Annotated in this window: 78 protein-coding genes (1 of these 78 only partly in view); 39 read left to right on the forward strand and 39 right to left on the reverse strand. The window is 69.5% G+C overall.

What is annotated here, in order from left to right; genetic code table 11:
• On the reverse strand, positions 1–239 hold the 5' portion of the coding sequence (locus BM144_RS13835) for a Bug family tripartite tricarboxylate transporter substrate binding protein (RefSeq protein WP_092953223.1). The gene continues 730 nt to the left of window position 1, outside the view; 239 of the gene's 969 nt are visible here — the first part of the coding sequence; it begins with the start codon at positions 237–239; its stop codon lies off the left edge, out of view.
• 157 nt (positions 240–396) lie between these two features.
• On the opposite strand from BM144_RS13835, the gene BM144_RS13840 reads away from it, so the two are divergent.
• Positions 397–1,323: a LysR substrate-binding domain-containing protein gene (locus BM144_RS13840; RefSeq protein WP_092953225.1), complete on the forward strand. Its 927-nt coding sequence runs from the start codon at positions 397–399 to the stop codon at positions 1,321–1,323.
• A gap of 95 nt (positions 1,324–1,418) precedes the next feature.
• Here the strand turns inward: BM144_RS13840 and BM144_RS13845 are convergent, their stop codons facing one another.
• Positions 1,419–2,138, reverse strand: coding sequence for a Crp/Fnr family transcriptional regulator (locus tag BM144_RS13845; RefSeq protein ID WP_092953227.1), 720 nt, complete (start codon positions 2,136–2,138; stop codon positions 1,419–1,421).
• A 127-nt stretch (positions 2,139–2,265) separates the two neighbouring features.
• Between BM144_RS13845 and BM144_RS13850 the strand changes: the two genes are divergently transcribed.
• The 3 genes from BM144_RS13850 to BM144_RS13860 all read left to right on the forward strand — a co-directional run bounded on the left by BM144_RS13850 (position 2,266) and on the right by BM144_RS13860 (position 5,141).
• Positions 2,266–4,014 carry an adenylate/guanylate cyclase domain-containing protein gene (locus BM144_RS13850; RefSeq protein ID WP_092953229.1) on the forward strand — a complete coding sequence of 583 codons (1,749 nt, stop codon included), beginning with the start codon at positions 2,266–2,268 and terminating at the stop codon, positions 4,012–4,014.
• Between the two features lie 146 nt (positions 4,015–4,160).
• Positions 4,161–4,514: a DUF4148 domain-containing protein gene (locus BM144_RS13855; protein WP_092953231.1), complete on the forward strand. Its 354-nt coding sequence runs from the start codon at positions 4,161–4,163 to the stop codon at positions 4,512–4,514.
• Between the two features lie 261 nt (positions 4,515–4,775).
• Positions 4,776–5,141, forward strand: a complete 366-nt coding sequence (locus BM144_RS13860) for a DUF4148 domain-containing protein (RefSeq protein WP_092953233.1) — start codon at positions 4,776–4,778, stop codon at positions 5,139–5,141.
• Positions 5,142–5,265: 124 nt separating this feature from the next.
• Here BM144_RS13860 and BM144_RS13865 read toward each other — a convergent pair whose 3' ends face one another.
• The 3 genes from BM144_RS13865 to BM144_RS13875 form a co-directional block, all read right to left on the reverse strand.
• Positions 5,266–6,723: a sensor histidine kinase gene (locus tag BM144_RS13865; RefSeq protein WP_092953382.1), complete on the reverse strand. Its 1,458-nt coding sequence runs from the start codon at positions 6,721–6,723 to the stop codon at positions 5,266–5,268.
• A gap of 126 nt (positions 6,724–6,849) precedes the next feature.
• The gene (locus BM144_RS13870) at positions 6,850–7,524 is read right to left on the reverse strand and encodes a response regulator (RefSeq protein ID WP_092953235.1); all 675 of its coding nucleotides are present in this window, start codon (positions 7,522–7,524) and stop codon (positions 6,850–6,852) included.
• Between the two features lie 185 nt (positions 7,525–7,709).
• Positions 7,710–8,246, reverse strand: coding sequence for a MarR family winged helix-turn-helix transcriptional regulator (locus BM144_RS13875; protein ID WP_092953237.1), 537 nt, complete (start codon positions 8,244–8,246; stop codon positions 7,710–7,712).
• Positions 8,247–8,412: 166 nt separating this feature from the next.
• Here BM144_RS13875 and recA point away from each other — a divergent pair, with 166 nt between their 5' ends.
• A complete protein-coding gene (gene recA, locus BM144_RS13880) occupies positions 8,413–9,483 on the forward strand; it encodes a recombinase RecA (RefSeq protein WP_092953239.1) in 1,071 nt (356 codons plus the stop codon).
• Positions 9,484–9,563: 80 nt separating this feature from the next.
• Positions 9,564–10,064, forward strand: a complete 501-nt coding sequence (gene recX / locus BM144_RS13885; RefSeq protein ID WP_092953241.1) for a recombination regulator RecX — start codon at positions 9,564–9,566, stop codon at positions 10,062–10,064.
• Positions 10,065–10,096: 32 nt separating this feature from the next.
• On the opposite strand, the gene BM144_RS13890 is transcribed toward recX, so the two are convergent.
• The 9 genes from BM144_RS13890 to BM144_RS23145 all read right to left on the reverse strand — a co-directional run bounded on the left by BM144_RS13890 (position 10,097) and on the right by BM144_RS23145 (position 22,557).
• Complete coding sequence (locus tag BM144_RS13890; protein WP_092953243.1) at positions 10,097–12,508, reverse strand: DUF1631 family protein; 2,412 nt, start codon at positions 12,506–12,508, stop codon at positions 10,097–10,099.
• A gap of 219 nt (positions 12,509–12,727) precedes the next feature.
• Positions 12,728–13,681, reverse strand: a complete 954-nt coding sequence (gene secF, locus BM144_RS13895) for a protein translocase subunit SecF (protein WP_092953245.1) — start codon at positions 13,679–13,681, stop codon at positions 12,728–12,730.
• A 16-nt stretch (positions 13,682–13,697) separates the two neighbouring features.
• Positions 13,698–15,596 (reverse strand): protein translocase subunit SecD, encoded by a 1,899-nt coding sequence (gene secD / locus BM144_RS13900; protein ID WP_092953247.1) that lies wholly within the window; start codon positions 15,594–15,596, stop codon positions 13,698–13,700.
• A gap of 180 nt (positions 15,597–15,776) precedes the next feature.
• Complete coding sequence (gene yajC, locus BM144_RS13905; protein ID WP_092953249.1) at positions 15,777–16,112, reverse strand: preprotein translocase subunit YajC; 336 nt, start codon at positions 16,110–16,112, stop codon at positions 15,777–15,779.
• Between the two features lie 302 nt (positions 16,113–16,414).
• A complete protein-coding gene (locus BM144_RS13910; RefSeq protein WP_092953251.1) occupies positions 16,415–17,266 on the reverse strand; it encodes a hypothetical protein in 852 nt (283 codons plus the stop codon).
• Positions 17,267–17,316: 50 nt separating this feature from the next.
• A complete protein-coding gene (locus tag BM144_RS13915) occupies positions 17,317–17,907 on the reverse strand; it encodes a hypothetical protein (protein ID WP_175526020.1) in 591 nt (196 codons plus the stop codon).
• A gap of 167 nt (positions 17,908–18,074) precedes the next feature.
• A complete protein-coding gene (locus tag BM144_RS13920) occupies positions 18,075–18,623 on the reverse strand; it encodes a hypothetical protein (RefSeq protein WP_139225720.1) in 549 nt (182 codons plus the stop codon).
• Between the two features lie 203 nt (positions 18,624–18,826).
• Entirely contained in the window at positions 18,827–22,402 is a 3,576-nt protein-coding gene (locus BM144_RS13925) for an indolepyruvate ferredoxin oxidoreductase family protein (protein ID WP_092953255.1), read from the reverse strand.
• Positions 22,402–22,557: a hypothetical protein gene (locus BM144_RS23145; RefSeq protein WP_175526021.1), complete on the reverse strand. Its 156-nt coding sequence runs from the start codon at positions 22,555–22,557 to the stop codon at positions 22,402–22,404. The genes BM144_RS13925 and BM144_RS23145 overlap by 1 nt, the downstream gene beginning before the upstream one ends.
• A 176-nt stretch (positions 22,558–22,733) precedes the next feature.
• Between BM144_RS23145 and BM144_RS13930 the strand changes: the two genes are divergently transcribed.
• A complete protein-coding gene (locus BM144_RS13930) occupies positions 22,734–23,216 on the forward strand; it encodes an Lrp/AsnC family transcriptional regulator (RefSeq protein ID WP_092953257.1) in 483 nt (160 codons plus the stop codon).
• Positions 23,217–23,377: 161 nt separating this feature from the next.
• Positions 23,378–25,153 carry an MFS transporter gene (locus BM144_RS13935; protein ID WP_245783664.1) on the forward strand — a complete coding sequence of 592 codons (1,776 nt, stop codon included), beginning with the start codon at positions 23,378–23,380 and terminating at the stop codon, positions 25,151–25,153.
• A 128-nt stretch (positions 25,154–25,281) separates the two neighbouring features.
• Here BM144_RS13935 and BM144_RS13940 read toward each other — a convergent pair whose 3' ends face one another.
• The 3 genes from BM144_RS13940 to mltA form a co-directional block, all read right to left on the reverse strand.
• The gene (locus BM144_RS13940; protein WP_092953259.1) at positions 25,282–26,517 is read right to left on the reverse strand and encodes a hypothetical protein; all 1,236 of its coding nucleotides are present in this window, start codon (positions 26,515–26,517) and stop codon (positions 25,282–25,284) included.
• Between the two features lie 85 nt (positions 26,518–26,602).
• Positions 26,603–27,565 carry a hypothetical protein gene (locus BM144_RS13945; protein WP_139225721.1) on the reverse strand — a complete coding sequence of 321 codons (963 nt, stop codon included), beginning with the start codon at positions 27,563–27,565 and terminating at the stop codon, positions 26,603–26,605.
• 632 nt (positions 27,566–28,197) lie between these two features.
• The gene (mltA, locus tag BM144_RS13950; protein ID WP_175526022.1) at positions 28,198–29,427 is read right to left on the reverse strand and encodes a murein transglycosylase A; all 1,230 of its coding nucleotides are present in this window, start codon (positions 29,425–29,427) and stop codon (positions 28,198–28,200) included.
• Between mltA and BM144_RS23150 the strand changes: the two genes are divergently transcribed.
• Both BM144_RS23150 and BM144_RS13955 read left to right on the forward strand, forming a co-directional pair.
• Positions 29,360–29,506 (forward strand): hypothetical protein, encoded by a 147-nt coding sequence (locus BM144_RS23150; RefSeq protein ID WP_175526023.1) that lies wholly within the window; start codon positions 29,360–29,362, stop codon positions 29,504–29,506. The two genes, mltA and BM144_RS23150, sit on opposite strands and share 68 nt — an antisense overlap.
• Positions 29,507–29,672: 166 nt before the next feature.
• Positions 29,673–30,320 (forward strand): YiaD family glycine zipper/OmpA-like lipoprotein, encoded by a 648-nt coding sequence (locus BM144_RS13955; protein WP_092953265.1) that lies wholly within the window; start codon positions 29,673–29,675, stop codon positions 30,318–30,320.
• Between the two features lie 57 nt (positions 30,321–30,377).
• Here BM144_RS13955 and BM144_RS13960 read toward each other — a convergent pair whose 3' ends face one another.
• The 4 genes from BM144_RS13960 to BM144_RS13975 form a co-directional block, all read right to left on the reverse strand.
• The gene (locus tag BM144_RS13960) at positions 30,378–31,007 is read right to left on the reverse strand and encodes a response regulator transcription factor (protein WP_092953267.1); all 630 of its coding nucleotides are present in this window, start codon (positions 31,005–31,007) and stop codon (positions 30,378–30,380) included.
• Positions 31,007–33,076: a two-component system sensor histidine kinase NtrB gene (locus tag BM144_RS13965; protein ID WP_092953388.1), complete on the reverse strand. Its 2,070-nt coding sequence runs from the start codon at positions 33,074–33,076 to the stop codon at positions 31,007–31,009. Before BM144_RS13965 ends, BM144_RS13960 begins: the two co-directional genes overlap by 1 nt.
• A 96-nt stretch (positions 33,077–33,172) precedes the next feature.
• Positions 33,173–33,988: a carbon-nitrogen hydrolase family protein gene (locus BM144_RS13970; protein ID WP_092953269.1), complete on the reverse strand. Its 816-nt coding sequence runs from the start codon at positions 33,986–33,988 to the stop codon at positions 33,173–33,175.
• Positions 33,988–38,232 (reverse strand): YhdP family protein, encoded by a 4,245-nt coding sequence (locus tag BM144_RS13975; protein ID WP_092953271.1) that lies wholly within the window; start codon positions 38,230–38,232, stop codon positions 33,988–33,990. Before BM144_RS13975 ends, BM144_RS13970 begins: the two co-directional genes overlap by 1 nt.
• A 102-nt stretch (positions 38,233–38,334) precedes the next feature.
• Between BM144_RS13975 and glnE the strand changes: the two genes are divergently transcribed.
• Positions 38,335–41,085 (forward strand): bifunctional [glutamate--ammonia ligase]-adenylyl-L-tyrosine phosphorylase/[glutamate--ammonia-ligase] adenylyltransferase, encoded by a 2,751-nt coding sequence (glnE, locus tag BM144_RS13980; RefSeq protein ID WP_092953273.1) that lies wholly within the window; start codon positions 38,335–38,337, stop codon positions 41,083–41,085.
• A 160-nt stretch (positions 41,086–41,245) separates the two neighbouring features.
• Here the strand turns inward: glnE and BM144_RS23600 are convergent, their stop codons facing one another.
• Positions 41,246–43,087, reverse strand: coding sequence for a methyl-accepting chemotaxis protein (locus tag BM144_RS23600; RefSeq protein WP_092953275.1), 1,842 nt, complete (start codon positions 43,085–43,087; stop codon positions 41,246–41,248).
• Positions 43,088–43,649: 562 nt separating this feature from the next.
• Between BM144_RS23600 and BM144_RS13990 the strand changes: the two genes are divergently transcribed.
• The 10 genes from BM144_RS13990 to BM144_RS14035 all read left to right on the forward strand — a co-directional run bounded on the left by BM144_RS13990 (position 43,650) and on the right by BM144_RS14035 (position 63,498).
• The gene (locus BM144_RS13990) at positions 43,650–47,975 is read left to right on the forward strand and encodes a non-ribosomal peptide synthetase (RefSeq protein WP_092953390.1); all 4,326 of its coding nucleotides are present in this window, start codon (positions 43,650–43,652) and stop codon (positions 47,973–47,975) included.
• A gap of 14 nt (positions 47,976–47,989) precedes the next feature.
• Positions 47,990–49,327, forward strand: a complete 1,338-nt coding sequence (locus tag BM144_RS13995; protein ID WP_092953277.1) for a glycosyltransferase — start codon at positions 47,990–47,992, stop codon at positions 49,325–49,327.
• 28 nt (positions 49,328–49,355) lie between these two features.
• Positions 49,356–49,562 carry an MbtH family protein gene (locus BM144_RS14000; protein ID WP_092953279.1) on the forward strand — a complete coding sequence of 69 codons (207 nt, stop codon included), beginning with the start codon at positions 49,356–49,358 and terminating at the stop codon, positions 49,560–49,562.
• A gap of 87 nt (positions 49,563–49,649) precedes the next feature.
• A complete protein-coding gene (locus tag BM144_RS14005; RefSeq protein ID WP_092953281.1) occupies positions 49,650–50,450 on the forward strand; it encodes a TetR/AcrR family transcriptional regulator in 801 nt (266 codons plus the stop codon).
• Positions 50,447–51,877 carry an efflux transporter outer membrane subunit gene (locus tag BM144_RS14010; RefSeq protein ID WP_092953283.1) on the forward strand — a complete coding sequence of 477 codons (1,431 nt, stop codon included), beginning with the start codon at positions 50,447–50,449 and terminating at the stop codon, positions 51,875–51,877. The genes BM144_RS14005 and BM144_RS14010 overlap by 4 nt, the downstream gene beginning before the upstream one ends.
• A 105-nt stretch (positions 51,878–51,982) precedes the next feature.
• A complete protein-coding gene (locus BM144_RS14015; protein WP_092953285.1) occupies positions 51,983–53,179 on the forward strand; it encodes an efflux RND transporter periplasmic adaptor subunit in 1,197 nt (398 codons plus the stop codon).
• 63 nt (positions 53,180–53,242) lie between these two features.
• The gene (locus BM144_RS14020; protein ID WP_092953287.1) at positions 53,243–56,326 is read left to right on the forward strand and encodes an efflux RND transporter permease subunit; all 3,084 of its coding nucleotides are present in this window, start codon (positions 53,243–53,245) and stop codon (positions 56,324–56,326) included.
• A 225-nt stretch (positions 56,327–56,551) separates the two neighbouring features.
• Positions 56,552–61,345 (forward strand): hypothetical protein, encoded by a 4,794-nt coding sequence (locus BM144_RS14025; RefSeq protein WP_175526024.1) that lies wholly within the window; start codon positions 56,552–56,554, stop codon positions 61,343–61,345.
• A gap of 205 nt (positions 61,346–61,550) precedes the next feature.
• Positions 61,551–62,762 (forward strand): HD-GYP domain-containing protein, encoded by a 1,212-nt coding sequence (locus BM144_RS14030; RefSeq protein ID WP_092953392.1) that lies wholly within the window; start codon positions 61,551–61,553, stop codon positions 62,760–62,762.
• A gap of 145 nt (positions 62,763–62,907) precedes the next feature.
• On the forward strand, positions 62,908–63,498 hold the full coding sequence (locus BM144_RS14035) for a glutathione peroxidase (protein WP_092953289.1): 591 nt from the start codon (positions 62,908–62,910) through the stop codon (positions 63,496–63,498).
• A gap of 348 nt (positions 63,499–63,846) precedes the next feature.
• Here BM144_RS14035 and BM144_RS14040 read toward each other — a convergent pair whose 3' ends face one another.
• Entirely contained in the window at positions 63,847–64,461 is a 615-nt protein-coding gene (locus BM144_RS14040) for a glutathione S-transferase family protein (protein WP_092953291.1), read from the reverse strand.
• A gap of 128 nt (positions 64,462–64,589) precedes the next feature.
• On the opposite strand from BM144_RS14040, the gene purB reads away from it, so the two are divergent.
• Complete coding sequence (gene purB / locus BM144_RS14045; RefSeq protein WP_092953293.1) at positions 64,590–65,969, forward strand: adenylosuccinate lyase; 1,380 nt, start codon at positions 64,590–64,592, stop codon at positions 65,967–65,969.
• Between the two features lie 86 nt (positions 65,970–66,055).
• Positions 66,056–66,616, forward strand: a complete 561-nt coding sequence (locus BM144_RS14050; protein ID WP_092953295.1) for a YaeQ family protein — start codon at positions 66,056–66,058, stop codon at positions 66,614–66,616.
• 105 nt (positions 66,617–66,721) lie between these two features.
• Here the strand turns inward: BM144_RS14050 and BM144_RS14055 are convergent, their stop codons facing one another.
• Positions 66,722–67,036, reverse strand: coding sequence for a hypothetical protein (locus BM144_RS14055; protein ID WP_092953297.1), 315 nt, complete (start codon positions 67,034–67,036; stop codon positions 66,722–66,724).
• A gap of 59 nt (positions 67,037–67,095) precedes the next feature.
• The gene (locus BM144_RS14060) at positions 67,096–67,536 is read right to left on the reverse strand and encodes a DUF3717 domain-containing protein (protein ID WP_092953299.1); all 441 of its coding nucleotides are present in this window, start codon (positions 67,534–67,536) and stop codon (positions 67,096–67,098) included.
• A 534-nt stretch (positions 67,537–68,070) separates the two neighbouring features.
• Between BM144_RS14060 and BM144_RS14065 the strand changes: the two genes are divergently transcribed.
• The 3 genes from BM144_RS14065 to BM144_RS14075 all read left to right on the forward strand — a co-directional run bounded on the left by BM144_RS14065 (position 68,071) and on the right by BM144_RS14075 (position 69,986).
• A complete protein-coding gene (locus tag BM144_RS14065; protein ID WP_092953301.1) occupies positions 68,071–68,805 on the forward strand; it encodes a TerC family protein in 735 nt (244 codons plus the stop codon).
• A 162-nt stretch (positions 68,806–68,967) separates the two neighbouring features.
• The gene (locus BM144_RS14070; RefSeq protein WP_092953303.1) at positions 68,968–69,447 is read left to right on the forward strand and encodes a hypothetical protein; all 480 of its coding nucleotides are present in this window, start codon (positions 68,968–68,970) and stop codon (positions 69,445–69,447) included.
• A gap of 182 nt (positions 69,448–69,629) precedes the next feature.
• Positions 69,630–69,986, forward strand: a complete 357-nt coding sequence (locus BM144_RS14075; RefSeq protein WP_092953305.1) for a phage holin family protein — start codon at positions 69,630–69,632, stop codon at positions 69,984–69,986.
• Here BM144_RS14075 and BM144_RS14080 read toward each other — a convergent pair.
• Positions 69,954–71,486: a M48 family metalloprotease gene (locus BM144_RS14080; protein ID WP_092953394.1), complete on the reverse strand. Its 1,533-nt coding sequence runs from the start codon at positions 71,484–71,486 to the stop codon at positions 69,954–69,956. The two genes, BM144_RS14075 and BM144_RS14080, sit on opposite strands and share 33 nt — an antisense overlap.
• 263 nt (positions 71,487–71,749) lie before the next feature.
• On the opposite strand from BM144_RS14080, the gene moaC reads away from it, so the two are divergent.
• Positions 71,750–72,265, forward strand: a complete 516-nt coding sequence (gene moaC / locus BM144_RS14085; protein WP_092953307.1) for a cyclic pyranopterin monophosphate synthase MoaC — start codon at positions 71,750–71,752, stop codon at positions 72,263–72,265.
• A gap of 17 nt (positions 72,266–72,282) precedes the next feature.
• Here moaC and BM144_RS14090 read toward each other — a convergent pair whose 3' ends face one another.
• The 7 genes from BM144_RS14090 to sucC all read right to left on the reverse strand — a co-directional run bounded on the left by BM144_RS14090 (position 72,283) and on the right by sucC (position 79,548).
• On the reverse strand, positions 72,283–73,968 hold the full coding sequence (locus tag BM144_RS14090; RefSeq protein ID WP_092953309.1) for a PglL family O-oligosaccharyltransferase: 1,686 nt from the start codon (positions 73,966–73,968) through the stop codon (positions 72,283–72,285).
• Between the two features lie 55 nt (positions 73,969–74,023).
• Positions 74,024–74,530, reverse strand: coding sequence for a pilin (locus tag BM144_RS14095; RefSeq protein ID WP_092953311.1), 507 nt, complete (start codon positions 74,528–74,530; stop codon positions 74,024–74,026).
• Between the two features lie 207 nt (positions 74,531–74,737).
• Positions 74,738–75,391: an FHA domain-containing protein gene (locus tag BM144_RS14100; RefSeq protein ID WP_092953313.1), complete on the reverse strand. Its 654-nt coding sequence runs from the start codon at positions 75,389–75,391 to the stop codon at positions 74,738–74,740.
• 120 nt (positions 75,392–75,511) lie between these two features.
• Positions 75,512–76,321: a Stp1/IreP family PP2C-type Ser/Thr phosphatase gene (locus tag BM144_RS14105; RefSeq protein ID WP_092953315.1), complete on the reverse strand. Its 810-nt coding sequence runs from the start codon at positions 76,319–76,321 to the stop codon at positions 75,512–75,514.
• A gap of 263 nt (positions 76,322–76,584) precedes the next feature.
• On the reverse strand, positions 76,585–77,271 hold the full coding sequence (locus tag BM144_RS14110; RefSeq protein ID WP_092953317.1) for a TerC family protein: 687 nt from the start codon (positions 77,269–77,271) through the stop codon (positions 76,585–76,587).
• 204 nt (positions 77,272–77,475) lie between these two features.
• Positions 77,476–78,372, reverse strand: a complete 897-nt coding sequence (gene sucD, locus BM144_RS14115) for a succinate--CoA ligase subunit alpha (RefSeq protein ID WP_092953319.1) — start codon at positions 78,370–78,372, stop codon at positions 77,476–77,478.
• A gap of 15 nt (positions 78,373–78,387) precedes the next feature.
• On the reverse strand, positions 78,388–79,548 hold the full coding sequence (gene sucC / locus BM144_RS14120) for an ADP-forming succinate--CoA ligase subunit beta (protein WP_092953321.1): 1,161 nt from the start codon (positions 79,546–79,548) through the stop codon (positions 78,388–78,390).
• A gap of 167 nt (positions 79,549–79,715) precedes the next feature.
• Between sucC and argC the strand changes: the two genes are divergently transcribed.
• Positions 79,716–80,648: an N-acetyl-gamma-glutamyl-phosphate reductase gene (argC, locus tag BM144_RS14125; protein ID WP_092953323.1), complete on the forward strand. Its 933-nt coding sequence runs from the start codon at positions 79,716–79,718 to the stop codon at positions 80,646–80,648.
• A 30-nt stretch (positions 80,649–80,678) separates the two neighbouring features.
• Here argC and dprA read toward each other — a convergent pair whose 3' ends face one another.
• Both dprA and BM144_RS14135 read right to left on the reverse strand, forming a co-directional pair.
• Positions 80,679–81,914, reverse strand: a complete 1,236-nt coding sequence (gene dprA, locus BM144_RS14130) for a DNA-processing protein DprA (protein WP_092953325.1) — start codon at positions 81,912–81,914, stop codon at positions 80,679–80,681.
• Between the two features lie 82 nt (positions 81,915–81,996).
• Complete coding sequence (locus tag BM144_RS14135) at positions 81,997–83,211, reverse strand: LysM peptidoglycan-binding domain-containing protein (RefSeq protein WP_434802668.1); 1,215 nt, start codon at positions 83,209–83,211, stop codon at positions 81,997–81,999.
• Positions 83,212–83,425: 214 nt separating this feature from the next.
• On the opposite strand from BM144_RS14135, the gene def reads away from it, so the two are divergent.
• The 10 genes from def (at position 83,426) to BM144_RS14185 (ending at position 92,152) form a co-directional block, all read left to right on the forward strand.
• On the forward strand, positions 83,426–83,935 hold the full coding sequence (def, locus tag BM144_RS14140; protein WP_092953329.1) for a peptide deformylase: 510 nt from the start codon (positions 83,426–83,428) through the stop codon (positions 83,933–83,935).
• Positions 83,932–84,435 (forward strand): hypothetical protein, encoded by a 504-nt coding sequence (locus BM144_RS14145; RefSeq protein ID WP_092953331.1) that lies wholly within the window; start codon positions 83,932–83,934, stop codon positions 84,433–84,435. The genes def and BM144_RS14145 overlap by 4 nt, the downstream gene beginning before the upstream one ends.
• Positions 84,436–84,478: 43 nt before the next feature.
• Positions 84,479–85,453 carry a methionyl-tRNA formyltransferase gene (gene fmt, locus BM144_RS14150; protein ID WP_092953333.1) on the forward strand — a complete coding sequence of 325 codons (975 nt, stop codon included), beginning with the start codon at positions 84,479–84,481 and terminating at the stop codon, positions 85,451–85,453.
• A gap of 92 nt (positions 85,454–85,545) precedes the next feature.
• Entirely contained in the window at positions 85,546–86,316 is a 771-nt protein-coding gene (locus tag BM144_RS14155) for an AzlC family ABC transporter permease (protein ID WP_175526027.1), read from the forward strand.
• Between the two features lie 34 nt (positions 86,317–86,350).
• Entirely contained in the window at positions 86,351–86,686 is a 336-nt protein-coding gene (locus tag BM144_RS14160) for an AzlD domain-containing protein (RefSeq protein ID WP_092953337.1), read from the forward strand.
• A gap of 142 nt (positions 86,687–86,828) precedes the next feature.
• The gene (locus tag BM144_RS14165) at positions 86,829–88,025 is read left to right on the forward strand and encodes a phosphoglycerate kinase (protein WP_092953339.1); all 1,197 of its coding nucleotides are present in this window, start codon (positions 86,829–86,831) and stop codon (positions 88,023–88,025) included.
• Between the two features lie 81 nt (positions 88,026–88,106).
• Positions 88,107–88,931: an orotidine-5'-phosphate decarboxylase gene (gene pyrF, locus BM144_RS14170; protein ID WP_092953396.1), complete on the forward strand. Its 825-nt coding sequence runs from the start codon at positions 88,107–88,109 to the stop codon at positions 88,929–88,931.
• A gap of 51 nt (positions 88,932–88,982) precedes the next feature.
• Positions 88,983–89,936, forward strand: coding sequence for a LysR family transcriptional regulator (locus tag BM144_RS14175; protein WP_092953340.1), 954 nt, complete (start codon positions 88,983–88,985; stop codon positions 89,934–89,936).
• A gap of 132 nt (positions 89,937–90,068) precedes the next feature.
• The gene (locus BM144_RS14180; RefSeq protein ID WP_092953341.1) at positions 90,069–91,136 is read left to right on the forward strand and encodes a Bug family tripartite tricarboxylate transporter substrate binding protein; all 1,068 of its coding nucleotides are present in this window, start codon (positions 90,069–90,071) and stop codon (positions 91,134–91,136) included.
• Entirely contained in the window at positions 91,136–92,152 is a 1,017-nt protein-coding gene (locus BM144_RS14185) for a M14 family metallopeptidase (RefSeq protein ID WP_092953342.1), read from the forward strand. The genes BM144_RS14180 and BM144_RS14185 overlap by 1 nt, the downstream gene beginning before the upstream one ends.
• Before the next feature lie 57 nt (positions 92,153–92,209).
• Here BM144_RS14185 and BM144_RS14190 read toward each other — a convergent pair whose 3' ends face one another.
• The gene (locus BM144_RS14190) at positions 92,210–93,154 is read right to left on the reverse strand and encodes an EamA family transporter (protein WP_092953344.1); all 945 of its coding nucleotides are present in this window, start codon (positions 93,152–93,154) and stop codon (positions 92,210–92,212) included.
• 382 nt (positions 93,155–93,536) lie between these two features.
• On the opposite strand from BM144_RS14190, the gene BM144_RS14195 reads away from it, so the two are divergent.
• Positions 93,537–95,471 carry a methyl-accepting chemotaxis protein gene (locus BM144_RS14195; RefSeq protein ID WP_092953346.1) on the forward strand — a complete coding sequence of 645 codons (1,935 nt, stop codon included), beginning with the start codon at positions 93,537–93,539 and terminating at the stop codon, positions 95,469–95,471.
• Between the two features lie 253 nt (positions 95,472–95,724).
• Here BM144_RS14195 and BM144_RS14200 read toward each other — a convergent pair whose 3' ends face one another.
• From BM144_RS14200 to BM144_RS14210, 3 genes are all read right to left on the reverse strand, one after another.
• On the reverse strand, positions 95,725–95,952 hold the full coding sequence (locus BM144_RS14200; protein WP_092953348.1) for a hypothetical protein: 228 nt from the start codon (positions 95,950–95,952) through the stop codon (positions 95,725–95,727).
• A 69-nt stretch (positions 95,953–96,021) separates the two neighbouring features.
• Complete coding sequence (locus tag BM144_RS14205) at positions 96,022–96,294, reverse strand: YrhB domain-containing protein (protein ID WP_092953350.1); 273 nt, start codon at positions 96,292–96,294, stop codon at positions 96,022–96,024.
• Positions 96,295–97,259: RHS repeat-associated core domain-containing protein (locus BM144_RS14210; RefSeq protein ID WP_245783665.1), on the reverse strand; the 965-nt coding region annotated here is incomplete at its 5' end.

Here is a 97,259-nt window from a genome sequence, read left to right on the forward strand (position 1 = left end):
GCCGCGCGCGCCACCTCGGCCATGCCGATGGAGCCGCCCGCACCGGCCCGGTTGTCGATCACCACCGGCTGGCCCAGCAGCCGCTGCAGCGGCTCCTGCATCGCGCGGCCCGCGATGTCGGTGGCGCCGCCCGGCGGAAACGGCACGACGATGCGCAGCGGCCGCCCGTCCTGCGCCCAGGGGATTCCAGGAAAGACCGATGTGGCGGCCAGCGCCGCGAGCCAGGAACGTCGTTGCATGGGGTTTCCTCTCCGGGGAAGCAATGAGGGTAATGGAAGAGCCCCGCCATAAAAGCAATGCATGTGCCGGTTAGCATTCCGATTCGGCATACCTTCATCGCTGCGGCCGGGCCCGCCCGGCCCCGCCACCTTCCGACCCGCCCGCCCCTGCCCCGCCATGCCCCTGCGCCGACTGAATCCGCCCCTGCACCTGCTGCGGGCCTTCTGCACCGTGGTCCGCTTCGGCGGCGTGTCGCGCGCCGCCGATGCGCTGGATGTGACCCAGAGCGCGGTCAGCAAGCAGGTGCAGGAGCTGGAGCGCTGGGTGGGCGTGCCGCTGTTCGAACGCAACCGCCAGCGCCTCGCGCTCACCCCCGCGGGAGAGCGCTACGAGCAGGCCGTGCGCACCCTGCTGGCGCGGCTGGAGGCGGCCACGCTGGAGCTTGTCACCAGCACGCACCATGGCGGGTCGCTGCGGGTGTCGGCGCTGCCCACGTTCGCGGCGCAGTGGCTGGTGCCGCGGCTGCCGGCCTTCCGCCAGCGGCACCCGCGCATCACGCTGCACCTGTCGCAGGCGTTCATCAACGAGCTGCCCGGCCCCGAGCTGGACTGCGCCATCGTGTTCGGCGACGGCCACTGGCCGGGCATGCACGCGCACTACATCGCCGGCAACGACGTGGCGCTGATCGCGCCGCCGCCGGGCGCGGACGGCCCGGACGGCCCGCCCCCGGCGCTGCAGCGGCCCGCCGACGTGGCCGGCCATGCGCTGCTGCGCCATATCTCCGCCCCCGACGCCTGGGAGCGCTGGGCCGAGCGCCACGGCGTCGCCGGGCTCGACCCGCTCGGCGGGCCGCAGCTCGAGCAGTTCGAAAGCATCATCCGCGGCGTGTCGGTGGGGCTGGGCGTGGGCCTGGTGCCGCGCTGCCTGGTGCGCGACGAGATCGCCGCGGGCACCGTCGCCGAGCCGCTGCCGCGGGGCGGCTACACGAGCCGGCTGGGCTACTGGCTCTGCCATGCCGGCGACCGCGCGCAGCCCGAGGCATTGGTCCACTTCCGCGCGTGGCTGCTGGAGCAGGGGGAAACGCCCGCCGACCGCAGCAGCTGACCCGGCGGGCGCCCCGGCACGAATCCCAACGTTTCAGGCTCCATGCCGCCGGATCCATTGAATAGTCTGCTACATATTCGATAGCAAACGAATACTCAGCCGCCGCGCACCTCGGCCACCATGCGTTCCAGGCGGGCCAGGTCGGTGACGACGAAGGCCCGGCCGTCCTTGGCCAGCAGGCCCTGGCGCGTGAGCGCCCCCAGCTCGCGCGTGACCTGCTCGCGGTTGGTGCTGATGCGGCTCGCCAGTTCGGCATGCGCGGGCGCGGGCTCGATGCGCGCTCGGCCCCCGGCGTCCGCACCGCCGGCCGCGCGCGCCAGGCGCAGCAGTTCGGCATGCAGCCGGTTCTGCACGCCCAGGGTGCTGAGGTCGATCACGCGCTCGGACAGCTCGCGCACCAGCGTGCACAGACCCTCCACCACGCGCCGCGCCACGCCGGGCTCGGCGGCCATGAGCGCGCGGAAATCGCCGGGCGGCAGGCTCGCCACCAGCGTGGATTCGAGCGTGACCACGTCGGCCGAGCGGGCACCGCCGTCGAGCGCGGCGAGCAGCCCGATGGGCTCGCCCGGCCCGCAGTCCCGGAACGTGACCTGCCGGCCATTGGCCGAATAGGTGGTCACGCGCACTCGGCCCGAGAGCACGAAATACACATCTCCGCCCGCTGCCGCGCGCGAGAACAGCCGCCGCCGCGCCGGCAACTGCTGCCACTGGCATTGCTGCGCGATGCCGTCCAGCCGCGCGGCATCCAGCCCCTCGAACAGCGGAACGCAGCGCAGCGCGAGGCTGGAACGGGCGGCGGGAGCGGGCGGGGTCATGCGAAGGCGTGGGTGGCGTTGGAGGAAAAGACGAAGCGACGGGGCCCGGCGCGGCCCGGGGGCATGAGCGGCCGCCGGGGCACGGCCGGGCTCGCGGCATTATGCTCAGCCGCCCCGCCCGCCCCCCATGCCCCCGCCGCTGTTCACCGCCCTGCGCACCCGCCTGCTGCGCGCCCGCCACCCCGCGCCGCCCCGGCCCGGCCCCGCCACGGGCGGCGGGCCGGCCGAGCCCCGGCCACTGGGCGGCCTGCCCTCGGCGCGCAACCTGCGCTGGGCCAGCGGGCTGACGCTGTGGGCCTATGTGGCGCTGCACCTGGCCACGCATGCGGCGGGGCTGGTGTCGCTGCAGGCGGCCGAGGCCACGCGCCGCGCCGTGCACGCCGCCTGGGGCACGGGGGCGGGCACCGCGCTGCTCTACGGCGCGTTCGCCGTGCACCTGGCGATGGCAGGCGTCGCGCTCTGGCGCCGGCACACCTGGCGCATGCCGGCGGTCGAGGCGCTGCGCATCGCGCTCGGCCTGCTGCTGCCGCTGCTGCTGGTGGCCCACGTGGTGGGCACGCGCTGGCTGGGCAGTACCTGGGGCGTGGAGCCGTCCTACCTGCGCATCGTGCGCGCCATCTGGTCACCCGAAGGTTTCGCGCGGCAGACGCTGCTGCTCACGCTGGCCTGGGTGCACGGCTGCCTGGGCCTGCACCTGGCGATGCGCCACCGCGCGGCTTGGCGCCGCCACCAGCCGCTGCTGCTGGCCGGCGCGGTGCTGCTGCCGGTGCTGGCGCTGCTGGGCGCGCTGTCGATGGGCCGCGAGATCGCCTGGACGGCGCAGGGCCTGCGCGCGCCGGCGCCGCCCCGGCCCGCCGGCGAGGCCGCGCGCACGCTGACCGAGGGCCTGCAGATCGGCTGGCTGCTGGCGCTGGCCGCGCTGGTGGGCGCGCGGCTGGCCTGGGGCGCGCTGCGCCTGCGCCGCGGCGAGGGCTACGTGACCCTGCACTACCCGCAGCGCACCGTGCAGGTGCCGCCCGGCACGAGCGTGCTGGAGGCGAGCCGGTGGCACGGCATCGCCCACCTGTCGATGTGCGGCGGCCGCGCGCGCTGCTCCACCTGCCGCGTGCGCGTGGAGGCGCAGGACGGCCACCTGCCGCCGCCGCAGGGCGACGAGCGCCGCACGCTGCGCCGCGTGAACGCGCCCGCCGACGTGCGCCTGGCCTGCCAGCTGCGCCCGAGCGGCAGCGTGCGCGTGGTGCCGCTCTTCCAGCCCGGCGCCACCCCGGCCGCGGCCCGCCTGGGCGGCGAGCGTCAGGTGGCCGTGCTGTTCGTGGACCTGCGCCGCTGGTCGGGCTTGGCCGAGCGGCAATGGCCTTTCGACCTGGCCTGGGTGCTGGACCAGTATTTCGAGCGCGTGGGCCAGGCCGTGCGCGAAGCCGGCGGCCTGCCCAACCAGTTCATCGGCGACAGCGTGATGGCCCTCTTCGGGCTCGAGAGCGACCTGCCCACCGCCTGCCGGCAAGCCCTGCGCGCCGCCGCGCTCATCGAGGAACGCATGGACGCCTGGACCGGCGCCTTCCATGCGCAGTTCGGCCAGGCGCTGGACTTCGGCATGGGCCTGCACGCGGGCGCCGTGGCCGTGGGGCAGGTGGGCTTCGAGGACACCACCACCTTCACCGCCGTGGGCGAGGTGGTGAACACCGCGAGCCGCCTGCAGGACTACTCCAAGGTGGCGGGCGCGCGCCTGGTGCTGTCGCTCGACGTGGCCCGGTCCGCGGGGGTGCAGGAGGCGCTGGGCGCGCCCGAGCAGATCGCCGTGCGCGGGCGGTCGCAGCCGCTGCCGGTGCTGCACGTGGCCCGGCCGTCGGCGCTCTGGGGCAGCGCCGCCCGCTGACCGGCCGCGGCGGGCTGGCGGGCGCTATCGGTCGAAATCTGTGCGCTTTCGCACAGACGGGAAAGGGCCCGGGGCGGACACTGACCCCCATGCCGCAACGCACCATCGCAACGCGGCGATCGACCCAACCCCGAAAGGACCTCGCCATGCAAGCACGCAAGACCTCCGCCCTCCTCCTCTCGCTGGCCGCCCTCGCCTTCGCCGGCGCAGCCTCCGCCGCCCCCACCTCGCAGGAGGACTGGTTCGGCGCCGAAGCCGCCGCCCAGGGCCCGTCGCTGACGCGCGCCGAAGTCGCTGCCGACCTCGCACTGTGGAACCGCGCCGGCCTGAACCATGCGGGCGAAGGCGACCGCACGGCCATCGCCGACCCGGACTACCGCCAGCGCGTGGCCGAGTACCGCCGCCTGCGCAGCGGCCCCGAATTCCTCGCCGAAGTGCGCCGCCAGGGCGGCGATGCGAGCGCCGTGGCCGGCCAGAACGCCTCCAGCGGCGGCAACTGAAGCCCCGGCACCACCGTCCGGACGCCCTGCGCCCGGGCGGCGGAGCCCTCGGCCGGGCCTCCAACTGTTGCGTCTGAAACGACCTGTTCTCCCACGCCGCGGAACCCCGGGGAGCACAGTCCGGTCGGACACAGACCTACACGAATCTGTGCGTTTTCGCACAAGCAACGGCCGCCAGGCGGCGCAAACTGACTTCCCATGCAGCACGCAATCCGGCGGGTTGCAGCCAGTTCCCAATGCCCGAAGAAAGGACTCAACGCCATGAATCGCAAGCACCTGATCGCCATCGCCACCCTCGCCTTCGCCGGCGCCACGGCCGCCACCGCAGCCCCTGTGTCGCAGGAAGACATGGTCGGCCCGGTCCCGCTGACCGAAGTGCAGAACCAGCAGCCGCTGTCGCGCGCCGAAGTGGTGGCCGACTGGAACCTGTGGAAGAAGGCGGGCCTGGACAAGTACCAGGCCGGTGACCGCTCCGTGATGAGCGACCCCATGTACCAGCAACGCCTGGCCGAGTACCAGCGCCTGCGCAGCGGCCCCGAGTACGTGGCCGAAGTGCGCCGCCAGGGCGGCGACGTGAGCGCCGTGGCCTCGATGTATGAACGCGGCACCGTGCCGATGACGAACTGATGCACCGCGTGCATCCGCGGCAGCCGCCCCGTGCGGTTGCCGCGCCCCATGCCCCCGCCCGCGCAGGCCTTCTGCGCGGGTTTTTTCATGGGAGCGTGGGCGCCCGGTCTCCGGCCGCGCGCCCTCAGCGCGGCTCGCCGCCCGTGCGCGCCGCGAACCGCACCGAGAAACACGCGCCCGGCGGCACTTGGCCCGGGTGCGCGTCGTCGAGCCGCACGGCGGCATCGTGCTGCCGGGCGATCTCCAGCACGATGGGCAGGCCCAGGCCCGAGCCGTCCGCGTCGGTGCCGAGCGCGCGGTAGAACGGCCGGAAGACCAGTTCCCGCTCCGCCTCCGGCACGCCCGGCCCCGAATCCTCGACCTGCACGAGCACGATGTGGCCGAACGGATCGGCCAGCACGCGCGCCGTGACCACGCCGGGCCGCTCGCTGCTGGAGGGCGTGTAGTTGATCGCGTTGTCCAGCAGGTTGCGCGCCAGTTCCTTGAGCAGCGTGGGGTTGCCGTCCACCCACACGCCGGGGTCGGCGGGATCGGCGCCTTCGTAGCCCAGGTCGATGGATTTCTCCAGCGCGCGCGGCACGCAGTCGCGAACGGCCTCGCGCACCAGCCGCGCCAGGTCCACCGGCTGGCGCGCGAGCACCGCGCCGCCGGCTTCGGCGCGCGCCATCGCCAGCAATTGGTTCACCGTGTGCGTGGCGCGGATGCTCGCGCGGCCGATCTGCTGCAGGGAGCGCTTCAACTCGTCGGTGCTGGTGCCCTCGCGCTGCGCGAGGTCGGCCTGCATGCGCAGCCCCGCGAGCGGCGTCTTGAGCTGGTGTGCGGCGTCGGCCAGAAAGCGCTTTTGCGTGGCGAGCGAGTCCTGCAGCCGGCCCAGCAGGTCGTTGACCGAATCGACGAGCGGGGCCACTTCGAGCGGCACCGCCTTGTGGTCCAGCGGGGAGAGGTCGTCCGGGTCGCGCGCGCGGATGCGCTCCTCCAGCCGGTGCAGCGGCTGGATGCCGCGCGCGAGCGCCAGCCACACCAGCAGCACCGCCAGCGGCAGGATCACGAACTGCGGCAGCATCACGCCCTTGATGATCTCGGTGGCGAGCACGCTGCGCTTCTCGCGCGTCTCGGCCACCTGCACCAGCGCCGCGGGCGCGCCGGGCAACGGCAGGCGCACCCAGATCGCGGCCACGCGGATCTCGATGCCGCGCAGCTCGGCATCGCGCAGCCGCACCTGGCCCGAGAGCGGGCGGTCGTCCTCGGGCGGCGGCGGGCGCGGCAGGTCGCGCTCGCCCGAGAGGTACTCGCCCTGCGGGCCCAGCACCTGGTAGTAGACGATGTCGGACTCGTCCGCGCGCAGGATCTCGCTGGCGGGCTGCGGCAGGTTGAACTGCGCGCGGCCCTCGTGAACGGCCACCAGCTGGGCGAGCGCGTGCGCGTTGTATTCGAGCGCCCGGTCGAAGGGCTTGTTGGCGAGCCCCTGGGCCACCAGCCAGGTGAGCGCCAGGCTCACGGGCCACAGCAGCAGCAGCGGGGTGAGCATCCAGTCGAGGATTTCCCCGAACAACGAGCGCTGCTCGCGCTGGAAGATCTTCAAGGCCGCCGCCGCCCGCCCGGCAGGCACGCCGCGCATGCTTGGAACGTTTTTGGCCTCATGCCGCCGATTCCATTGAATAGTTTGCTATTAAATCAGTAGCGCACGTGCCGCAGGCGGGCGGCACCGCTAGGCCGCGACCTTCTCCAGGCAGTAGCCCAGGCCGCGCACCGTGGCGATGCGGATCGGGCCGCGCTCGATCTTCTTGCGCAGCCGGTGGATGTAGACCTCGATGGCGTTGTTGCTGACCTCCTCGCCCCACTCGCAGAGCCGCTCCACGAGCTGCTCCTTGCTGACGAGGCGGCCGGCGCGCTGCAGCAGCACCTCCAGCAGGCCGAGTTCGCGCGCCGACAGCTCCACCAGACGGCCGTCGATGGTGGCCATGCGGCCGGCCTGGTCGTAGACGAGCGGGCCGTGGCGGATGGTGCTGCTGGTGGCGCCCATGCCGCGCCGCGTCAGCGCCCGCACGCGCGCCTCCAGCTCCTGCAGCGAGAACGGCTTGGCCATGTAGTCGTCGGCCCCGTAGTCGAGGCCCTTCACGCGCTCGTCCACGCTGTCGGCGGCGGTGAGGATCAGCACCGGCAGCGCCGAGCCGCGCCCGCGCAGGCGCTTGAGCACGTCCAGGCCGTGCATGCGCGGCAGGCCGAGGTCGAGGATCAGCAGGTCGAACTCCTGCGTGGTGGTGAGCACCGCGTCGGCCTCGCTGCCGCTCGCCACATGGTCCACCACGGCCCCCGAGCCCCGCAGCGTGCGCAGCAGGCCGTCCGCCAGAACCTGGTCGTCTTCGGCGATGAGGATGCGCATGGGGCTGTCTCCTGGGGTTCCGTGGGGCGGGCGCCGGGGCCGGGGCGCTCTCCGGGCGTGGCGTCGATTCTAGGGACAACGCCCCCGCCGCCGCCGCGGGGCGGACCCCTAGATGGCGGCGCATCCCGGCCCCGGTCACATTGCCGCCGCCCGGTCGCCGGCGGGCCGCGCGGCGGGCTGGTGCGTCAGTCCTTCGCCCCATCGGCGCCCGCATAGGCCTCCAGCCCCAGCACCACCACGGCGGCCACGGCATCGCCCACCTCCGCGCGGAACTCCTCCTCGGTGCGGGCCACCGCATCGCGGAAGGCCTGCAGCCACGCCAGGCCGGTCTCGGTGAAACGCACCCTGCGGGCGCGCGCGTCGCGCGGGTCGGGCTCGCGCACCACCAGCCCCCAGGCCTCGCACTGGTCCACCAGCGCGGCCATCGACTGCTTGGCCATGCCGGCGCGCTCGGCCAGGTCGGTGAGCCGGTCGCCCTGCAACGAGAGGTGGCGCGTGATGTGGATGTGGGCCGCGCTGATCTGGTCGCGCGCGGCCAGGTTGGACAGCGCCAGCGGCACCTGCACGTCGTGCGCCATGCGCTCCAGCACGCGCGCATCGAACCGCCGCATGGCATGCCCCAGCAGGCGCCCCAGGTGGGTGAGCCGCCAGGCATCGCCCTGCGTGGACAGGGAGGCGGGAACCGATGGAGCAACAGGGCGCGCAGCAGGCAGGGATGGCATCCGTACATTGTCAGCCAAACTGACCAAAAACGGCATTGTTCACGATGTATGCCGCCCCTACACTACTGGTCAAGCATCCAGCCTGTGGTTGATGACAGTCACCCCGCAGCCCCAGGCCCCACGGACGCACCGATCCGTTTTCCCCCTTCATTCCAGGAGTTTCCCCATGGACGCACCCGTCAAGAACAACGCCGCCGCCACCGAAAAAGCCAAGGCGCTGCAGGCCGCCCTCGCCCAGATCGAAAAGCAGTTCGGCAAGGGCACCATCATGCGCCTGGGCGAAGGCGAGGCCATCGAGGACATCCAGGTCGTCTCCACCGGCTCGCTGGGCCTGGACGTCGCCCTGGGCGTGGGTGGCCTGCCGCGCGGCCGCGTGATCGAAATTTACGGCCCGGAATCGTCCGGCAAGACCACGCTCACGCTGCAGGTCATCGCCGAGATGCAGAAGCAGAACGGCACCTGCGCCTTCGTCGATGCCGAGCACGCGCTGGACATCCAGTACGCCCAGAAGCTCGGCGTGCACGTGCCCGACCTGCTCATCAGCCAGCCCGACACCGGCGAGCAGGCCCTGGAGATCGTGGACAGCCTCGTGCGCTCGGGCGCCGTGGACCTGATCGTCATCGACTCGGTCGCCGCGCTGACCCCGAAGGCCGAAATCGAAGGCGAGATGGGCGACGCCCTGCCGGGCCTGCAGGCCCGGCTGATGAGCCAGGCGCTGCGCAAGCTCACGGCCACCATCAAGAAGACCAATTGCATGGTCATCTTCATCAACCAGATCCGCATGAAGATCGGCGTGATGTTCGGCAGCCCCGAAACCACCACCGGCGGCAATGCGCTGAAGTTCTACGCCTCCGTGCGCCTGGACATCCGCCGCACCGGCACCATCAAGAAGGGCGACGAGGCCATCGGCAACGAGACCAAGGTGAAGGTGGTGAAGAACAAGGTGAGCCCGCCCTTCAAGACGGCCGAGTTCGACATCCTCTTCGGCGAGGGCATCAGCCGCGAGGGCGAGATCATCGACATGGGCGTGAACGCGCGCATCCTCGACAAGAGCGGCGCCTGGTATGCCTACAACGGCGAGAAGATCGGCCAGGGCCGCGACAACGCGCGTGAATTCCTGCGCGAGAACGCCGACCTCGCCCGCGAGATCGAGAACCGGGTGCGCGAAGGCCTGGGCGTGTCGCTGCTGCCACCGGCAGCGCCCGGTGCCGCACCCAGCGCCGGCGAAGAGGCCTGAAGCCCGTCCCCCGGGGCACCGGCCGGCCCGCCGCCCATGGCGGGTGTGGGCAGCCGGCGCCCCCGGTTTCCGCTTCGACGATGCGCAACGCGACCTCCACCTCCTCCACCCTGTCCCTGAAGGGCCGTGCGCTGCGCCTGCTGGCGCAGCGCGAGCATTCGCGCCCCGAGCTGGAGGCCAAGCTCGCGCGGCACGTCCAGGAAGGCGACGACCTGCGCGCCGTGCTCGACGAACTCCAGGCCAAGGACTTCATCAACCCGGGCCGCGTGGCCGAATCGGTCGTGCACCGCCGGGCCGCCAGGCTGGGCACCCAGCGCGTGGTGCAGGAGTTGCGCGCCAAGGGCCTGGACGATGCCCTCGTGCGCGAGACGGCCGAGCGCCTGCGCGGCAGCGAACAGGCGCGCGCCCTGGCGGTCTGGCGCCAGCGCTTCGGCACCCCGCCCGCCACACCGCAGGAGCGGGCCCGCCAGATGCGCTTTCTCGCGGCGCGCGGGTTTCCGGGCGAGATCGTGCGGCGCGTGGTCGGCGGCAAGGCGGCGCAAGACGAGGACGGGGCCGCGCCGGACAGCGCGTTCGACTGACCGACTGAAGGGGTGGATGGACCGCAGCGCGCCTAGCCCAGGAGCCGCTCGGGATTGGCGTCGATCTTGGCGAGCGCCTCGCGCGTGGCGCGCAGGGTGAGGGCTTCCTCTTCCTGCGGCACGAGCAGGCCGGCCTGCAGGTAGGCGGCCATGCGCTTGACCTGCAGTAGGTAGCTGCTGCCGTCCGGCGCCGCGAAGAGATGGAGCTGCCGGCGCTCGCTGTGCCAGGCGTACTGCACCTGCGCCGAGGCGCCGTTGTGGTCCAGCGTGAACCACGCGCCGATCTGCAGCTCGCGCGCCCAGGCCACCATGGCCTCTTCGACCGGCGCGCCGTTGTCGGCCACCACGTGGATGGCCGACGCATCGATGCCCAGCATCATTTCGAGGTAATCGGCATCGAGCGGGATCTCGCCGAGCGTCGCGTCGCTCATGAAATCCTCCAGATGGCCCAGCCGCTTGGCCATCGCATCGATGTGGGCCTGGGGGATGGACGCCGTCTTGGACAGGAACGCGTCGGCGAGCGTGTCGGTGAGGATCTTGATGTGCGCATCCTGCGGCGCGCCCACCACGCCCAGCATCCCCAGGCCCTGGCGCAGGCACTGCAGCAGCCCCGGCAGGCTCTGGATGACCTGCGCGCGGTCGGCGCGCTGCGGCTTGGCGCTCGCAGCCCACACCAGGTCGGTGGCCGCGCGCTTGAAGGCGATGGTGTCGGCGTGCTGCGCGCCGCTGCGCACGGCCGAGAGGGCCAGCACCTCCGCCCAGGTGCGGAACAGGAAGCTGCGGATCTCGTCGCGCACCGGCATGTCCTTGAGCAGGTTGCGCAGCTCGATGGTGTACTGGATCGCCATCGTCTCCTTCTGCTCGACCTGCTGGGCCACGCTCACGATGCGCGAGGTGGCCTGCGGGGCCGTGAGGTACCTGGAGAGGAAGGCCTCGAATTCGCCCAGCACGAGCTGGAACACGCGCTGGCCGGTCTCGGGGTATTGCTCGATCACCTGGACCACGCGGCGGATCTCGGACTCCAGCGCGCTGCCCTGGATGGCGGCGGTGTCGAAGCCCAGCACGACCCCGCCCATGCGGTCGATGAGCTGGCGCGCCGGGTGCGCGACGTCGCTGAAGAACTCGGGCTCGGCCAGCGCCACGCGCAGCACGGGCACCTGCAGCCGCGCGAACCACACGCGCACGGCGGGCGGAATGCGGTCTTCGCTCAGGATGCTCTGGAACATCAGCGCGACCACTTCGATGATCGCCTTCTCGCCCGGCGTGGCGGCCTTGGCCTTGAGTTCGGCCGAGCGCTCGCGCACGGCGCCCACCACCCGCACCACCGCCGCGGGGCTGTAGTAGTCCTGCACCAGCGTGGCCACGTCGCTGCGGTAGAAGCTGTCGGCCTCCAGCCGCTGCTCGGCCAGGGCCTGTGAAAGCGCTGCCGAGGCCGGGGCCACCGGGGCCGCGCCCGCGGCACCGGAGCCGCCGCCATCGAATGCGCCGTTCGCGACGCGCCCCGAGCCGGAGACGGCGAAGGCCGCGATCGCCGGCTGAACGAGCAGGCGGCGCAACTGGCCCATCACGCCCTGAGCGCGCTGCCGTGCGCGCCCCAGCGGGGTGCCGCCGTAGCCCGTGGCATGCGCCCCGGGAAAGCCCGGCGGCATGGCCAGGCGCGTGGTCGCTCCGGCGGCTGCGCCGGGCGGCATCTGCCACTGGGCAGCCGCTGCACCCGGGGGCTGCATGCCGCCTCCCGGGCCGGTGGGAGCGCCCAGCCCGGCCTGCACCGTCGTTCCGCCAGCCGTGCGGCGCACGCGCGAACGCAGGTCGTTGTCGGGGCGCACGCCCTGTTCCGTGAAGAACGCCAACAGCGCGTTGTACTGCGCCTGCACCAGCGTGCCCAGGCCGCGCTGCAGGGGGCCGATCAGGGCCTGCAGGTCGGAGCGCAGCAGGCCGCATGCGACCCACGGGTCCACGAGGCGCAGCGCCAAGGTTTCGGGGCGCAGGATGTCCTGCTCGCCGAGGTCTTCGCCTTCGAGGTGCTGCACATGCTGGCGCACCGCGTCGAAAGCTGCGGACGTCTGCTCCATGACCGACTGGCCGATGCGCAGGGCGACGATCCGGTTCTCGACCACGTCGTCGCTCACCAGCTCCAGGCCGGCGAGCGAAGGGCCCGCCGCAAGGGCCGCGCTGCGTGTGCTGACGAGGGGGGCGAGCGCTTCGCGCAGGGCGCGGGTGGCGCCGGCGACCCAGGCGGCATGGAATTGCTGGTAGCGCATCCACAGGTCGCGGCGGTCCTGCATTTCGCGCTGGGTGGCCGTCTGGCCCATGAGCTGGGCGGTGAAATCCTGCAGCCCGCCGTCCAGGCCGGGAAGGCCCGCGCACAGCCCTTCGATGAAACGCTGCCGGCCGTGCCGTGCCAGGCGCCGGGCGTTCGAGAGGGAAGTGGACGGAGTCTCCATACGCCGCGGATTATGAGTGCGCGCCAGCGTTCCAGGGATATGCATTTCCGCGCATACCGGACGTGCAATCCGCGGCACGGAATCCTTGGTCCCGCGCGTGCCGGAGCACGGGATGCGGCGCCGGCCGGCCGCCCGGCGGAGTGCCTGCAAGGCACCCTGCCGGCGGCACCGGCGGCCGGGGCTGACCGGTCATGCCGAGGGCGCCCGGGGATGGAGCGGTCAGACCGCGGCGCCGGCGTTCGGGTCGTTGGGGTCGCCCTCCTTGCGGGGAGGGGCCTTCACGAGATCCTCGCGCTTGATGCCGAGCCACATCGCGATGGCGGCGGCCACGAACACCGAGGAATAGATGCCGAACAGGATGCCGATGGTCAGGGCCAGCGCGAAGTAGTGCAGGCTCGGGCCGCCGAAGAAGAACATCGACAGCACCATCGCCTCGGTCGAGGCGTGGGTGATGATGGTGCGGCTCATCGTGCTGGTGATGGCGTGGTCGATGACCTCGTGCGTGGTCATCTTGCGGTACTTGCGGAACGCCTCGCGGATCCGGTCGAAGATCACCACGGATTCGTTCACCGAGTAGCCCAGCACGGCCAGCACGCCGGCCAGCACGGCGAGCGAGAACTCCCACTGGAAGAACGCGAAGAAGCCCAGGATGATGACCACGTCGTGCAGGTTGGCGATGATGGCTGCGACGCCGAACTTCCATTCGAAGCGGAACGCCAGGTACACCACGATCCCGATCACCACCATGGCCAGCGCCATGAGGCCCCCGTGCACGAGTTCCTCGCCCACCTGCGGTCCCACGAACTCGGTGCGGCGCAGCGTGACGCCGGCATCCTGCGCCTTGAGCGCGCCGATCACCTGCTCGCTCTGCTGGGCGGATGTCACGCCCTTCTGCACGGGCAGGCGGATCATCACGTCGCGCGAGGTGCCGAAGTTCTGCACGATCACGTCGGTGTAGCCCAGGCCCGATACCGCCTCCCGCACTTTGCCGATGTCGGCGGTCTCGGTGTAGGCCACCTCCATCACGGTGCCGCCCGTGAACTCGACCGACAGGTGCAGGCCGCGCGTGACCAGGAAGAACACGGCCAGCGCGAAGGTGATGAAGGAGATCGCGTTGAAGACCAACGCGTGCTTCATGAAGGGGATGTCTTTTTTGATGCGGAAAAACTCCATGGCGAGTCCTCCTCCTTCAGTTCGTCTTGGCAGGCACGGACGGCGCTGCCGGGGTGTCGGGGCCCGGCTTCCAGACCTGGCCGATGGACACGCTCTTGAGCTTCTTCTTGCGGCCGTACCAGAGGTTCACGAGCCCGCGCGAGAAGAACACGGCCGAGAACATGCTGGTCAGGATGCCGATGCAATGCACCACGGCGAAGCCGCGCACCGGGCCCGAACCGAAGGCCAGCAGCGCCAGGCCGGCGATGAGCGTGGTCACGTTGGAGTCCAGGATGGTCGCCCACGCGCGCTCATAGCCCGCGTGGATGGCCGCCTGCGGGGCGACGCCCGCGCGCAGTTCCTCGCGGATACGCTCGTTGATCAGCACGTTGGAGTCGATCGCCACGCCCAGCGCGAGCGCCATGGCCGCGATGCCGGGCAGCGTCAGCGTGGCCTGCAGCATCGAGAGCGCGGCCATCAGCATGAGCACGTTCACCGACAGGGCGATCGTGGAGAACACGCCGAACAGCGCGTAGTAGATGCACATGAACACCGAGATGGCGACGAAGCCCCAGACCACGCTGTGGATGCCGCGCTGGATGTTGTCGGCGCCCAGGCTCGGGCCGATGGTGAATTCCTCGATGATCTCCATCGGCGCGGCCAGCGAGCCGGCACGCAGCAGCAGCGACGTGTCGTTGGCTTCTGCGGTGGTCATGCGGCCGGAGATCTGCACGCGGCCGCCGCCGATCTCGGAGCGGATCACGGGGGCCGTCACCACTTCGCCCTTGCCCTTCTCGAAGAGCACGATGGCCATGCGCTTGCCGATGTTCTCGCGCGTGATGTCCTTGAAGATGCGCGTGCCCTTGGCGTCGAGCGTCAGGTTGACGGTGGGCTCCTGCGTCTGCCCGTCGAAGCCGGGCTGCGCGTCGGTGAGGTTCTCGCCCGTCAGCACGACCTGCTTCTTGACGATGATCGTCTGGCCGTTGCGGTCAGGGTACTTCTCGCTGCCGAACGGCACGGCGCCCGCACCGCGCTCGGCGCCGCGCGCCTCGGTGCTCTCGTCCACCATGCGCACCTCGAGGGTGGCGGTGCGGCCCAGGATGTCCTTGGCCTTGGCGGTGTCCTGCACGCCGGGCAGCTGCACCACGATGCGGTCGGTGCCCTGCTGCTGGATCACGGGCTCGGCCACGCCGAGTTCGTTGATCCGGTTGTGCAGCGTGGTCATGTTCTGCTTGAGCGCCTGGTCCTGCACCTTGCGCAGCGCCTCGGGCTTGATGGTGGCCCGCACGCGGACGCCTTCGCCATCGGGGCTCGCGGTGGCCACGAGGTCGGGGAACTGGTCGGCGATCAGGTTGCGCGTGGCCGTGGCGGTGGCCTCGTCGCGCAGTCGCACCTCGATGGCCTGGCCTTCGCGGTTGATGCCGCTGTGGCGGATGTTGCGGTCGCGCATGAAGGTGCGCAGATCGCCCGCGAAGGACTCGGCCTTCTTGGAGAGCGCCGCCTGCATGTCCACCTGGAGCATGAAGTGCACGCCGCCGCGCAGGTCCAGCCCCAGGTACACCGGCTGCGCGCGCAGCGCCGTGAGCCACGACGGAGAGCGCGAGACGAGGTTCAGCGCCACGATGTACTGCGGATCGGCCGCGTCGGGCACGAGCGCCTTCTGGATCGCGTCCTTGGCCTTGAGCTGGGTGTCGGGCGTGTCGAAGCGCGCGCGCACCGAGTTGCCGTCGAAGCTCACCGCATCGGTGGCGATGCCCGCGCTCTGGAGCACCTCTTCCACGCGCCGCTGCAGGGACGCATCGATCTTGAGCGTGGACTTGGCCGAGGAGACCTGCACCGCAGGCGCCTCGCCGAACATATTGGGCAGGGAATACAGGATGCCCACGAGCAGCACGATCACGAGGATCGCGTACTTCCAGACCGGGTAACGGTTCATGATCGCGCTCTTATCTCAGTTAACCACGGCGTGCCGCACCACCGGCGGCGCCTGAAATCGGCGCGGCGCAGGCCAGCCGACGCCGTGCAAAGGCCGCCCCCGCCGCGCCGGCGTCGTCCCCCTCCCCGCGCGCAGCGCGAGAGCAAGGGGAAACGGCGCAGCCGCTCAGGGGGTTGCCCCTCATTTCACGGTGCCCTTGGGCAGGACCTGGGAGACGGCGCTGCGCTGGATCTGCACTTCCACGTTCGGTGCGATCTCGATGTGCAGGAAGCCTTCGGACAGGCGCGAGACCTTGCCGACGATGCCGCCGGCCGTGGCCACTTCGTCGCCCTTGGCGATCGCCTCGATCATGGCGCGGTGCTCCTTCTGGCGCTTCATCTGGGGCCGGATCATGATGAAGTACAGCACCACGAACATCAGCACCAGCGGCAGCATGCCCGTGAGCGAGGACATCATGTCGCCGCCAGCGGGCGCGGCGGCCGGGGCGGTCTGGGCGAAAGCGGAAGAGATAAACACGGCAACAGGCTCCGTTGGAAAGGATGGTCGTTGGAATGCGGCCGATCGGACCGATCGGGGCCGGGACGCGGCGCCCCCCGGAGGGCAACAGGCGATTGTATGCGGCGCCCTCCAGGGGGCAGGCACCATAACCCGCGCGCCGTTGGGTTATGGGGGCGGCGGTGCCGGGGCGGGTGCCGGGGGTTGGATTCACGTTGGAATCGTGCCCATGCCGGCGTTTTTGCTGGGTTTTTAGCTTTTGAAAATATAGCAAACAGCAAGCCACTACAGATCTTCAGCCCCGGCCCGGTGCCGAGCAGGCCTCAGCGGCCGGGAATGCGATAGCGCTTGTGGGTGTAGAAGGTGTTACCGCCGAGGGTCTTGAACTCTACAAATTCAGGCGATGGCGACCGGCTGCCCTTCGTTCTCCACGCAAAAAGTCCCGTGGGACTGGGATCGGGGCGCAGCGGCTCTGTCGCCGTGGAGAGTGCAGCTTCATAAAACGCTGCGTATTTCTCCTGCCATCCATTGGTGGCATCGTTGAGGATGGCCATCCGGGCCTCGATCATCTTTTGCTTTTCTTTGTCAATTTGAGGGTAATGCTCAAAACCCTCGAATTGCACACTGCCCCGGTCGCTCGCGGTCACGATGCCCCGAATGTCCCGCGCACCGGCTGCCATGAACTCCTTGGTACTGCCGGAGTCGAGTCGGTTCGCGATCACGCGGCGCATCATGCGCATGGCTTCCCTTGCATCTTCCGAACTGCTGATTCCAGTGAAAGCCCATTCCTGAGGAGCCGGCACCTCCACCAGAAAAAGCCGCACCAACAGCCCGGCATCCGAGCCGGGGTCCGGCAGGCTCACTGCCTTCTTCACCGTCACACTCACCAGCGCCGGAGTGATCGTCAGCGCAGAGTCTCTCGCGCCACGTTCCGATTTCATCATCAGCTTGGCGCTGCCAGCGCTGCGTGCAGTGACCGCGAAGGCCCAGGAATCCGCCCGGCTGTTGTGTGTTGAACCCGTGACCTCCAGCACGTTCGGGTAGTCGCTCACCGCCACTAGCGTGTAACGCTTGTCGATCGCTTCGAGCTTGACCCGCAACACATTGCCCGCGACCAGGGTGATGGATGCAGGGACCGGCTTGTTATGTACATATTTCAGGATGGCATTGGGCATCTGAAGCAGGAATCCCTCTTGGAAAAAAGTAATTCTTGTGTTTTCGGGGATTACCGCGTCGGCACGGCCCTGAACGCGGGAATGCGTACGCTAGTGCCCACACGCTTGCATTGAGCAAACATGTGGTCGACCCAAGGACGGCCCACCAGAAAAGTGCTGGTCCCCACGTCCTCATCCGTTGGAACCACGCCTGTCTTGAGATTGATCCTGCCCGTGGCGTAAGCCAGCGCCTGTCCTTCGGTCACAGGATCAAGCGCTGGATCCGGGCGATAACTTTGCCCGTGCCGGACGACATTGATCCTCTGGATGGTCGCCCCTTCACGCCAGATCATCCACAGCAGACTCTCGCCCTTTTCATCGCCTGGTCCCGGATCGAGCGACTGCTGCACAAAGCAGAAATTGTTCGGCTGAAGCGAACTTTCCCTTGTTGCCAGATAGGAGCGCAGCGTTTCCCGCCCAGGCACACGCCGGGGGTCGGGCCGGGAGAACGCAGGGTCGATGGCGGGATAGGGGGTGCGTGCCGGCGCGGATGCCGCCTGCGCGGCTGGTTCGGGGGTTGCTGCAGCCGCTGCAGGAAATGCGGCTGCCAGGGCGAACGCCAGTGCGAGGGTGGCGCGGGCACGTCGTGGAACGGTAGACATGGTTCGGGGTCTCCTCCGGAAGGCCCCGGACTATAAAACCGAAGCGGTGTCCCATGGGCCAACTCATCAGTTATCTAACGCCCATGCCGCCGGCTTCACTGAAGAGTTAGCTATCTTTTCAGGAGTAATTTCCTAGCGAAGCGAAGAGGGCTCGAACGCCGAAATACTTATCTTGGTGCCCACGCGCTGGCACTGGGCCAACATCCGATCGACCCAAGGCGGCCCACCAGAAAAGTGCTGCTCCCTACGTCCTCGTCGTTTGGAACCACGTCTGTCTCGAGATGGATCCTGCCCGTGGCATATGCCAGCGCATGGCCCCGCGTGACCGGATCCAGCGTGGACCGGTAACGCCCACCCCGTGGCACCACATTGACTTTTTGGATGGATGCGCCTTCGTGCCAGATCATCCACAGTACGCTGGCGCCTTTGTCGTCGGGCAGTTGGGAATCCGTGCGCTGCTGCACGAAACAGAACGTATTGGCCTGCTGGAAGCTCTCCAACTCCACCAGATAGGTGCGCAGCGTTCCCTGGCTGGGCACACGCCAAGGATCGGGTCGGGAGAACGCAGGGTCGATGGCGGGATAGGGTGTGCGCGCCGCAACGGATACCGCCTGATCGGCAGGCGCGACAGCGGTGCCTGCCGCCGCAGCGAATCCAATTGCCAGGGCCGACACCGCGACGAGGCAGGCACAGCCAGTTCGGGAAATGACGCCCATACAGCGCGCTCCTTCAAAGGAGCGGCACTATACGGTCCGCGCGGCGCCCGCCAGCGTCATCTGGCCTGCTTTTCCCCCATGCCGCCGATTCCATTACAAAGTTTGCTACAGATTTAGTAGCAAATACTCTGCTCGGCCGACCCGACCACCCGGCCCGCGGCTTGCCGCGGGCTGCATGCAGCAACCGCCCCCTCGCCGCCCCCTCACGCGCACTGCCGCAGCCCCTTCTCGGCCGGCGCGGCGCGCCAGCGGGCCATGAGCTGGGTCCACTGCGTGCGGGCCGTGCCCAGGTGGCGCTCCTTCACGTGGCCGTAGCCGCGGATTTGCTCGGGGATGCGGGCGATGTCCGCGGCCAGCGGCAGGTTCTCGGCCGTGAGGCCGGTGAGCAGCTCTTCGATGCAGGCGCGGTATTCGCGGATCAGCGCGCGCTCGGTGCGGCGCTCCTCGGTGCGGCCGAACGGGTCGAGCGCCGTGCCGCGCAGGCCCTTCAGCTTCGCGAGCAGGCCGAAGGCCTTGCGCATCCAGGGACCGTAGGCCTGCTTGACCAGTTCGCCGCGCTCGTTCTTCTTCGCGGTGAGCGGCGGGGCGAGGTGGTGCACGACGCGGTAGTCGCCCTCGAACATGCCGGCGATCTTGTCGGTGAAGGCGCGGTCGGTGTGCAGGCGCGCGACCTCGTATTCGTCCTTGTACGCCATGAGCTTGAACAGGTAGCGCGCCACGGCTTCCGAGAGCCGCGTGCCGGTGGCGACGCGTGCCTCGGCCGCCTGCACCTTCTCGACGAAGGCGCGGTATTCGGCGGCATAGGCGGCGTTCTGGTAGCCGGTGAGGAATTCCTCGCGCCGCGCGATGACCTCGGCGAGCCCCGGCTTCTTCACGAACTGGATGACCTGCGCGGTCTGGAACAGCGCGCGCACCGCGGCCAGGTCGTGCGCGCAGCGGCGGCCCCATTCGAACGCGGCCTTGTTGTTGTCCACCTGCACGCCGTTGAGTTCCATCGCGCGCATGAGCGCGGCGAGCGACAGCGGCACGCGGCCCTTCTGCCACGCGTAGCCGAGCATCAGCGGGTTGGTGTAGATGCTGTCGCCCAGCAATTGCACGGCGACCTCCTCGGCATCGAAGCTGCCCAGCAGTTCGTCGCCCACGGCCGAGGCGATGGCCGTGTCGCAGTGCTGGCCGGGGAACTGCCAGTCGGGGTTGTGCACGAAGGACGCCGTGGGCGATCCATGGTTGTTCAGCGCCACGAAGGTGCGGCCCGGCTGCATGGCGGCCATCGTGGTCTTGAGCGAGGCGACGATGGAGTCGCAGCCGATGATGAGGTCGGCCTTGGCCGTGTCCACCTTGGTCGTGTAGATGGCTTCGGGCCGGTTGGCGATCTGCACGTGGCTCCAGGTGGCGCCGCCCTTCTGCGCCAGGCCCGCCGCGTCCTGCGTGATGACGCCCTTGCCCTCCAGGTGCGCGGCCATGCCGAGCAGCGAGCCGATGGTGATCACGCCCGTGCCGCCCACGCCCGCCACCACGATGCCCCAGGCCTGCTCGGCCACCGGCAGCACCGGTTCCGGCAACGGCGGCAGCGCGGAGAGGTCGCCCTTCTTTTCCTTCTTGGGCTTCTTGAGCGTGCCGCCCTCGACGGTCACGAAGCTCGGGCAGAAGCCCTTCACGCACGAATAGTCCTTGTTGCAGGTGCTCTGGTTGATGCGGCGCTTGCGGCCGAATTCGGTCTCCAGCGGCTCCACCGACAGGCAGTTGGACTGCACGGAGCAGTCGCCGCAGCCTTCGCAGACCAGTTCGTTGATGACCACGGTCTTGTCGGGCGTGGCGAGCGTGCCGCGCTTCCTGCGGCGGCGCTTCTCGGTGGCGCAGGTCTGGTCGTAGATGATGGCAGTGCAGCCGGGGATCTCGCGGAACTCGCGCTGGATGCGGTCCAGCTCGTCGCGGTGGTGCACGGTCACGCCCTCGGCCAGCGCCACGCCGTCGTACTTGGCCGGCTCGTCGGTCACGATGACCAGCTTGGCGATGCCCTCGGCCTTGAGGCTGGCCATGATCTGCAGCACCGAGTGGCCCTCGGGCCGCTCGCCCACCTGCTGGCCGCCGGTCATCGCCACGGCGTCGTTGTAGAGCACCTTGTACGTGATGTTGGTGCCCGCCGCGATGCTCTGCCGGATGGCGAGCAGTCCGCTGTGGAAATACGTGCCGTCGCCCAGATTGGCGAACACGTGCTTTTCGGTGGTGAAGGGCTGCTGGCCCACCCAGGTCACGCCCTCGCCGCCCATCTGCGTGAAGGTGGAGGTGTTGCGGCCCGGCATCCAGTTGACCATGTAGTGGCAGCCGATGCCGGCGACCGCGCGCGAGCCTTCGGGCACGCGGGTGCTGGTGTTGTGCGGGCAGCCGCTGCAGAACCACGGCGTGCGGTCGCCCGTGTCGGTGGCGGTCGCGGCGAGCGAGCGCTCGCGCGCATCGATCACCGTGAGGCGGGCGTCCATGCGGGCCACCACGTCTTCGGGCACGCCGAGCTTCTTGAGCCGCTTGGCGATGGCGCGCGCGATGATCGCCGGGGTGAGGTCGGCCTTCGGGCGCAGCAGCCAGTTCTGGCTCGGGTTGGCCATGGACCACTCGCCGCCGGAGTTGTCGCCTTCCACTTCGTCGAACTTGCCCAGCACGTTGGGGCGCACGTCGGCGCGCCAGTTGTAGAGCTCTTCCTTGAGCTGGTATTCGATGACCTGGCGCTTTTCCTCCACCACCAGGATCTCCTGCAGCCCCTGCGCGAAATCGCGCGTGATCGTGGCCTCCAGCGGCCAGACCACGTTCACCTTGTGCAGCCGGATGCCGAGGCGGCGGCAGGCATCGTCATCGAGGCCCAGGTCGATGAGGGCCTGGCGCGTGTCGTTGTAGGCCTTGCCGCTCGCGATGATGCCGAAGCGGTCCTGCGGGCCCTGGATCACGTTGTAGTTGAGCCGGTTGGCGCGGATGTACGCCAGGGCCGCGTACCACTTGTAGTCCATGAGCCGCGCTTCCTGCTCCAGCGGCGCGTCGGGCCAGCGGATGTGCAGGCCGCCGGGCGGCATCGCGAAATCCTCGGGCAGCACGATGTTCACGCGGTCGGGGTCCACCGAGATGCTGCTGGACGACTCCACCACCTCCTGGATCGTCTTCATGCCCGACCACACGCCCGAGAAGCGGCTCATGGCGAACGCGTGCAGGCCCATGTCCAGGATGTCCTGCACACTGGACGGAAAGAACACCGGCAGGCCGCAGGCCTTGAAGATGTGGTCGCTCTGGTGCGGCGCGGTGCTGCTCTTGCTGATGTGGTCGTCGCCCGCAATGGCGATCACGCCGCCGTGCCTGGCCGTGCCGGCCATGTTGGCGTGCTTGAACACGTCGGAGCAGCGGTCCACGCCCGGGCCCTTGCCGTACCAGATGCCGAAGACGCCGTCGTACTTGCGTTTTTCGGGATAGAGGTCGAGCTGCTGCGTGCCCCAGACGGCCGTGGCGCCCAGCTCCTCGTTCACGCCGGGCTGGAACACCACGTGGTTCTGCGCCAGGTGCTTGCGGGCAGCCCACAGGGCCTGGTCATAGCCGCCGAGCGGCGAGCCGCGGTAACCGCTGATGAAGCCTGCAGTGTTGAGCCCCGCCATCGCATCGCGCTGGCGCTGCAGCATGGGCAGGCGCACGAGGGCCTGCACGCCGCTCATGAACGCCCGGCCCTCGGGCAGCGAGTATTTGTCGTCGAGCGTGACCGTTTCGAGGGCGCGGCGAATATGTTCAGGCAGCGGGGCGTTCATCACACACCTCCTTCGCACACACGCTCGACGCCAAATCCACAGCGTGCGGCGTTGCCGCCCGCCACGTAATTGTGTTGCAACCCGCGTTGCGGGTTGTCGTCGAGCGTGACCGTTTCGAGGGCGCGGCGAATATGTTCAGGCAGCGGGGCGTTCATGAATGTCTCTCCATCATCGTGAGGGATGCCGCGGCCTCGTGGGCGCGGTCAGGGCAGCGCGCCCGGTGGGGCGGTCTTTGCATGCCAGTGTAGGCAGGACGGCCGGATATGTCCTTTCGTTTCCATGCCGTGTTTACCCTCGTTTCAGAAAGATCCTTTCTCTAAACAATCGAATAATGGAAGAACTCGACAAATTCGATATCGCGATCCTGGCGGAACTGCAGGCCGACGCGCGCCTGACCAATGCCGAGCTGGCCCAGCGCGTGGGCCTTTCCGCCGCGCCGTGCTGGCGCCGCGTGCGTGCCCTGGAGGAATCCGGTTTCATCAAGGGCTACCGTGCCGAAATCGATCGCCACCGCATCGGGCTGGGCGTGCTGGCCTTCGTGCGGCTCGACGCCGACCGCAGCACCGGCGGGCTCACGCGCGAGATGGAAGAGGCCATCGCGAAGATCCCCGAGGTGATCGCCTGCCACTACATCAGCGGCACCGGCACCTTCGAGCTGCAGGTGGTGGCGCGCGACCTGGAAAGCTTCTCGCAGTTCGCGCGCGGCGTGCTGCTGAACCTGCCCAACGTGAAGGACATGCACACCAGCTTCTCGCTGGGCGAGGTGAAGGCGGGAGGGGCGTTGCCGCTGGACCACCTGGGCAAAACACGATGAGCCAATCATTTGCTACAAATTAAATAGCAAACTATCCAATGAATCCGGCGGCATGAGCGCCCTCTGACGCCTATCCTGCAGGCCCGTGCCCCGCCGTCCTTCAAGTGCTCGGGGAAAACGTCGCTGCACGCGCAGGCCACCATGGGGAGAATGGGGAGCCTATGCCCCAGCCACCGTCCGCCCCACCGCCCACGCTCCCGCCCCACCCTTCCCCTGCGCCGGCCCCCGGCGGCGCCACGCCCGCACCCGCCCCCACGCCTGCGGGTCGCCTGATCGAGGACCCCGCGGCAACCCCCGCCGCGCAGGCGGCCGAATCCGCCGAGGCGGCCGCGGCGGCGCAACTGGGGCAGGAGGCCGCCAGGCGCGCTGCGCTGTCCCCGCTGGCTCCGCTGTCCGTGCCGGTGTTCCGCATGCTGTGGCTGACGTGGCTCGCGGCCAATACCTGCATGTGGATGAACGACGTGGCGGCCGCGTGGCTGATGACCACGCTCACCGCGTCGCCGGTGCTGGTGGCCCTGGTGCAGACGGCCTCGACGCTGCCCGTCTTCCTGCTCGGCTTGCCGAGCGGCGCGCTGGCCGACATCCTGGACCGGCGGCGCTATTTCATCGCCACGCAGTTCTGGGTGGCCGCCGTGGCGCTGGTGCTGTGCGTGGCCATCATCGCGGGCGGCATGACGGCGCCGCTGCTGCTGGCGCTCACGTTCGCCAACGGCATCGGCCTGGCGATGCGCTGGCCGGTGTTCGCGGCCATCGTTCCCGAGCTGGTCAGCCGCGCGCAGCTGCCTGCTGCGCTGGCGCTCAACGGCGTGGCGATGAATGCCTCGCGCATCATCGGGCCGCTGCTGGCCGGCGCGATCATCGCCAGCGCGGGCAGCGCCTGGGTCTTCGTGCTCAATGCCGTTCTGTCGGTGATCGCGGGCTTCACGATCATGCGCTGGAAGCGCACGCACGTGCCCAACCCGCTGGGCCGCGAGCGCCTGGGCAGCGCAATGCGCGTGGGGGTGCAGTTCGTGCGCGAGTCGCCGCGCATGCGGGCCGTGCTCTGGCGCATCTCCATCTTCTTCCTGCATGCCACGGCCCTGCTCGCGCTGCTGCCGCTGGTGGCGCGCGACCTGGAGGGCGGCGGCGCCGGCACCTTCACGCTGCTGCTGGCCTCGATGGGCGCGGGCGCCATCGCGGCGGCCATGTTCCTGCCGCGGCTGCGCCAAGCGATGCCGCGCGACACGCTGGTGGGGCGCGGGGCGCTGCTGCAGGCGCTGGCCACCTCGGTGGTCGCGATCGCGCCGAACGTCTACGTGGCCGTGCCGGCGATGGTGGTCGGCGGCATGGCGTGGATCACCACGGCCAATTCGCTGAGCGTCTCGGCGCAGCTCGCGCTGCCCAACTGGGTGCGCGCGCGCGGCATGTCGATCTACCAGATGGCCATCATGGGCGCCACGGCGGCCGGCGCGGCGTTCTGGGGGCAGGTGGCCTCGCTCACCAGCGTGCACATGAGCCTGGCGCTTGCGGCGCTCACGGGCACGGCCGCGATGGCGCTGGTGCAGCGCTTCGTGGCGGACCGCACGATGGAGGAAGACCTGAGCCCCTCGCGCGCCTTCAAGGTGCCCACCGCGCCGACCGCGCCCGAACGCGGCCACGTGGTGGCGACGATCGAATACGTGATCGATCCGGCCCGCGCCGCCGAATTCCGCACGCTGATGCAGGAGAGCCGCCGCAGCCGCCTGCGCCAGGGCGCGCTCGACTGGCAGCTGCAGCACGACATCGCCGACCCGAGCCGCTACGTGGAGCGCATCGTGGACGAATCCTGGACCGAGCACCTGCGCCGCTTCGACCGCGTGACGGCCTCCGACGTGGCACTGCGCGACCGCAAGCTGGCTTTCCACACGGGCGATGCACCGCCGGTGGTGACCCGCTACCTGGTCGAGCTGGAGCGCTAGCCGGGGCGGGTTTTGTTCGCGCCTGCGGGCCGTGCCTCGGTGGCCACACTCCGCCCTGGCCAGGCCTCGGAGCCCGCCGTCATTGGACGTGTGCGCGGCTGCTCAGCCGCCGGCGCGCACGAAGCCGCTCACCGCCGTGACGGGCGCAGCCCGTACCAGCCGCCTTCCGCGTCGAACAGCACGTCGAACTGGCGGAGCATGTGGCGCCCCGTGTTCACGAAGGCCGGGCGGCCCGGCGAATTCACCAGCACGGACTGCGGCGCGGCGGCGTCGCCCACGCGGAAGTCGTATTCCGCCACGGGCGACTGCGCGCCGGGGAACATGACCTGCACGCGCGTCCCGTCCTTGAGGCCCGTGGTCGTGCGGCCGCGGCGGCTGGGATTGGGGATCTGCGCCGTCGGCAGCGCGGCCGGATCGGCGACCGTGAGGTACATCTGGGCGATGCCGGTGTCCACCAGCACCGGACCGGTCTCCGGCGCGCCGCCATCCACCGACACGGCCATGGTGGCCTGCTGCCAGTCGCGCGGATCGCTGGAGGCGCGTTCGCCGTTCGCCAGCAGGCTGCCCGGCTGCAGCTTCACCGAGCGAAAGCCCTCGGCATTGGCGGGCGTGAGGCCCGCATGCAGGCCATGTTTCGTCACGACGTAGCCGCCGTGCATGCTGCCCTTGGCCACGGGCTGGCCGTCGATCTCGGCGATGTTGAGCAGCGGGTTCTTGTCGGGGGTGCCCTGCGCCTGGCCATCGTGCTCGCGCCCGAAGCCCACGCCCATGTAGGCGATGCCGGGCGGGCTCTCGGTGGTTTGCGTGGGATTCGCGCAGTCGGGCCGGTTGGCTTTTTCGTTCCAGCCCGGGCAGATCATTTCCTTCTCGACCGCGAGCACGGGCACCCGCGCGACCACCTCGCCCGAGCCGGGGCTGAACACCACGTCGCGCACCACCCAGTGGCCGATCCACAGCCGCTTGCTGCTGGAGAGGTATTCCCAGCCTTCGTTGGCCGGCCGGGCTTCTTCGTTGCGCGAATAGCCGGGCAGATCGACGGCGGAGATCACCACGCCGGTGGAGCCCGTGTCCATGGTCACGGTGAACGCCCGGGGCGGCGCGGGGACGCGCGCATCCGGCGGCACGCGGACTTCGAAGCGCAGTTGCGGCGCATTCGTCATCGGGGCAGACCAGTCGCCCCGCGGGGTTTCGAAACGGATGAAGCGCGCGGTGGTGTCCGGGCGAAGGACGGGGCCCGTGGCGGCGGGAGCCGAAGCAGCTGCGGGCGCTGGCGGTGCGCTGCCGGCGGACGGTGTCTGCGCGGCGGCGGTGCCGCAGGCGAGCAGCGCGGCGGTGTGGAGGATTGCAGTGCGGATCGGTGCCATCGGTAGATCTCCTTCCCTGGGTGTTATGGGAGAGCCAGCCTACACGATCCATACGAAGGTTCCTCGAGGCCGCGCGCGCGGTGGATCACGGTGTTTTCCTGCGCGGATCGAACGCGCTGGTGTCGGCCCGTCGGATGGTTTCCACCATGCGCGGATAGACGTCGGCATAAAGCGCCGCCCCACGCTCTCCGAAACGTTCCTTTGCGTCCAGCGCAAGCAGCGCGCGCCGGGAATCGACGCAGAGGTTGCGCGCGGCGCAGGCATTCACCAGGTAATCGTCGCCCGGGCCTTCGCAACCAGACGCTGCACCGCAGACGGCCGCGACCCAGGCCACGACAAGGACCTGGCGGTCCGCCATGTCGGCATAAGTCTTTCCGGCGAAGGTGACAGCCCCCCCTGCAGGCCCATGGAAAAGTGAGGTGACGATGCTTTCCAGCAGCACTGGGTCGGCCGTGCGGAGCACCCGCTCCAGTACGGGCAGACGGGCCACTGGGTCGCTGGACACTCGGTACAGCTCATCCCCCAAAAGCCGGTAGGCATCGCGGGCCACGCGGGGATCGCGCATCAAGGCCAGTAGTGCATCGCCCGAGAGTTCAGAGTCGATGAAAGTCGCGCATCGCTCCTCGCGCAACACCTTGGCCCGCTGCTGCGGCGCGGAATGGGGCACCCAGTCCAGCGGCGCCGGTTCGTCCCGCACAGCCGCGCAACGCATTGCGACGGTGAGGGCATAGAGGCCGTGGCCGTCGCGATGCTCGGACATCAGGCGGTGGAAGAGCACGCGATAGTCGCGGGCCTGCTGGAGCAGAGATGCCAGACTGCCGGTTTCTTCTTTGTTTCGCGAGACAGCCATCGATGCCGATTCCAGCACAGGGGATGCAGCGCTACCCACTTCCTCAGCCTTCGAAGGTGGGTTTGGACGGGCAGTGCCTTGCGTTTGCCGATGGAGTTCTGCAGGGTCTTCGTATTTATGGATCTGTTGAGATCCAAAATACAGAGACATCAGAATTAATACGAGAATCCAAAGAATTCTCCTTTTTTTCAGCCGCATACCGAATGCCGCTGGATCGAGCCAGCTTGGCCTGCATCTTTACCGGGCTTCAATGTATCGGGCATTGGGTGGCCCGGCGTGGCTGCAGAAAGTGCAGGGCTCGTGACAGCCCACTGTTCCTCGTACCCGTCCGCATAGATGACCACGAAAAACCCTTTATCGTCAGGCCTATTGGATCGACCCCAATAACTCCAAAATCCATCGAACTGCTTAAGCCGCCGATAAACCTGCTCCGCGGCCATCCATCTATCCTCTACCGGACTTTGGGACGTTACGTTTTTTGATTCTCCTGTCGCACTACATCTGACACTTGATGCCTGAATATATCTTTCAGCTCCCACGACCAGCTGTACATATCCAGGGAACGGCTCGGGCAAACCAACGGAACTTACAGAGTCAGGCCCATACCCGTCGAAGCCAAAGTCATATATACCGCTTCCAGTCACAGTGATCGGAGGGAGTTCCTGCGCACTTGACTGATTAGCAAAACACAGCAAACACAAAGTCAGAATTTTGAAAATCATGGCACCTCCACATAATTTTCATGATTTTGCAGCATCGAAAACCAGCAGGCTGATCGCAGTTTTTATAGGTTACATACCCTTTATAAATACGTTACTAAATCCATCGAGTTACCTCGGCCAGAGCGCCCAGAGGCGCAGGCCCTGCTTGAGCCGCCCCGCAAGATCGCCGGCCTCCTGGCCCCATCCCGCGAAGTAGTCGGCGCGCACGGCGCCCACGATGGCCGAGCCCGTGTCCTGCGCCAGCACGAGGCGCTGCAGTTGCGCGGTGGGGCCGCCGGAGGCCAGCCACACCGGCGTGCCGTAGGGAATGCTCTGCCGGTCCACCGCGATCGAGCGGCCGGGGGTGAGGGGCACGCCCTGCGCGCCGCGCGGGCCGAAGGCGGCGTCCATCGGCGAGAGCGGCTCTTCGCGGAAGAACACGTAGCGCGGGTTGGCCCACAGCATTTCCTGCACACGCTGCGGGTTCTGCAGCGTCCAGGCGCGGATGCCGGGCCAGGTGGCATCGCGCACCAGTCCCTGGTCGAGCAGCCAGCGGCCCACGCTCTGGTAGGGCTGGTCGTTGGTGCCGGCGAAGGCCACGCGCACGAGGCGCACCGAGCCATCGGGCTCCTGGACCCGCAGCCGCCCCGAGCCCTGGATGTGCACCACCAGCGCCTCCACCGGATCGCGCACCCAGGCGATGGCGCGCCCGGCCAGCGCGGCCTGGGCTTCGGGCATGGTGTCGATCTGCTGGCGTGTGTACCAGGGCTTGCGCGCGCCGAAGCCGGTCGGCAGCGCATAGAGCGGCACCGTGTAGCCGTTGCCCGGCATGCGGGCGGCGTCGAGATAGGGCTCGTAGTAGCTCGTGAGCATGCCGTCGGCGTTGCCGTCGGCCGCCTCGATGCGGTAGGGCTGCAGGCGCGCCACCATCCATTCGCGCTGCTCCTCGGCCGTGGCGATCGAGAGGCGGCGGATGTCGGGGCACAGGGGCGCGAAAGCGGGCAGCGGCCGCTCGCAACTGCGGACCCACGCGTTCCAGGCCTCGTACAGGGCATCGGACGTGAAGCCGGGCAGCTCGGACCAGTGCACGGGGATCCAGCGGCTCTTGGGCTGCACCATGGGCGCCGGCAGCGGGCCGCCGGGCTCTGGCGGAAGCGGCGCCGCCGGGCCCTGCGGCAAGGTGATGACGGGGCCGGGCGGCGCGGGAGGGGGCGGCAGGGGCCGCGTGGAGCACGCAGCCAGCGTTCCTACAATCAGCGCCGTTGTCACCAGGCGCAGGAGACGAAGATTCATGGGGCTGATTTTGCTTGAAGCATTGCTGGCACTGGCCGTGCTGATCGCCATCGTGTGGTGGACCATGTTCGCGGGCCGGCGCCGCGGGGAACTGCCGCCGCCGGAAAGCCGACCTGCAGACCCCCCGCCGCCCGGCAAGGAGTAGGACAACGCCTGCACCGGCCGGCGGCATCGACCGGTGGAGTCCGGCGCACGGACGTGCGACAACCGCAGGCAGCGCCAGGCGGGCACGGCACGCCGCCCGGAGCGCCCCGCGACACGGGCCCGCTTCCAGCCTTCGCGCCCTACAACCACACGAACAGGAGTCTTCCATGCGCACACCCCGAATCCTCATCGCCGCCACCGCCGCCGTCGTGCTCGCCAGCGGCTGCGCCAACATGAACGACACGCAGCGCCGCACCGCCACTGGAGCAGGCGTGGGCGCCGTGGCGGGCGCGGTGCTCGGCTCGGCCACCGGCGGCCATGCGGGCACGGGCGCCGTGGTGGGCGCCGGCGTGGGCGCCCTCGGCACCTACATCTGGTCGCAGCACATGGAGCGCCAGAAGCGCGATATGCAGCAGGTGACGCAGGGCACCGGCGTGGTGGTCACGCAGACGCCCGACAACCAGTTGAAGCTCGACATCCCGAGCGACATCTCGTTCGCCGTCAACCGCTCCGACATCCAGGGCAACTTCGCGCCCGTGCTGGACCGCTTCGCCGAAGGGCTGCGCAACAACCCCAATGCCGAGGTGCGCATCGTGGGCCACACCGATGCCACCGGCAGCGATGCCATCAACAACCCGCTGTCCCTCGACCGCGCCACCAGCGCACGCAACTACCTCACCGCTCGCGGCGTGAACGGCGCGCGCATCCAGGTGGAAGGCCGCGGATCGCACCAGCCCATCGCGTCCAACGACACCAACGACGGCCGCGCGCGCAACCGCCGCGTGGAGATCTACGTGGGTGAACGCCAGGGCTGACACCCCGGCACCGCGGCCGGCCGGTCCTGACCGGCGGGCCGTGGGAAGGTCTGCTGGTCAGTCGGCCGACCGCAGCAGGTTGGCCAGCTCCACGGCAGATTTCACCAGCATCTTGTCGAACACCCGTGCCCGGTGGACCTCCACCGTGCGCACGCTGATGTCGAGCTGGTCGGCGATCAGCTTGTTGGGCAGGCCCTCCACCACCAGGCGCATGACGTCCCGCTCGCGCTCGGTGAGTTCGGCCAGCCGATGCTGCAGGTCGCTGCGCTGCAGCGCTTCGGCCAGGTGGCCGGCAGACTGCGCGAGCGCCTGCTCGATGCGGTCCACCAGCAGGTTGTCGGAAAAGGGCTTCTCGCAGAAGTCGAACGCACCGCGCTTCACCGTGGCCACGGCGGTGGGCACATCGGCATGCCCGGTGAGAAAGATCACGGGCATCGCGGCGATGAGCCGGCGCTCGGCCAGCCGGTCGAACAGCACCAGGCCGCTCGTGCCCGGCATGCGCACGTCCAGCAGCAGGCAGCAGGGGTGGCGCGGCAGCGGCCGCTCGGCCAGCATGGCTTCGAAGGCTTCGGCGCTGTCGAACGATTCGCTCGGCACGCGGCGCGAGCGCAACAGCCATGCGAGCGCTTCGCGCACGCCGGCGTCGTCGTCCACGATGTACACGGTGGCGTTGGAGATGGGTTCCATCAGGCGTCGGTGGATTCGGGGGCGGCGCCGGCAGCGGGGCACGCCGGCAGGGTGAAAGTGAATACCGTACCACGCGGCATGTGGGGCGCATGGCCCAGGAAGCCGCCGTGCTGCTCGACCACCGTGCGGCACAGGCTGAGCCCCAGGCCCATGCCCTCCGCGCGGGTGGTGAAGAAGGGCGTGAACAGCTTGGCGCCCACGTCGTCGGAAATGCCGGGACCGCAGTCGATCACCTGGAATTCGAGCCAGGCGTTCTGCGCGTTGGAGGCCGCGCGCCGCACGCGCAGTTCCAGCAGGCGCTGCGGCGTGCCGGGCCCGTCCATGGCCTGCATGGAATTGCGCGCCAGGTTGAGCAGCACCTGCTCGACCATCGTGCGATCGCACAGCACCCGGGGCAACTGCGGCTCCACGGCGATGCGGATCTGCACGCGCAGCTTGTGGGCCTGCAGGCGGATCAGCGGCAGCACCGCCTCGAGCAGATCCTCGGCGGCCACGGGTTCGCGCGTCTGGTCGCGGCGGCGCACGAAGTCGTGCACGCTCTTGATCACGCGGCCGGCGCGCTCGGCCTGCTGGGCGATGCGCTGCAGCGCCACGCGCACGTCCGGCAGGTGGGCGGCCGGCGGCTCGGGGGCGTGGGGAGTGCCCAGCAGGTTGAGCGAGCCCGACGCATAGCTCGCGATGGCTGCGAGCGGCTGGTTCAGCTCGTGGCTCAGCAGCGATGCCATTTCGCCCACCGTGGCCAGCCGCGCGGTGGCCTGCAGGCGCTCTTGCGAGGCGCGCGAGAGTTCCTCGATGCGGCGCTGCTCGCTCACGTCGAGGAACGCGCTCATCCAGCCGGTGTGCAGGCCCTGCGCGTTGATGAGCGGCGCCTCGAAGATCATCACCGGAAAGCGCGTGCCGTCCTTGCGCATGAAGGTGGACTCGTAGCCCTCGCGCGGCGGCGGGTGCTGCCCGGACAGCCGCCCCACCTGCCGGCGGCGGTATTCGTCGGCGAATTCGGGCGGCCAGTAGGGCAGCCGCTCGGCCTGGCCCAGCAGCTCGGGCGCCGAGAACCCCACCATTTCGCAGAAGGCCGGGTTCACGTAGGTGATGCGCCCCTTCAGGTCGCGCGCGCGCAGCCCGGTGGCGAGCGAGTCTTCCATGGCCTTGCGGAAGGCCAGCGCGTCGCCCAGATCGCGCTCGGCGCGCAGGCGCCGCCGGTTGTCGCGCACCAGCACGATGAGCACAGTGACGAGCGCGATCGACATGGCCGTGACCAGCGCGGTGAGCACGTTGGGGAACACGCTGGGCGCCGTGTGCCAGCTGTCCATGCGCAGCACCAGGGCCGTGCCCGGCAGGTCGAAGAGCTGCTGCGTGGTGAACATGCGCGTGCCGCGGCGGTTGGCCCCCACCATGGCGAGCCGCGTGCCGTCGGCCTCGGTGAAGGAGACTTCCTGCCCGCGCTTGAGGCCCGGCACCACCATCTCCACCAGCACGTTCTGCAGCGACAGCGTGGCGACGAGGTAGCCGGTGTTCTGCCCTTCGTTCGTGAGCGGAATGCACAGCTCCATCATCTCGGTGCCGCGCCCGTCGCCCAGGGGCTGGTAGTAGCTGCCCGAATACGAGGGGCCACCCACGCGCCGCGCGTTGCCGCAGGCCAGGGCGGTGTTGGAATGGTTGCCGCCGCGCGCATCGGCATCCCACTGCACGGGGCGGTACGGGGTTTCGGCATGCGCCCGCACGCGCAGCGACGGCTCGCGCCACTCGATGCGTACCAGCTCGCGCCGCACGCTCAGCAGCCGGCCGGCGCGGTTCTCCCAGCTCGCGATGTCGGGGTCGCCGGCCTGCAGCGCCTGCAGGTTCTGGAGGTTGTGCGTGAAGCCGGTGCGGATGTCGGACACGGCATCGGCCGCGTCGCGGTCGAGGCGGTTCTGCACCTCGGTGGCTTCGTACCGGCCCGCCAGCCAGACCTGGGTGACCAGCATGCCGGCCACCAGCAGCACCAGCGCCGTCCAGAGCGACCAGCGCCGCCAGGCGATGTGCCATCGGCGCCAGGGCCAGCGGCTCAGCGTGCCCGGAGGCAATGGCACGCCGTCGCCCGCCTGCGCAGCAGCCCCGGGCTCGAGGGCCGGGGGAGCAGCGGCGGTGGCGGACGCGTCGGCGGGAGGGTGGGCGCTCACGGTGGCTCAGAGCACGCGGTGGTCGAGCGCCGGCAGTTGGGCCCGCACCTGCTTCAGGTGCGCCGCGTCGAGCAGGCCCGCCACCACGGCAGGGCCCTCGGCGCATTGCGCCAGCACCTGGCCCCAGGGCTCCACCACCATGCTGTGGCCCCAGGTGCGCCGTCCGTTCTCGTGCACGCCTCCCTGGGCCGGCGCGATCACATAGGCCAGGTTCTCCACCGCGCGGGCGCGCAGCAGCACCTCCCAATGCGCCTGGCCCGTGGTGTGGGTGAAGGCGCTGGGCACCAGCAGGACGTCCGCGCCCGCGCGGGCATGGGCCCGGTACAGCTCCGGAAAGCGCAGGTCGTAGCACACCGACAGGCCCACGCGCCAGGCGGAGCCGTCGCGCGCGGCCATGCCGAAGCGCACGGGCGTGCTGCCGGCCTCGATCACCGCGGCCTCGTCGAAACGCTCGCGGCCGTTGTCGAAGCGGAACAGGTGGATCTTGTCGTAGCGCGCCACGCACTCACCGGCCGGGGAGAAGACCAGCGTGGTGTTGCGCACGTGGCGGTCGCTGCCGCACCGCAGCGGCAGCGTTCCGCCCACGATCCACAGCCCCAGATCGCGCGCGGCCCCGGCGAGGAAATCCTGGATGGCGCCCTCGCCCAGCGCTTCGCGCAGCGCGAGCTTGTCGGTGTCGCGCGCGCCCATGGCGCAGAAGTACTCGGGCAGCGCGGCCAGCTCCACGCCCTGCGCGGCAGCCTCTTCCAGCAGCCGGCGGGCCTGCTGGAGGTTGTCCTGCACCTGCAGGCCGGAAACCATCTGCAACGCGGCGGCTTTCATCATGAATCGTTCTCCTCGGTGCCGCGGGCGGCGGGCACCTTGCGGTTGGAGGCCGCAGGGGCGGCCGGGCTGGCCGCTTCCTCGGCGGGGGATGGGGCGGTGGCGGGCGCGGCATCCGCCGGACCGGAGCCGAGCCGGCGGCGCGGCACGCGCGCGATGCGCGGATCGGCCCAGGTGCCGTCGATGCGGAACTCCTGCGTCGCCGCCTGGATGAGCGGGCCGCGCAGGAACACCTGCGCCAGGAAGCTGCCGAGCCCCACCACCGGGTTGATCGCCGTCGCGACCAGCGAAGCCGTCATCGCGTTGATCTCGGGCACCACCACCACGTGCAGGTTCTGCGTCTCGCGGTCGAGGTCGGCGCTGCCCTCCATCAGGACCGCGGCGTTCACGCCCTTCATCTGCAGGTTGTTGGTGAGGGCCACGCCTTCGTCGATGCGCACGTCGCCGCGCACGAAGTCGAACGCGAAACCCTCGCTGAACACATCGCGGAAATCGAGCGTGAGCCGGCGCGGCAGCGATTGCAGGCTCAGCACGCTCAGCAGCTTGGCCAGGCCCGGATCGGCCTTGAGGAATTGGCCGGACTCCACATTGACGTTCACCTGGCCCGTCATGGATCGGTAGTCGGGGCTCAGCGGCGCACCCATCCAGGCCACCTGCCCCTCCATGCGGCCCTTGCCGCGGCGCACGACACCGTCCATGCCGAACCGCGCCAGCAGGTCTCCCGAATCGCGGATGTCGAGCCGGAAATTCATCACTGTGCGGCGCCGGGCGTCCGATGCGCCGCCGCCGCCCATCACCCAATTGCCGCTCGACGAGAACGTGGCCTCGGGCACCGAAAAATTGAGCTTGGACAGGCGCCATTCGCGCTGTGCGCCGTCGCCGCCGCGGTTCTGCGCCTCGATCTCGACCCGGCCCAGGCGGCGCCCGCGCAGCTCGAAATCCTGCACCACGATGTCCAGGGCCGGCAACGCGGCATCGGCCTGCCGGCCGTCCAGCAGCGATTCCTCGACCTCCTGCGCCTCGCTCTGCGGCACCGAGAGCCGCGAGAGACGGGCGAAAACCCGGCCGCCCGCGCCGTCTTCGGGGTGGTATTCCACGTAGCCGCCGAGTTCGCGCGCCTCCAGGTTGGCGCGCCAGCTGGCGCCTTCGCGCGATCCGCCGGCCACGACGTCGTGCAGCGTGCGGCCGTGCAGCACGAGCGTCTGCGCGCGGGCGGCCAGGACCGTGGGCAGGAACTCCTGGGCGCCGCCTGCCGGCATACGGACCTTCGCGGCCTCCGGCGCGGGGGCCGGAGCACCGTCCGCGGAAGCCCCGGCCCCCGGCGGAGGTGCAGCCGCCGCGAAGGCGCTGTGCCAGGCATCCACGTCCAGATGGGCCGTGCGCACGTTGGCCGACACCCCGTGCTCGGGCATGGCCGCCGCCTCGCCCGGCGCGAGCCCGATGGCGATGGCGCCGCGCACCACGCGCGGCTGGGGCGTGGTGCGTTCGATCACATAGGTGGCGGAACCGACACCGCCCACCTCGACGGCCAACTGCTCGCGCAGCGGAGGCACCGTACCGCCGGGCGTGGCCGGGCTGCGAGCCGCCGCCAGCGATTCGCGGGTGAGCTGCGATTCGTAGCGCACCGGCATCGCCGCCTCCGCCGCCTTGCCCAGCGGGGCAGGCAGCGAAAGTGCCATGCCCTGCAGGTTGGTGGTCACCAGCACTTCGGGAACGCCGCGGCGCACCCCCAGGGTCAGCGCATAGGCCGCGCTTCCCGCGGCGTGGCTGGCCAGTTCGGGAACGCCGGGCCACTGCGTGGCCTGCCGCAATCCCTCCGCCGTGGCCACGCCCTGACCGCGCACCAGCACGGTGGCCTCCTGCGCGCCGCCCGCGGCTTGGCGCATCCCGCCTTCGAGCCGGAGATCGCCGCCCAGCGCGCGTCCCTGCACGCCGGCCAGCGTGAAGCCGGTATCGCTGAACTGCACGGCGCCGCGCGCACGGGCGATGAGCGGCACGTCGGGGGTGATGCGCACATCGTTGCCCGAGAGCGCGACACTGCCCTGCACCTTGGACTGGTCGATGTGGCTGATCGGCAGGCTGAGGGCGAGCTGCAGCTCCGCGTTGCCGGTGCCGGTCGTCTCGTCCAGCGCATGCGACGTGAGGCGCGAGAGCGGCGAGCCCGCCATGAAGGCGAGCATGTCGGCGAGCGGCCCCTGCGCCTGGGCGTTCACGCCCACGACGCTGTGCGCCAGGTCGGGAATGCGCGCCTCCACCTTGGCCACGCGCAGCCGCGGCGATCCGGCGAAGCTGCCGGTAGCGCCGCGCACCGCCATGCTGGAGCGGTCGAACACCAGTTCGCCGGCCAGTTGCGTGAGCGCGGGCCACACGGGGTCGCCCGTGTGCTGCAGGCCCGGCGGCACGTAGGCATAGGTCACATCCTTCACCTTGGCGGCGATGTGGAACTCGCCCTGTCCCGGGTGGTTGAAGGGGATGTCGTGCAGGTCGCCCTTGACACGGAACTGCACGCCCGACGCGGTGCCGGCCGTCACGGCGTCGCGCACGTAGTGCCGCGTGTCGGCGGGGATGGACAGCGGCAGGTAGCGGTGCACGCGCGTGCCGTCGGCGCGGTGCAGCGTTCCGGCCAGGTCCAGCACGCCGGGATAGCGGGACCGGCCGGACGACGGTTTCGGATTGCCCGTGGCCCACGTGATCCTGGCCTCGCCCTGCGCATCGGCGTTGGCGAACTGCAGGTCGGGCACCTGCACGGCCACGCGCTCGCCCTCGCGCTGCCAGCGCACGTTGGCCGAGAGCCGGTCCACGGGCACCGTGGCTTCCTCGAACACCTCGGGCAGCACCAGCGCACCGTTCTCGATCGCCAGCGATGCCTTGCCGCCCGCCTGCGTGAGTTCGAAATCCACTGCCGCACCCCGCACACCCGGCACGCCGGCAGGCCGGTCGCCCCCGCCGTCGGCCAATGCCAGGCCCGCGACACGGCCCCGGGCCTGGTACTGGCAGGGCGCTTCGAGCGGGCCGCGCCAGCTCGCCTGCACCTCTTCCACGGTGCCGCGCGGACCGAAGCGCGCCAGCGCAGAATGCAGCGCATCGCCCAGCGGCAGGCGGCTGGCGATCTGCGCCAGCGCCGCCAGGTCGAGCCGGTCCGCGCGCAACTCGCCCTGAGCACGCTCCGGGGCCGCGGGGTCTTTGCCGGCCTGGCGCACCATGGCGTTGCCACCCGGCCAGCGCAGGCCGTCGCGCGTGAGGAACTGCAGCCCTTCGGTGCGGGCCTCGAAGCCGCCTTCCAGCCACCGGCCGCCCACGCGCCCCGCCACCGAAGCGAGCGCGAGAGGCTCCAGCCCCGCGCCCAGCGTGGCGTCCACGTCGGCGAGCGCCACGTCCGCGGTGCCGCCGGACACCTCGCCGCGGCGCACGTCGATCCAGGCGCGCAGGGCGCCGCGGCCCTGCGCCACCTCGATGCCGTCGATGTCCGCATGCTGGCGCAGGCGCGAGACATCCACACGCGCGAACTGCGCGAACAGCTGGCCGCTCCACTGCTTCCACGCACCGCCATGGGTGGTCAGAAGCGGTTGCCGGAACTGGCCCATGAGCGTGAAGCGGTCGCCCCAGGCGGCGGGCGGCGTGGCATCGAGGCGCATGGCATGGCGCCAGCCCCGGTTGCGCAGCACGATGTCCACCCCCGACAGCTCCAGCGGCGGCGCGCCGCGCTGCGCATCGGTCCAGCGCACCGTGCCCCCGCGCAGCGCGACCTCGCCCTGGGAGAAAAGCCAGTCGCCCATGGCGCTGCCCTCGCCCGGGCCCACGTCGCTGTGCACCGGGACGCCGCCCACGATCAGGCGGCCATCGGCCTCGCGGCGCACATCCAGTTCGGGGCGTTCTATGTAGAGCTGCTCGAATCCCAGGCGCAGCGCCGACCTCGGCGAGAGCGCGGCCACCACGCGCGGCAGGCGCAGCGCCTCGCGGCCCTGCGGATCGAGCAGGGCCACGTCGAGCAGCTCGATGGTGGGCACCAGTCCTTCGGAGCGCGCGGACAGCGCGCCGATGCGCACGGGTATCCCCAAAGCCTGCGTGGCATGGGCTTCCAGCTGCGGACGCCACTCTCCGATTCGCGGCACAATCCAGCCGTGGAGCACCCCCCAGGCCACGGTCACCAGCAGCCAGAAGGCGAGCAGCAACCCCAGTGACCACCGCGCAAGGCCCGCCATGCATCGAAGCAGGCGGGAGGGGTGCGGTGTCGTCTCAATCATGGGTGGGCTTGGATGTGGCAGGAATTATGACCCGCGCCCGCTGTGCGGGTTCAGCCCCAAAGGGTGTCGGTATGTACGCTTTCAGAGCCTCTTCCTTGCCTTATGTCCGCAACTTCCGCTGACCCGGGCGCGCTCCCGGCCGATGCCGGCGGCGCCTCCCACTCCCGATTCCACCAGCGGCTGCTGCGCCGCTACGCATCCGAGCTGCCCCTGCTGCCGCCCGGCGCGCCCACGCGGCAGACCATGGCCGAGGCGCTGCCGGCCCTGCGCGCGCTCGGGCACGACACCGGCGCGGCCCTGCGCGTGCTGCGGCAGCTCGTCATGGAGCGCCTCGTGCGGCTGGACTGCGAGGACGGCGCCCCGCTCGCCGACATCACCCGCGCCACCACCGAACTGGCCGAACTGGCGCTGGACGAGGCCCTGCGCCATGCCCGCCAGGAACTCGACGCCCGCCACGGCGCCCCGGTCGGCCCGGAGGGCGAGCCCGTGGCGCTCTGGATCGTGGGCATGGGCAAGCTCGGCGCGCGCGAACTCAACGTCTCCAGCGACATCGACGTCATCTATGTCTATGAGCACGACGGCGAGACCGCGGGGATCGAGGGCGGCCGCGGCCGGCTCTCGCACCAGGAATACTTCGGCCGCGCCGTGAAGGCCGTCCACGCGCTGGTGGGCGAGACCACCGAGCACGGCTTCGTCTTCCGCATGGACCTGGCCCTGCGGCCCAACGGCAACTCGGGCCCGCCCGCCCTCTCGCTCGCGGCGCTGGAGGAATACCTGCAGGTGCAGGGGCGCGAGTGGGAGCGTTTCGCCTGGCTCAAGAGCCGCATCGTCGCGCCGCGCGACGGCCTTTCGCACCCGGCGGTGCAGGGCCTGCGCGCCGTGGTGCTGCCGTTCGTTTTCCGCCGCTACCTCGACTACAGCGTGTTCGACTCGCTGCGCTCGCTGCACCGACAGATCCGCGACCACGCGGCCAAGCGCAGCGCCGGCCACCCGGAGCGGGCCAACGACGTGAAGCTCTCGCGCGGCGGCATCCGCGAGATCGAATTCATCGTGCAGCTGCTGCAGGTGGTGCGCGGCGGGCAGTTCCCCGAGCTGCGCTGCCGCCCCACGCTGGAGGCCCTGCAGCGCCTCGCGCGCGCCGGGCTCATGCCGCAGGAAACCGCCGATGCGCTGGCCGAGGCCTACACCTTCCTGCGCCGCGTGGAGCACCGCATCCAGTACCTGGACGACCAGCAGACCCACGTGCTGCCCACGCGCGACGACGACCTCGCCTGGATCGCCGCCACGCTGGGCATGGGCTGCTGCGCCTTCCTGCACCAGCTCGATGCGCACCGGGAGTTGGTCGCGCAGGAGTTCGACACGCTGCTGGGCGGCCCCGGAAAGCGCCAGTGCAGCGGCGGCGGTTGCGGCGGCCCGCGCGCGCAGTCCGCGCCCGTGCCCGAACTCGACACGCTGCTGGAGCAACTGCCCCCGAAGGTGCGCGAGCGCGTGGCCGAGTGGCGGGACCACCCGCGCGTGGCCGCGCTGCGCGACGAGGCACGCGCGCGGCTCTTCCGACTGGTTCAGCGCACGGCGCGCTGGCTGGGCGAGGGCCGCGTGAACGAAGACGCCGCCGTGCGCCTCGTCGCCTGGCTGGAGCCGCTGCTGCGCCGCGAGAGTTACCTGGCGCTGCTGCTGGAGCGGCCCTCGGTGCACGAGCACCTCATGCACCTGCTGGGCGCCGCGCAGTGGCCGGCGCGCTACATGCTGCAGCACCCCGGCGTGATCGACGAGCTGGCCGGCGACGCGCTGCTCTCCGAGCGCTTCGTGCCCGAGGATTTCGAGCGTGAACTCGGCCTGCGCATCGCCTCGCTGCGGTCCACGGGCGAGGACGACGACGAAGCCCTGCTCAACCTGCTGCGCCGCGCGCAGCACGCCGAGACCTTCCGCACCCTGGCGCGCGACGTGGAGCGCCGCATCACCGTCGAGCAGGTGGCCGACGATCTCTCCGCGCTGGCCGACAGCGTGCTGCGCGTGACCACCCAATGGTGCTGGGAGCGGCTGCGCAACCGGCACCGCGACATCCCGCAGTTCGGGATCATCGGCTACGGCAAGCTCGGCGGGAAGGAACTGGGCTACGGCAGCGACCTGGACATCGTCTTCGTGTTCGACGACGACGACGACCGCGCGCCCGAGGCCTATTCCGCCTTCGCGCGCAAGCTCATCAACTGGCTCACGGTGAAGACCGGCGAGGGCGACCTCTACGAGATCGACACGGCGCTGCGGCCCAACGGCAGCTCGGGCCTGCTGGTCACGAGCTTCGACGCCTACGCCAACTACCAGCAGCGGCGCGGCAGCAACACCGCCTGGACCTGGGAGCACCAAGCCATGACGCGGGCGCGCTTCGTGATGGGCAGCGATGCGCTGCTCGAGCGCTTCGACGCCGTGCGCACGGCCGTCATCACCGCGCCGCGCGATCCCGCCGGCCTGCACGCGGAGATCGTCGCCATGCGCGAACGCGTGCGCGCCGCGCACCCGGTGCCGCCCGCGCAGTTCGACGTGAAGCACAGCGTCGGAGGCATGGTGGACGCGGAGTTCGCGGTGCAGTACCTCGTGCTCGCGCATTCGGGCGACCACCCGGGCCTGTGCGACAACCTCGGCAACATCGCCTTGCTGCAGCGCGCTGAGAGCGCCGGCCTGCTGCCGGCCGGCGTGGGATCGGCGGCGGCCACGGCCTACCGCGCGCTGCGGCAGGTGCAGCACCGTGCCCGGCTCAACGAGGAACCGACCCGCGTGGCGCCCGACGCGCTGCGCGCGGAGCGCGAAGCGGTGATGGCGCTGTGGCATGCCGTGTTCGGCGGTCCCGCGCCCTGAAAGCGGCACGGCCCCGGGCACAGACCGGGAGCCCGCGCCCGCGGAGCAGCGACTGGCTTCAGGTCAAAACGGCCCCATGCCGCTGGATTTATTGAATAGTTTGCTACATATTTAATAGCAGATCGGCGCAGGCGCTTCCAGCCCCCGCGCCGACCCCGACTCAGAACGTTTCCCAATCGTCGTCCTGCCCGGCTGCCCGGGCCTTGGCGGGGGCAGGTGCCGCTGCCGGCGCCAGCGCCGGGGCGCCCGCTTTGCGGGGCGCTGCCGCCTTGGCCGGAGCCGGCGCTGGCCGGGGAGCCCCTGCGGCGCCCCCGGCGGGGCGGGCCGGCACGGCCCGGTTCAAGGCCACAGCCGGGGCCGGGGCCGGAGCCCGTGGTGCCTGCGGAGCGACGGGCCGCAGGGCCGCGGCGGGCAGGGGAGCCGCTGAGTGGGCAGCGACAGCGGCGTCGCCCGCCGCCACGCGGAACTGCGCCACGGCCGACTGCAGCCGGCGGGTCTGGTCTTCCAGCGACGACGCGGCCGCCGCGGCCTGCTCCACCAGCGCCGCGTTCTGCTGCGTGGCCTGGTCCATCTGCACCACGGCCTGGTTCACCTGGTCGATGCCCGAAGACTGCTCGCGCGATGCCTCCGAGATCTCTCCCATGATGTCGGTCACCCGCTCCACCGAGGCGACGATCTCCTGCATCGTGGCCCCCGCGCGCTCCACCTGCGATGCGCCCGTGCCCACCTTGCCGACGGAATCCGCGATCAGCGCCTTGATCTCCTTGGCGGCCTCGGCGCTGCGCTGCGCCAGCGCCCGCACTTCGCCCGCCACCACCGCGAAGCCCTTGCCCTGCTCGCCCGCCCGCGCGGCCTCCACGGCGGCGTTCAGCGCCAGGATGTTGGTCTGGAAGGCGATGCCGTCGATCACGTTGACGATGTCGGCGATCTTGCGCGAACTCTCCGAGATCGCCTGCATCGTCACCACCACCTCGTCCACGGCCGATCCGCCGCGCCGCGCCACTTCCATGCTGCCGGAGGCGAGCTGGCTGGCCAGCCGGGCGTTGTCGGCGTTGTGCTTCACGGTGGACGACAGCTCTTCCATGCTGGCGGCCGTCTCCTCCAGGGAAGCGGCCTGCTGCTCGGTGCGGCCGCTCAGGTCGGCATTGCCGCCGGCGATTTCCTGTGCGCCGGTGCGGATTTCCTCCACGCCCTGGCGCACCTGCGTGACCATGCGCACGAGCCCCTCCTGCATGGCCCGCGCGGCCTGGAGCATGCGGCCGATCTCGTTGTCCGAGCGCACCTCGATGCGCGACGTGAGGTCGCCCTGCGCCACGCGCTCCAGCAGCCCGCCCGCCTCGTCGAGCGGCACGAGCACCTGCCGGCGGATGAACAGCCAGCAGCCGGCGGCCAGCAGCAGGCCGCTCACGATCAGGAAGGCCGCAATCGCCTGGGACGTGCCCTGCAGGCGCACGGTGTCTTCGCGCAGGTTCTGGCCGCGCTGCTGCGCCGCCTTGAACAGCTGCTGCATCAGCCCGTCCATTTCGGCCAGCAGCCGGTTGCGCTGGTCCACGATCTCCTTGCCGCTGTACTCCGCCTCGTTGCCGGAGGCCAGGCCCGCGCTGCCGCGGCGCACCAGCACGTCATAGGACTTGAAGGCCGCGAGCACCGAATCGGCCAGGGCCCGGTCTTCGGCATCGACCTCTTGCGAGACGGACTGCAGGATCTGCGCCGCATCCTGCATCGCATTGTCGGCCCGGTCCGTCTGGCTGCGGATGCTGGCGGGCGCGTCGCCGCGCAGCATGTTGCGGTGGCCCACCGCCAGCGCGACGCGGTTGTCCCACATGCGGATCTCCGCCTGCTTGAGCGCCAGCATCTCGCGGGAGAACCGCGCCTGGACTTCCGACGCCGCCACGCCGGACCGGGTGCCGATCCAGCCCCCTGCGACCGCGACGAGCAGCGCCACGGTGAAAAACGCGAGGACCAGGAACAGACCCGTCCTGATCGAAAAACTGCGAAACATCGGAACTCCTTGTCAACCGCGACGCGCGGCCCAATTGCAACAAATTCTGCCAACAAGCCCGGCCTTGGCGGGCACGCGTTTATCCCAGGGAGGCCAAACCGTTGCATTCCTGCCCCAATGCCGCGCAGCGCCCATGTCCGGCGCCACTCGCCGGACGGATGCGCAGGCGCTGTTCGTTCCAAAGGGCATCAATAAATTCTTACCAAGCATTGACTTGCCAAATCATTCACAAAATTTATAGGTCCGCCCTTCTTATTCGGGCCATAAATTTTTGCGCATTGATATAGATCAACCTTTTGGCACGATACGCCCAAGCGACAAAAGATTACAAGATCGCGCTGCCCATCGCCCGCTCGAGACGGCGGATCGCTAGCGAAAAAGAGCACCCCAGGTGCCGTTTCATCCAGAGAGGGAGGGCACTCGTGCCTCATCACGGCCATTCAGCGCCATCGACACCCTGCGCCCCGCCAGGGCGCAGATCAGCGGTTGCGCGCCCCCCACCGGCGGGGCATGCCGGCAAGTCTCGCCACCCCTCGTTTTCATGAACCGAACGGAGCAGTCCATGCGCGCCATTCCTCTTCCCGCCCACCGCTTCGAACTCACCTCCGCCCAGATGGGGATGTGGCTGGGCACCCGCTTCGCCTCCCGCGACACGAACTTCAACTTGGCCGAGGCGATCGACATCCGCGGCCCCTTCTCACCGGACCGGTTCCTGCAGGCCCTGCAGTCCCTGTGCCGCGAGGCCGACACCATCCGCCTGCGCGTGGCCGACACGCCCGAGGGCCCCCGGCAATGGATCGATCCCGAGTTCTCCGGCAGCGTGCCCGTGCTCGACTTCCGCGGCGAGGCCGACCCCGAGGCCGCGGCCGAGCAATGGATGGCGCAGGACTGCGCACGCCAGGTGGACGTCGTGCAAGGCCCGCTGTGGTTCAGCGCCCTGCTCCAGCTGGGCCCGGAACGCCATATCTGGTACCAGCGCGGCCACCACTTCGCATTCGACGGCTTCGCGGGCGTCGTGCTCGCGCGCCGTGCGGCCGACCTCTACACCGCCCTGGTGGAGGGCACGCCCCCGCCCGCGGCGTCCGAGCTGGCCCCGCTGTCCGCGCTGATCGACGAAGACCGGGCCTACCGCGGCTCCGAGCGCGCGCGCCGCGACCGCGAATACTGGATGGAGCGGTTCCAGGACCGCCCCGCGCCCCTGAGCCTGGCCGACCGGCGCAGCGCGAACGTGGGCGGCCTGCTGCGCAGCACGGCCCACTGGCCCGCCGCGCAGGTGGCCGCGGCGCGCGGCACGGCACAGCAGCATGGCGGCACCTTTCCGCAGTTCCTGATCGCGGCGACCGCAGCCTACCTCTACCGCATGACGGGGGTATCGGACCTCGTGATCGGCGTGCCCGTGACCGCGCGCTACAACGACCGCATGCGGCGCGCGCCGGGCATGGTCGCCAACGCGCTGCCCCTTCGGCTCGCGATGCGGCCCGATCTGCTCTTCATCGACCTGCTGCGCGAGGTCGGGCGGCAGATGCGCCAGGTCCTGCGGCACCAGGCCTACCGCTACGAGCACCTGCGCGAGGACCTGGAGCTGCTGGCCAACAACCAGCAGCTGTTCACCACGGTGATCAACGTGGAGCCCTTCGACTACGACCTGCGCTTCGGGGATTGCCCGGCCGCCTTCCGCAACCTCACCAACGGCACCGCGCAGGATCTGGGCATCTTCATGTACGAATGCGGGAACGGCCAGGACCTGCAGATCGACTTCGACGCCAACCCCGCGCTCTACACCGGCCCCGAACTGGCGGCCCACCAGCGCAGGCTCCTGGGCCTGCTGGACAGGCTGGCCCACGAGCCGGCGCAGGCCATCGGCCGGCTGGACGTGCTGCCACCGCACGAACGCCAGACGCTCCTGAGCGGCTGGAACGACACGGCGCACGCCCAGCCCGAGGCCCACCTCGCGCAACTGATCGACGAGGGACTCTCGCGCGATGCCGGAGCGGTGGCTCTGCGCTTCGAGGGCCGCTCCATGACGCGGGCCGAACTCGACCTGCGCGCCGCGGCCTGGGCCCGCCGGCTCACTGCGATGGGCGCGGGTCCGAAACGCATCGTCGCGCTCGCGATCCCGCGGTCGCTGGAACTCGTGGTGGCGCTGGTCGCGGTGCTGCGCAGCGGCGCGGCCTATCTGCCGATCGATCCGGACTTCCCCCCGGACCGGCTGGCCTTCATGCTCGAAGACGCACAGCCCGTGTGCCTCATGACCTGCGGCGAACTGTCGGAGCGCTTCGATGCACGCATCCCCCGTTTCATCACCGACGGCCCGGAGGCCGAAGGCGTCGCGGAGGCCCCGCTCCGCACCGGCCTGCAGCCGTCACACCCGGCCTACGTCATCTACACCTCGGGCTCCACGGGCCAGCCCAAGGGCGTGGTGGTGCCGCATTCCGCCATCGCGAACCGGCTGCGCTGGATGCAGGCCGAATACGCGTTGCAGGCCGACGACCGCGTGCTCCAGAAGACCCCTTCGAGCTTCGATGTGTCGGTCTGGGAATTCTTCTGGCCGCTGATCTCGGGGGCCACCCTCGTGGTCGCCCGGCCTGGCGGCCACCGCGATACCGGCTACCTGGCCGGCCTCATCGCGCAGGAAGCGGTGACCACCGTGCATTTCGTGCCTTCCATGCTCGACGTGTTCCTGCGCGACCCGGCGGCGGCGGCGTGCACCACGCTGCGCCGCGTGATCTGCAGCGGCGAAGCCCTGCCCGCCCCGCTGGCCGCGCAGTTCCACCAGACCTTCGATTGCGGGCTGCACAACCTCTACGGCCCCACCGAGGCGGCCGTGGACGTCACCGCCTGGGCATGCGGGCCGCAGGACGGCGCGGGCCTGGCGCGCATCCCGATCGGGCGCCCCATCTGGAACACCCAGATGTACGTGCTGGACCCGGGCCTGCAGCCGTTGCCGGTCGGCGTCACGGGCGAGCTGTACATCGCGGGCGACGGCCTGGCGCGGGGCTACCTGAACCGCCCCGTGCTCACGGCCGAGCGCTTCATCGCCAACCCGCACGGCCCGGCGGGCAGCCGCATGTACCGCACGGGCGACCTCGCGCGCTGGCGCGCCGACGGCAGCCTGGACTTCCTCGGGCGGTCCGACCACCAGGTGAAGATCCGCGGCCTTCGGATCGAGCCGGGCGAGATCGAGGCCACGCTGCTGCGCCACCCCGCCGTGCTGCAGGCGGCCGTGGTGGTGCACGAGGATGCCCATGCCGGCAAGCTCCTCGTGGCGTACTACGTGCCCGCCGATGGAGCGCCGCTGGACAGCTTCGCGCTGAAGGCCCATGTGGCGCAGCACGTGCCCGACTACATGGTGCCCTCGGCATTCGTCGCGCTCGATTCTCTGCCGCTGGGCCCGACCGGCAAGCTGGACCGCCGCGCGCTGCCGGCGCCCCTCGCGCCCACGGCCCGCAATACCTACACCGCGCCGCGCTCGGCGGCGGAGCAGACGCTGGCCGAGCTGTGGGCGCGCGCGCTCAAGGTCGAGCAGGTCGGCATCCATGACAACTTCTTCGAACTGGGCGGGCACTCGCTCATGGCGATCCAGCTCGGCATGCAGGTGCGCGAGCGCCTGCACCCGGAGTTCCCGCCGGCCGAGCTGTACAACCGTCCCACCATCGCCGAGCTGGCCGCGTGGATCGAGAACAACGGCGGCGAGCGCCCGCCCGTGGACCTGCAGGCCGAAACCGTGCTGCCCGACCACATCCGCGGGCGCGAAGGGGCCGCGCCGCCGGTCACGGCGCAACGCGTGTTTCTCACCGGGGCCAGCGGCTTCGTCGGCAGCTACCTGCTGGCCACCCTGCTGCGCGAGACCACCGCGTCCGTGGTCTGCCACGTGCGTGCGGCCGACGAGGCCGCAGGCGCGCGGAAGATCCGGCGCGCGCTGGAAGAGCGCCACCTGGCGGACGCCTGGGACGGCGCCCGCGTGGAGGTCGTCACCGGCGACCTGGGCGCGCCGCAGCTCGGCGTCACCGACGAGGCCATGCAGCGCATCTGCGGCGAATGCGATGCCATCTACCACTGCGCGGCGCAGGTGGACTACCTGCACCCTTACGAGAGCCTCAAGCCCTCCAACGTGGACAGCGTGGTCACGCTGCTGGAATGGACCCAGCGCGGGCGCCCGAAAGTGATGCACTACGTCTCCACGCTCGGCGTGATCGGGCTCGACCCCGAAACCCCGGTGGTGACCGAGCAGGCGCCCCTCGCCACGCCCGCCGGCCTGGTGGGCGGCTACGCGCAGAGCAAGTGGGTGGCCGACCGCCTGGCCCGCGCGGCCCAGGCACGCGGCCTGCCGGTGGCGATCTACCGGCTCGGATCGATCACCGGCGACAACGTGCATGCGGCCTGCAACCAGGCGGACGTGTTCTGGCGCGTGGCGCAGCTGTATGTCGATCTGGAGATGTATCCCGATCTGGACCTGCCGCTCAACCTCACCCCGGTGGACGACGTGGCGCGCGCCGTCGTGCGGCTGTCGAGGCAGCAGGAATCGTGGGGCCGGATCTTCCACCTGCTCGGCTCAGAGCCGCTGCACGTGGGGGATGTGCGCGATGTCTTCCAGCAGATCGGCCGGCCGCTGCAACCGACGGACCTGGATACCTGGCTGCACCACGCCCACATGCGGCTGGCGATGACGCAGGACCAGGATCTGGCGGCCCTGCTCGCCATCCTGGGCGCCTACGACACCGATGCCGTACCGCCCATCCTCTGCGGAGCCGCCACCCAGGCCCGGCTGCAGGCGCTGGGAGCGCCGATCCAGTCGGTGGACCGGCAACTGCTGCGGCGCTATTTCGAGAACCTCGGCTTCGGGGTCACCGAAACGGCGGGGCAACGGCCCGCCGCAGCCCTGGCCTGACGCGCGGGACCGCCATGGCGCGCTACCTCCTCGCCGCCACGGCCCTGCCCGGGCACGTGCTGCCGGTCCTGGCCGTGGCGCGGTACCTCGTGGGACTGGGACACGAGGTGCGGGTCCACACCGGAAGCCTGTTCCGCGCCCGGGCCGAGGCCACGGGAGCATCCTTCACCCCGCTGCTGCCCGGCATCGACCACGATTACCGCGAACTCGACCAGCGCTTTCCGCAGCGGCTGCGGCTGCCGCCCGGTCCCGCACGGATCGCGTTCGGCCTGCGGCACTTCTTCGCCGATGCCATGGCGCTGCAATGCGAGGGCCTGCAGCGCATCCTGGACGGCGGTTTCGACGCCGATGCGATCGTCACCGACACGATGTTCTGCGGCTCCCTGCCCCTGCTGCTCGGCGAGCGCAGCGCGCGGCCCGCCATCGTGGCCCTGGGCATCAGCGCCCTGGCGCTCTCCAGCACCGACACCGCCATGTTCGGATCGGGCCTGCCGCCCCCCGCCACCGCATTGCAGCGCCAGCAATACCAGGCACTGCAGGCCACGGTCCGGCGCACGGTGTTCGGCGACGTGCAGCGGCATTTCGACCACGTGCTCGCGCAGTTGGGGCGCCCCGCGCTGCCGGGGTTCTTCGCCGACGCCATGTTCACCCTGCCGGACCTGTATCTGCAGCTCACCGCGCAAGCCTTCGAGTACCCGCGCAGCGACCTGCCGGCCACGGTGCGCTTCGTGGGCCCGCTGCTGGCGCCGCCCTCCCGGGACTTCGAGCCGCCCCCGTGGTGGCACACGCTGGACGATGGCCGCACCGTGGTGCTGGTCACGCAGGGCACGCTGGCCAACGAGAACCCGCGCCACCTGATCGTGCCCACGCTGCAGGCCCTGGCCGGGATGCCGCACCTGCACGTGATCGCCACCACCGGAGGCCCCGTTCCGCCCGAGGTCTCCGCCGCCGCGCCCGCGAATGCCCGCGTCGTCGATTTCCTGCCCTACGACCGGCTGCTGCCGAAGGTGCATGTGCTGGTCACCAATGGCGGGTACGGCTCCGTCAACCACGCCCTGAGCCTCGGCATCCCGATGGCCGTGGCCGGCAGCACGGAAGAAAAGCCCGAGATCGCGGCCCGTGTCGCCTGGAGCGGCGCGGGCATCAACCTCAAGACGGGGCAGCCCGGCAGCCGCGCGATCGCCGAGGCGGTCCACCAGCTGCTGGGCAACCCTTCGTACCGCCAGCGTGCCCGGGCGCTGCAGGAGGCCTTCGCGGGCTCCGACGCGCTGGCAGCGATCGCCCAGGCCCTGCACGGCCTCCAACCGGCTCCGCGGCATTCCCCGCCGACCGTGCCCGCCCTTTGCGCATGAACCGAACCACTCCCTGGAGAACCTTCCCATGACCCACCCCCTCGACGACACCACCGGCCTCTTCCTGGTGCTGGACAACGCGCGCGAAGAATCGTCGCTGTGGCCCCATTTCGTGGACGTGCCTTCGGGCTGGACCGTCGCGTTCGGCGCGGCCGGTGCCGAGGAATGCCGTGCGTTCATCGCGGCGCGCCCGCCCGCTGCCGCCGGCATGCCGCAGGCGTTCGCCGCGGCCTGAAGCGCGGCTCCTGCCCGGGCACGGGCAACGCAGGTGCGCTGCAGAATTCAAACAAACGTTTGATTGATTGTGATGTAATCCGCGGCCATGTCCGCACGCCGATCGCGCTCCGCCGCCCCCCGCCCGCCCACGGAATCGCCCGCCCGCGACGGCGGTGGCGAGCCCGCCTCCGCGCGGGACCGCCTGCACTCCGCCGCACTGCGGCTGTTCTCCGAGCAGGGCTACGCCAAGACTTCGATCCGCGCCATCGCCACGGCCGCGCAGGCCAACGTGGCGGCGGTGAGCTATTACTTCGGCGACAAGGCCTCGCTCTACAGCGCCGTCTTCACCGAGCCCATCTGGGACCGGGAATCGCTCAGCTCCGCCTTCACGGAGCCCGGCGTTCCGCTGCACGAAGCGCTGCGGCGCTATTTCCATGCCGCGCTCGCGCCCCTCAGCCACGGCGAGCTGGCCCGCCAGAGCGTGCGGCTGCACATCCGCGAGATGCTGGAGCCCACGGGCCAGTGGGAGCGCGGGCTCGACAAGGACGTGCGCCAGCCCCACGAAGCGCTCGTGCGCCTGCTGTGCCAGCGCATGGGCACGGCCACCGCGGACCTGGCCATCCACCGGCTGGCGCTCACCCTCTCCAGCCTGGCGTTCCAGCTGTGGGGCCACCGCGACGACATCGAGGCGCTCAAGCCCGAACTGCTGGCCAGCGCCGAGGCCGTCGAACTCTGGGCCGACCGCATGGTGGACTACGCGATGGCCATGATCGCCGCCGAGGAGATCTGGCGGCGCAGCGCAGTTCCCGCCCAGCGCCCCAAGCCCCGCGCATCCCGGCCCGCCGCCGCGGCCGCCGCCCCCTCCGTTCCCCGTTCACCGGTCCGCCGAAAGACGCCGAAACCATGACGCTGACCTCCCCTCCCGTGCCACGCCGCCTCCTTTGCGCCGCCGCACTGCTGGCACTGGCCGGCTGCGCGGCCCGCGCGCCCGCGCCGCGCGTCGATGCGCCCACGCCCGCTGCCTGGCAGGCCCCATTGCCCCACCAGGGCCGCGTCGAGGACATCGCGCACTGGTGGGAGCGCCTGGGCGACCCGCTGCTGGTGGACCTGATCGCGGCCGCGCAGGACGTCGCCCCGGGCGTGGCACAGGCCCGCTCGCGCGTGGCCCAGGCCCGCGCCACGCAGGTGGCGGCCCGGTCGGCGCTGCTGCCGTCGCTCGGCGCCCAGGGCGACGCGACCCGCGGCACCAACCAGCAGGCCGGCGGCCTGGCGACCACGGTGCAGGGCACCCTGCAGACGAGCTGGGAAGTGGACCTTTTCGGGGGCAACGCCGCAGCCGACGAGGCTGCGCGGCAGCGCCTGGCGGGTGCGCAGGCCCAGTGGCACGAGGCCCGCGTCTCGGTGGCCGCGGAAGTGGCCACGCAGTACGACAGCTGGCGCCAGTGCCTGCGCCTGGCGGAAGTGGCCGAGTCCGACTCCCGCTCCCGCGCGGAGAGCGCGCGCCTGTCGGAAGCCAGCGAGCGCGCCGGCTTCACGGCCCCGGCCACGCGCGCCCTGGCGCAGGCCAGCAACGCCGAAGGCCGCGTGCGCGCCGAGCAGCAACGCATGGCCTGCGACATCGACCTCAAGGGCCTGGTCGCCCTCACCGGATTGCCGGAACCCGACCTGCGCGCACGCGCCGCCGCTGCGGCCACCGCGGCGGCCCAGCCCGTGCCGGATGCGCTTTTCGCCGTCGACCAGTTGCCGGCCCGCGTGCTGGCGCAGCGCCCCGACGTGTATGCCGCTGAACGCGAGGTGGCCGCCGCCAGCGCCGATGTGGGCAATGCGCGTACGCAGCGCCTGCCGCGCCTGACCCTGGCGGGCTCCGTCGGCCGCGCCTGGGGCAGCACCGGCGGCACCAGCCTGTCCACCAACACCTGGTCCATCGGGCCGCTCGGGGTGAGCCTGCCGATCTTCGATGCGGGACGGCGCGCGGCCCAGGTCGATGCCGCAGAGGCACGCTACGAGGAAGCCGCGCAGCTCTACCGCGCCAACGTGCGCCGGGCCGTGAGCGAGGTCGAGCAGTCGCTGGTCCGCCTGGCCAGCACCTCCGCGCGCAGTGCCGACGCGCAGCGCGCGGTCGAGGGCTACCGCGCCTCATTCGCCGCCACCGAAGCGCGCTGGCGCGGCGGCCTCGCGAGCCTCGTGGAGCTGGAGGACGTGCGCCGCTCGACCCTCAACGCGGAGACCTCGCTCATCACGCTGCGGCAGGAGCGCATGGCCGCCTGGGTCGGCCTCTACCGCGCCGCGGGCGGCGGCTGGGAGCCACCGCTGCAGTCGGCGGCGGCTCCGTAGGCCCGCTCCGGCCGGCCACCGGCTGCACCGTTCGCGGCCGGCCCCTCCTCCTTCGCACCCTTTACCTCCGAAACCGTTTTTTTCGACCGCAACCACGGACTTCCTATGCTGCGACTGCGTTCCCGCCCCTTCCTGCTGGCCCTGGCGGCCGCCTGCCTCATCGCCGCCGCCGGCGGCACCGCCCTGCTTTTCGCGCCCGGCGCCTCGCACGCCGAAGGCGCCAAGGACGGCAAGGGCGCCGCTGCGGCCGCGCCGCGGCCGGCGCTCACCGTCACGACCACTACGCCGCGGCGCGAATCGCTCGCCGCCCGCCTGCCTGCCAACGGCAACGTCGCCGCGTGGCAGGAGGCGAGCATCGGCGCCGAGAGCAACGGCCTGCGCCTGACCGAGGTGCGCGTGAACGTGGGCGACACGGTGCGCGCGGGCCAGGTGCTCGCCGTCTTCTCCGCCGACACGGTGCAGGCCGAGGCCGCGCAGAGCCGCGCCAGCCTGCTCGAAGCCCGTGCCGGTGCCGCCGAGGCGGCCGCCAACGCCGAGCGCGCGCGCACGCTGCAGGCCTCGGGCGCGCTCAGCCAGCAGCAGATCCAGCAATACACCACCGCCAGCGAAACCGCCGCCGCGCGCGTCGAGGCCGCGCAGGCGGCGCTCTCCGCGCAGCAGCTGCGCCTCAAGCACACCCAGGTGCTTGCCCCCGACAGCGGCGTCATCTCGGCACGCACCGCCACGGTGGGTGCCGTCGTGGGCGCGGGCACGGAGCTGTTCCGCATGGTGCGCAAGGGCCGCCTCGAATGGCGCGCCGAAGTCACTTCCAGCGACCTGCCGCGCGTGCAGCCCGGCACCCGTGCGCGCATCACCGCCGCGAGCGGCGCCGAGGTGGAGGGCACCGTGCGCGTGGTGGCCCCCACGGTGGACCCGCAGACCCGCAACGCCCTGGTCTATGTGGACCTGCCCGCGCACCCGGACATCCGGGCGGGCATGTTCGCGCGCGGCGACTTCCTGCTGGCGCAGCGCGACATCCTCACCGTGCCGCAATCGGCCGTGGTGGTGCGCGACGGCTTCAGCACGGTGTTCGAGGTCGGCGACGGCGGGCGCGTGGCGATGCGCCAGGTCAAGACCGGCCAGCGCACGGGCGACCGCGTGGAGGTGCTCTCGGGCCTGCAGGAGCGCTCCGTGATCGTGGAGCGCGGCGGCGCCTTCCTCAACGACGGCGACACCGTGCGCGTGGAGGCCGCCGCGGCTCCGAAACCAGTGCCATCCAGCCCCCATGCCGCCGGATCCACTGCAAAGAGTGCTATCAAATAAGGAGCATTCTTCCATGCCGCACACCGCCCTCCTCCTCCCGGCGCGCCGCCTGAAGGATCTGCCATGAACCTGTCCGCCTGGTCCATCCGAAACCCCATTCCGGCGGCGATGCTGTTCGTGCTGCTGACCTTCGCGGGCGTGCTGTCGTTCCGTGCGATGAAGGTGCAGAACTTCCCCGACATGGACCTGCCGGTCGTCATGGTCACCGCCGCGCTGCCCGGCGCGGCGCCCGGGCAGCTCGAGACCGACGTGGCGCGCAAGATCGAGAACGCCATCGCCACCACGCAGGGCCTCAAGCACATCACGACGACCATCGTGGACGGCACGGCCACCATCGCGGCCGAGTACCGGCTGGAAAAGCCCGTGCAGGAGGCCGTGGACGACGTGCGCTCGGCCGTCTCGCGCGTGCGTGCCGACATGCCGGCCGACCTGCGCGACCCCATCGTCACCAAGCTCGAACTCTCCGCGCAGCCCATCCTGGCGTTCGCGATCGCCTCCGACAAGATGGACGACCAGGCCCTGTCCTGGTTCGTGGACGACACGCTCACCCGCCGCATGCTGGCCGTGCCCGGGGTGGGCGCGGTGAACCGCGTGGGCGGCGTGCAGCGCGAGGTGCGCGTGGCCATCGACCCGCTGCGCCTGCAGGCGCTGGGCGCCACGGCGGCCGACGTCTCCCGGCAGTTGCGCCTGGTGCAGACCGAGAGCGCGGGCGGGCGGACCGACCTGGGCGGCGCGGAGCAGCCCGTGCGCACGATCGCGACGGTGCAGACCGCGCAGGAGATCGGCATGCTGGAGATTCCGCTGTCGGGCGGCGGCCGCGTGCGCCTGGACCAGCTCGCCACCGTCACCGACACCGTGGCCGAACCGCGCACCGCCGCCCTGCTGGACGGCAAGCCGGTGATCGGCTTCGAGGTCTCGCGCAGCCGCGGCGCGAGCGAGGTCGAAGTCGGCGCGGGCGTGCAGCGCGCGCTCGACCAGCTCGTGGCCGAACACCCCGACCTGCACCTGACGCGCACGGTGGACTTCGTGGAGATCGCGAGCGACGAATACGACAGCTCCATGCACCTGCTCTACGAGGGCGGCGTGCTGGCGATCGTGGTCGTGTGGCTGTTCCTGCGGAACTGGCGCGCCACCATCGTCTCGGCCGTGGCCCTGCCGCTGTCGGTGCTGCCCGCCTTCATCGGCATGTATTTCCTGGGCTTCTCGATCAACATCATCACGCTGCTGGCGCTCTCGCTGGTGGTCGGCATCCTGGTGGACGACGCCATCGTGGAGGTCGAGAACATCGTGCGCCACCTGCGCATGGGCAAGTCGCCCTACCAGGCGGCCATGGAGGCGGCCGACGAGATCGGCCTGGCGGTGATCGCCACCACGTTCACGCTGATCGCGGTGTTCCTGCCCACGGCCTTCATGAGCGGTATCCCGGGCCGCTTCTTCAAGCAGTTCGGCTGGACGGCCGCGCTCGCGGTGTTCGCCTCGCTGGTCGTGGCGCGGCTGCTCACGCCGATGATGGCCGCCTACATCCTCAAGCCGCTGCACGGCGAGGAAAAGGAGCCGCGCTGGCTCTCGGCGTACATGCGCGCCTCGGCCTGGGCCCTGCGCCACCGCGTGGTCACGCTGATCGGCGCGCTGCTGTTCTTCGTGGGGTCGCTGGCACTCATCCCGCTGCTGCCCTCGGGCTTCATCCCGCCCGACGACAACGCGCAGACCCAGGTCAACCTGGAGCTGCCGCCCGGCAGCCGGCTGCCCGACGCCCGCGCCGCGGTGGCCCTGGCCACGGAGCGCGTGCTGAAGGTGGGCCACGTGCGCAGCGTCTACACCGCCATCGGCGGAGGCTCGGCCGGCGCCGACCCCATGGCGGGCGGATCGAGCGTGGGCGACCCCCGCAAGGCCACGCTCACCCTGCGCTTCGTGGCGCGCGGCGAACGCCCGCGCAAGCAGGAGATCGAGCAGCAGCTGCGCGCCGCCATGGAAGACCTTCCCGGCGTGCGCGTGAAGATCGGCCTGGGCGGCTCCAACGACAAGTACGTGCTGGCGCTCGCGAGCGAGGACCCGCAGGCCCTCGCCGACACGGCCCGCGCGGTCGAGCGCGACCTGCGCACGATCTCCGGCATCGGCAACATCGGCTCCAGCGCCAGCCTCGTGCGCCCCGAGATCGTGGTGCGCCCGGACTTCGCCCGGGCGGCCGACCTCGGCGTGACCAGCAGCGCCATCGCCGAGACCCTGCGCGTAGCCACGGTGGGCGACTACGACCAGAACCTGCCCAAGCTCAACCTCGCGCAGCGGCAGGTGCCCATCGTCGTGCGCCTGGACGATGCGGCGCGCGAAGACCTCTCGGTGCTGGAACGCCTGGCCGTGCCCGGCGCGCGCGGGCCGGTGCGCCTGGGCGAGGTCGCGCACCTCGACGTGGGCAGCGGCCCCGCCGTGATCAACCGCTACGACCGTGCGCGCAACGTCAACTTCGAGATCGAACTCGGCTCGCGCGGCCTGGGCGAGGTCACCGAAGCCGTGCGGGCGCTGCCCTCGGTGCGGCAGATGCCCGCCAGCGTGCGCCTGATCGACGTGGGCGATGCCGAGATGATGGGCGAGCTGTTCGCGAGCTTCGGCCTGGCCATGCTCACCGGCGTGGTCTGCATCTACCTGGTGCTGGTGCTGCTCTTCAAGGACTTCCTGCAGCCCGTGACCATCCTGATGGCGCTGCCGCTCTCGCTGGGCGGTGCGTTCGTGGGCCTGCTGATCGCGGGCAAGAGCTTCTCGATGCCCTCGCTCATCGGGCTCATCATGCTCATGGGCATCGCCACGAAGAACTCCATCCTGCTGGTGGAGTACGCCATCGTCGCGCGGCGCGACCAGGGCATGGGCCGGCTGGAGGCCCTGCTGGATGCCTGCCACAAGCGCGCGCGGCCCATCATCATGACCACCCTCGCCATGGGAGCGGGCATGCTGCCCATCGCCCTGGCCTGGGGCGGCGCGGACATGAGCTTCCGCTCGCCCATGGCCGTGGCGGTGATCGGCGGCCTCATCACCTCCACGGTGCTGAGCCTGCTGGTGGTGCCGGCGGTGTTCACCTACGTGGACGATTTCGCGCAGTGGTTCCAGCGCCGGGTGATGCGGCGGCCCGCGGCACCGCTGCAGCAGAACAGTTAGGCACAGGGGGCGCGGGCGCCATCCCCAAAGGAGTCTGCGCCCTGTGGGGATGACGGAGCACGGCCTGCGATCCGCCGAGGCTCGCCCTAGCGGGCACGAACGGCCCGTCCATGCACACCCGTCCGAAAGGTTCGCGCCGAGGGATACGGCTTCGTGCATTCGAGGACATTTCGCAAAGTCTTCTGGACGATGGGGCAATAAACCGTCCTCGAAGGAGACTCTGCCGTGCGCGCGAATAAAGCAGGAGAAATCCACCAAGTCGTACCCCAGGCATCTGGAAACAAGGCTGTGGAGGTACCTCAGCCTTCCCAAGGCAGCAGCACTCTAAAAAAACCCAAGGGTCTCGCATCGCGGGAAAAAACCGGGGCGGACGCGATCTACACCACCTCCAACATAGCGCCGCGCTCCCAGAAGGGCGTACTCACCAAACTCAAGGGTCTCTGGAAAGCCGGCAAGGTCACTTTCAATACCAGCGTGGGCCCGCTGGCATCGGGCACCCAGACCCAGCATCCGGTAGGGCGCCAGAATCAGGTTCAGGCGCCGCGGTTCGGCGGCGGCAGCGAGGTGCATCTTCCCCAAGCGACCAAGGCGGGTCTGGCCGAGGCTGTCGAACAGAGCCTCCGGCCCCACCAGACCGGGCACGTGCCGCACAACGGCGTCTCCGGTCGCGCCGCGGCCGTGTTAGGCACGACAGGGCATTGGGCCCAGCAGGCGCTGTCGGTGATGTCGCTGGGCAAAGGGCCGGCGAGCGTGCCCAGCGATGCGCTCGACATGCTGTACGACCAACTGGACTTCCCGAAGAACGAGCGGAAGGATCCGGGTGGGGCTGCAACGGAGAGCCCAGACGCCCAACCCGCCGTGTTGGACCACCTGCGCAATCTCGTCCATTCGGAGAAAGCCAAGGCCGTGATCCACTTGGCCAGTCAGGCCACGTTTCCCGATGGCGAAAGCGTCGACACGGACGGTGCCCTGCAGCGACTGACCGCTGCCGCAAACCAGGCTCTTGACAAAGCGAAGGGAGATGCCGAACGCTACATCGCAGACTTGGCCGCGCAGTGGCTGGACAGCGTGCCGCCCGTCCTGCACGAACGGCTGGGGGCGTCGGCGGACACCTTGATCAGCGCGCTGAACCACGGCGCCACCGTGCCAGATGCCCTCGGTGCGGAGCTGCTGATCAATGCCGTGCGAGCGGCCTTCCCCGGCGACCCCGCCGAAATGGTGCAGGCGATGGAGGAACTCTCCCGCAGTAGCCCGGCCCGGCTGGCCGGCAAGGTGGACGCGGCTTTCCAGCCAACGGCCCTGGAGCGCGCTGTTTCCGACGGAGACCCTTTACTGCGGCTGGCCTGCGCGCTGGCCCGGCAGCCGGGGGGCTACCGCATGCTGTCCCGGATGACCGTGCCGCCCGCCACGGGAGATCAGCAAGCCGCCCTGCAGGTGGCGATGTCGGCCGCCGTCGAGCTGCAGGCGCTGCGCACCCGCTCGCCCGGCATTCCTGTCCGCGGGCCCCAGGCCGAATGGCTGCAGGCGGCGGCCGCGCAGGCCTTCCGTGAAGCCAGCCCGACAGGCGAGGCGCCACCCTGCTCGCCCGAACAGGTTTCCCGGCAGCGCTTGGCATTCCGCGGCGTGCAGAACGGCTTCATGACCAACGAATCCGGCTCGAGCTATGACCGTGTGCGCCGACGCCTGGACCAATTCAGCGACGGAGCCCTGGACCAGACCAGCCAGCGCAATGCACGCGCCGCCTCGGGGCGCATGGGGCGGATCCAGAACTGGCTGTCGGGCGGACTGCCCAAGGCCATGGCTACGAACTCCGCGAACATGGAAGGGCTGTTGGCCCCGGCGCTGCCTGCCATTGCCGAATGGTTGCCCGGCACTCGGCCCACGATGTGGCGCAAGTCCGTGATGCGCCAGATGACCAAGACCGCCAGCGAGAACGGCATGCTTCCGCGCCGCGACGAAGCCGTGGCCTCGCTGCATCGCACGGCGATCGACATCCGCGCCCACCTGCAGGCACGCTCCGGCCCCCAGGCAGCACCCGTTGAGAAACTGATGCTCGGCATACTGGAAGAGCTGGGGCTGGGCGCCGGCACCCGCACTCCGGCACAGACCGCTCTCAAGCACCTGGGCCAGCGCTTTTTTCAGCAGGTGGAGGCCCGTTTGGGGCCGCAGGGACTGGCCGGGCTGCCCCCGGGATTGCACGCGTCATGGCAGTCGTTGCGAGGAAGCCACCCCAACGCCGGGCACCTGTTGCGGCTGATGAGCGAACACATCGATCTGCGGGCCCTCGCCGACGACACGGCGCCGCACGCCGAGGTCACCAGCCAGGTCGCCCGGGGCATGCGCACCGACGACATCGCCCGGCAGGCCATCGTTGCCTTCACAGAGGTCGCCTCTGCCGCTGGGATCGCCGTCCACGGTGAATCACCGCAGACCCGGGCACTGTCCAACCTCATGCAGGCCACCGCCTCCGCCCTGGCAGCCGTGAAGCCAGTGGCGGCTTTGCGGTCGCTGCGCATCGAAACGTTCGAGGCGGTCGAGAACCAGCTCGCGCGCGACTGGGTGGCCATCCTGCCCGAAGGCGAGCGGCCCTCCTGGAACGAGGCGCTGCAGCAGGTGCAGAAGGCCTGGCCCACCCGGTTTCGGGAGAGCTGGGACGCCATGAAAGCCTCGGGTGCAGATGCAAGCCGGCTGATGCGCGCCTTGGTCGACGCCGCCAGCGCCGTGCCGTGGAGCCCCCCCCGTATGGACCCGGACTCTCCCTCCCACAGCGCTGCGCCCCGCAAGGTGGCCGATGCCATCGCTCAGGCCGCGCCGGCGCTGCAGTCGCTGCAAAGGGATGTTCACGTCAACCGCTTCGAACTCGCCATCTCGGACACGGTGACGTTGTTCAATGACGTGCGGGGGCCGGCCGATGCGGCCGAGGTGATGAAATCGCTGGCGCACCGCATCAGCCTGGGCGAGAAGATCAAGAGCAGCGATGCGCGGCAGGCCCGGCTGGAACTCGGAAAAGCCATTTCGGTGGCCACCGCCACGCCGGAACTCCTGACACCGATCGCGGGCATCGGCCTGGGTCGCGAACGCTCGATGGACCTGAACATGGTGGGCGCGGCCATGCAGATGCAGATCGGGACCACCGACTCCAAGAACGCCAGCCTGGGCCTCAGCGTCGGCCTTCGAGGCGCCCTCGGGCACGCGGACCACGAGTTCAACCTCGAGAACGACGAAGCGGGTATCGCTCTGCGGTTCGACCTGCGGCTGGAGGCGGGCGGCGAAACCTCCACGGCCCAGGGCGTGAGCCTGCGCATGCAACGCACCGCGAACCACGAAGACACGCTGCGGCGCCACTTCACGGACGTGCTCACCGGCCTGGCCCGGGGCAGCGGTGCGCAGTCCGGCGATGCGGCATCGCAGGACGCGCTGGCCCTCCTGCTGGACCAGCATCCTGCTCTGGCGGTGGCCGAACTCTCCAACACCCGGCGCGCCCGCACCTCCGAACTGGCCTTCGGCGCCAATGCCACGGTCCGTGCCAGGGGCTCCCGGGAACGGGACCTGGACGACCGCAGAGCCAGCCGCCAAGCCGTCGGCATCGGGGTCCAGGCAGGAGTGGCCAGCAACACCTTGCGCTTGCGCTCCGTACAGACCGAGAGCCGTTCGGGGCTCAATGTGGAGGAATACAAGCTGTCCGCCCAGCACCGTGCCGACATCCGCGCGGGTGCCGGTGCCAGCGTGGGCTTGGTGTCCGGGTCCCGTTACGACCCGAAAAAAGCGGCCCAGGTGCGCGGGGTCAGCGTGGAGGCCCGCAAGCAACTGGCGTACAGCGGCGTCGACACGACCCTGCGCATGACGACGCGCCACGGCGAGACTTGGGCGGACCAGACCCAGATGATCAGGGAATTCGAAAACCTGGACGATTTCCTGCAAGAACTCGAACACCGGCAGCACGAGTTCGTCGCCGCGATCGCCACACGCGATGGTGTGCCGGGGGCCGATCCTGCCGAGAAGACGGGCCGCGCCTGGCTGCGCCTGCAGGACACCCTGGCGCAGGCCGCTGCCGCCAGTGCTCCTGGCATGGTGTTCTCGGTAGTGACCAAACTGCGGCCCCAGGCGGCCGAGGCCTACGACAAGTTGCAGGGCCTCATCCAGACCGCGACCGAGGCCGGCGATCCGGGCAAGGCGGATGGCTACCGAAGGAAGGTAAGGGCCCTGCTGAACAGCCACGATGCCTGGGTCGCCAACAACCTGCAGTTCAAGACAAAGGCCAAGGACGAGTCCTCGCAGAGCGCCATGCTGGGCGTGCTCCAGGGCAAGGCAGCCGCGGAATCCACTCGCCTGCATGAGTTCCTGCCCGCAGGCGCCCAGCAGGTGGGCCGAACACCGCAGCAGCACGCGTCCGCGCCCGAAGACCACTCCGAGCGTTGGACACCCCGCCTCACGCCGGCAGGCAGGCCGCTCCCGCTGGAACCTGTGCCGGAGGCGCTGACGGAGCCTGGGACCGACCCGCGAGTGGCATGGGGTGTCCGGGCCGAAACGCAGGCGGGCAAGGAACTGGTTCAGGCGCAGCAGCATGCACAACGCCTATTCGATAGGGTACCGGACCCGGCGAAGCCGTCCTCGCAACCCACGGCCCCGCACCGCCCCAGAGTCACCCTGGGCGAGCTGATGCGGAAGGATCCGTTTCCCGTTCAGCCCTACGGTCCGGACCACGTTCCCCATCCACTGCCAAGGCCTCCGGGCACATCCTTCCGGCATTGGATTGCGGCATCGCAATCTGCATCCGCCCCCGCCCACCTGGACAGCGATCTTGCCGCCCAGCCTCGGGCACTGCCGCGGGACACCGCGGGCGAAGAGCGCCCAAGCTACCCGCTGCCGCTTCCGCCCTTCAGCTTCGACTCCCAGCCGAAGGCGCCGAAGCCCCAGGCCTTCGGGTCACCGTCAGAGGGTTATATGTTGCCGGAACCGCCCGCAGGAGAGACGCCATCCGCCCGACCTCGCCCCGGCCATTCGGCTCGCCAACGGTAAGCCATGTTCCACCGAAACCGTCTGCAGCCCCCTCCGATCATCCGGCAGCGCCACGGGCGAGCGTGCAACGATGAGGCCGGACGCGTTACTGTCCCTGCCCGGTCCTTGCCGCCGCCACGCGCGCAAGGCAGCGAACAGTAGTGGATTCCCTCCATTGCGCCGGCTTTCATGGTCCATCCGTGCACGGATAATGCGGCGACCCACCATGAACCTCGTCGCGCTGAACATCGACACGATCCCGCTGGGGCAGCCGCTGCCCTTCGTACTGCGCGGCTCCAACGGCGTGCTGCTGGCGCAGCGGGGGTATGTGATCCGCAACCGCGAAGAGCTGAACCAGCTGGTGGCGCGCGGGCTCGACCTCTGCGTGGACACCGACGAGTCGGGCGACAGCCACCGCGCCTACCTGGCCCAGCTCCAGAAGATGCTCTTCACGGACACCTCGCTCGGGCAGATCGCGGCGATGAAGATCACGGCAGGCGCCAGCGCGGGGCGGGACCGGGCCACCGCGGCGAACGGCCCGCCCGACTGGCCGGAACTGCAGCTGCGGTCCACGCAGTTGCTGCGGGCGCCTCCGCCCGCCGGAGAATTCGGCGAACGCTTCGAAGCGCTGCATGGCGAACTGGCCCGCCACTGCGCGGCCACCCCGGACGCCACGCTGCTCGCGCTCATCTACCTTTCCGGGCAGGAAATGCAGCAGTACAGCGGCACGCACGCGATGCTCGTGTCCTGCGTGTGCATGATCGCCGCCGCCGAGCACCTGCGCTGGCCCGTGCCCCGCGTGCTGCAGCTCGGGCGCGCCGCCCTGTCCATGAACATCGCCATGACCACGCTGCAGGACCAGCTGGCGGTGCAGACGCAGCCCCTGTCGAGCCAGCAGCTGGCCGATATCGAGAGCCATGCCGCCCGCGCCGAGGCGCTGCTGCGGCAGCTCGGCGTGGGCGACCCCGTCTGGCTCGAAGCCGTGCGCAGCCACCACCAGCGCGCACCGGGCCCGCTTGCCGCGAAGAGCGAGGCCCAGCAGCTCGCCCGCCTCATCCAGCGGGCCGACATCTTCGCCGCGCGCCTGGCACCGCGCGCTTCGCGCGCGCCCATGCCGGTCACGGCCGCCATGCAGGCCACCTATTACGACGAGGCGCACCAGGTCGACGAGGCGGGCTCGGCCCTGGTCAAGGCGCTGGGCGTGTACCCGCCGGGCGCCTTCGTCCGGCTGGCCACCCAGGAAGTCGCCGTGGTGCTGCGCCGCGGCGCCAGCGCCACCACCCCGCGCGTGGCCGTGGTGCTCAACCGCAACGGCATGCCCACCGGCGAGCCGATTCCGCGCGACACCGCGCAGGCCGCCTGGAAGATCACCGGGGCCGTCGCCCTGCGCGACGTGCGCGTGCAATTGCCGCTCTCGCGCCTGCTGGCGCTCGTCTGAAGCGCCGGGCTGCCGACCCTGCCCCAGCCGCCGCCTGGGTCTCGGCCGCATGGCCGGAAAGCCGACGGCCGGCATACCCGACAGTGCAATGCGCCGCCGACCTTGCTACCCTCCACCTCCCGAACCCTGCCCACTGGAGCCGCCCATGTTCCGCCGATCCGCCCCCCTGGTCCTCGCCCTTCTGGGTGCCGCAGCGCTGCCCGCACTGGCCGCCCCGCCGGCCCCCGCATCCGCTGCATCGGCCGCATCTGCCTGCCCCGCCCTGCTGCGCCACACCATGGAGCGCCTGCAGGACGAATCGCCGCAGCCGCTCTGCCAGTACCAGGGACAGGTGCTGCTCGTAGTCAACACGGCGAGTTACTGCGGGTTTACGGGGCAGTACGAGGGGCTGGAGGCGCTCCACTCGCGATTCAAGGGCCAGGGATTTGCAGTTCTGGGCTTCCCTTCTAACGATTTTGCGCAGGAAACCGGCAGCAATGCGCAAATCGCCGATTTCTGCAGCAACACCTTCGGCGTGCGGTTTCCGATGTTCGCCAAGAGCACCGTGAAGGGTCCGGGCGCATCGCCTTTCTACCGGGAACTGGCCGCCCAATCAGGGGAGAGTCCCCAATGGAACTTCCATAAATACCTGGTCGACCGGCAAGGCCGCGTGGTAGCCAGTTTCGGCAGTTCCGTGGCGCCGGACGACCCGAAAATAGTGCGTGCCATCGAGCAGCAGCTGAAGCTTTTTCGCTAATTTGATATGTTTTTCGGTTTCATATTCCAATGTGCGGAAAACGTTACATTTTTTGATGTTTTTAGGCCCCAACCCTCTGGAACTTCGCAGGAATGCCACTAATCTATGGGTCGTGGGCAAGTTAACTTCACTTGCCCGCCAGATTGAGTCTCCAGTTTCTCGTTGCGAAGCCTTTCGGACTTGTCCGACTGAAACCCTGAAGCGCTTCTCCTCCCTCCCTCTCTAATTCGTTTCGGGACGCTTCGCAACTTTTTTATTCCGGCCGAAAAAAAGCGCGCAACCGCAAGGTGCGCGCTTTTGGCTTATCTGGAGGGTCCGTTCCTCCGCCCGGTGGCCCGGGCGTCGGGCTCAGCGGGGCTGCGTGTCCACGAAGCTCGGGCGCTGCGCCAGCTTGTCGAGCAGCCGGCCCAGGTTCGGATGCTCAGCGCGCCAAGCGATCTCGGGGAAGCGGTATTCCAGCCAGCCCAGCGCACAGCCCACCGCCACATCGGACAGGCTCAGGTGGATGCCGCTGCAGTAGGGCTTCTCGCCCAGGCCCTGCGCCATGGCCTTCAGGCCCGCGTTCACCTTGCCCAGTTGCCGGTCGATCCAGGCCTGGCTGCGTTCGCCGTCGCGGCGGCCGGCCCAGGTGGCTTCCAGGCGGGCCAGCACGCCGGCATCCATCACGCCATCGGCCAGCGCCTCCCAGGTCTTGACCTCGGCGCGCTCGCGCCCCTGGGTCGGGATGAGCCGCCCCACGGGCGACAGGGTGTCCAGGTATTCGACGATGACGCGCGAATCGAACACCGCCTCGCCGCCCTCCATCACCAGGCACGGCACCTTGCCGAGCGGGTTGGACGTGGCGATGGTGGTGTCGTCCGCCCAGACGTTCTCCTCGATGAAGCGGTAGTCCAGTTTCTTCTCGGCCATCACGATGCGCACTTTGCGCACATAGGGACTGGCAGAGGATCCGATCAGTTTCATGGTGTTTATCCGGGCGGGCAAGGGAACAGGCGGCCGCCGATTCTAGGGGGCCGGCCGCCGTTTCGCTGTCCGGCATGGACAGCGGTGCGGCGGCGGCGCCACGGTCTGCGCACCTACAATCCCGGCCCATGAGCCTGTCCACCATCACCGCCCTCTCGCCGCTCGACGGCCGCTACGCCGCCAAACTCTCCGCCCTGCGCCCGATCATGAGCGAGCACGGCTACATGCACCGCCGCGTGCAGGTCGAGGTGGCATGGTTCATCGCCCTGTCGGACGCGGGGTTCGGCGAATTCAAGCCGCTCACCACCGGCGCCCGGGCCTACCTGCTGGGGCTCGTGAAGAATTTCACCGAAGCCGACTCCACCGCGATCAAGGACATCGAGAAGACCACGAACCACGACGTGAAGGCCGTCGAGTACTGGCTGAAGTCGAAGTTCGAGGCCCGGCCCGAACTGGAACGCGCTGCGGAATTCGTCCATTTCGCCTGCACCAGCGAGGACATCAACAACACCAGCCATGCGCTGCAGCTGCGCTCGGGCCGCGACCAGGTCATCCTGCCGGGCCTGGACCGCGTGGTGCTCAAGCTGCGCGAGATGGCCCACATGTATGCCGCCGTGCCCATGCTGAGCCGCACGCACGGGCAGACGGCCAGCCCCACCACCGTGGGCAAGGAACTGGCCAACGTGGTCACGCGCCTGCAGGCCGCCTGCGAGCGGATCGCCAGCGTGAAGATCCTGGGCAAGATGAACGGCGCCGTCGGCAACTACAACGCGCACCTGGCCGCCTGGCCCGACTTCGACTGGGAGGCCTTCAGCCGCAAGGTCGTGGAAACGCCCGAGCCCATGGGCCTGGGCCTCACCTTCCAGCCCTACAGCATCCAGATCGAGCCGCACGACTACATGGCCGAGCTGTTCGATGCCGTGGCGCGCGCCAACACCATCCTCGTCGACCTCTCGCGCGACATCTGGGGCTACGTCAGCCTGGGCTACTTCAAGCAGCGCCTGAAGGCCGGCGAGATCGGCTCGTCCACGATGCCGCACAAGGTCAACCCCATCGATTTCGAGAACGCCGAAGGCAACCTCGGGCTGGCGAACGCGCTGCTGCGCCACCTCTCCGAGAAGCTGCCCGTCAGCCGCTGGCAGCGCGACCTGACCGACAGCACGGTGCTGCGCAACATCGGCGTGGCGCTGGGCTACGCCGCGCTGGCCTACAACTCCCTGATGACCGGCCTGGGCAAGCTCGAACTCAACGAAGAGGCCCTGGCCGACGACCTGGATGCGTCTTGGGAAGTGCTGGCCGAGCCGATCCAGACCGTCATGCGCCGCTACGGCGTGCAGGGCGCCTACGAGAAGCTCAAGGAAGTCACGCGCGGCAAGACGGTCACGGCCGAAGCGCTGCACGGGCTGGTGCGCAGCCTGGAGATTCCCGAGGCGGAAAAGGAGCGCCTGCTCGCCATGACGCCTGCCAGCTACATCGGCAAGGCCGCCGAACTGGCCCGCCGCGTCTGATCCCGGCCCCCCGCGGGCCCCTGGCCGGCCCGCGCCGCTCCGGCATGCGCGGGCCGGCTGCATTTCTTGTTGGAAGCACAACGCCCATGGCGATCAAATCCACCGTCTTCAAGGCCCACGTCTCGATCGCGGACATCGACCACAACTACTACGCCGACCACGCCCTGACGCTGGCGCGCCATCCGAGCGAGACCGACGAACGCATGATGGTGCGGCTGACCGCGCTGGCGCTGCAGGCCCACCAGCTGCAGACCGTGTGCCGCGGCGACGGCACGCTGGCGTTCGGGGCGGGCCTCTCGGACCCGGACGATCCGGACGTCTCGCTCACCGACTTCACGGGCCGCAAGCGCCTCTGGATCGAAGTGGGCCAGCCCGAGGACAAGCCGCTCGCCAAGGCCGCGAGCCGCGCCGATGCGGTGGTCGTCTATGCCTTCCACCACGCGGCGGACGTCTGGTGGAAGGGCATCGAGGGCAAGCTCTCGCGGCAGGACCGGCTGTCGGTCTGGCGCCTGCCCTCCGAGGCCTCGCAACAGCTCGCCACGCTGGCCGAGCGCAGCATGCAGCTGCAGGCCACGATCCAGGAAGGCGCCATCACGCTGAGCAGCAACCTGGGCAGCGTGCACCTGGAGCCAATCCGCTGGAAATGAGCGCCACCGCCCTGGGATGGGCCCCAGGGCACATTCGGCATGCAATCGGCTCCATGCCGCCGTATCCATTGAATTGTTTGCTATTTAAATAATAGCAAATTGGTTCTAGGCGGCGCTGGCCGGCATGGCGGCGCCGCAGTTCCAGCACTGCTCGAAGCCCCCTTCCACGCGCTCGCCGCAGGCCGCGCACTGCCAGCGGCGCTGCGGCAGATCGGCCAGTGCCTGCAGCAGCAGGCGGGCCTTGGGGGCGTGTTCCTCGTGTTCCAGCCAGATCTCCGGCAGGCACTGGTCCGGCGGCAGGTGCCCCGCCGCGGCCAGGAGGTGCTGGCGCTGCACCGTCGCCGGCATGCCGTCCTCGCACAGCAGATCCGCCCACAGGGTGGCGATAGCGATGTTGGGGGCCTGGGTCAAGCGCAGCATGCGGCCAGCTTAGGAGGTCCGGGCCCGTCTGTCACGCCGGCCGGCAGGCCGCGCCGCCGTCAGGCCACCGGCGCGCACCCTTCGCGGGCTGCGTGGCCCTCGGCGGCCCGCTCCGCGTAGCGGTTGAACCGCCAGGCCGCGCTTTCGAGGGTGATCCGCCGCCACACGGCACGCTTTTCCACGGGCGTCATCGCCAGCCAGTGCTGCACCTCGCCGAAGCTGCGACCGCAGCCCTTGCACTGCTCATCGCCCTGGCTCGTGGAACAGATGGCGATGCAGGGCGTGTCGGGCGTCGTCTCGTACCAGGCCATCCAGGCGGCCAGCGCCGCGGGGGGCAGCGCCGATTCGTCCACCGTGTCCGCGTGCGCGTAGGCCATGCGCGCATACACCTCGGCCAGCGCCTGCAGCTCGGGCGCCAGGGCCAGCCGGTCGCACGCCGGCGCGCGGGCGCGCCAGTGGTTGATCGCGGCTTCGATGTCGGTGATGTGCAGGGCGGCCATGGGCGGGCAGGAAAAAGGCGGCCGATCTTACCCGCGCGGACACGCCACCACCGGCCGCGGGGCCATAGCCGCGTCCGGGCCCAGACACTGGCGATTGCTATGAAATGAATAGCAAACTAGTGAATAAAGTCGGCGGCATCCGGGCGTTTTCATGCACATCAGGGCATGCCCGGCTTGCGGCGGCTTCAGCCCCTGTGTTCCAATGCGGGCTTCGAGGGGGAGTAGCTCCCGGTCCTGGCGCAACGGCTTTCGTCCGGAGCGCCCGCACCGTCGGTCATGTCGTCAGTACGAAGCAGCAACGCTTCCGGCATTTCCGGGCTTTGGCCGACCGTGTGTCGGCCGGCCGAGCAAGACCTTTGAAAGGCCTGTCATGGGCCGATCAAGGCTGTGCACTCCCCGGCATGGGCGCCTCTCCCGGCGCATCAGACCCAGCGCCCTCCTTGATCGCCCTTGGCGGGCCTTCCGTTTGTGGAGGCGCCGATCACCGCACACCCTGCGAGTCGGCCTCCCATCGCCAATGACAACGAGGAATTTATGGACTTCTTGACTTCGCCCGAGTTCTGGGTCGCGCTGGGGCAGATCATCATCATCGACATCCTGCTGGGTGGCGACAACGCGGTGGTGATCGCCCTCGCCTGCCGCAAGCTGCCGCCCGCGCAGCGCACCAAGGGCATCATCTGGGGCACCGCCGGCGCCATCATCCTGCGCGTGATCCTCATCGCCTTCGCGATGACGCTGCTGAACCTGCCGTTCCTGAAATTCGTCGGCGCCATCCTGCTGGTGTGGATCGGCGTCAAGCTGCTGGCCCCCGACGAAGAAGGCCATGGCAACGTGGCCGAGAGCGACAAGCTGCTCGCCGCCATCAAGACGATCATCGTGGCCGACCTCGTGATGAGCGTGGACAACGTCATCGCGATCGCCGGAGCCGCCCAGAACGCCGGCGATCACTCCCTGCTGCTGGTGGTGCTGGGCCTGCTGATCTCCATCCCGATCATCGTGTGGGGCAGCCAGCTGGTCATCAAGCTCATGGAGCGCTTCCCGCTCATCATCACCGCCGGCGGCATGCTGCTGGGCTGGATCGCCGGCGGCATGCTGGTCACCGACCCGGCCTTCGCCAACCCCGACAAATGGGACTGGATGTTCAAGATCCCGCAGACCGATCTCGTGAAGTACGGTGCCAGCGTGGCCGGTGCCCTCTTCGTGCTGCTCGTCGGCAAGGCCGTGCTGGCACGCCGCACCGCCGCCGCGGCACCGGCAGGACACGGCTGACCGATCGCCCGCGGCGGGCAGCGGAGGAGGCGCGACACGCCTCCACCGCCGCCCGCCGGCACGGAACGCCGGCCCCACCGACATTCTTCAGTGAACTCTGTGCGAGCCGGCGAATCGACCTTCTTCCGACCCAACGCACATCCACCGCAAGGAGAGCCCTTCATGGACAAAGTCATCGTGTACGTGGACGACGCGGCCTACGCGCACCAGATCCTTGCCCCCCTGACCGAGCGCGCCCGTGCGTCCGGCACCCACTGGGTGGTGGTCGCCTGCGCTCCGCGCATGACCCACCGCATCAGCAAGTGGGTGAGCCACAGCGCCCGCGAGAACTGGCGCGCCAAGTGGGCCGACAAGCTGTTCGCCCAGATGCTGCCCTGGCTGCGCACGACCGGCGTGCCGGTCACCCCCGTTCTGGCCAAGGGCCCGCTGGCGGACCTCGTGACCGAACTCCAGGCCGAGCACGGCACGGCCGAGATCGTCGATGCACGCCGCCCCAAACAGGAAGCACCGGCGCCGCAACCCGCAGCGCCCGTGGCCGCCGCCCCCATCGTCATCCGCAAGCCCGCGCCCCGGCGCTGGTCGCTGCCCGGAACGCTCGCCAGCCTGGGCGCGCTGTTCATGCTGGTGGCCGAGCAATCCTGACCGCATGACGCCGCCGGTTCGCCCCGCCGCGCCACCGCAGCGGCTGGCGCGGTCGGCTCCGTCAACCAGGTGAGATGGGCCACCCCGCTGCCGCGCTCGCCGCGCAGCGATCCCCATCGCGCTGCCGCAAACGCGGCTGCGGCATGCGGCGCGCTCGCACCCCGGTGCTATCCTCCTGCGCCATGAAACTCCTCCTCAAATGGGTGCTCAGCGCCGCGGCGCTGCTGTGCGTGACCTACGTGTACGGCGGCGTCGAAGTGCGCAGTTTCGGCTCGGCGATGGTCGCGGCCTTCGTCATCGGGCTCTTCAACGTGGTGCTGCGCCCCATCCTGGTGGTACTCACCCTGCCCGTGACCATCGTGACGCTGGGCCTGTTCCTCTTCGTGATCAACGCGCTCATGTTCTGGGCCGCCGCCTCGGTGCTGGGCGACAGCTTCCAGGTCAACGGCTTCGGCGCCGCGCTCATCGGCTCGCTCATCTACACGGTGCTGGGCATGCTCATCGAATCAGCGCTCGGCGGCCTGTTCCTTAAGAAGTGATTCGGTGGCGCGCAGGCGCGTCTCGATGATCGACGCCTCGATGTAGTCGCCGGCGTCGCCGCCCCGGCTGCCGGTCTTGCGCGCCAGGTCCTGCCCGGCCTTGAAGCGGTCCACCGCCGCCGCATAGTCGTAGCGCGCCACATGCGCCTCGGCCTCCGCGCGGACGGCCCGCAACGGGTGGTTCTCCTGCTGCCACACCCCGGCGAGCAGGTACCAGACCGACGCATCGCGCGGGTGGTTGGTCACCCAGGTCTGCAGCGTGCCGGCCATCTCGCCCGCCCGGTTCAGCCGCAGCAGCGCCTGCGTGCGCAGGACCATTTCCGGCCGGCCGGCGGCCCCGGCCACCGGCACGGACCGGCCCCCGCCCGCTGCAGGCCCCGCACCGATGCTGGCGACACTGAGCGCCGCGGCAGGCCGCTGCGCATCGGGGCCCGCGGCCTCGGTGCCACCGCTACTGCCCGCGGAGGCCGACAACTGCGCCAGCGCGGCCTCCGGCTGGCCCGCGGCCAGCTCGATCTCCGCGCCCAGCAGCCGCGCCTGCCGCTGGCCCGCCGCATCACCCTGCACCGCCTGGTTCAACGACCGCAAGGCAGCGCGGGCACCCCCCATGTCCTGCAACTGCAGGGCGCTCAACGACGCCGCGTACCAGGCGCCCGCGCGCCGGGCCGGCGGCTGCGCGGCGAATCCGCCCGTCTGCGGCTCGTTCACCCACTGCCGCCACACGTCGATGCCGGGCCGTGCCAGTACGCGCGCCCGGGCAGCCATCATCGCGTGCTCCAGCGTGGGTGCCGGCGCAGGCGCCTGGGCCGCGCCCGGAGGCAGGCGCGAATGCAGATCGGCGATCCGCTGCGTGGTGAGCGGGTGGCTGCGCAGATAGGGCCAGCTGCCGTTGTCGTTGATGCGGTTGGCCTGCTGCAGCTTGTCGAACATCGTCACGAACCCCTGCGGCGCAAAACCCGCTGGAGCCATCAACCCGTAGCCCACACGGTCGGCCTCGCGCTCCATGTCGCGCGAGAAGTTGAGCTGGTTCTGCACGGCCAGCGCCTGGCTGCCGATCATCATGGCCTGCCCGGCATTCGGGTTCTTCGCGGCCGCCAGGGCGCCCAGCACCATGGCGCCCAGCATCAGCGGCCCCTGGCGGTTCTGCTGCGTGATCAGGCGGGAAATGTGCCGCTGCGTGACGTGGCTGAGTTCGTGCGCCATCACCGAGGCGAGTTCGTCGCGCGTGGCCACCACGCCGATCAACCCCAGGTGCACGCCGAAATATCCGCCGGGCAGCGCGAAGGCGTTCACCGTGCGGTCACGGCCCAGCAGGATCTCCCAGGCGAAACGCTCGTCCAGTTCCGGCGGCAGCTCGCCCCGTTCCCGGGCCGCCTTGACCAGCGGAAGGAAGATGCCCTGGATGTATTCGTTCAGGACGGCATCGTCGATGTAGTCGGGGTCGCGGTAGATCTCCCGGATGATGCGGTCGCCCAGGCGGCGTTCCTCGCTGGTGGTCATGTCGGCACCGTCGCCCAGCGTCGGCAAGCCGGCCTGGGCCTGCACCGCCGTGATGCCACCGATTCCGGTCGCTATGAAAATGGAAGCTGCCACCGCATGGCGCGCGAGCGCCAGAGGCCGTTGTCGATCGAATGGCACGCAAAGTCTCCCGCACTGTTACGGCCGCAGCCACCCTGGCCGCGACCACCGCACATGACCGTATGATGCCCTGGCCCCCGAACGTTCCGTGCCAGCGAAGGGCCCGCCTGGCCCCTCCTTACCGTATGAGCGACATCCCTGACTCCACGCCCCCCTCCCTCACCCACTTCGACGCCCAAGGGCAGGCCCACATGGTGGATGTCGGCGCCAAGCAGGCCACGCACCGCATCGCCGTCGCCTGCGGCCAGATCGAGATGCTGCCGGAGACGCTCGCGCTCATCGGGTCCGGGTCTGCCAAGAAAGGGGATGTCCTGGGCGTGGCGCGGATCGCCGGCATCATGGCCGCCAAGAAGACCAGCGATCTGATCCCGCTGTGCCATCCGCTGGCCCTCACGCGCGTTGCCCTGGAATTCGAATTGCGCACGCACGAAAGCGCCGTGCTGTGCACGGCGACCGTCGAGACGGTGGGCGCCACCGGCGTGGAGATGGAGGCCCTCACGGCCGTCCAGGTGGCACTTCTCACCATCTACGACATGTGCAAGGCCGCGGACAAAGGCATGGTCATCGGGGGCGTCCGCCTACTGGAGAAACGCGGAGGGAAGTCGGGCAGTTTCTTGGCGCCCGCCTCTCCGGCCCGCTGAGTCCTGCTCCCGCAAGGTCAAGGTTTTGGTGCCTCAGCGCGGCTTGAGGGACAGGCCGCTTGCAGGGACCATTTCTCGATCTGCTCCTCTGCCTTGAGCACGCCGAACCGTCCGAACAGCACCTCATAGACCGTCCATTGCTCCGCCGCTTCCTGGCACCGGTCCTTCCGGACCAGGGCAAGGTAATAGTGGAGGTGGGTGGAAAGCCATGGAAACCGTTCTGCCAAGCGGCGAGCCAGTTCCGGGGATCTACCCTCGTCAGGGGCTTGGGCGTCATTGCGCTGGCTTGCGATCAGTTCGCCATACTGGGTCAACAGTTTGGGAGGCGAATGGTATGTGTGGCGCTGCTCGGCGCTGGTGATGAATTGATTTTCCAGGCGCAATGCCCGGTAATCCTCTTCAATCTTCGAATACTCTATGGCGATAAATGTGCAGGCCGCCAGAGTCACCAAAACCATTCCCTGCCAGATCCTCTTGCCATTTTTTGAAATGTCCCTAACAGCACCGATTTCTGCTTCGAGTGCGCCGGCAAAGAAACCTGCCACCAGAGAGAAATAAAGGTAGGCGTAGGGATACTCCAGCATGCTGTGCACTGCAATGGGCAAGACGATTGCCACATAGCAGAGAGAGTTCTTGCTGATTTTCTTGCCCAGTGCGTCTACGGCTGTTTGCACACACCAGACCCCACCGGCAACCACCAATAAACCCCCGAGCGGTATGCCGAACCACAGCAGCAGATCCAGCAGAAGATTGTGGGCATGGTCGATATTCAGGATAGACGGAAAAACAGAAGCGGCAGCAAAATGGCTCGCGCCCAACCGCAGCCACCCAAAACCTGCCCAGGGCTCTTGCTGGAGCGACCACAGCATCTGCTTCCAGATCTCCAGTCGCCCGGTGGGATTCAACCCTATCCCTGTCCGCAATGCAGTTCCACCCAACCAGGGTGCAATACTGTCCAGGTTGATGTAGATGAGCAGGAACACGAGAAAACAGGGCAGCAACCACCAAAGGGTTTTGGAAAGCCCCACGCGCCGGCCAAAAACCACCAGCAGCAGGCACAGGAAAGCCAGGCTCAGGCCCCCCGTGCGGGATTCCGATACCGCCAGCGCACAGCACAACAAGAGCGCGGTCCCCACCAGTACCCAGCGGTTCAATGACTCTCGGCCATCCAGATAGACCAATACTGCGATCGCCATGACCAGTAAAGTGGCGAAATGGTTGGGCTGCCCGAAATTTGCATACGCACGGCCCCCGCTTTCCAACATCCAGAGACCGAAGCTCGCACCGGTCCATTGCGCCAGACCGATCACGGCGCTGATCGAAGCCGCCACCAGAACGACCAAACACCAAGAACGGACCGAGTAGGCCAGGTATCCGCTGGGGCCTGCTACAGCAGCCTGCGCACCCTGTTGCGCGGCCATTCCGAAAAGCACGGCGAAGATCAGCCCTGCAGCCATATCATCCCGCGGCAAGCCATGCATGGGGCCTTGCAGGAAAATGCAGGCCACCCAAAGAAGCAGCAGCGCCGCAATGCGCGGAGGAAATACCTGCAGATGCCTCCATGGCATCAAAAGGAATATTCCGACCACCATGAAAAACTCGTGGTGGTACGTACTCCAGGGAGGAACTTGATCAGGGGCAATCCACGCCAATAACAGGCTGGCATGCCCGAAAATCATTCGCAGTGACTTGAAGGAAGACATCGTAAAAAAGAAAAAACCTCCCCGAAGGGAGGTTCTTCATGAATCAGCTAGCTGATTACTTGCACGAGCCAGGCGCGTACTTCGCCATGTCGCCCGTGGAGGTGCAGCGCCATTCGGAGATCTGCACGCCGCGGTGTGCAGAATTGCTCGAAGGAACCAGAGCCGTGGTGCTGTTGAGGTAGGGGGTCAGCGTCAGCGAGCCGGTAGGCGAGGACGTGGTAATGCCAAGAGCATTGAAGTTAGGCGTCACGGTGATCACGCCATCGGCCGTGGTCGTGATGCTCTGGACCATCTTGGTCGGGCCAGAACCTGCGGTGTTGGCGGTATTCGCCTCGCAACCCCACGCATTGGTGGTGGAAGGAACGAAGTCAGAACGCATCGTCTGCACGGCTTCGCTGATGGTGGTGCGGCACTGCGAAGCAGCCAGCACCACTTCAGCAGCACGTGCCTTGATGGTGTAGTCCTTGTAAGCCGGCAGGGCCACGGCAGCCAGAATACCGATGATCGCCACCACGATCATCAGTTCGATCAAGGTGAAACCTTGTTGAACGGTACGCTTCATAAATCTCTCCCGGAGGAACAAGTTGCAATGTCAACCTGCAGAAGGATTTCGCAGGCTGACCCATTAAAAGCAGGTTACGTGCCAGGCAAGCGCTGGGCTTCGCCATGCCGGCCACCGCTTCGTTCCGGCCCCGAAGTGACAATCCTGTCACCCACCCTTGTCATCGCTCGTTGCAGACACAACGAAACGTACACGCCCGTCACCTGCTCACTGCTGTTTGAACTCCATCTCGGTACCGGCCAGTTCCAGGCGGTCGCCGTCCTTCAGCAACACAGGTTCCGCGCCCGTCGGCGAGCCATTAAGGCGCGGGTGTTCGATGCCTTCCACATGTGCCAGGACGAACCCGTGGTGGCGCTTGGTGATGGAGGCCACGGCCACCCCGGGCTTGCCGATGGTGGTGACGACCTTCAGCAGAGCCACCTCGCGGCCGGCAGCGGCGCCGGAGATGACGCGGATGGCCGCGTTCAGCGGCACGCTGGGCGCTCCACCCAAAGGGGCAGGCCGGGAATTCAGCGTCCGCGGAGGCAGCATGCCGGGGGTGAAGATCATGGTCTTCTCATAGTTCTCGCCGGCACCCTCGTGGACAAAGCGGATCTTGTATTTGCCCACTTCCACGAGATCGCCGTTGCGCAGAGCCTGGCGTTTGGCCGCCTGACCGTTCACATAGGTGCCATTGGTGCTGCCGATGTCCTCGACCTCCACCGTTTCACCGGCCATGTGGATCACGGCGTGTTCGCCGCTGACGGCCAGGTTGTCGATGACGATGTCGTTGTAGGGGCGGCGCCCCAGCGTCGTGCGCTCCTTGGTCAGCGCCACTTCTTTGATGACCACTCCGTCGATCGACACGATCATTTTGGGCATGAACCGTTCCTCGTCTGTCTAGCTAGCTAATGGATGTCTGCGTCCAGGCCATCTTCATCCAGGCGGCGCCGGGCGCGTGCAGGACAAAAGAAATGGCCAAAAGGGTCATGATCGACCCTTTCAATCGGTACGTAGCAACAATCGTGACACCAGGCCGCGTTTCTTTTCGGTAGCACCCGCCCGGACCAGCAGCACGCTGATGTTGTCGCGGCCGCCGCGGAAATTGGCGGCCTCGATCATGCGGGCGGCGCGGTCAACCAGCGCCCCCGAGCCGGCGGCGATCGCCTCCAGCTCCCCGTCGTCCACCATGTCCGTCAACCCATCCGAGCACAGGATGAACAGGTCGTCGGGCTGCACCACGAATTCATTCACTTCCAGCAGTGCGGTGGACTCGACCCCCAGTGCCCGGGTCACCAGGTTGCGGAATCCGGAGAGCGCCGCCTCTTGCGGCGTGAGGATGCCTGCGTCGACCTGCTCCTGCAGCCAGGAGTGGTCGCGCGTGATCTGGCAGAGAGCGCCGTCGCGCAATCGGTAGCAACGTGAATCGCCGATGTGCCCCAGGACCAGGCGGTCCCCCCGGAACACGGCCACGACGACGGTCGTTCCCATACCGGCGCACTGCGCATTGGATTGGGAGGCCTGGTAGATGGCGCGATTGGCGGATTCGACACAGGTCTCCATCGCCAGCCGCAGATCGCCCGGCACGGCACTGCGCCCATCGTCTTCCAGCCATTGGACGAGGCCCTGCTGGATCAACTCGGTCGCCATGCGGCTGGCGACCTCGCCCGCGTTGTACCCTCCCATGCCATCGGCCAGGACCGCCACCTGGCTGCCGATGTCGACCGTCACGGCGTCTTCATTGTTCGACCGCACGCGCCCCTGGTCGGTCAAGGCACAGAATTCGTACACCAGAGAGGAAGACGTGCTCATGCCGCAGCCGCCTCGGAAAAAGGCAGCAGGAGAGGCATCTCCGGAGGAATGACGTTATCGAACGCCGACGTCATCCCCTTCATTACGGCCATGTGAAGTTCCCCATATCTTTTCCCTATGCGTCGCGTGCCGCATCATAGACGAGGCACCAACGCCGGGACGTTTATCAGGGGGCAAACCACCGTCCCAGGGTTGCACTCCTACAGGAGGCAACTGCATTGCCGGTGGCCGAGACGAATGGCAGGCCGGCAAAGGGCGCTGGTTCAGGCGGCAGCTTGCCTCTGGGACCGCAGTTGCAACAGCTTGCCCACGCCGATGACGAAGGCTGCGCCCAGCGCTGCCGCGACGTAGTGGAGCGAAGGATGCGCTACGGCAAAGTCGTGCAGCGATGCGTCGCTGGCGATGGTCTCGCCGCCCACCCAGCCGATCAGGCCTGCGCCCAGCAACACGATGACGGGAAAACGCTCCATGAGCTTGATCATGAGCGTGCTGCCGAAAATGACGAGCGGAATGCTGATGGCCAGGCCCAGGATGAGCAGCACCATGTTGCCGTGGGCCGCAGCCGCCACGGCGATGACGTTGTCCAGGCTCATCACCAGGTCCGCGATCAGGATGGTCCTTACGGCAGTCATGAGGCCCGAATGGGTGCCGCTGCTTTCTTCCTCTTCGTCCCCGTCGGCCATGAGCTGCAGGCCAATCCAGAGCAGCAGGCAACCGCCGATGATCTGCAGGAAAGACAGTTCGAGCAGCTTCGCCGCCACCACGGTCAACGCGATCCGCAGCACGACGGCGGCACCGGAGCCCCAGAAAATGGCCTGCTTCTGCTGATGCGGCGGGAGCGAGCGGGCGGCGAGCGCAATAACGACAGCGTTGTCGCCCGACAGGATGATGTTGATCCAGACGATCTTGATCAGACCGATCCAGAAATCGGCGGACTGCAGTAATTCCATGAGAGTTGCTCCACTGTTATGAATGCAAGAAGCGCCCGAAACCTGCGTTTCGGGCGCTTCTCTTTTTTGGAGCGATCAGTGTAGCGCCGGTGCAATTCCCGGTCGTGCGTAGTTTTGCTTAGGCACTTGCCGGTTGCGGCCGCTCACTCCGCCGCGCGTTCATCCCGCTTCTGCCGCGGGGCGCGCGACGGGCCTGCCTGCAGCTTACTTGAGCTGGGCCTTGAGCAACTTGCCCAGTTCGGACGGATTGCGCGTGATGACGAAACCGGACTCTTCCATGATCGCGAGCTTGGCATCGGCCGTGTCGGCGCCGCCAGAGATCAGCGCGCCAGCATGGCCCATGCGCTTGCCGGGAGGGGCGGTGACGCCAGCGATGAAGCCCACGATAGGCTTCTTCATGTTGGCCTTGCACCATTGCGCGGCTTCGGCTTCGTCCGGACCGCCGATTTCACCGATCATGATGACGGCGTCGGTGTCGGGGTCTTCGTTGAAGGCCTTCATCACGTCGATGTGCTTGAGGCCGTTGATGGGGTCGCCACCGATGCCCACGGCGCTCGACTGGCCCAGGCCGACTTCGGTCAGCATGGCCACGGCTTCATACGTCAGCGTGCCCGAACGGGACACGACGCCGATGCGGCCCTTGCGGTGGATGTGGCCGGGCATGATGCCGATCTTGATCTCGTCGGGCGTGATCAGGCCGGGGCAGTTGGGGCCCAGCAGCAGGGTCCGCTTGCCACCGGCGGCTTCCTTGGCCTTCATCTTGTTGCGCACTTCGAGCATGTCGCGCACCGGGATGCCTTCGGTGATGCAGATCGCCATGTCCAGGTCGGCCTCGACGGCTTCCCAGATGGCGGCGGCAGCGCCTGCGGGCGGCACATAGATCACCGACACGGTCGCGCCGGTCTGCGATGCGGCTTCCTTGACGGAGGCGTAGATCGGGATGTTGAAGATCGACTCGCCGGCCTTCTTGGGGTTCACGCCCGCCACGAAGGCATTCTTGCCGTTCGCGTATTCCTGGCACTTTTCGGTATGGAACTGGCCCGTCTTGCCCGTGATGCCCTGGGTGATGACCTTGGTATCTTTGTTGATGTAGATCGACATGTTTTTTCTCCGGGCTTACTTGACGGCAGCAACGATCTTGGTCGCAGCTTCGGCCATGGTGTCTGCGGCGATGATGGGCAGGCCGGATTCGGCCAGCATCTTCTTGCCCAGCTCTTCGTTGGTGCCCTTCATGCGCACGACCAGCGGCACGTTCAGGTTCACGGCCTTGCAGGCGGTGATCACACCGGTGGCGATGGTGTCGCACTTCATGATGCCGCCGAAGATGTTGACCAGGATGCCTTCGACCTTGGGGTTCTTCAGCATGATCTTGAAGGCTTCGGTGACCTTCTCGGGGGTGGCACCACCGCCCACGTCCAGGAAGTTGGCCGGCTCGCCGCCGAACAGCTTGATGGTGTCCATGGTGGCCATGGCCAGGCCCGCGCCGTTCACCAGGCAACCGATGTTGCCGTCCAGGCTGATGTAGGCCAGGTCGAACTTGGAGGCTTCCACTTCGGCCGGATCTTCTTCGTCCAGATCGCGGTATGCCACGATTTCAGGATGGCGGAACAGGGCGTTGGCGTCGAAGTTGAACTTAGCGTCCAGGGCCATCAGGTCGCCCTTGGAGTCGCAGTTCAGCGGATTGATTTCCACCAGCGACGCGTCGGTTTCCATGTAGCACTTGTAGATCTTCGAGAAGATGTCCACGGCCTGGTCGATGGAAGCACCAGTCAGGCCAATGGCGGCCGCGACCTTCTTGCTCTGCTCGGTGGTGATGCCGGCGATGGGGTCGATCATCTCGGTGATGATCTTCTCGGGCGTGGAGTGGGCCACTTCCTCGATGTCCATGCCGCCTTCGCTGGAGGCGATCAGGGCGACCTTCTGCGTGGCGCGGTCGGTGACCAGCGAGACGTAGAGTTCGTTCTTGATGTCGGCGCCGTCTTCGATGTAGAGGCGGCGGACCTTCTGGCCTTCGGGACCGGTCTGGTGCGTCTTGAGCTGCATGCCCAGGATCTCGCCAGCGAGCTTCTTGACGTCGTCGATGGTCTTGGCGACCTTGACGCCGCCACCCTTGCCACGGCCACCGGCGTGGATCTGGGCCTTGACCACCCACACGGGGCCGCCGAGCTTCTGTGCGGCTTCCACGGCTTCCTGCACCGTGAAAGCAGGAATGCCGCGCGGAACGGGCACACCGAAACTGCGCAAGATTTCCTTGCCTTGGTATTCGTGAATCTTCATGAGGTCTCTCTCAGGGGAAAGATGGTGGTACCCGTTTGCCATGACCGGATGTCTGGCCGCGGGCGGGTGACATGGCAACCGGCGACTGTATCATGCTGCGACGCACCATCGTTTGCGGGAGTCACGTACCCGGCCTCCCGTATTTCCCCTTTCCAGGAGACACCCCCATGGCCAAAATCTTCATCGACGGCGAAGCCGGCACCACGGGCCTGCAGATCCGCGAACGCCTGCAGGCAATGCCGGAGGTGGAACTCGTGAGCATCGCGCCCGAGCTGCGCAAGGACCCGGCTGCCAAGCGGGATCTGATCGCAGGCGTGGACCTGGTGGTGCTGTGCCTGCACGACGACGCGGCCCGCGAGACCGTCGCCCTGGTCGATTCGATCGCAGCGCAGACGGGCCGCACGATCAAGGTGATCGACGCCAGCACGGCGCACCGCACGGCCCCGGGCTGGGTCTTCGGCTTCCCCGAACTGGCGGCCGGCCAGCGCGAAGCCGTGGAAGGCGCCACGCGCGTGTCGAATCCGGGCTGCTACGCCACGGGCGCGATCGCCCTGTTGCGGCCCCTGGTCGATGCAGGCTTGGTGCCGGCCGACTATCCGGTCGCGCTGCCGTCGGTGAGCGGCTACAGCGGCGGCGGGCGCACGATGATCGAGGCCTACGAGAAAGGCGACGCCGCTCCCTTCGAGATGTATGGCCTGGGCCTGACGCACAAGCACCTGCCCGAAATCATGAAATACACCGGCCTCACGCGCCGGCCGATCTTCGTGCCTTCCGTGGGCAATTTCGCGCAGGGCATGCTGGTGCAGTTGCCGCTGCACCTGGACCTGCTGCCCGGCGCCCCCAAGGGCGCCGACCTGCACGAGGCGCTCACCGCGCACTACGCCGCCAGCAACACGCCGGAACAATGGGTCCGCGTACTGCCGCCCACCGAGGACGGCAAGCTCGATGCGCTGGCGCTCAACGGAACCAACACGCTGGAACTCCGCGTCTTCGCGAATGAAAGCCACCGCCATGCCGTGCTCGTGGCGCGGCTGGACAACCTCGGCAAGGGCGCCAGCGGCGCGGCGGTGCAGAACCTCAAGCTGATGCTGGGCCTGTGACGCCCTGATTCCGGCAGCAGGGTGCGGCGGTCAGCCCAGCGCCATGCGCTGGAAACGGCCACCGGGCAGGCGGGCCACGTGGCCCTCCATTTCCAGTTCGAACAGCGCCACCTGCAGCCGGGCAGCGTCCAGGCCGGTCCGCGCCACCAGGGCGTCGAGGCCGACGGGATCGAACCCGAGCGCGGACAGCAACGGGCCATGCGGCCCGCTCTCCGCGGCCACGGGGTCGGCCGCCGTGTCGTCGGTCACGTTCCCCGTTGCTGCAAATTCACCCGCCGGGCGGGATGCGCGGACCAGGGACGGCGGCATGCGCAGCTCCTCCAGCACATCCTGCGCAGATTCCACGAGCTTGGCTCCCTGGCGGATGAGCGCATGGCAGCCACGCGACTGCGGGGCATGGATGGAGCCGGGGATGGCGAAGACCTCGCGCCCCTGCTCGGAAGCCAGACGGGCCGTGACCAGCGAGCCGGAGGCGAGTGCGGCCTCCACCACCAGCGTCCCCTGGGAGAGCCCCGCGATCAGCCGATTGCGCTTCGGGAAATTGGGCGCCAGGGGCGGCGTACCCAGCGGGTATTCGCTCAGGACCACACCCTGCCGGGCGATGTGCCGCGCCAGCGCAAGGTTGCGGCTCGGGTACACACGGTCCAGGCCGGTTCCGACGACGGCCAGGGTGGCGGGCAGGCCACCGCTGTCGCCGTCTGGGGGCGGTTCGGCCTCCAGCGCGCCTTCATGGGCCGCGGCATCGACCCCGAGCGCCAGCCCGGAAACGATGCACAGGCCGGTGCTCCGCAGTGCCCGCGCAAACTGCCGGGCATTGTCGGCGCCCTGGGCCGTGGGATTGCGGCTGCCGACGATGGCCAGGCAGCGATCCAGCGGCCAGCGCGAGGGCCCCTCGCCGTCCAGCCACTGCGCGGCCCCCATCAGGTACAGCAGCAACGGGGGGTCTTCGATGGTGAGCAACGCGGGAGGGTAGGCAGCATCGCCCAGGGTCACGATGCGGCGCACGGGCGCGCCATCCGCTTCGCCCTCGGGCGGCGTGCCGTGCAGCCATTGCCATGTGGTGGCCACGAGCGCCGCCAGTGACGGCGGCTCCGTGCACAACGCCCGGGCCTGCGCCGCCGTGGCGTGCGCGCGGAGGCCGTCTTCCGGTTGCGCAAAGATCTGTTGGGGGAGGCCGAAGGCGCTCAGCAGCCGCCGGGCCGTGCCGTTGCCCACGCCAGCGGTGAGCGTGAGCCGCAGCCATGCGCTGAGTTCGTCGCGTTGCATGCGGACGAGTACCGGGTCGGAAGGGTCATCGGGCGCTCGGGCGGGCTGCGGTGCAGCGGCTGCCCGGGGCGCTCCTACGCCCTCACTGCGGATTGACGAGGCGGTCGCCCACGCGCACACCCTGCTGCACCTGCAGCAGGAGCACGTACGAGATGCGGTCGAAGGTGCGGAAGACCATGGCCGTGCCGTTGGCCTCGCTGGGCAGCTTGATGGTGGCGCGGTCTTCGTCCGTCTTGTCGACCACGCGCTCACCCTTGGTCAGCACGGTCAGCACGAGGCCGGGCTCCATGCCGTCGCGGGTACCGCGGTTGATCGTGACCACCTGGTTCTGCGCTGCGTAGGCAACGGCGGAGCTGCCGTAGATGGACACTACGCGGGCGTCCACCGGCGACTGGGGCGCACGCGGCGTGTAGCTCACGTAGCCACGCTCGGGCGCGGGCAGCAGCCGGTCGCCGAAGCGCACTTCTTCCTTCGCGCCCGACAGGTCGATGGTGGCGGGCACCACGTCGAGGGTCGCGCCGCCCTTCGGGGTGCGGGTCTCTTCCGTGGACTCGCCGCGCACCAGTTCTGCCTTCGCGACGTACTGGGCTTCGTAGCCGAGGATCTCGCCGGTCTCGGGGTCCTTCATGGGGATGGCGTTCCGGAACACGCGGTACTGCCGCGGCACGCCCGGATCCAGGCGCAACGGGCGGCCGGACGGGCCGCGCACGTAGGCGCGGTCGCCGTTGGCCATCAGCACGCGCTCGTCGACGGTCGCAACGATGCGCGGGGTCTGGGAGAGGGCCAGCTCGTCCACGACGAGCGGCTCGACCAGGAAGGGCTCGATGAGGTGCGGCTGCAGCGTGGGCAATGCCGTGCCGGCCAGGCTGTCGGTGCGCGTGCGCGGGGAGACGCGGACGGTCTCGGTATCGCCGCTGGCACCGCCGGGGGTGGTGCGCAGGCGGGCGTAGCCGTCCACCTTCTCGAGGTAGAGGGTCTGGCCCGGGTAGATGAGGTGCGGGTTCGGAATGGCCTGGAGGTTCATGCCCCACAGTTCGGGCCAGCGCCAGGGCCGCTGCAGGTACATGCCGGAGATGGCCCAGAGCGTGTCGCCGCGCTTGACCACGTACGTATCCGGTGCGGTGGGCGAGAGTTCGGAGAGCGGGACGCCGCGCGAGGCCACCTGCTGCGCCGTGGCGCGCTGGTCGGAGGTGATGGGATAGTTCTGCGCATGCCCGGCCAGGGGAGCCACGAGGGCGGCGGCCGCCAGCGCCAGAGCGCCCAGCGCCGGAACCCGCAGGCGGGTGGATACGTTCATATTCTCGATCCCGTTGCTCTTGTCAGCACACATTGCAAAACGCCCCTCGCTGGCAGCGGGCCGTCTTGTTTGGTGACAAAACTCGCCGGCCGATACGTTACAAACCACCGCGGATTCTGGGCCCAAGCCCTGGATCGGGCAACGATTATTGCGGCGGCCCGCGACGCCGCCGCGCGAAAGTGGCGAAAATAGCGACATCTTTGCCCGTCCCGCCATGGCCCTCCTTCCCATCCTCTGCTATCCCGACCCGCGCCTGCACAAGGTGGCCCAACCCGTCCAGGCCGTGGACGACCGCGTGCGCGCCCTGCTGGACGACATGTTCGAGACGATGTACGACGCGAAGGGCATCGGCCTCGCGGCCACGCAGGTGGACGTGCACGAGCGCATCATCACGATGGATGTCTCCGAGGAACACGACGCCCCGCTCGTCCTCATCAACCCCGAGATCCTCTGGGCCAGCGACGACAAGGAGATGGGCGAGGAAGGCTGCCTCTCCGTGCCCGGCATCTACGACGGCGTCGAGCGGTCCACCGCGGTGCGCGTGCAGGCCCTCGATGCGCAGGGCCAGTCCCGCGTGATCGAGGCCGAGGGCCTGCTGGCCATCTGCATCCAGCACGAGATGGACCACCTGCTGGGCAAGGTGTTCGTCGAATACCTCTCCCCCCTCAAGCGCAACCGCATCAAGACCAAGATGGTCAAGCAGCAGCGGGAGAACCGGGCATGACCGGCCGCCTGCACGCGCTGTGGCGCTGTGCGATCGCGGCCGGGCTGGCGGCGCTGCTCGCCGCCTGCGCCTCGCCCGACTTCCTGAAGCCGGGCGCGCACCGCGAGGACGTGCTGCGCGAGATGGGCCGCCCCTATTCGTCCTCCGCCCTGCCCGGCGGCGGCGAGCGCATGCTCTACAGCACGCAGCCCGCGGGCCGGCAGGTCTACCACCTCGATTTCGATGCGCAGGGCCGCCTCGTGCGCCGCGACCAGGTCCTCACTTTCCAGAACCTCGCGGGCATCCCGGCCGGCACGTCGTTCGAGGAAGTCCGCCGCTTCTTCGGCCCGCCGATGCGCGTGGAGCAGGTGGCGCGCTTCGACGGCGACATCTGGACCTACCGATTCCGGGACGACATGGGCACGCGCCGCTTCGCGCACGTGCACATCGACCGCCGCGGCGTGGTGCAGAAGGTGATGTTCACCGACGAGCCCGATCCGCGCGACTGGCCCCCTTTCTGACCGACCCGGCGCCCTCCCGGCGGGCGCCCCCTTTCCTGCTGCCATGAAGACCATTTTTGCGGGCACACCCGACTTCGCGCGGGTGGCCCTGGAACGCCTGTTGGCCGCCGGCATCGAGGTGCCGCTCGTGCTCACCCAGCCCAACCGCCCCGCCGGCCGCGGCATGAAGCTGCAGGCCTCGCCCGTCAAGCAGTGCGCCCTGGACCGCGGCATTCCCGTGGCGCAGCCGCGCGGCCTGCGGCTGGACGGTAAGTTCCCGGAAGACGCCGCCGCCGCGCGCGCGGCCCTGGAGGCCGCCGGGGCCGATGCGATGGTGGTCGCGGCCTATGGCCTGATCCTGCCGCAGTGGGTGCTCGACCTGCCCCGGCTCGGCTGCCTCAACATCCACGCGAGCCTGCTGCCGCGCTGGCGCGGCGCCGCGCCCATCCACCGCGCCATCGAAGCGGGCGATGCCGAGACCGGCGTGACCATCATGCAGATGGACGCGGGCCTCGACACCGGCGCCATGCTGCTGGTGGAAAGAACCCCCATCGCGCCGGCCGACACCACAGCCACGCTGCACGACCGGCTGGCCGGCCTGGGTGGGCGCCTGATCGTGGAGGCGCTGGAGCTGGCGGCCTGCGGCGGACTCACCGCCACGCCCCAGCCGCCCGAGGGCGTGACCTACGCCCACAAGATCGAGAAGGCCGAGAGCGCCATCGACTGGGGCCTGGCCGCCGAGGCCATCGACCGGCGCGTGCGCGCGTTCGACCCGTTCCCCGGGGCATCGACGCAGCTCGGCGCGGAAACCATCAAGGTGTGGGCCTGCGAGCCCACGGGCGCGGCGGCCCCGGCGGGCGCCGCTGCCGGGCAGATCCTGGCCGTGGAAGACGCCGGCGTGGACGTGGCCTGCGGCTCGGGCGTGCTGCGCCTGGCCGTGCTGCAGCGCGCGGGCGGCAAGCGGCTGCCGGTGGGGGATTTCCTGCGCGGCCACCCGCTGGCGCCGGGCCTGGTGTTCGGCGGCGGAGCGCCCGCATGAGCGTGGACGGCGGATCCCCGGCGGCGTCCACGGCACCGCAGGCGGCGCCGTCCGCCGGCGAGATCGTGCGCCACCCCTACTTCCGGCTGGGCATGACCGACATGATCGGCACCAGCGTGGGCATCGGCGCGTGGGGCCTCGTGACCGGCGTGGCGATGGTCAAGAGCGGGCTGTCGGTCCCGATGGCGATCTTCATGTCGCTCACGGTGTATGCCGGCAGCGCGCAGCTCTCGGTGCTGCCGCTGCTCTCCGCGGGCGCGCCGCTCTGGGTGATGTGGCTCGCGGCTTCGTGCGTGAACCTGCGCTTCGTCATCTTCAGCAGCATGTGGCGCAGCTACTTCTCGTGGCTGCCGCGCCGCCAGCGCCTGGCGGTGGGCTATTTCAGCGGCGACGTGATCTTCGTGGCCTTCATGAAGCGCTTTCCCAAGCCCGAGCCGCAGGCCGAGCAGGTGCCCTATTTCTGGGGCGCGGCGGTGCTCAACTGGTGCTCTTGGCAGATCCCCTCGATCGCCGGCATCCTGTTCGCGAACGCGGTGCCGCTGTCCTGGGGCCTGGGCTTCGCGGGCGTGCTGGCGCTGCTGGGCGTGCTGCTGTCCATGCTGTTCGACCGGGCCACGTGGCTGGCCACGGGCGTGGCGATGACGGCAGCGATCGCCGCGTTCTCGCTGCCGCTCAAGCTCAACATCCTCGTCGCGATCGCGGCCGCGGTGGCGGCGGGCCTCATCATCGAGACGGTGGACCGCCACCTGCGCCGCCGGCCCGAGGTGCGGCTGGTGCCCGCGCACGGTGCGCTGCGGCCCCAGGAGAAGAAGGACGTGGAAGACGGCGACGTGGTGCCGCTGCGCGAGGAGGAACACCCATGACAGGCGACAGCAGGCACGGCGACCGGGAGGCGGCATGGACGCTTCGGTGACGGAAACCGCGATCGCGATCCTCGGGCTGGCGGTGATCACGCTGGTGACGCGCGCCTTCTTCATGATCCCCGAGAACGAAGTGCCGATGCCCGACTGGCTCAAGCGCGGCCTCAAATACGCGCCGCTCGCCGCGCTGGCGGCGGTGATCGCGCCCGAGCTGTTCATGTCGCGCGGCGAATTGATCGGCACGCTGCAGGATGCGCGCCTGCCGGCCATGGCCTGCGCCGTGGCCTATTACTTCTGGCGCCGCGGCATCCTGGGCACGATCTGCGTGGGCATGGCGGTCTACCTGCCGCTGCACATCGGCCTGGGCTGGTAGCGCCGCGGCCGCGGTGCCGGCCCCGGCCTACGGAAGGCCGCCCGGTGCGGCGCCTACAATCCGGCGCAGTTTTTTTCGCCGCCGCCCCAGCGCCCGCCACCCGATGGCCGGCCCGGGCTTCCCACCCCCTCCAGCTCTCCCCATGCAAATCCTTCGCTTCTCCGACCTCTGCGCCCAGGGCCAGGCCCGCGGCCAGCGCGTGTTCATCCGTGCCGATCTGAACGTGCCGCAGGACGACGCCGGCCGCATCACCGAGGACACGCGCATCCGCGCGTCCGTGCCCTGCATCCGCATGGCGCTGGACGCCGGCGCGGCCGTGATGGTGACGAGCCACCTGGGCCGCCCCACGGAAGGCGCGCTCACGCCCGCCGATTCGCTCGCGCCCGTGGCCGAGCGCCTCGCGGAACTGCTGGGCCGCGACGTGCCGCTGGTCGCCGACTGGGTGGACGGCGTCGATGTGCAGCCGGGCCAGGTGGTGCTGCTCGAGAACTGCCGCGTGAACGTGGGCGAGAAGAAGAACAAGCCGGAGCTGGCACAGAAGCTCGCGAAGCTCTGCGACATCTACGTGAACGACGCCTTCGGCACCGCGCACCGCGCCGAGGGCACGACCTACGGCATCGCCGAATACGCGAAGACCGCCTGCGCCGGGCCGCTGCTGGCCGCCGAGATCGACGCCATCACGAAGGCCCTGGCCAACCCGCGCCGGCCGCTCGCCGCCATCGTGGCGGGCTCGAAGGTGTCCACCAAGCTCACGATCCTCAAGAGCCTCGCGAACAACGTGGACCGGCTCATCGTGGGCGGCGGCATCGCCAACACCTTCATGCTGGCCGCCGGCCTGCCGATCGGCAAGAGCCTGGCCGAGCCCGACCTCCTGGACGAGGCCCGCGCCGTGATCGAGGCCATGAAGGCGCGCGGCGCCGAGGTGCCGATCCCCAGCGACGTGGTGGTGGCCAAGACCTTCGCGGCGGATGCGCCCGCCACGGTGAAGGCCGCCGCCGACGTGGCCGAGGACGACCTGATCCTGGACATCGGCCCCGAGACGGCGAAGAAGCTCGCCGCGCAACTGCAGTCGGCCGGCACCATCGTCTGGAACGGCCCGGTGGGCGTGTTCGAGTTCGACGCGTTCTCGCACGGCACGGAGGCCATCGCGCGCGCCATCGCCGAAAGCGATGCGTTCAGCATCGCGGGCGGCGGCGACACGCTCGCGGCCATCGCCAAGTACGGCATCGAGCAGCAGGTGGGCTACATCTCCACGGGCGGCGGTGCCTTCCTGGAGGTGCTGGAGGGCAAGGAACTGCCGGCCTTCGAGATCCTGCAGAAGCGCGCACGCACCGCCTGATTTCCCAATTGCTATAAAAAACATAGCTGCATCCGCAATGAATCCGGCGGCATGCAGCACTTTCGACCTGGAATGGCGGCCATGACCTTTCTCGACCAACTGCGGGACGCGACCGCGCGCAACGACTCCCTGCTCTGCGTGGGGCTCGACCCCGAGCCCGCGCGCTTGCCCGCCGCGCTGCGCGGCGACGCGGGCCGGATCTACGACTTCTGCGCCGCGATCGTCGATGCCACGGCCGACCTGGCCTGCGCGTTCAAGCCGCAGATCGCCTACTTCGCGGCGCACCGCGCCGAGGACCAGCTCGAACGCCTCGTGCGGCACATGCGCGCCGCCGCGCCGCACGTGCCCGTGATCCTCGATGCGAAGCGCGGCGACATCGGCTCCACGGCCGAGCAGTACGCGATCGAGGCCTTCGAGCGCTACGGTGCCGACGCGGTGACGCTCTCGCCGTTCATGGGCTTCGACTCCATCGCGCCCTACCTGGCCTACCACGGCAAGGGCGCGTTCCTGCTGTGCCGCACGTCCAACCCGGGCGGCGACGACCTGCAGAGCCAGCGCCTCGCGAGCGTGGAAGGGCAGCCGCTGCTGTTCGAGCACATCGCGCGGCAGGCGCAGGGGCCATGGAACCGCAACGGCCAGCTCGGCCTGGTGGTGGGCGCGACCTACCCCGCCGAGATCGAACGCGTGCGCGCCCTCGCGCCAACGCTGCCGCTGCTGATCCCCGGCGTGGGCGCCCAGGGCGGCGACGCAGCCGCCACCGTGCGCGCCGGGCTGCGCGCGGACGGGCCCATCGTGGTGAACTCCTCGCGCGCCATCCTGTACGCGAGCAGCGGCGACGGCTTCGCCGCCGCGGCCCGCCTGGCGGCGCAGGCGACGCGCGACGCGCTGAACGCGGCGCGGCGCTGAGGGCCCGCGAAGGAACGCGGCGCGCACGCGGCCTGCCCCCGCAAGCCAGCCATGCAGCTCAAATGGGTGGAAGACTTCATCGCGCTGGCGCGCGAGCGCAGCTTCACGCGCGCCGCCGAGGTGCGGCATGTGACGCACCCGGCGTTCGGGCGGCGCATCCGGGCGCTCGAAGCCTGGGCCGGCGTCGCGCTCGTGGAGCGCGGCGCGGGGGCCGAAGGCGCTGAGGGCGGGGGCGGCGCGGGGGCCGACGCGGCGAGATCCGGCGGCCCGGTGCGGCTGACCGCCGCCGGCACCGCGTTCCTCGACACCGCCGAGCAGCTCGCGCGGGAGCTGTCGCAATCGCAGGAAGAGCTGCGCGCCATCGCGGGGCGGCAGGCGCGCTCGGTCACCATCGCCACGGGCCGCACGCTGGCACGCACGGTGCTCGCCGATGCGTTGCCGCGCGTGCGCACGGCCCTGCAGAGCGCCGAGCTGCGCGTGGTCACGAACGGCCTCGCGCAGACGGTGGCGATGCTCGAGCGCGGCGAGGCCGACTTCTGGCTCGGCTACCACCACCCCGCGCTCGCGGTGCGGCTGGACGGCCGCGTGTACACGCACACCACGCTCGCCACCGACCGCCTGGTGCCGGTGTCGCGCGCCAACGCGCAGCGCGCCCCGCAGCATGCGCTGTCGGCCGAGGGGCCGGCGGTGCCCTACCTCGCCTATGCCGACACGCTGGCGCTGGGCCGGCTCGTGGAAGACCTGCTCGCGCGGCACCCGCTCGCGCCGCGCCTGCGCCGCGCCATCGAATGCGATTCGGCAGACGCGCAGTACGAATACGTGCACCGCGGCCTGGGCGTGGCGTGGCTGCCGTGGTCCATGGTGCGCGCCGACTGCCAGGCCGGCACGCTCGCGCCCGCGGGCGACCGGCGCCTGGAGCAGCGGTTCGACGTGCGGCTCGTGCGGCCCAAGCGCCGGATGGGCAGCGCTGCCGAGACGGTCTGGCGGGCCCTCGCACGCATTTGAGCCTGGGGCCCACGGCCGGGCCGCCATGGCATGCCGTGCCGAAACAGCACCGGTCCGTGCCGTTTCAGCACCCGCTGCGCGGGACCGGCTCCGGAGAATGGCGGCACAACCAACACACCCCACGGAGCCCCCATGCCCCATCGACACACGCCCCCGGTGCCTGCGTGCGCCACCCCGCGGCGGCACGCCGAGGCCGCGTCCCCGGCCCGCCGCCTCGGCCTGCGGGCAGCGGTCGCGGCCCTGGCCACCGCCACGGCCGCGCTGGCCCCGCTGCAGGGCGCCCAGGCGCAGCAGGATGCGGCCGCGGCCTATCCCGCGAAACCCATCACGATCGTGGTGGGCTACCCACCCGGCGGCAGCACCGACCTCACGGCGCGCACGCTGGCGACCGAGCTGTCCACGCGCCTGGGCGTGCCGGTGGTGATCGAGAACATCGGCGGTGCCGGCGGCGCGATCGGCGCGCAGAAGGTGGCGTCCAGCGCGCCGGACGGCTACACGCTGCTCGTGGGCGCGAGCAACGAGATCGCGATCAACCGGCTCGTGACGAAGAAGGTCAAGTACGACGTCAAGGATTTCACGGCACTGGCGCTCATCGGCTCGCAGCCGCTGGTGCTGGTGGCCTCCACCGGCGCGGGCGTGAAGAGCGCGGCGGATTTCGTGCAGCGCGTGCGGTCGCAGCCCGGTAAGGCGAGCTATGGCAGCTCGGGCGTGGGCACCGCGCTGCACCTGGCCGGCGAGATGGTCAAGGAACAGGGTCAGCTTTTCATGACGCACATCCCCTACCGCGGCGTGGCGCCGCTCGCCAACGACCTGCTGGGCAACAACATCGAGTACGGCGTGTTCGTGCTCTCCAGCGGCCTGCCGCACATCCGCAGCGGCAAGCTGGTGGCGCTGGGCACGACCGAGGCGCGCCGCTCGGCGGTGGCGCCCGAGATCCCGGCGCTCGCGGAACTGCCGCAGTTCAAGAACGTGGACATCGGCGTGTGGTTCGCGCTCATGGGACCGGCCGGCCTGCCGCGCCCCGTGGCCGAACGGCTGCGCCGCGCGACGCGCGAGGCACTGCAGTCGCCCGACTTCCGCAGGAAGATGGAAGCCAGCGGCTCCACCGTGGCCCCGCCCACCGTGGACCCCGACGCGTTCCTGGCCTCGGAAGTGGCCAAGTACCGCAAGATCGTCGAATTCGCCAGGATCGAGGAATGATGGACCGCACCCCCACCACCGGCGCAGCGCCCCTGCCCTCGTCGAACGGCCCCGCGCCGCTGCGCTTCGCGCTGCCGCGGCCCGACCTCGGCCCCTGGCGCGCGGGCAACACCGGCACCGAAGGCGTGTGGACCTTCGAGGCGGGCCGGCCCGGGCGCCATGTGCTGCTCACCGCGCTCGTGCACGGCAACGAACTGTGCGGCGCCTGGGCGCTCGCCGACCTGCTGGCGGCCGGCGTACGACCGCAGGCGGGCCGGCTCACGCTGGCGTTCTGCAACCTCGCGGCCTTCGACCGGTTCGACCCGCAGGACCACGACGCCTCGCGCTTCGTCGAGGAAGACATGAACCGCCAGTGGAGCGACGAGCGGCTGGACGCGCCCACCACGGCCGAGCGGCGCCGCGCCGCCGCGTTGCGGCCCTTCGTGCGCGAGGCCGACTGGCTGCTCGACCTGCATTCCATGCACGAACCCGGCGCACCGCTGCTGCTCACCGGCCCGCACGCGCGCAACCAGCAACTCGCGCGGCACATGGGCGCGCCCGAGTACGTGGTGGCCGATGCCGGGCACCGCGACGGCGTGCGCATGCGCGACTACGGCCGCTTCGGGCGGCCCGACGTCGAAGAGGGCGACCCGCAGGGCACGCGCTCGCTGCTGATCGAATGCGGCTTCCATGGCGACCCGGCCAGCCGCACCGTGGCGCGCGACCAGTGCGCCCGCTTCCTCGCGGCGGCGGGCACCGTGGAGGCGGCGGCCCTGCCCGGCTGGCGCCTGCCCGATGCCCCGCGCCAGTGGGTGCTGGAGGTCACCGGCCCCGTGGTCGCGCGCAGCAGCGGCTTCCGCTTCACGCGGCCGGTGGCGGCGCTGGAGGTGATCCCGCGGGCCGGCACGGTGATCGGCGACAACGACGGCGAGCCCGTGGCCACGCCCTACGACGACTGCGTGCTCGTGATGCCTTCCACGCGCCAGGCCCGCGCGGGCGTGACCGTGGTGCGCTTCGCACGGCGCAGCCTGCTGTAGGCTGTGGAATCGTTTGCTATGTTTTAAATAGCAAACTATTCAATAAAACCGGCGGCATCAAGCCTTTTTCATGGCCCACCGCGGCCCCAGCACCACGCAGGCGAGCGCGGCCACCACGCCCGCCACGCCGGCCCACTGCCAGGGCGAGACGCTCTCGCCCAGCACGAGCATGCCGGCCGAGAGCCCCACCACCGGCACGCCCAGGCTGAACGGCGCGACGCGGTTGGCGGGATAGCGCGTGAGCAGGCCCGTCCAGAGCCCGTAGCCCAGGATGGTGGCGAACCAGCCCAGGTAGGCCACGCTGGCCCAGGCGACCCCGGGCAGCGCGGTCCAGGCCTCGGCGTGCAGCCAGCGGCCCGCGTCCGCATCGGTGGCCGCCGAAAGCGCCATGAAGGGCAGCACGGGCACGAGGCTGCTCCAGACCACGAAGGCCAGCGGCTCGTAGCCCGGCGATTCCTTCTGCGCCATCCGCGCCACGATGTTGGACGCCGCCCAGGACGCGGCCCCGCACAGCGCGAGCGCCACGCCCGGCAGCGTCACGTCGCCCGCCATCGCGCCCGGCGTGGTGAAGTGCATGCCGAAGCACACGAGCCCGACCGCCGCCAGCGACAGCCCCGCCAGCAGCGGGCGGCCCGGGCGCTCGTGCAGCAGCATGAACGCCCAGAGGGCGGTGAAGAACACCTGCGTCTGCATGAGCACGCTCGCCAGCGCCGCCGTGAGCCCCACGCGCAGCGCGAGGAACACCATGCCGAACTGCCCCACGCCCTGGAACAGCCCGTAGAGCACCACCCAACGCCAGCGCACGGCCGGCGGGCGCAGGAAGAACACCAGCGGCAGCGCCGCGAACAGGTAGCGCATGGCACCCAGCTGGAACGGCGTGAAGAAGCGCAGCCCCCACTTCATGACCACGAAGTTCACGCCCCAGAGCAGCACCACCGCGAGCGCGGCGAGCAGATCGCGCGTGGCGAGGGGCGCGGCCGCCGCGGGTGTGCCCGGCGTCATGGCGCGCTCCCGGGCCGGGCCGCCACGCTGCAGGCCCGGGCCCGCAGCCGGTGTGCGGGGGGCAAGGCAGGGGTCGAAGCGGGAGATGCGGTCAGGGCAGGCATGGGCGGCAGGTCGGCGGGAGAGGAAAAGCCAGGGGCGGCAGGCGGAGCGGCGGCCAGGCGCGAGGCCGATGGCGGCGATGCCGCACCGGCGGGCGTGGTCCGGAACCCGCAGATTATGAAGATCGCCGCCTCCTTGATGCCGGTCAAGTCTTCCGCCTGCCGGCACATCCCTTGCATGGGCGCTGTCGGCACAATTATTTACATGCCCGCCATCCGCGGCCACGCCCGCCCCGGCCTGCGCCGGGCGGCCCCTGTCCTTTCACCGGAGACGACACCCAATGTCCCTGCTGCACCGGCTCAGCCTGCTTCACAAGTTCCTGATCCTGGGCGCCATCGCGATGCTCATGGGCGCGCTGCCCACGGTGCTGTACGTGCGCGGCGCGCTGCAGGAGATCGCGGCCGCGCAGCACGAAAGCCGCGGTGCGCTGCCCCTCATCGCGGTGAACCGCGCCGTGCAGCGGATGCAGGTGCACCGGGGCCTGTCGGCGGCGATGCTGGGCGGCGACGACGTTCTGGCCGCGCGGCGGCCCGCCGCGCGCGACGCGCTCAACCAGGCCTTCTCAGATGCCGCGAAGGCCTTCGCGGCAGCCCAGGTACCCGCCGCGCAGGTGCGCACCTGGACCGAAGCCGAGCAGGCCTGGCGCACGCTGGAGCAGGCCGTGGCCGCGCGCACGCTGCAGCCTGCGCAGAGCCTGGCGCAGCACACGCAACTCGTGGGCACGCTGCTGCGCGTGGGCGAGGAGTTGCTGCACCACTATGGATTCCAGACCGATCCCGATCCGGCCACGCAGGACCTGATCCAGGCCGCCGTGGCCCACGCGCCGCTGCTGGGCGAGAAGCTCGGCCTGCTGCGGGGCCAGGGCGCGGGCTACCTCGCGCGCCAGGCCCTGCCGCCCGAGGGCAAGGGCGCGCTGCAGGCGCTGCAGCAGCGCGTGGGCGAACTCGAAGCCGACACCTTCCGCAACTTCGAGCGGGCCCTGTCGGACACCGGCCTGCGCACCGCGCTGGCCGCGCCGGTCCAGGACGTGCGCCAGCGCGTGGCGGCCTCGCGCCAGATGGTGGACCGCGCGCTGCTCTCGGCCACCGAGATCACCACGCCGCCCAAGGACTATTTCGACCAGCTCACGGGCACGCTGGAGGCACTGAACCAGCTCAACACCACCGCCATGGCCACGCTGGACGAGTCCCTGCGCGCCCGCGTGGCGGGCGACCAGCGCGCGCTGGCCGCCGCCGCGGCCGGCCTGCTGCTGGCGCTGGCGCTCGGCACGGCGCTGGGCGGCGTGTTCATGCGCTCGATCACGCGGCCGCTCGCGCAGGCCGTGCAATTGGCCCGTGCCGTGGCGGACGGCGACCTGGGCGGCGAGGACGTGCCCCACGGCACCAACGAGGTGGGCCGGCTCATCGCGGCGCAGCAGCAGATGCGCGCCCGCCTGAAGCCCATGGTGGCGCAGGTGCGCGGCGGCGCCGAGGGCGTGGCCACGGCCAGCGCCGAGATCGCCCAGGGCAACATGGACCTGTCGGCCCGCACCGAAAGCCAGGCGAGCGCGCTGGAGGAAACCGCCGCCTCGATGGAACAGATGACCGCCACCGTGCGCCAGAACGCCGACAACGCGCGCCAGGCCAACCAGCTCGCCATGAACGCGAGCCTCGTGGCGGCGCAGGGCGGCGACGTGGTGGCCCAGGTGGTGCAGACCATGCAGGGCATCCGCGAGGCCTCCGCCAAGATCGGCGACATCATCGGCGTGATCGACTCCATCGCCTTCCAGACCAACATCCTGGCGCTCAACGCCGCCGTGGAGGCCGCGCGCGCCGGCGAGCAGGGCCGCGGCTTCGCCGTGGTGGCCGGCGAGGTGCGGTCACTGGCCGGGCGCAGCGCCGAGGCCGCCAAGGAAATCAAGGCGCTCATCACCAACAGCGTGGACCGCGTGCGGCAGGGCAGCGAACTGGCCGACCAGGCCGGCACCACCATGGCCGAAGTGGTCCAGGCCATCCAGCGCGTGACCGGGATCATGGGCGAGATCAGCGAGGCAAGCCAGGAACAGAGCCAGGGCGTGGCCCAGGTCGGCGAAGCCGTGACGCAGATGGACCAGGCCACGCAGCAGAACGCCGCGCTGGTGGAGGAGATGGCGGCTGCGGCCAACGGGCTGCGCACCCAGGCGGACGAGCTGGTGCGCGCGGCAGCGGCCTTCCGGCTGGGGTGTGAGCTGGTCTAGTGGGGGGTGTTTGTTCGCTATTTTTTTAATAGCGAACTATTGAATGGAATCGGCGGCATGGGGTGGTTTTCATGCCATATGTTTTGGAGGGCTGGCACAGGGGCCATAAGCGAGAAGTGCTTCTTCGCTGTAACAGCCATGCAGGTTTGCACGGCAGAGCGCCGTGGCGTGTTCAGGTGATTCGCATCGATGGCGTACAGCCTGCTGTCCATGTCGCCGGCAGGGCGGCGCTGTCGCTGCTGCGGCGGTTGCCTTACTGGCCCAGCACCATGCTGCCGGTGCCGTCCTCCGCATACACCGTCTGCTGCGTGATTGCGAGCGTGCTGCTGCCGGACAGGCGCGCGTCGCGCTTGAACACGCGCTGACCCAGGGCGTTGGTGGTGTAGCTGACGGCCAGGGCACCGGCCGGGTCGCTGCTCGCATTGGCCGCGGTGATGCGGCCCTCCACGCCGCAGTGCAGGAACGTGTCGCCCTTCTTCATGAGCGCCCTCGTGGCGTTCTGGCTGTACGCCGCCTGCGTGACCTGGGCCGATTTGAGATTCTTAATCTATCAATCAACAAGATTAAGGCCTTCCCTCCAGTCGGGAGAACTCGGGAGCTGATAAATATCAGCATTTCTTTTGACAAGAAAAGGGCCATTTCCCGCCAAGGCATATAGATGATTGCCAGATTTGATGAATTCAGATGTGTTGAAAAAAAACACCCATCCTTTCTCAATCTCCTTTGTATCTTCTAAAATTATTCGAAAATCATCATTTGCAATTTCGGCCAAACGTTGGACATAATTTTCGGCAATCCTAAGCGCCTCAGCGTATTCAATCATTTAATTTGTCCTTAGCAACTGGAGATGTCTGTAGCCATTAATTGATGCTGCACCTCCCGTCTGACCGTCAAGATACCGAACGACTCCATTTTGGTTTACCACATTAAATACGTGACCGACAGAGCCATTTAAGGGTGCACCATACACAATGCCTCGCGCTCCATTTCCTGCATTGATCATGGAATTAATAATGTCAACGCTGGTCGCTGGCAATCCAAAGCGCTGTCCATAGGTGGATTCGAGAACACTTATGCGAAATGGCCCTCCTCCTAGAGCAGATGCGGAATTTCCCGCAAGAGTTGCATCCGTAGCAATCGCGCAGTTGACGCAATTCATGCTTCCGCCGATTGCGTTTACTCCGCGAATAGATCCAGCATTGGGATTACTCGCAGAAAAACAGGACGCACCATTCTGCAACCCCTGCAATACCGATTGCATTTGCCTAACATTGATCGTCGTAAATCCCTGCCCAGGAGCCGAAACATACATCGGCGCATAGTTGGGCTGGTACTGCCGAATCTGGCTTGTGAGATTCACACCCTGCGCGTTGAGCAGACTTTGCGCATAACTGACCGGAGGCACGGCCGAACGCCTTTGCAGGCCTTCGTCGTCCGAGAAGTTCAGCGGATCGGCGCCCACATACCCAAACCGATTCCACCCGCCCTCCAGCCCGATCGGATCGGCCTGGATGTACCTCCCGCTCGCCGCGTCGTAGTACCGGTGCAGGTTGTAGTTCAGCCCCGTCTCCTCGTCCCACACCTGCCCCGGATACCGCAGGTCGAACCGCACCGCTTCCCCGTAGCTGCGGATGCCGGCTTGCCCGCTCTGCGCGTAGCCCGTGGCGCCGGTGGTGGGGTTGGCCTCGCCAAAGCCGGTGATGAGCCACTGCCACACCACCTGCCCCTGCGCGTTCGTCAGCCTCCTTGGCGTGTTCAGGTGGTCCGCATCGATGGCGTACAGCCTGC

This window comes from Paracidovorax konjaci (assembly GCF_900112675.1).
Classification (GTDB): Bacteria; Pseudomonadota; Gammaproteobacteria; order Burkholderiales; family Burkholderiaceae_C; genus Paracidovorax; species Paracidovorax konjaci.

Excerpts from the sequence above, each read along its gene's own strand:
- BM144_RS13840 (WP_092953225.1), top strand. The coding sequence starts at position 397 with ATGCCCCTGCGCCGACTGAATCCGCCCCTGCACCTGCTGCGGGCCTTC.
- BM144_RS13845 (WP_092953227.1), bottom strand. The coding sequence starts at position 2,138 with ATGACCCCGCCCGCTCCCGCCGCCCGTTCCAGCCTCGCGCTGCGCTGC.
- BM144_RS13850 (WP_092953229.1), top strand. The coding sequence starts at position 2,266 with ATGCCCCCGCCGCTGTTCACCGCCCTGCGCACCCGCCTGCTGCGCGCC.
- BM144_RS13855 (WP_092953231.1), top strand. The coding sequence starts at position 4,161 with ATGCAAGCACGCAAGACCTCCGCCCTCCTCCTCTCGCTGGCCGCCCTC.
- BM144_RS13860 (WP_092953233.1), top strand. The coding sequence starts at position 4,776 with ATGAATCGCAAGCACCTGATCGCCATCGCCACCCTCGCCTTCGCCGGC.
- BM144_RS13870 (WP_092953235.1), bottom strand. The coding sequence starts at position 7,524 with ATGCGCATCCTCATCGCCGAAGACGACCAGGTTCTGGCGGACGGCCTG.
- BM144_RS13875 (WP_092953237.1), bottom strand. The coding sequence starts at position 8,246 with ATGCCATCCCTGCCTGCTGCGCGCCCTGTTGCTCCATCGGTTCCCGCC.
- recA (WP_092953239.1), top strand. The coding sequence starts at position 8,413 with ATGGACGCACCCGTCAAGAACAACGCCGCCGCCACCGAAAAAGCCAAG.
- recX (WP_092953241.1), top strand. The coding sequence starts at position 9,564 with ATGCGCAACGCGACCTCCACCTCCTCCACCCTGTCCCTGAAGGGCCGT.
- BM144_RS13890 (WP_092953243.1), bottom strand. The coding sequence starts at position 12,508 with ATGGAGACTCCGTCCACTTCCCTCTCGAACGCCCGGCGCCTGGCACGG.
- secF (WP_092953245.1), bottom strand. The coding sequence starts at position 13,681 with ATGGAGTTTTTCCGCATCAAAAAAGACATCCCCTTCATGAAGCACGCG.
- secD (WP_092953247.1), bottom strand. The coding sequence starts at position 15,596 with ATGAACCGTTACCCGGTCTGGAAGTACGCGATCCTCGTGATCGTGCTG.
- BM144_RS13910 (WP_092953251.1), bottom strand. The coding sequence starts at position 17,266 with ATGCCCAATGCCATCCTGAAATATGTACATAACAAGCCGGTCCCTGCA.
- BM144_RS13915 (WP_175526020.1), bottom strand. The coding sequence starts at position 17,907 with ATGTCTACCGTTCCACGACGTGCCCGCGCCACCCTCGCACTGGCGTTC.
- BM144_RS13920 (WP_139225720.1), bottom strand. The coding sequence starts at position 18,623 with ATGGGCGTCATTTCCCGAACTGGCTGTGCCTGCCTCGTCGCGGTGTCG.
- BM144_RS13925 (WP_092953255.1), bottom strand. The coding sequence starts at position 22,402 with ATGAACGCCCCGCTGCCTGAACATATTCGCCGCGCCCTCGAAACGGTC.
- BM144_RS23145 (WP_175526021.1), bottom strand. The coding sequence starts at position 22,557 with ATGAACGCCCCGCTGCCTGAACATATTCGCCGCGCCCTCGAAACGGTC.
- BM144_RS13930 (WP_092953257.1), top strand. The coding sequence starts at position 22,734 with ATGGAAGAACTCGACAAATTCGATATCGCGATCCTGGCGGAACTGCAG.
- BM144_RS13935 (WP_245783664.1), top strand. The coding sequence starts at position 23,378 with ATGCCCCAGCCACCGTCCGCCCCACCGCCCACGCTCCCGCCCCACCCT.
- BM144_RS13940 (WP_092953259.1), bottom strand. The coding sequence starts at position 26,517 with ATGGCACCGATCCGCACTGCAATCCTCCACACCGCCGCGCTGCTCGCC.
- BM144_RS13945 (WP_139225721.1), bottom strand. The coding sequence starts at position 27,565 with ATGCGGCTGAAAAAAAGGAGAATTCTTTGGATTCTCGTATTAATTCTG.
- BM144_RS23150 (WP_175526023.1), top strand. The coding sequence starts at position 29,360 with ATGGGGCTGATTTTGCTTGAAGCATTGCTGGCACTGGCCGTGCTGATC.
- mltA (WP_175526022.1), bottom strand. The coding sequence starts at position 29,427 with ATGGTCCACCACACGATGGCGATCAGCACGGCCAGTGCCAGCAATGCT.
- BM144_RS13955 (WP_092953265.1), top strand. The coding sequence starts at position 29,673 with ATGCGCACACCCCGAATCCTCATCGCCGCCACCGCCGCCGTCGTGCTC.
- BM144_RS13960 (WP_092953267.1), bottom strand. The coding sequence starts at position 31,007 with ATGGAACCCATCTCCAACGCCACCGTGTACATCGTGGACGACGACGCC.
- BM144_RS13970 (WP_092953269.1), bottom strand. The coding sequence starts at position 33,988 with ATGAAAGCCGCCGCGTTGCAGATGGTTTCCGGCCTGCAGGTGCAGGAC.
- BM144_RS13975 (WP_092953271.1), bottom strand. The coding sequence starts at position 38,232 with ATGATTGAGACGACACCGCACCCCTCCCGCCTGCTTCGATGCATGGCG.
- glnE (WP_092953273.1), top strand. The coding sequence starts at position 38,335 with ATGTCCGCAACTTCCGCTGACCCGGGCGCGCTCCCGGCCGATGCCGGC.
- BM144_RS23600 (WP_092953275.1), bottom strand. The coding sequence starts at position 43,087 with ATGTTTCGCAGTTTTTCGATCAGGACGGGTCTGTTCCTGGTCCTCGCG.
- BM144_RS13990 (WP_092953390.1), top strand. The coding sequence starts at position 43,650 with ATGCGCGCCATTCCTCTTCCCGCCCACCGCTTCGAACTCACCTCCGCC.
- BM144_RS13995 (WP_092953277.1), top strand. The coding sequence starts at position 47,990 with ATGGCGCGCTACCTCCTCGCCGCCACGGCCCTGCCCGGGCACGTGCTG.
- BM144_RS14000 (WP_092953279.1), top strand. The coding sequence starts at position 49,356 with ATGACCCACCCCCTCGACGACACCACCGGCCTCTTCCTGGTGCTGGAC.
- BM144_RS14005 (WP_092953281.1), top strand. The coding sequence starts at position 49,650 with ATGTCCGCACGCCGATCGCGCTCCGCCGCCCCCCGCCCGCCCACGGAA.
- BM144_RS14010 (WP_092953283.1), top strand. The coding sequence starts at position 50,447 with ATGACGCTGACCTCCCCTCCCGTGCCACGCCGCCTCCTTTGCGCCGCC.
- BM144_RS14015 (WP_092953285.1), top strand. The coding sequence starts at position 51,983 with ATGCTGCGACTGCGTTCCCGCCCCTTCCTGCTGGCCCTGGCGGCCGCC.
- BM144_RS14020 (WP_092953287.1), top strand. The coding sequence starts at position 53,243 with ATGAACCTGTCCGCCTGGTCCATCCGAAACCCCATTCCGGCGGCGATG.
- BM144_RS14030 (WP_092953392.1), top strand. The coding sequence starts at position 61,551 with ATGAACCTCGTCGCGCTGAACATCGACACGATCCCGCTGGGGCAGCCG.
- BM144_RS14035 (WP_092953289.1), top strand. The coding sequence starts at position 62,908 with ATGTTCCGCCGATCCGCCCCCCTGGTCCTCGCCCTTCTGGGTGCCGCA.
- BM144_RS14040 (WP_092953291.1), bottom strand. The coding sequence starts at position 64,461 with ATGAAACTGATCGGATCCTCTGCCAGTCCCTATGTGCGCAAAGTGCGC.
- purB (WP_092953293.1), top strand. The coding sequence starts at position 64,590 with ATGAGCCTGTCCACCATCACCGCCCTCTCGCCGCTCGACGGCCGCTAC.
- BM144_RS14050 (WP_092953295.1), top strand. The coding sequence starts at position 66,056 with ATGGCGATCAAATCCACCGTCTTCAAGGCCCACGTCTCGATCGCGGAC.
- BM144_RS14055 (WP_092953297.1), bottom strand. The coding sequence starts at position 67,036 with ATGCTGCGCTTGACCCAGGCCCCCAACATCGCTATCGCCACCCTGTGG.
- BM144_RS14060 (WP_092953299.1), bottom strand. The coding sequence starts at position 67,536 with ATGGCCGCCCTGCACATCACCGACATCGAAGCCGCGATCAACCACTGG.
- BM144_RS14065 (WP_092953301.1), top strand. The coding sequence starts at position 68,071 with ATGGACTTCTTGACTTCGCCCGAGTTCTGGGTCGCGCTGGGGCAGATC.
- BM144_RS14070 (WP_092953303.1), top strand. The coding sequence starts at position 68,968 with ATGGACAAAGTCATCGTGTACGTGGACGACGCGGCCTACGCGCACCAG.
- BM144_RS14075 (WP_092953305.1), top strand. The coding sequence starts at position 69,630 with ATGAAACTCCTCCTCAAATGGGTGCTCAGCGCCGCGGCGCTGCTGTGC.
- BM144_RS14080 (WP_092953394.1), bottom strand. The coding sequence starts at position 71,486 with ATGACCACCAGCGAGGAACGCCGCCTGGGCGACCGCATCATCCGGGAG.
- moaC (WP_092953307.1), top strand. The coding sequence starts at position 71,750 with ATGAGCGACATCCCTGACTCCACGCCCCCCTCCCTCACCCACTTCGAC.
- BM144_RS14090 (WP_092953309.1), bottom strand. The coding sequence starts at position 73,968 with ATGTCTTCCTTCAAGTCACTGCGAATGATTTTCGGGCATGCCAGCCTG.
- BM144_RS14095 (WP_092953311.1), bottom strand. The coding sequence starts at position 74,530 with ATGAAGCGTACCGTTCAACAAGGTTTCACCTTGATCGAACTGATGATC.
- BM144_RS14100 (WP_092953313.1), bottom strand. The coding sequence starts at position 75,391 with ATGCCCAAAATGATCGTGTCGATCGACGGAGTGGTCATCAAAGAAGTG.
- BM144_RS14105 (WP_092953315.1), bottom strand. The coding sequence starts at position 76,321 with ATGAGCACGTCTTCCTCTCTGGTGTACGAATTCTGTGCCTTGACCGAC.
- BM144_RS14110 (WP_092953317.1), bottom strand. The coding sequence starts at position 77,271 with ATGGAATTACTGCAGTCCGCCGATTTCTGGATCGGTCTGATCAAGATC.
- sucD (WP_092953319.1), bottom strand. The coding sequence starts at position 78,372 with ATGTCGATCTACATCAACAAAGATACCAAGGTCATCACCCAGGGCATC.
- sucC (WP_092953321.1), bottom strand. The coding sequence starts at position 79,548 with ATGAAGATTCACGAATACCAAGGCAAGGAAATCTTGCGCAGTTTCGGT.
- argC (WP_092953323.1), top strand. The coding sequence starts at position 79,716 with ATGGCCAAAATCTTCATCGACGGCGAAGCCGGCACCACGGGCCTGCAG.
- dprA (WP_092953325.1), bottom strand. The coding sequence starts at position 81,914 with ATGCAACGCGACGAACTCAGCGCATGGCTGCGGCTCACGCTCACCGCT.
- BM144_RS14135 (WP_434802668.1), bottom strand. The coding sequence starts at position 83,211 with ATGAACGTATCCACCCGCCTGCGGGTTCCGGCGCTGGGCGCTCTGGCG.
- def (WP_092953329.1), top strand. The coding sequence starts at position 83,426 with ATGGCCCTCCTTCCCATCCTCTGCTATCCCGACCCGCGCCTGCACAAG.
- BM144_RS14145 (WP_092953331.1), top strand. The coding sequence starts at position 83,932 with ATGACCGGCCGCCTGCACGCGCTGTGGCGCTGTGCGATCGCGGCCGGG.
- fmt (WP_092953333.1), top strand. The coding sequence starts at position 84,479 with ATGAAGACCATTTTTGCGGGCACACCCGACTTCGCGCGGGTGGCCCTG.
- BM144_RS14155 (WP_175526027.1), top strand. The coding sequence starts at position 85,546 with ATGACCGACATGATCGGCACCAGCGTGGGCATCGGCGCGTGGGGCCTC.
- BM144_RS14160 (WP_092953337.1), top strand. The coding sequence starts at position 86,351 with ATGGACGCTTCGGTGACGGAAACCGCGATCGCGATCCTCGGGCTGGCG.
- BM144_RS14165 (WP_092953339.1), top strand. The coding sequence starts at position 86,829 with ATGCAAATCCTTCGCTTCTCCGACCTCTGCGCCCAGGGCCAGGCCCGC.
- pyrF (WP_092953396.1), top strand. The coding sequence starts at position 88,107 with ATGACCTTTCTCGACCAACTGCGGGACGCGACCGCGCGCAACGACTCC.
- BM144_RS14175 (WP_092953340.1), top strand. The coding sequence starts at position 88,983 with ATGCAGCTCAAATGGGTGGAAGACTTCATCGCGCTGGCGCGCGAGCGC.
- BM144_RS14180 (WP_092953341.1), top strand. The coding sequence starts at position 90,069 with ATGCCCCATCGACACACGCCCCCGGTGCCTGCGTGCGCCACCCCGCGG.
- BM144_RS14185 (WP_092953342.1), top strand. The coding sequence starts at position 91,136 with ATGGACCGCACCCCCACCACCGGCGCAGCGCCCCTGCCCTCGTCGAAC.
- BM144_RS14190 (WP_092953344.1), bottom strand. The coding sequence starts at position 93,154 with ATGACGCCGGGCACACCCGCGGCGGCCGCGCCCCTCGCCACGCGCGAT.
- BM144_RS14195 (WP_092953346.1), top strand. The coding sequence starts at position 93,537 with ATGTCCCTGCTGCACCGGCTCAGCCTGCTTCACAAGTTCCTGATCCTG.
- BM144_RS14200 (WP_092953348.1), bottom strand. The coding sequence starts at position 95,952 with ATGAAGAAGGGCGACACGTTCCTGCACTGCGGCGTGGAGGGCCGCATC.
- BM144_RS14205 (WP_092953350.1), bottom strand. The coding sequence starts at position 96,294 with ATGATTGAATACGCTGAGGCGCTTAGGATTGCCGAAAATTATGTCCAA.